This is a genomic window from Actinospineispora eucalypti (genome assembly GCF_039543365.1).
Classification (GTDB): Bacteria; Actinomycetota; Actinomycetes; order Mycobacteriales; family Pseudonocardiaceae; genus Pseudonocardia; species Pseudonocardia eucalypti.
The window spans coordinates 1-108,294 of record NZ_BAABJP010000030.1 but is presented as its reverse complement, the minus strand read 5'-3'; the positions used below and the strand labels follow the sequence as shown (position 1 = coordinate 108,294).

Annotated in this window: 115 protein-coding genes and 1 pseudogene (1 of these 116 only partly in view); 52 read left to right on the top strand and 64 right to left on the bottom strand. The window is 72.4% G+C overall.

The genetic code is table 11. From position 1 onward, the window contains the following. The 14 genes and pseudogenes from ABEB12_RS25510 to ABEB12_RS25450 form a co-directional block, all read right to left on the bottom strand. Positions 1 to 451: the 5' portion of a DUF5947 family protein gene (locus ABEB12_RS25510; RefSeq protein WP_185062305.1), read on the bottom strand. It extends 158 nt beyond the left edge of the window; 451 of the gene's 609 nt are visible here — the first part of the coding sequence; the start codon lies at positions 449 to 451; its stop codon lies off the left edge, out of view. Beyond that, positions 448 to 963: a NifU family protein gene (locus ABEB12_RS25505; RefSeq protein WP_185062304.1), complete on the bottom strand. Its 516-nt coding sequence runs from the start codon at positions 961 to 963 to the stop codon at positions 448 to 450. The genes ABEB12_RS25510 and ABEB12_RS25505 overlap by 4 nt, the downstream gene beginning before the upstream one ends. Further along, positions 963 to 2,747, bottom strand: a complete 1,785-nt coding sequence (locus tag ABEB12_RS25500; protein ID WP_185062303.1) for a nickel-dependent hydrogenase large subunit — start codon at positions 2,745 to 2,747, stop codon at positions 963 to 965. The genes ABEB12_RS25505 and ABEB12_RS25500 overlap by 1 nt, the downstream gene beginning before the upstream one ends. A 13-nt stretch (positions 2,748 to 2,760) precedes the next feature. Continuing rightward, positions 2,761 to 3,810 carry an NADH-quinone oxidoreductase subunit B family protein gene (locus ABEB12_RS25495; protein ID WP_185062302.1) on the bottom strand — a complete coding sequence of 350 codons (1,050 nt, stop codon included), beginning with the start codon at positions 3,808 to 3,810 and terminating at the stop codon, positions 2,761 to 2,763. A gap of 132 nt (positions 3,811 to 3,942) precedes the next feature. Next, positions 3,943 to 4,044 (bottom strand): annotated as a pseudogene (locus ABEB12_RS42240) (DUF3703 domain-containing protein); the annotation flags it as partial. 49 nt (positions 4,045 to 4,093) lie between these two features. Then, positions 4,094 to 4,723 carry a cation transporter gene (locus ABEB12_RS25490; protein ID WP_185062301.1) on the bottom strand — a complete coding sequence of 210 codons (630 nt, stop codon included), beginning with the start codon at positions 4,721 to 4,723 and terminating at the stop codon, positions 4,094 to 4,096. After that, the gene (locus ABEB12_RS25485; RefSeq protein ID WP_185062300.1) at positions 4,723 to 5,052 is read right to left on the bottom strand and encodes a metalloregulator ArsR/SmtB family transcription factor; all 330 of its coding nucleotides are present in this window, start codon (positions 5,050 to 5,052) and stop codon (positions 4,723 to 4,725) included. Before ABEB12_RS25485 ends, ABEB12_RS25490 begins: the two co-directional genes overlap by 1 nt. 59 nt (positions 5,053 to 5,111) lie before the next feature. Further along, positions 5,112 to 5,726, bottom strand: coding sequence for a hypothetical protein (locus tag ABEB12_RS25480; protein ID WP_185062299.1), 615 nt, complete (start codon positions 5,724 to 5,726; stop codon positions 5,112 to 5,114). A gap of 46 nt (positions 5,727 to 5,772) precedes the next feature. Further along, positions 5,773 to 8,046: a carbamoyltransferase HypF gene (gene hypF, locus ABEB12_RS25475; RefSeq protein WP_345703138.1), complete on the bottom strand. Its 2,274-nt coding sequence runs from the start codon at positions 8,044 to 8,046 to the stop codon at positions 5,773 to 5,775. Beyond that, a complete protein-coding gene (locus ABEB12_RS25470) occupies positions 8,043 to 8,690 on the bottom strand; it encodes an SIS domain-containing protein (RefSeq protein WP_185062298.1) in 648 nt (215 codons plus the stop codon). Before ABEB12_RS25470 ends, hypF begins: the two co-directional genes overlap by 4 nt. After that, positions 8,680 to 8,895: a HypC/HybG/HupF family hydrogenase formation chaperone gene (locus tag ABEB12_RS25465; protein ID WP_185062297.1), complete on the bottom strand. Its 216-nt coding sequence runs from the start codon at positions 8,893 to 8,895 to the stop codon at positions 8,680 to 8,682. Before ABEB12_RS25465 ends, ABEB12_RS25470 begins: the two co-directional genes overlap by 11 nt. Further along, positions 8,895 to 9,440, bottom strand: coding sequence for a phosphoheptose isomerase (locus ABEB12_RS25460; protein ID WP_185062296.1), 546 nt, complete (start codon positions 9,438 to 9,440; stop codon positions 8,895 to 8,897). Before ABEB12_RS25460 ends, ABEB12_RS25465 begins: the two co-directional genes overlap by 1 nt. Then, on the bottom strand, positions 9,352 to 9,795 hold the full coding sequence (locus ABEB12_RS25455; protein ID WP_185062295.1) for a helix-turn-helix transcriptional regulator: 444 nt from the start codon (positions 9,793 to 9,795) through the stop codon (positions 9,352 to 9,354). Before ABEB12_RS25455 ends, ABEB12_RS25460 begins: the two co-directional genes overlap by 89 nt. Before the next feature lie 123 nt (positions 9,796 to 9,918). Next, positions 9,919 to 10,386 carry a hypothetical protein gene (locus tag ABEB12_RS25450; protein ID WP_185062294.1) on the bottom strand — a complete coding sequence of 156 codons (468 nt, stop codon included), beginning with the start codon at positions 10,384 to 10,386 and terminating at the stop codon, positions 9,919 to 9,921. A 46-nt stretch (positions 10,387 to 10,432) separates the two neighbouring features. Here ABEB12_RS25450 and ABEB12_RS25445 point away from each other — a divergent pair, with 46 nt between their 5' ends. Beyond that, a complete protein-coding gene (locus ABEB12_RS25445; RefSeq protein WP_185062293.1) occupies positions 10,433 to 10,876 on the top strand; it encodes a MarR family transcriptional regulator in 444 nt (147 codons plus the stop codon). Positions 10,877 to 11,069: 193 nt separating this feature from the next. Beyond that, the gene (locus ABEB12_RS25440) at positions 11,070 to 11,732 is read left to right on the top strand and encodes a nitroreductase family protein (RefSeq protein ID WP_185062292.1); all 663 of its coding nucleotides are present in this window, start codon (positions 11,070 to 11,072) and stop codon (positions 11,730 to 11,732) included. Here the strand turns inward: ABEB12_RS25440 and ABEB12_RS25435 are convergent. Continuing rightward, positions 11,716 to 12,306 (bottom strand): LmrA/YxaF family transcription factor, encoded by a 591-nt coding sequence (locus ABEB12_RS25435; RefSeq protein ID WP_185062291.1) that lies wholly within the window; start codon positions 12,304 to 12,306, stop codon positions 11,716 to 11,718. The two genes, ABEB12_RS25440 and ABEB12_RS25435, sit on opposite strands and share 17 nt — an antisense overlap. 105 nt (positions 12,307 to 12,411) lie before the next feature. Here ABEB12_RS25435 and ABEB12_RS25430 point away from each other — a divergent pair, with 105 nt between their 5' ends. Continuing rightward, the gene (locus ABEB12_RS25430; protein ID WP_185062290.1) at positions 12,412 to 13,278 is read left to right on the top strand and encodes an alpha/beta fold hydrolase; all 867 of its coding nucleotides are present in this window, start codon (positions 12,412 to 12,414) and stop codon (positions 13,276 to 13,278) included. Here the strand turns inward: ABEB12_RS25430 and ABEB12_RS25425 are convergent. Further along, a complete protein-coding gene (locus ABEB12_RS25425; RefSeq protein WP_185062289.1) occupies positions 13,275 to 13,751 on the bottom strand; it encodes a MarR family transcriptional regulator in 477 nt (158 codons plus the stop codon). The genes ABEB12_RS25430 and ABEB12_RS25425 overlap by 4 nt on opposite strands. Positions 13,752 to 13,755: 4 nt before the next feature. After that, the gene (locus tag ABEB12_RS25420; protein WP_185062288.1) at positions 13,756 to 14,706 is read right to left on the bottom strand and encodes a VOC family protein; all 951 of its coding nucleotides are present in this window, start codon (positions 14,704 to 14,706) and stop codon (positions 13,756 to 13,758) included. 188 nt (positions 14,707 to 14,894) lie between these two features. On the opposite strand from ABEB12_RS25420, the gene ABEB12_RS25415 reads away from it, so the two are divergent. From ABEB12_RS25415 to ABEB12_RS25395, 5 genes are all read left to right on the top strand, one after another. Then, a complete protein-coding gene (locus ABEB12_RS25415) occupies positions 14,895 to 15,845 on the top strand; it encodes an AraC-like ligand-binding domain-containing protein (RefSeq protein WP_185062287.1) in 951 nt (316 codons plus the stop codon). A gap of 54 nt (positions 15,846 to 15,899) precedes the next feature. Continuing rightward, complete coding sequence (locus ABEB12_RS25410; RefSeq protein ID WP_185062286.1) at positions 15,900 to 17,498, top strand: flavodoxin domain-containing protein; 1,599 nt, start codon at positions 15,900 to 15,902, stop codon at positions 17,496 to 17,498. Between the two features lie 76 nt (positions 17,499 to 17,574). After that, positions 17,575 to 18,270: a CTP synthase C-terminal region-related (seleno)protein gene (locus ABEB12_RS25405; RefSeq protein WP_185062285.1), complete on the top strand. Its 696-nt coding sequence runs from the start codon at positions 17,575 to 17,577 to the stop codon at positions 18,268 to 18,270. 46 nt (positions 18,271 to 18,316) lie between these two features. Then, a complete protein-coding gene (locus ABEB12_RS25400; protein ID WP_185062284.1) occupies positions 18,317 to 19,159 on the top strand; it encodes a LysR substrate-binding domain-containing protein in 843 nt (280 codons plus the stop codon). A gap of 17 nt (positions 19,160 to 19,176) precedes the next feature. Continuing rightward, entirely contained in the window at positions 19,177 to 20,013 is an 837-nt protein-coding gene (locus tag ABEB12_RS25395) for an enoyl-CoA hydratase (RefSeq protein ID WP_185062283.1), read from the top strand. A gap of 4 nt (positions 20,014 to 20,017) precedes the next feature. Here ABEB12_RS25395 and ABEB12_RS25390 read toward each other — a convergent pair whose 3' ends face one another. After that, positions 20,018 to 20,284, bottom strand: coding sequence for a helix-turn-helix domain-containing protein (locus ABEB12_RS25390; RefSeq protein ID WP_185062282.1), 267 nt, complete (start codon positions 20,282 to 20,284; stop codon positions 20,018 to 20,020). An 82-nt stretch (positions 20,285 to 20,366) separates the two neighbouring features. On the opposite strand from ABEB12_RS25390, the gene map reads away from it, so the two are divergent. Then, positions 20,367 to 21,143 carry a type I methionyl aminopeptidase gene (gene map, locus ABEB12_RS25385; RefSeq protein WP_185062281.1) on the top strand — a complete coding sequence of 259 codons (777 nt, stop codon included), beginning with the start codon at positions 20,367 to 20,369 and terminating at the stop codon, positions 21,141 to 21,143. A 452-nt stretch (positions 21,144 to 21,595) separates the two neighbouring features. Beyond that, positions 21,596 to 21,817 carry a hypothetical protein gene (locus ABEB12_RS25380; RefSeq protein ID WP_185062280.1) on the top strand — a complete coding sequence of 74 codons (222 nt, stop codon included), beginning with the start codon at positions 21,596 to 21,598 and terminating at the stop codon, positions 21,815 to 21,817. Between the two features lie 214 nt (positions 21,818 to 22,031). Here ABEB12_RS25380 and ABEB12_RS25375 read toward each other — a convergent pair whose 3' ends face one another. The 7 genes from ABEB12_RS25375 to ABEB12_RS25345 all read right to left on the bottom strand — a co-directional run bounded on the left by ABEB12_RS25375 (position 22,032) and on the right by ABEB12_RS25345 (position 29,123). After that, positions 22,032 to 23,393 (bottom strand): 2-oxo acid dehydrogenase subunit E2, encoded by a 1,362-nt coding sequence (locus ABEB12_RS25375; RefSeq protein ID WP_185062279.1) that lies wholly within the window; start codon positions 23,391 to 23,393, stop codon positions 22,032 to 22,034. Positions 23,394 to 23,413: 20 nt separating this feature from the next. After that, the gene (locus ABEB12_RS25370; RefSeq protein WP_185062278.1) at positions 23,414 to 24,406 is read right to left on the bottom strand and encodes a pyruvate dehydrogenase complex E1 component subunit beta; all 993 of its coding nucleotides are present in this window, start codon (positions 24,404 to 24,406) and stop codon (positions 23,414 to 23,416) included. 8 nt (positions 24,407 to 24,414) lie between these two features. Next, positions 24,415 to 25,473 (bottom strand): pyruvate dehydrogenase (acetyl-transferring) E1 component subunit alpha, encoded by a 1,059-nt coding sequence (pdhA, locus tag ABEB12_RS25365; RefSeq protein WP_345703137.1) that lies wholly within the window; start codon positions 25,471 to 25,473, stop codon positions 24,415 to 24,417. A 64-nt stretch (positions 25,474 to 25,537) separates the two neighbouring features. Continuing rightward, positions 25,538 to 26,740 (bottom strand): helix-turn-helix domain-containing protein, encoded by a 1,203-nt coding sequence (locus ABEB12_RS25360; protein WP_185062277.1) that lies wholly within the window; start codon positions 26,738 to 26,740, stop codon positions 25,538 to 25,540. A 105-nt stretch (positions 26,741 to 26,845) separates the two neighbouring features. Continuing rightward, on the bottom strand, positions 26,846 to 27,403 hold the full coding sequence (locus tag ABEB12_RS25355) for a methyltransferase domain-containing protein (RefSeq protein WP_185062276.1): 558 nt from the start codon (positions 27,401 to 27,403) through the stop codon (positions 26,846 to 26,848). A gap of 167 nt (positions 27,404 to 27,570) precedes the next feature. Further along, complete coding sequence (locus ABEB12_RS25350; RefSeq protein WP_425572273.1) at positions 27,571 to 28,467, bottom strand: TIGR04282 family arsenosugar biosynthesis glycosyltransferase; 897 nt, start codon at positions 28,465 to 28,467, stop codon at positions 27,571 to 27,573. Beyond that, the gene (locus tag ABEB12_RS25345) at positions 28,464 to 29,123 is read right to left on the bottom strand and encodes a glycosyltransferase (protein ID WP_185062275.1); all 660 of its coding nucleotides are present in this window, start codon (positions 29,121 to 29,123) and stop codon (positions 28,464 to 28,466) included. The genes ABEB12_RS25350 and ABEB12_RS25345 overlap by 4 nt, the downstream gene beginning before the upstream one ends. 102 nt (positions 29,124 to 29,225) lie before the next feature. Between ABEB12_RS25345 and ABEB12_RS25340 the strand changes: the two genes are divergently transcribed. From ABEB12_RS25340 to ABEB12_RS25320, 5 genes are all read left to right on the top strand, one after another. After that, the gene (locus tag ABEB12_RS25340; RefSeq protein ID WP_185062274.1) at positions 29,226 to 29,954 is read left to right on the top strand and encodes a response regulator; all 729 of its coding nucleotides are present in this window, start codon (positions 29,226 to 29,228) and stop codon (positions 29,952 to 29,954) included. Beyond that, positions 29,951 to 30,982: an ATP-binding protein gene (locus ABEB12_RS25335; protein ID WP_185062273.1), complete on the top strand. Its 1,032-nt coding sequence runs from the start codon at positions 29,951 to 29,953 to the stop codon at positions 30,980 to 30,982. Before ABEB12_RS25340 ends, ABEB12_RS25335 begins: the two co-directional genes overlap by 4 nt. A 72-nt stretch (positions 30,983 to 31,054) precedes the next feature. Continuing rightward, positions 31,055 to 32,320 (top strand): molybdopterin-dependent oxidoreductase, encoded by a 1,266-nt coding sequence (locus ABEB12_RS25330; RefSeq protein ID WP_345703136.1) that lies wholly within the window; start codon positions 31,055 to 31,057, stop codon positions 32,318 to 32,320. After that, a complete protein-coding gene (locus ABEB12_RS25325; RefSeq protein ID WP_185062272.1) occupies positions 32,321 to 32,662 on the top strand; it encodes a hypothetical protein in 342 nt (113 codons plus the stop codon). A 554-nt stretch (positions 32,663 to 33,216) separates the two neighbouring features. Next, a complete protein-coding gene (locus ABEB12_RS25320) occupies positions 33,217 to 33,462 on the top strand; it encodes a hypothetical protein (protein WP_185062271.1) in 246 nt (81 codons plus the stop codon). On the opposite strand, the gene ABEB12_RS25315 is transcribed toward ABEB12_RS25320, so the two are convergent. Further along, entirely contained in the window at positions 33,463 to 34,539 is a 1,077-nt protein-coding gene (locus ABEB12_RS25315; protein WP_185062270.1) for an NAD-dependent epimerase/dehydratase family protein, read from the bottom strand. It lies immediately after the preceding gene. 8 nt (positions 34,540 to 34,547) lie between these two features. Further along, positions 34,548 to 35,897, bottom strand: coding sequence for a hypothetical protein (locus ABEB12_RS25310; protein ID WP_345703135.1), 1,350 nt, complete (start codon positions 35,895 to 35,897; stop codon positions 34,548 to 34,550). Positions 35,898 to 36,024: 127 nt separating this feature from the next. On the opposite strand from ABEB12_RS25310, the gene ABEB12_RS25305 reads away from it, so the two are divergent. Further along, entirely contained in the window at positions 36,025 to 36,714 is a 690-nt protein-coding gene (locus ABEB12_RS25305) for an SDR family NAD(P)-dependent oxidoreductase (protein WP_345703134.1), read from the top strand. Here the strand turns inward: ABEB12_RS25305 and ABEB12_RS25300 are convergent. The 3 genes from ABEB12_RS25300 to ABEB12_RS25290 all read right to left on the bottom strand — a co-directional run bounded on the left by ABEB12_RS25300 (position 36,684) and on the right by ABEB12_RS25290 (position 38,682). Then, positions 36,684 to 37,289, bottom strand: a complete 606-nt coding sequence (locus tag ABEB12_RS25300; RefSeq protein ID WP_185062269.1) for a carboxymuconolactone decarboxylase family protein — start codon at positions 37,287 to 37,289, stop codon at positions 36,684 to 36,686. The two genes, ABEB12_RS25305 and ABEB12_RS25300, sit on opposite strands and share 31 nt — an antisense overlap. Next, positions 37,286 to 37,822 (bottom strand): hypothetical protein, encoded by a 537-nt coding sequence (locus ABEB12_RS25295; protein ID WP_185062268.1) that lies wholly within the window; start codon positions 37,820 to 37,822, stop codon positions 37,286 to 37,288. Before ABEB12_RS25295 ends, ABEB12_RS25300 begins: the two co-directional genes overlap by 4 nt. Positions 37,823 to 38,028: 206 nt before the next feature. Next, complete coding sequence (locus tag ABEB12_RS25290; RefSeq protein ID WP_345703133.1) at positions 38,029 to 38,682, bottom strand: HD domain-containing protein; 654 nt, start codon at positions 38,680 to 38,682, stop codon at positions 38,029 to 38,031. A 73-nt stretch (positions 38,683 to 38,755) separates the two neighbouring features. On the opposite strand from ABEB12_RS25290, the gene ABEB12_RS25285 reads away from it, so the two are divergent. After that, positions 38,756 to 39,694: a DJ-1/PfpI family protein gene (locus ABEB12_RS25285; RefSeq protein WP_185062266.1), complete on the top strand. Its 939-nt coding sequence runs from the start codon at positions 38,756 to 38,758 to the stop codon at positions 39,692 to 39,694. 52 nt (positions 39,695 to 39,746) lie between these two features. Here the strand turns inward: ABEB12_RS25285 and ABEB12_RS25280 are convergent, their stop codons facing one another. Beyond that, the gene (locus ABEB12_RS25280; protein WP_185062265.1) at positions 39,747 to 41,390 is read right to left on the bottom strand and encodes an alkaline phosphatase D family protein; all 1,644 of its coding nucleotides are present in this window, start codon (positions 41,388 to 41,390) and stop codon (positions 39,747 to 39,749) included. 158 nt (positions 41,391 to 41,548) lie between these two features. Here ABEB12_RS25280 and ABEB12_RS25275 point away from each other — a divergent pair, with 158 nt between their 5' ends. Then, complete coding sequence (locus ABEB12_RS25275; RefSeq protein WP_185062264.1) at positions 41,549 to 42,454, top strand: sigma-70 family RNA polymerase sigma factor; 906 nt, start codon at positions 41,549 to 41,551, stop codon at positions 42,452 to 42,454. Here ABEB12_RS25275 and ABEB12_RS25270 read toward each other — a convergent pair. Then, positions 42,433 to 44,421 carry an ABC transporter ATP-binding protein gene (locus tag ABEB12_RS25270; protein ID WP_345703132.1) on the bottom strand — a complete coding sequence of 663 codons (1,989 nt, stop codon included), beginning with the start codon at positions 44,419 to 44,421 and terminating at the stop codon, positions 42,433 to 42,435. The genes ABEB12_RS25275 and ABEB12_RS25270 overlap by 22 nt on opposite strands. Positions 44,422 to 44,485: 64 nt before the next feature. Here ABEB12_RS25270 and ABEB12_RS25265 point away from each other — a divergent pair, with 64 nt between their 5' ends. Continuing rightward, on the top strand, positions 44,486 to 45,808 hold the full coding sequence (locus ABEB12_RS25265) for an MFS transporter (protein ID WP_221498188.1): 1,323 nt from the start codon (positions 44,486 to 44,488) through the stop codon (positions 45,806 to 45,808). Next, positions 45,798 to 46,178 carry a VOC family protein gene (locus ABEB12_RS25260; protein WP_185062262.1) on the top strand — a complete coding sequence of 127 codons (381 nt, stop codon included), beginning with the start codon at positions 45,798 to 45,800 and terminating at the stop codon, positions 46,176 to 46,178. The genes ABEB12_RS25265 and ABEB12_RS25260 overlap by 11 nt, the downstream gene beginning before the upstream one ends. On the opposite strand, the gene ABEB12_RS25255 is transcribed toward ABEB12_RS25260, so the two are convergent. After that, positions 46,154 to 46,585 (bottom strand): phosphatase domain-containing protein, encoded by a 432-nt coding sequence (locus tag ABEB12_RS25255; protein WP_185062261.1) that lies wholly within the window; start codon positions 46,583 to 46,585, stop codon positions 46,154 to 46,156. The two genes, ABEB12_RS25260 and ABEB12_RS25255, sit on opposite strands and share 25 nt — an antisense overlap. A gap of 177 nt (positions 46,586 to 46,762) precedes the next feature. On the opposite strand from ABEB12_RS25255, the gene idi reads away from it, so the two are divergent. Next, positions 46,763 to 47,296, top strand: a complete 534-nt coding sequence (idi, locus tag ABEB12_RS25250; protein ID WP_185062260.1) for an isopentenyl-diphosphate Delta-isomerase — start codon at positions 46,763 to 46,765, stop codon at positions 47,294 to 47,296. On the opposite strand, the gene ABEB12_RS25245 is transcribed toward idi, so the two are convergent. Together ABEB12_RS25245 and ABEB12_RS25240 are read right to left on the bottom strand one after the other, a co-directional pair. Further along, positions 47,289 to 47,480 carry a ferredoxin gene (locus ABEB12_RS25245; RefSeq protein WP_185062259.1) on the bottom strand — a complete coding sequence of 64 codons (192 nt, stop codon included), beginning with the start codon at positions 47,478 to 47,480 and terminating at the stop codon, positions 47,289 to 47,291. The genes idi and ABEB12_RS25245 overlap by 8 nt on opposite strands. 34 nt (positions 47,481 to 47,514) lie before the next feature. Then, positions 47,515 to 48,042 (bottom strand): DoxX family membrane protein, encoded by a 528-nt coding sequence (locus ABEB12_RS25240; protein ID WP_185062258.1) that lies wholly within the window; start codon positions 48,040 to 48,042, stop codon positions 47,515 to 47,517. A 203-nt stretch (positions 48,043 to 48,245) separates the two neighbouring features. Here ABEB12_RS25240 and ABEB12_RS25235 point away from each other — a divergent pair, with 203 nt between their 5' ends. The 8 genes from ABEB12_RS25235 to ABEB12_RS25200 all read left to right on the top strand — a co-directional run bounded on the left by ABEB12_RS25235 (position 48,246) and on the right by ABEB12_RS25200 (position 56,091). Continuing rightward, positions 48,246 to 48,644, top strand: coding sequence for a hypothetical protein (locus tag ABEB12_RS25235; protein WP_185062257.1), 399 nt, complete (start codon positions 48,246 to 48,248; stop codon positions 48,642 to 48,644). Between the two features lie 130 nt (positions 48,645 to 48,774). Further along, positions 48,775 to 49,371: a LuxR C-terminal-related transcriptional regulator gene (locus ABEB12_RS25230; protein ID WP_185062256.1), complete on the top strand. Its 597-nt coding sequence runs from the start codon at positions 48,775 to 48,777 to the stop codon at positions 49,369 to 49,371. Between the two features lie 35 nt (positions 49,372 to 49,406). Then, entirely contained in the window at positions 49,407 to 50,669 is a 1,263-nt protein-coding gene (locus tag ABEB12_RS25225; protein WP_185062255.1) for a helix-turn-helix domain-containing protein, read from the top strand. Between the two features lie 152 nt (positions 50,670 to 50,821). Beyond that, positions 50,822 to 51,004: a hypothetical protein gene (locus ABEB12_RS25220; protein WP_185062254.1), complete on the top strand. Its 183-nt coding sequence runs from the start codon at positions 50,822 to 50,824 to the stop codon at positions 51,002 to 51,004. 322 nt (positions 51,005 to 51,326) lie between these two features. Continuing rightward, a complete protein-coding gene (locus tag ABEB12_RS25215) occupies positions 51,327 to 52,652 on the top strand; it encodes an MFS transporter (RefSeq protein WP_185062253.1) in 1,326 nt (441 codons plus the stop codon). Next, positions 52,645 to 54,075 (top strand): NtaA/DmoA family FMN-dependent monooxygenase, encoded by a 1,431-nt coding sequence (locus ABEB12_RS25210; RefSeq protein ID WP_221498187.1) that lies wholly within the window; start codon positions 52,645 to 52,647, stop codon positions 54,073 to 54,075. Before ABEB12_RS25215 ends, ABEB12_RS25210 begins: the two co-directional genes overlap by 8 nt. 480 nt (positions 54,076 to 54,555) lie before the next feature. Next, positions 54,556 to 55,089, top strand: a complete 534-nt coding sequence (locus ABEB12_RS25205) for a DUF3558 family protein (protein WP_185062252.1) — start codon at positions 54,556 to 54,558, stop codon at positions 55,087 to 55,089. Positions 55,090 to 55,170: 81 nt separating this feature from the next. Further along, on the top strand, positions 55,171 to 56,091 hold the full coding sequence (locus ABEB12_RS25200; protein WP_185062251.1) for an SDR family NAD(P)-dependent oxidoreductase: 921 nt from the start codon (positions 55,171 to 55,173) through the stop codon (positions 56,089 to 56,091). Between the two features lie 283 nt (positions 56,092 to 56,374). On the opposite strand, the gene ABEB12_RS25195 is transcribed toward ABEB12_RS25200, so the two are convergent. Next, positions 56,375 to 57,352 (bottom strand): zinc-binding dehydrogenase, encoded by a 978-nt coding sequence (locus ABEB12_RS25195; protein WP_185062250.1) that lies wholly within the window; start codon positions 57,350 to 57,352, stop codon positions 56,375 to 56,377. A gap of 54 nt (positions 57,353 to 57,406) precedes the next feature. On the opposite strand from ABEB12_RS25195, the gene ABEB12_RS25190 reads away from it, so the two are divergent. After that, positions 57,407 to 58,162, top strand: coding sequence for a helix-turn-helix domain-containing protein (locus tag ABEB12_RS25190; RefSeq protein ID WP_185062249.1), 756 nt, complete (start codon positions 57,407 to 57,409; stop codon positions 58,160 to 58,162). Here the strand turns inward: ABEB12_RS25190 and secY are convergent. The 3 genes from secY to ABEB12_RS25175 all read right to left on the bottom strand — a co-directional run bounded on the left by secY (position 58,159) and on the right by ABEB12_RS25175 (position 60,490). Continuing rightward, positions 58,159 to 59,454, bottom strand: coding sequence for a preprotein translocase subunit SecY (gene secY / locus ABEB12_RS25185; RefSeq protein ID WP_185062248.1), 1,296 nt, complete (start codon positions 59,452 to 59,454; stop codon positions 58,159 to 58,161). The genes ABEB12_RS25190 and secY overlap by 4 nt on opposite strands. Before the next feature lie 61 nt (positions 59,455 to 59,515). Continuing rightward, positions 59,516 to 59,881: a hypothetical protein gene (locus tag ABEB12_RS25180; protein ID WP_185062247.1), complete on the bottom strand. Its 366-nt coding sequence runs from the start codon at positions 59,879 to 59,881 to the stop codon at positions 59,516 to 59,518. A gap of 12 nt (positions 59,882 to 59,893) precedes the next feature. Further along, positions 59,894 to 60,490: a TetR/AcrR family transcriptional regulator C-terminal ligand-binding domain-containing protein gene (locus tag ABEB12_RS25175; protein ID WP_185062246.1), complete on the bottom strand. Its 597-nt coding sequence runs from the start codon at positions 60,488 to 60,490 to the stop codon at positions 59,894 to 59,896. Positions 60,491 to 60,551: 61 nt separating this feature from the next. Between ABEB12_RS25175 and ABEB12_RS25170 the strand changes: the two genes are divergently transcribed. From ABEB12_RS25170 to ABEB12_RS25160, 3 genes are all read left to right on the top strand, one after another. Beyond that, the gene (locus ABEB12_RS25170) at positions 60,552 to 61,202 is read left to right on the top strand and encodes an isochorismatase family protein (RefSeq protein ID WP_185062245.1); all 651 of its coding nucleotides are present in this window, start codon (positions 60,552 to 60,554) and stop codon (positions 61,200 to 61,202) included. A 118-nt stretch (positions 61,203 to 61,320) separates the two neighbouring features. Continuing rightward, positions 61,321 to 61,476: a hypothetical protein gene (locus ABEB12_RS25165; protein WP_185062244.1), complete on the top strand. Its 156-nt coding sequence runs from the start codon at positions 61,321 to 61,323 to the stop codon at positions 61,474 to 61,476. 74 nt (positions 61,477 to 61,550) lie between these two features. Continuing rightward, positions 61,551 to 62,495 carry an ATP-grasp domain-containing protein gene (locus tag ABEB12_RS25160; protein ID WP_185062243.1) on the top strand — a complete coding sequence of 315 codons (945 nt, stop codon included), beginning with the start codon at positions 61,551 to 61,553 and terminating at the stop codon, positions 62,493 to 62,495. On the opposite strand, the gene ABEB12_RS25155 is transcribed toward ABEB12_RS25160, so the two are convergent. Genes ABEB12_RS25155 through ABEB12_RS25145 form a run of 3 tightly spaced genes read right to left on the bottom strand, consistent with a single transcriptional unit; the run spans position 62,485 to position 66,244 of the window. Further along, the gene (locus ABEB12_RS25155; RefSeq protein ID WP_185062242.1) at positions 62,485 to 63,720 is read right to left on the bottom strand and encodes a hydantoinase/carbamoylase family amidase; all 1,236 of its coding nucleotides are present in this window, start codon (positions 63,718 to 63,720) and stop codon (positions 62,485 to 62,487) included. The genes ABEB12_RS25160 and ABEB12_RS25155 overlap by 11 nt on opposite strands. Beyond that, on the bottom strand, positions 63,717 to 64,883 hold the full coding sequence (locus ABEB12_RS25150; protein ID WP_185062241.1) for a M24 family metallopeptidase: 1,167 nt from the start codon (positions 64,881 to 64,883) through the stop codon (positions 63,717 to 63,719). Before ABEB12_RS25150 ends, ABEB12_RS25155 begins: the two co-directional genes overlap by 4 nt. After that, the gene (locus ABEB12_RS25145; RefSeq protein WP_345703131.1) at positions 64,880 to 66,244 is read right to left on the bottom strand and encodes an MFS transporter; all 1,365 of its coding nucleotides are present in this window, start codon (positions 66,242 to 66,244) and stop codon (positions 64,880 to 64,882) included. Before ABEB12_RS25145 ends, ABEB12_RS25150 begins: the two co-directional genes overlap by 4 nt. Positions 66,245 to 66,384: 140 nt before the next feature. Between ABEB12_RS25145 and ABEB12_RS25140 the strand changes: the two genes are divergently transcribed. The 4 genes from ABEB12_RS25140 (at position 66,385) to ABEB12_RS25125 (ending at position 70,107) form a co-directional block, all read left to right on the top strand. After that, entirely contained in the window at positions 66,385 to 67,077 is a 693-nt protein-coding gene (locus ABEB12_RS25140) for a GntR family transcriptional regulator (protein WP_185062240.1), read from the top strand. Then, positions 67,077 to 67,943: a DUF1989 domain-containing protein gene (locus ABEB12_RS25135; RefSeq protein ID WP_185062239.1), complete on the top strand. Its 867-nt coding sequence runs from the start codon at positions 67,077 to 67,079 to the stop codon at positions 67,941 to 67,943. Before ABEB12_RS25140 ends, ABEB12_RS25135 begins: the two co-directional genes overlap by 1 nt. Positions 67,944 to 68,069: 126 nt before the next feature. Further along, positions 68,070 to 68,969, top strand: a complete 900-nt coding sequence (locus ABEB12_RS25130) for a polysaccharide deacetylase family protein (protein WP_185062238.1) — start codon at positions 68,070 to 68,072, stop codon at positions 68,967 to 68,969. Positions 68,970 to 68,985: 16 nt separating this feature from the next. Beyond that, the gene (locus ABEB12_RS25125) at positions 68,986 to 70,107 is read left to right on the top strand and encodes a VIT1/CCC1 transporter family protein (protein WP_185062237.1); all 1,122 of its coding nucleotides are present in this window, start codon (positions 68,986 to 68,988) and stop codon (positions 70,105 to 70,107) included. A gap of 47 nt (positions 70,108 to 70,154) precedes the next feature. Here ABEB12_RS25125 and ABEB12_RS25120 read toward each other — a convergent pair whose 3' ends face one another. Next, positions 70,155 to 71,552 (bottom strand): sigma factor-like helix-turn-helix DNA-binding protein, encoded by a 1,398-nt coding sequence (locus ABEB12_RS25120; protein WP_185062236.1) that lies wholly within the window; start codon positions 71,550 to 71,552, stop codon positions 70,155 to 70,157. 517 nt (positions 71,553 to 72,069) lie between these two features. Here ABEB12_RS25120 and ABEB12_RS25115 point away from each other — a divergent pair. The 3 genes from ABEB12_RS25115 (at position 72,070) to ABEB12_RS25105 (ending at position 74,718) form a co-directional block, all read left to right on the top strand. After that, positions 72,070 to 72,933: a hypothetical protein gene (locus ABEB12_RS25115; RefSeq protein WP_185062235.1), complete on the top strand. Its 864-nt coding sequence runs from the start codon at positions 72,070 to 72,072 to the stop codon at positions 72,931 to 72,933. A 12-nt stretch (positions 72,934 to 72,945) separates the two neighbouring features. Beyond that, complete coding sequence (locus ABEB12_RS25110; protein WP_185062234.1) at positions 72,946 to 73,914, top strand: right-handed parallel beta-helix repeat-containing protein; 969 nt, start codon at positions 72,946 to 72,948, stop codon at positions 73,912 to 73,914. Between the two features lie 63 nt (positions 73,915 to 73,977). Further along, positions 73,978 to 74,718, top strand: a complete 741-nt coding sequence (locus ABEB12_RS25105; RefSeq protein ID WP_345703130.1) for a class I SAM-dependent DNA methyltransferase — start codon at positions 73,978 to 73,980, stop codon at positions 74,716 to 74,718. 16 nt (positions 74,719 to 74,734) lie between these two features. Here ABEB12_RS25105 and ABEB12_RS25100 read toward each other — a convergent pair whose 3' ends face one another. Both ABEB12_RS25100 and ABEB12_RS25095 read right to left on the bottom strand, forming a co-directional pair. Further along, complete coding sequence (locus tag ABEB12_RS25100) at positions 74,735 to 75,946, bottom strand: MFS transporter (protein ID WP_185062232.1); 1,212 nt, start codon at positions 75,944 to 75,946, stop codon at positions 74,735 to 74,737. Between the two features lie 15 nt (positions 75,947 to 75,961). Then, complete coding sequence (locus ABEB12_RS25095; RefSeq protein ID WP_185062231.1) at positions 75,962 to 77,218, bottom strand: FAD-dependent oxidoreductase; 1,257 nt, start codon at positions 77,216 to 77,218, stop codon at positions 75,962 to 75,964. A 98-nt stretch (positions 77,219 to 77,316) separates the two neighbouring features. Between ABEB12_RS25095 and ABEB12_RS25090 the strand changes: the two genes are divergently transcribed. From ABEB12_RS25090 to ABEB12_RS25080, 3 genes are all read left to right on the top strand, one after another. Next, positions 77,317 to 78,201, top strand: a complete 885-nt coding sequence (locus ABEB12_RS25090) for a LysR family transcriptional regulator (RefSeq protein WP_185062230.1) — start codon at positions 77,317 to 77,319, stop codon at positions 78,199 to 78,201. Positions 78,202 to 78,297: 96 nt separating this feature from the next. Then, entirely contained in the window at positions 78,298 to 78,723 is a 426-nt protein-coding gene (locus ABEB12_RS25085) for a YciI family protein (protein ID WP_185062229.1), read from the top strand. Between the two features lie 52 nt (positions 78,724 to 78,775). Then, the gene (locus ABEB12_RS25080; protein ID WP_345703129.1) at positions 78,776 to 80,101 is read left to right on the top strand and encodes an RNA polymerase sigma factor; all 1,326 of its coding nucleotides are present in this window, start codon (positions 78,776 to 78,778) and stop codon (positions 80,099 to 80,101) included. A 278-nt stretch (positions 80,102 to 80,379) separates the two neighbouring features. On the opposite strand, the gene ABEB12_RS25075 is transcribed toward ABEB12_RS25080, so the two are convergent. Genes ABEB12_RS25075 through ABEB12_RS25060 form a run of 4 tightly spaced genes read right to left on the bottom strand, consistent with a single transcriptional unit; the run spans position 80,380 to position 85,446 of the window. Next, on the bottom strand, positions 80,380 to 82,677 hold the full coding sequence (locus tag ABEB12_RS25075) for a bifunctional salicylyl-CoA 5-hydroxylase/oxidoreductase (protein ID WP_185062228.1): 2,298 nt from the start codon (positions 82,675 to 82,677) through the stop codon (positions 80,380 to 80,382). Then, positions 82,674 to 84,302 carry an AMP-binding protein gene (locus ABEB12_RS25070; RefSeq protein ID WP_221498186.1) on the bottom strand — a complete coding sequence of 543 codons (1,629 nt, stop codon included), beginning with the start codon at positions 84,300 to 84,302 and terminating at the stop codon, positions 82,674 to 82,676. The genes ABEB12_RS25075 and ABEB12_RS25070 overlap by 4 nt, the downstream gene beginning before the upstream one ends. Continuing rightward, positions 84,299 to 84,703 (bottom strand): Rid family hydrolase, encoded by a 405-nt coding sequence (locus tag ABEB12_RS25065; protein ID WP_185062227.1) that lies wholly within the window; start codon positions 84,701 to 84,703, stop codon positions 84,299 to 84,301. The genes ABEB12_RS25070 and ABEB12_RS25065 overlap by 4 nt, the downstream gene beginning before the upstream one ends. After that, entirely contained in the window at positions 84,700 to 85,446 is a 747-nt protein-coding gene (locus ABEB12_RS25060) for an SDR family NAD(P)-dependent oxidoreductase (protein ID WP_345703128.1), read from the bottom strand. Before ABEB12_RS25060 ends, ABEB12_RS25065 begins: the two co-directional genes overlap by 4 nt. Before the next feature lie 59 nt (positions 85,447 to 85,505). Here ABEB12_RS25060 and ABEB12_RS25055 point away from each other — a divergent pair, with 59 nt between their 5' ends. Further along, positions 85,506 to 86,306 (top strand): enoyl-CoA hydratase-related protein, encoded by an 801-nt coding sequence (locus tag ABEB12_RS25055; protein WP_185062226.1) that lies wholly within the window; start codon positions 85,506 to 85,508, stop codon positions 86,304 to 86,306. Here ABEB12_RS25055 and ABEB12_RS25050 read toward each other — a convergent pair. The 4 genes from ABEB12_RS25050 to ABEB12_RS25035 are packed head-to-tail and all read right to left on the bottom strand — an operon-like array spanning position 86,297 to position 89,231. After that, on the bottom strand, positions 86,297 to 87,139 hold the full coding sequence (locus ABEB12_RS25050; RefSeq protein ID WP_185062225.1) for a PaaX family transcriptional regulator C-terminal domain-containing protein: 843 nt from the start codon (positions 87,137 to 87,139) through the stop codon (positions 86,297 to 86,299). The genes ABEB12_RS25055 and ABEB12_RS25050 overlap by 10 nt on opposite strands. Continuing rightward, on the bottom strand, positions 87,136 to 88,101 hold the full coding sequence (locus tag ABEB12_RS25045; RefSeq protein WP_185062224.1) for a pyridoxamine 5'-phosphate oxidase family protein: 966 nt from the start codon (positions 88,099 to 88,101) through the stop codon (positions 87,136 to 87,138). Before ABEB12_RS25045 ends, ABEB12_RS25050 begins: the two co-directional genes overlap by 4 nt. 60 nt (positions 88,102 to 88,161) lie before the next feature. Beyond that, positions 88,162 to 88,740 (bottom strand): helix-turn-helix domain-containing protein, encoded by a 579-nt coding sequence (locus tag ABEB12_RS25040; RefSeq protein WP_185063050.1) that lies wholly within the window; start codon positions 88,738 to 88,740, stop codon positions 88,162 to 88,164. Between the two features lie 11 nt (positions 88,741 to 88,751). Next, positions 88,752 to 89,231: a histidine phosphatase family protein gene (locus ABEB12_RS25035; RefSeq protein WP_185062223.1), complete on the bottom strand. Its 480-nt coding sequence runs from the start codon at positions 89,229 to 89,231 to the stop codon at positions 88,752 to 88,754. Positions 89,232 to 89,353: 122 nt separating this feature from the next. On the opposite strand from ABEB12_RS25035, the gene ABEB12_RS25030 reads away from it, so the two are divergent. Then, the gene (locus tag ABEB12_RS25030) at positions 89,354 to 90,034 is read left to right on the top strand and encodes a hypothetical protein (protein ID WP_185062222.1); all 681 of its coding nucleotides are present in this window, start codon (positions 89,354 to 89,356) and stop codon (positions 90,032 to 90,034) included. Here ABEB12_RS25030 and ABEB12_RS25025 read toward each other — a convergent pair. Beyond that, positions 90,031 to 90,531, bottom strand: a complete 501-nt coding sequence (locus tag ABEB12_RS25025) for an anthrone oxygenase family protein (RefSeq protein WP_185062221.1) — start codon at positions 90,529 to 90,531, stop codon at positions 90,031 to 90,033. The genes ABEB12_RS25030 and ABEB12_RS25025 overlap by 4 nt on opposite strands. A gap of 68 nt (positions 90,532 to 90,599) precedes the next feature. After that, the gene (locus tag ABEB12_RS25020) at positions 90,600 to 91,433 is read right to left on the bottom strand and encodes a Rossmann-fold NAD(P)-binding domain-containing protein (RefSeq protein WP_185062220.1); all 834 of its coding nucleotides are present in this window, start codon (positions 91,431 to 91,433) and stop codon (positions 90,600 to 90,602) included. 82 nt (positions 91,434 to 91,515) lie between these two features. Here ABEB12_RS25020 and ABEB12_RS25015 point away from each other — a divergent pair, with 82 nt between their 5' ends. Continuing rightward, positions 91,516 to 92,457 carry a cupin domain-containing protein gene (locus ABEB12_RS25015; protein WP_185062219.1) on the top strand — a complete coding sequence of 314 codons (942 nt, stop codon included), beginning with the start codon at positions 91,516 to 91,518 and terminating at the stop codon, positions 92,455 to 92,457. A 1-nt stretch (position 92,458) separates the two neighbouring features. On the opposite strand, the gene ABEB12_RS25010 is transcribed toward ABEB12_RS25015, so the two are convergent. Then, positions 92,459 to 93,106, bottom strand: a complete 648-nt coding sequence (locus ABEB12_RS25010) for an FCD domain-containing protein (RefSeq protein WP_185062218.1) — start codon at positions 93,104 to 93,106, stop codon at positions 92,459 to 92,461. A gap of 29 nt (positions 93,107 to 93,135) precedes the next feature. On the opposite strand from ABEB12_RS25010, the gene ABEB12_RS25005 reads away from it, so the two are divergent. Then, positions 93,136 to 94,023, top strand: a complete 888-nt coding sequence (locus tag ABEB12_RS25005; RefSeq protein ID WP_221498184.1) for a phytanoyl-CoA dioxygenase family protein — start codon at positions 93,136 to 93,138, stop codon at positions 94,021 to 94,023. A 212-nt stretch (positions 94,024 to 94,235) separates the two neighbouring features. On the opposite strand, the gene ABEB12_RS25000 is transcribed toward ABEB12_RS25005, so the two are convergent. After that, entirely contained in the window at positions 94,236 to 94,904 is a 669-nt protein-coding gene (locus tag ABEB12_RS25000) for a response regulator (protein WP_185063048.1), read from the bottom strand. Position 94,905: 1 nt separating this feature from the next. After that, the gene (locus tag ABEB12_RS24995; RefSeq protein ID WP_345703127.1) at positions 94,906 to 96,075 is read right to left on the bottom strand and encodes a sensor histidine kinase; all 1,170 of its coding nucleotides are present in this window, start codon (positions 96,073 to 96,075) and stop codon (positions 94,906 to 94,908) included. A gap of 139 nt (positions 96,076 to 96,214) precedes the next feature. Between ABEB12_RS24995 and ABEB12_RS24990 the strand changes: the two genes are divergently transcribed. After that, a complete protein-coding gene (locus tag ABEB12_RS24990) occupies positions 96,215 to 96,424 on the top strand; it encodes a hypothetical protein (RefSeq protein WP_185062217.1) in 210 nt (69 codons plus the stop codon). A 2-nt stretch (positions 96,425 to 96,426) separates the two neighbouring features. Here ABEB12_RS24990 and ABEB12_RS24985 read toward each other — a convergent pair whose 3' ends face one another. Further along, the gene (locus tag ABEB12_RS24985) at positions 96,427 to 97,866 is read right to left on the bottom strand and encodes an Nramp family divalent metal transporter (protein WP_185062216.1); all 1,440 of its coding nucleotides are present in this window, start codon (positions 97,864 to 97,866) and stop codon (positions 96,427 to 96,429) included. 123 nt (positions 97,867 to 97,989) lie between these two features. Between ABEB12_RS24985 and ABEB12_RS24980 the strand changes: the two genes are divergently transcribed. Together ABEB12_RS24980 and ABEB12_RS24975 are read left to right on the top strand one after the other, a co-directional pair. Then, positions 97,990 to 99,354 (top strand): amino acid permease, encoded by a 1,365-nt coding sequence (locus ABEB12_RS24980; protein ID WP_185062215.1) that lies wholly within the window; start codon positions 97,990 to 97,992, stop codon positions 99,352 to 99,354. A 56-nt stretch (positions 99,355 to 99,410) separates the two neighbouring features. After that, positions 99,411 to 100,109: a maleylpyruvate isomerase family mycothiol-dependent enzyme gene (locus ABEB12_RS24975; protein WP_345703126.1), complete on the top strand. Its 699-nt coding sequence runs from the start codon at positions 99,411 to 99,413 to the stop codon at positions 100,107 to 100,109. Positions 100,110 to 100,165: 56 nt separating this feature from the next. On the opposite strand, the gene ABEB12_RS24970 is transcribed toward ABEB12_RS24975, so the two are convergent. Then, positions 100,166 to 100,750, bottom strand: a complete 585-nt coding sequence (locus tag ABEB12_RS24970; protein WP_185062214.1) for a class I SAM-dependent methyltransferase — start codon at positions 100,748 to 100,750, stop codon at positions 100,166 to 100,168. An 83-nt stretch (positions 100,751 to 100,833) separates the two neighbouring features. On the opposite strand from ABEB12_RS24970, the gene ABEB12_RS24965 reads away from it, so the two are divergent. Continuing rightward, positions 100,834 to 102,624: a CocE/NonD family hydrolase gene (locus tag ABEB12_RS24965; protein ID WP_185062213.1), complete on the top strand. Its 1,791-nt coding sequence runs from the start codon at positions 100,834 to 100,836 to the stop codon at positions 102,622 to 102,624. 3 nt (positions 102,625 to 102,627) lie between these two features. Here the strand turns inward: ABEB12_RS24965 and ABEB12_RS24960 are convergent, their stop codons facing one another. The 3 genes from ABEB12_RS24960 to ABEB12_RS24950 form a co-directional block, all read right to left on the bottom strand. Beyond that, on the bottom strand, positions 102,628 to 103,842 hold the full coding sequence (locus tag ABEB12_RS24960; protein WP_185062212.1) for a DUF1501 domain-containing protein: 1,215 nt from the start codon (positions 103,840 to 103,842) through the stop codon (positions 102,628 to 102,630). A 21-nt stretch (positions 103,843 to 103,863) separates the two neighbouring features. Continuing rightward, positions 103,864 to 105,165 (bottom strand): DUF1800 domain-containing protein, encoded by a 1,302-nt coding sequence (locus ABEB12_RS24955; RefSeq protein WP_345703125.1) that lies wholly within the window; start codon positions 105,163 to 105,165, stop codon positions 103,864 to 103,866. Positions 105,166 to 105,229: 64 nt separating this feature from the next. Then, on the bottom strand, positions 105,230 to 106,600 hold the full coding sequence (locus ABEB12_RS24950) for an aminotransferase class I/II-fold pyridoxal phosphate-dependent enzyme (RefSeq protein WP_185062211.1): 1,371 nt from the start codon (positions 106,598 to 106,600) through the stop codon (positions 105,230 to 105,232). Between the two features lie 46 nt (positions 106,601 to 106,646). Between ABEB12_RS24950 and ABEB12_RS24945 the strand changes: the two genes are divergently transcribed. Beyond that, a complete protein-coding gene (locus ABEB12_RS24945) occupies positions 106,647 to 107,120 on the top strand; it encodes a carboxymuconolactone decarboxylase family protein (protein WP_185062210.1) in 474 nt (157 codons plus the stop codon). 769 nt (positions 107,121 to 107,889) lie between these two features. Here the strand turns inward: ABEB12_RS24945 and ABEB12_RS24940 are convergent. Then, a partial coding sequence (locus tag ABEB12_RS24940) for a hypothetical protein (RefSeq protein ID WP_345703124.1) occupies positions 107,890 to 108,294 on the bottom strand: 405 nt, incomplete at its 5' end.

Here is a 108,294-nt window from a genome sequence, read left to right as displayed (position 1 = left end):
CCCCGTCACCCCGGCGCACCAGCAGCGCCTCCACGTCCGGGGTGAGCTCGGCGGCCAGCGGGCCGGCGCCGACCCCGTCCGCCCAGGCCTCCAGCGGCAGCTCGCTCTCCGTGGCCCCGGCCGGGCTCGGGTAGCAGGCGATCAGGGCTTCCCGGGCGGAGTTGCGCAGGAAGAAGGCCATGCCCACCGGGATGCGCAGGGCGTCCCACTGCGCGTCGGACAGCTCGAACTCCGGGTCCACCAGGTACCGGTCCGGCACCCGTCGGTAGCGCAGCTTCGGCCCCGGCTCGCTGAACAGCAGCGCGCACGCCTGACACGCGCACAACAGCCGCCGCTCGTGGACCTCCACCAGGTGCGGGTGCTCGCCGCCCACCGGGGTGGCGCACAGCTCGCAGCGCTCCTGGGGCGCCACCCGAGGCTCCCGCAACAGCCTGCGCAGTGAGCGGGTCACGGCGGGGTCCCGACCGAGGGCCGCATGCCGATGGTGAGCAGGGCCGGCGCGGTGTCGAACACGACGCCCTCGGTGTCCGGGGCCAGTTCGGTGACCGCCGCCTCCACCACGTCCCGCACGGTGTCCGCGCCGCAGCCGGCCGGGATGCGCACCCGGACCATGCCGTCGCCGTCCACCCCGGTCAGCTCGATGCCGGTGCCGTGGTTGCCCAGCCGGCGGCGCGCGTTCTCCAGCGCGTGCCGCAGCCGGGTGGACAGCTCGACCGGGTGCAGGTCGTGCAGCGCCAGCAGCCCGCCGACCACCGGGTCGGCCGCGACCCGGTGCACCAGGTCGGGGCCGGCCCCGGCCTCCATGGTCTCCACCATCCGCGCCAGGCCGGACCCGTAGAACCGCATCAGGTCGCGGACCAGGTCCTCCACGGCGGCCCTCGCCGGTTCACCCGCGCGGGCCGCCACCTCCACCAGCACCGCGTCGATCCGGGCGGCCAGACCGGCGGGATCCGGTGCCGTCATCAGAACTGGTTGAGCATCGCGGGGGAGTGCATCACGTGCAGCGGTTTGCCGTCGCCCTTGTACATGTGCACGCCGCAGGGCAGGCACGGGTCGAAGCTGCGCACCGCGCGCATGATGTCGATCCCCTTGAAGTTCTCCTGGCTGTTCTCCTCGAAGATCGGCGTGTTCTGCACCGCGTCCTCATAGGGACCGGGTGTGCCGTACACGTCCCGCACGCTGCCGTTCCAGGGCGTCGGCGGGTACGGGTGGTAGTTGGCGATCTTGCCGCCCCGGATGACCATGTGGTGGGAAAGCACCCCGCGAACCGCCTCGGTGAAACCGCAGCTGATCGCCTCGTCGGGCACGGTGAACTTCTCCCAGGTCTTGCTGTGCCCGGCGCGCACCTCGGCCAGCGCCTGCTCCACGAAGTGCAGCGCCAACCCGGCCGAGTAGGCCTGGAAGTAGGTCCTGGCCCGGTTGCGCTCGATGGCGTTGGACCATTGCGGGATCTTCCACTCGAAGCTGACCTCGGGCTTGGTCGCGGTGCGCGGCAGGTCGATCCGCACGCTGTGCCCGGTGGCCCGCACGTACGGGGTGTTCACCAGCCCGGCCAGCGCGGTCGTCCACAACCGGGCCAGCGGGCCGCCGCCGGTGTCCAGCGGCAGGTAGTCGGTGCCGTCGAACCAGCGCGGCGACATCGTCCAGGAGTACTTGTCCTCGAAGTCCCGCTTCTGCGGCGCCGGGATGGTGTGCTGGTTCCACGGGTGCCGGCGGTCCACCTGGTTGCCCAGCGGGTCGCGGGTCACGAACATCTCCTGGTCTTCCCAGTCCCGGTAGTACGAGCTGCCGAGCAGGATCCGGATGCCCAGGTTGATGTCCACCAGGTCCGTGGTGACCAGCCGGCCGTCCACCACCACGCCGGGGGTGACGAACATCCGCCGGCCCCAGTCGGACATGTTCTGGTAGGTGAAGTCGCAGTGCTCGGGGTCGTTCAGCGAGCCCCAGCAGCCCAGCATGGTGCGCCGGTAGCCGACCCGCTCGTAGCCGGGCAGCGCGGTGTAGAAGAAGTCGAACAGGTCGTCGTGCAGCGGCACCACGCGCTTCATGAACTCCACGTAGCGCATCAGCCGGGTGTAGTAGTCGGTGAACAGCTGGTGCGTGGCCACCGTGCCGACCCCGCCCGGGTACAGCGTGGAGGGGTGCACGTGGCGCCCCTCCATCAGGCAGAACATCTCCCGGGTGTACCGGCTGACCTGCAGCGCCTCCCGGTAGAACTCGCCGGAGAACGGGTTCAGGGCGCGCATGATGTCGCCGATGTACTTGTAGCCATGGTCGGCCGCGTGCGGCGCCTCGGTGCGGTTGGCCTGCTCCAGCACGCCGGGGTTGGTCTCCGCGACCATCTTCTCGCAGTAGTCCACCCCGACCAGGTTCTCCTGGAAGATGTTGTGGTCGAACATGTACTCGGCGGCCTCGCCCAGGTTGATGATCCACTCACCCAGGTGCGGCGGGCGGACCCCGTAGGCCATGTTCTGGTTGTAGACCGAGCAGGTGGCGTGGTTGTCCCCGCAGATGCCGCAGATCCGGCTGGTGATGAAGTGCGCGTCGCGCGGGTCCTTGCCCTTCATGAAGATCGAGTAGCCGCGGAAGATGGACGACGTGGAGTGGCACTCCACGACCCGCTTGGCCGCCCAGTCGATCTTCGCGTAGATGCCCAGGCTGCCCACGATCCGGGTGATCGGGTCCCAGGCCATCTCCACCAGCTTGGACTGTTCGGTGGACGGGACGGAGGCTTCGGTGGCGGTCATGGCTGCGATCCCCCTACCAGGACTTCCGGTAACCGGTGGTCAGCTCGGCGCCCTTGGTGCGCCACTTGGGTTCGGAGTCGACGCTCTTCAAGGTGATGTTGCGCAGCCGGCGGATCACGGATCCGTAGGCCCCACTGGCCGCGCCGGAGACCTTGCTGCCCGGCGGCGCGTCCATGAACGGCATGAACTTGTCCGGGAAGCCCGGCATGGTGCAGCCGATGCAGATGCCGCCCACGTTCGGGCAGCCGCCGACGCCGTTGATCCAGCCCCGTTTCGGCACGTTGCACTTGACCACCGGACCCCAGCAGCCCAGCTTCACCAGGCAGGTGGGCTGCCCGTACTCGCTGGCGAACTCGCCCTGCTCGTAGTAACCGCCCCGGTCACAACCCTCGTGCACGGTGGAGCCGAACAGCCACTTGGGCCGCCCGGCTTCGTCCAGCGGGATCATCGGCGCGGCGCCGGTGGCCTGGTAGAGCAGGTAGAGGATGGTCTCGGACAGGTTGTCCGGGTGTACCGGGCAGCCCGGCACGTTCACGATCGGGATGCCGGCCTTGGACTTCCAGCTCCAGCCCAGGTAGTCGGCGACGCCCATGGCGCCGGTGGGGTTGCCCGACATGGCGTGGATGCCGCCGTAGGTGGCGCACGTGCCCACCGCGAGCACCACCAGCGCCTTGGGCGCCAGCCGGTCCAGCCACTCGCTGGTGGTCATCGGCTGGTTGGTGTCCGGGTTGTTCCCGAACCCGCACCAGTACCCCTCCTGCTTGATCTTCTCGTTCGGGATCGACCCCTCCACGACCAGCACGAACGGCTCCAGCTCGCCCCGGTCGGCCTTGAAGAACCACTCGATGAAGGTGTCCGCGCCGACATCCGGCCCGCACTCGAAGTCGATCAGCGGCCAGTGCACGGCGATCTTGGGCAGCCCGGGGAGCGCGCCGAGCGCGATCTCCTCGATGCTGGGTTGGGTGGCCGCCGTGAGGGCCACCGAGTCACCGTCGCAGCTGAGTCCGGCGTTGATCCAGAGGATATGGACGGTGGGCGCTTCCTGCTCGGTCGCGGAGGACATCGCGAGTCGCCTTCCTCGGCGTACACCGGGCTGGCGAGGGCACGCCGATATGCCTCGTGGTGGGAGATCTACCGTTGTAACCGGGTCCGGAGGCGCGGGTAAGTGACGCCGACCACTAGAGGTACGACGCACCTAGCTCTTGGCGAGGACGGCGGCGAGATCGTCGGGCACCGGCAGGGATTGGGTGAGCTCCACCCGGGCGCGTCCGGTGTTGCCCTCCGGGTAGCGGCCGAGTGCCGAGCCGGGACGGCCTCGCGGACCCGCACGGGCATGCGTTGGAAGATCATGAGCAGCCCTCCGATGCGCAGCAGGCCTCGCCTCGCCAGGCCTCGCGCCCCTCCTTGACCGCGACGGCCGCGATGACCAGCGCGGCGGCCGGGTCGGCCCACCACCAGCCGAACAGGCTGTTCAGGCCGAGCCCGACCAGCAACACCCCGGAGAGGTAGGTGCACAGCAGGGTCTGTTTGGAGTCGGCGACCGCGCTGGTCGAGCCCAGCTCCCGGCCGGCGCGGCGCTGCGCGGCCGACAGCACCGGCATGACCAGCAGCGACAGCGCGGCCAGCACCAGGCCGACGGTGGAGTGCTCGGCGCGTTCGGCGCCCAGCAGCGCACGCACCGACTCCACGGTGACGTAACCGGCGAGCGCGAAGAAGGACACCGCGATGACCCGGAGCGCCGTCCGCTCCCGCCGTTCCGGGTCGGCGCCGGCGAACTGCCAGGCCACGGCGGCCGCCGAGGACACCTCGATCACCGAGTCCAACCCGAACCCGATCAACGCGGTCGAGGAGGCGAGTGTGCCGGCGCTGATCGCCACGACCGCCTCGATCACGTTGTAGGTGATCGTGGCCGCGACCAGCCACCGGATACGAATCGCCAGCTGGGTCCGGCGGGCGGCCGAGACCGGGGCGGCCATCAGCAGTACCCGGCTTCGTCGGCGGACGGGCAACAGGCCGGGTCGACGGTCAGCACGACGCCGAGCAGGTCGCCGAGCGCGTGAGCCAGCCGGGCATCGGCCAGCTCGTACCGCAGCCGCCGACCCTCGGGCACCGCCACCACCAGCCCACACCCACGCAGGCACGACAGGTGGTTGGACAGGTTCTGCCGGGAGGTGCCCAGCAGCTCCGCCAACTCGGCCGGATAACCCGGGGCCTCGCGCAGCGCCAGCAGCAGCCGGGACCGGATCGGGTCGGAGAGTGCGTGCCCGAACCGAGCCAGCACCTCCCCGTGCGTCAATGTCTCCACAACGCCAAACAGTACAGCGACAGCTGAATAAAGCAACTACTGAACCGTCTGGGCTTCGGTCAGAGCAGGCTCCAGCCTTCGATGACGTACTTGTGCGCGAGGAACTCGCCGAACGCCACCATGATCGCCGGATGGGCGGCGCGCAGGGTCAGCGGCACGACGGCGGGCAGGCGGCGCGGCTCGATGCGCAGCCCGTTGATGAACACGGTGGACCGGTGGAAGTCGCCGATCAGCCCGCTCAGCGCGTCCAGGCCGTCCGAACCGCCGGAACCGTGGCCGTCGCCGGGGGGTTCGCGCAGGTAGATCCGGGTGGCGTCGATCAGCTCGCGCGGCGCGTGGAAGGGTGGCTCGCCGGGCAGGAGGGTCTCGATGCCCATCAGGTTCAGCGCCGCGATGGTGACGGCCAGCCGGGTGTTGGCGACCAGCCGGTAGAGGGCGGCCGGCGCTTCGGCGGCCGAGCCCTCGATCGCGTCGTGGATCACCGTGGACGCGGCGCGACGGGTCTCGGTGGCCACCCGCTCCAGCTCCACCGCGCGGAAGGCGCGATGGCAGCGCTCCTCCTCGGAGAGCCGGGCGGTGTAGATCTTCAGAACCGCCCGCTCGCGGGTGCACTCATCGACCTGACCGGTGTCGGGCCGTCCAGGTGTCCAGCTGGTCCAGTCTAGATACCGCATCTCCGTACACCCGGGCCGATGTTGACAAAAACTGCCCGACTTTACCTCAGGCTCGGTCCAGTGCGGCGGCCACTGTGACCTGTCCGAGGCTGATCCCGGCGTCGTTCGGCGGCACCCGGGAGTGCGTCAGGACCCTCAGCCCGTACCCGTCGAGCCGGTCCCGCAGGCCGTGCAGCAGGGTCACGTTCTGGAACACCCCGCCGGACAGCGCCACCGTGTCCAGTCCGGTCCGGGCGCAGGCGCCGGCCGCCGCCTCGGCCAGTCCGGCGGCGAGGCCGCGGTGGAAGCGGGCGGCGATGGTGCCGGCCGGCCGTCCGGCGCGCAGGTCGCGCACCGCGCCCCGGACCAGGTCGGCGCCGTACAGCACGGCGTCGGTCATCCGCATCGGGTAGCCGTCGCGTACCTCGGGGTCGACCGCCTGCTCCAGCTCCACCGCGGCCTGGCCCTCGTAGTTCACCTCGTCCCGCACCCCGGCCAGCGCGGCCACCGCGTCGAACAGCCGGCCGACGCTGGAGGTCAGCGGGACCGGTAGGTCCGACCCGAGCAGCCGTTCCACCTGCGTCCAACGGGCACCCTGGCGGCGCACCACGGCCAGGTCGGCCAGCTCGCCGTCCGGGTGGGCCGCGCGCAGCCAGGCCGCCGCCATCCGCCAGGGCTGACGGATCGCGGTCGCCCCGCCGGGCAGCGGCACCGTCTCCAGGTGGGCCAGCCGGCGGAAGCCGGTGATCGAGACCTCCATCAGCTCGCCGCCCCAGAGGGTGCCGTCGGTGCCGTAGCCGAGGCCGTCGCAGGCCAGCCCGATCACCGGCCCGGTGGCCCGGTTGTCCGCCAGGCAGGCGGCCAGGTGCGCGTGGTGGTGCTGCACGCCGACCAGCCGGACGCCGGGCAGCTCCAGGGCGTACTTGGTGGACAGGTACTCCGGGTGCAGGTCGTGCGCGACCACCTCGGGGGTGATGTCGAACAGCGTGCGGTAGTGCGCGATGCCCTCGGTGAACGAGCGCAGGGTCTCCGCGTTCTCCAGGTCGCCGATGTGGTGGGAGAGGAACGCCCGGCCGCCCTCGGCCAGGCAGAACGTGCTCTTCAGCTCGGCCCCGCAGCCCAGGACGGGCCGGCGCGCCGGGGTGGCCAGCGGCAGCGGTTCCGGGGCGTAACCCCGCGAGCGGCGGATCGGCAGCACCCGCCCGCCGGTGACCCGCAGCACCGAGTCGTCCGCGCGCGTGTGGATCGGCCGGTCATGGGTGAGCAGCCCGTCGGCGATGCCGCCCAGCCGTTCGGCGGCCTCGCCGTCCCGGTAGGCGATCGGCTCGTCGGAGACGTTGCCACTGGTCAGCACCAGCGGCTCGGCCAGGTCGGCGGCCAGCAGGTGATGCAGCGGGGTGTAGGGCAGCAGCACGCCGAGGTAGCGGTTGCCGGGGGCGACCGAGGGCGCCACCGGGGCGTCCGGGCGGCGGGGGAGCAGCACGATCGGCGCCCGCCGGGAGGTCAGCTCGGCGGCGGCCGTCCCGTCCACCTCGACCAGGCGCCGCGCCGCCGCGAGATCGGCGGCGAGCAGCGCGAACGGCTTGTCCTCCCGGTGCTTGCGGGCGCGCAGCGCGGCCACGGCTCGCTCGTCGCGGGCCAGCGCGGCGAGGTGGTAGCCGCCGATGCCCTTCACCGCCAGCACCGCGCCGGCCCGCAACGCGGCCACGGCGGCGGCCAGCGGGTCGCCGGCCGGCTCGAGGGATGTGCCGGCGGGGTCGGTACACCGAAGGGTCGGGCCGCACGCCGGGCAGCACACCGGTTGGGCGTGGAACCGCCGGTCGGCGGGGTCGTGGTACTCGGTGGCGCACTCCCGGCACATCGGGAAGCCGGCCATCGTGGTGTACCGCCGGTCGTAGGGCACCCCGGTCACGATGGTCAGCCGGGGGCCGCAGTTGGTGCAGTTGACGAACGGGTAGCGGTAGCGCCGGTCGGCCGGGTCGGCCAGCTCGGCGAGGCAATCCGCGCAGGTGGCGGTGTCCGGCGAGATGAGCGCGCCGCGCCGGCCGCCGGCGGCGCTGGCCAGGATGTGGAAACCCGGCTCGGCGGTGGGTGGCAGGTCGTCCACCCGCACCTCGGCGACCACGGCCAGCGCGGGCGCCCGGGTGGGCACCGAGGCGGTGAACCCGGAGAGCGCCGCCGGGTCGCCCTCCACCTCGATCAGCACGCCGGACTCGTCGTTGCGCACGAACCCGGCCAGGCCGAACTCGCGGGCCAGCGCGTACACGAACGGCCGGAAGCCGACGCCCTGCACGATCCCGCCCACCCGGATACGCCGGCGGGCCAGAACCGTGTGGGTCACCGGAGCGCTCGCTGCACGAGCTCCCACAGCACGTGGTACGTGGTGGTCTGGGCCTCCTGGATGCGGTGCACCGAGCTGGACGGCATGACGAACAGGTGGTCGATCTCCCCGCGCGCCGCCACCTCGGCCATCGGGCCGCCGGTGTAGCCGGCCAGCCCGACGGTGAGCATGCCGCGCCGGCGCGCCGCGTCGAACCCACGCAGCACGTTGGCCGACCCGCCGCTGGTGGACAGGCCGAGCGCGATGTCCACCGGGCGGCCGGCGGCGGCCAGTGGCCGGGCGAACACCACCTCGAAGCCCACGTCGTTGGCCAGCGCGGTCAGGGTGGCCACGTCCTCGGCCAGCGCGGTGGCCGGAAGCGGCCGCGCTCCCTCGCCCGGGTCGGTGAACAGGATGGCCAGCCCGGCGGCGTCGGTGCTGGACCCGCCGTTGCCGAAGGTGAACAGCCGCCCGCCCCGGCCGAACCGGTCGGCCATTGCCTCGGCGCACCGGGCCAGCTCGGCCGCCTCCGTCGCGGCGACCTCGGCCCGCAGCCGGCCGATCTCCTCGACCTTCTCCCGGGTGGAACGGGTCACGTCGGCGAGCAGCTCGTCCAGGTCGGCCCGGCCGGCGTGCAGGAACGGGTACAGCGACTCAAGACTCATCGGGTACCACCGCGATCGCCTCGCCCGCGTGGACCAGCACCACGTCCCCGACGCCCGCGTCGACCAGCGCGACCGAGACCTCCTCGGTCCGCCCGGGAGCCGCCTCCACCAGCGCCAACCCGTCCGGCAGCAGCCGGCTGACCCGGACCGGCACCGCCGCGTCCGAGCAGGTGACGCACTCCGGACCCGCACACTCCGGGGTCATCACAACACCCCCGGCTGGTCGAGGAACACATGCACGAGCTCCCACAGCACGTGGTAGGCCGTCACGTGGGCCTCGCGCACGATGCGCGGGTCCGCCGAAGGCACCACCAGCACGTGGTCCAGCCCGTCCAGCCGGGCGATCGCGCCGCCGTCGCCGCCGAGCAGGGCGATGGTGAGCAACCCGGCGTCCCGGCCGAGCGCCAGTCCCTCGGACACCCCGGGGTCCCGGCCGTCCGCGCACAGGCCCAGCGCGATGTCCTGGGGCTCGGCGAACAGCGGCAGCCAGCGGGGCTCGGCGAGCGCCAGCGCGGGCAGCGCGCGCTTGCCGACGATCACCGGATGCGCGAACTCCACCACCACGTGCGCGGCGTCCGCCCGGGCCGCGCCCGCGCCGAAGGCCAGCAGCCGGCCGCCCCGGTGGAACCGGCGCGCCATCGCGTGGCAGGCCAGGGCCAGGTCAGCCGCCGTCTCGGTCAACCCGGCCGTCGGTGCGTCCCGCCGAGCGAACGCCGCCGAGGCGTGCTCGGGTCCGAGTGCGACCGCCATGCCTGCCTCCTCCCTGCCCGTCGGAGGCCACCAGCCGGCCGTAGCGTTCCAGGAACACGTGCAGCGCGGCGTGGGTCTGGTTCAGCCCGTGCACCGAGGCGTCCAGCGCGTGCACGCCGGCGTCGGTGACCCGGTAGATGCGGCGGGCCGGTCCGGTCGAAGAGGTGTGCCACTCGGAGCGCACCAGCCCCTGGCGCTCCAGGGAACGCAGCGCCCGGTAGATCCCGCCGGCGTCACCGTCCACGTCGTGCATCGGGCGCAGCCGGGCCGCCAGCTCGTACCCGTGGTCCGGCGTCTCACACAGCAACAGCAGCAGACAGGGCTGCAGGAAGTTCCTCGGTTCCAGTTCGGCCATCGTGCCCGCGCTTCCTAGGCAGGGCCGTGGCCGTGCCGACCACGGTGGCCCGACCGGACTCGCCCCGGAACGGGCCGGTTTTCGATCGTGGCACGCGGTGACCTCCGTCACAAGGGTCAGCGGTCAGACCCCGGTGGTCGAGCCAGGACGGGCGATCATGAGCACCACGACCACCGCCCAGGTGAGCGCGAAGATACCGGCCATCATCCGCAGCTGGCCGAGCACCGGCGCGACGGCCGAGACGTCCACGGCCTGGCCGTCCAGTGCGCGCATGACGGCGTTCTGGCCGGGCAGCAGCACCAGGGCGAGCAGTCCGGCGGCGACGGCGGTGAGCGCCATCGAGACGACCAGCCAGGCCTGGGTGAGCACGCCCAGCGCGGCGCCGGTGGCGATGCCGAAGACCGGCACGGTGAGGCCGAGCACGGAGTATCCCCGGCTGATCCGGTGCAGCAGGTCCAGCACGCCGCGAGCCCGGTCGCCGCCGTCCAGGGCGGCCTTGGCGTAGCGGGGGAACAGGCTGGTGGCCACCGTGACCGGGCCGATGAAGATGATGGATGTGAGCACGTGCGCGGACAGCAGCAGGATCTTCACGGCGTTAGTCTAGCTATAAGTGAAGCTATAAGCTAGCTTCCGGCGGATGGGGGAGACGGAGGCTCGGCCGCCGACGCTGGTGTTCTCGACGGCGATGCAGATCATCCTGCTCGGTCGGGAGCTGCAGCGTCGGCTGGAGGCCGAGCTGGTCCAGTTCGGCCTGACCATGCGCCACCTGGGAGCGCTGGGGCACCTCTCCCACCGCCCGGACCTCTCGTACAGCGACCTGGCCCGCCGCGCCGGGGTGACCACGCCCAGCATGCTGGCCACGGTGCGCGCGCTGGAGGAGCTGGGCGCGGTCAGCCGGGGGCCGTCGGGCCAGGGTCTGCCGGCGCGGTTGGAGATCACCGAGTCCGGGCGAGAGCTGTTGGACAAGGTGCGCGGGCTGATCGCGGACCTGGACCGGGACCTGCTGGCCTCCTTGCCCGAGCCGGAGCGGGAGGCGCTGAACGCCGCGCTGCGCGCCCTGGTCCCGCCGCCGGGGCGATAGCCCGGACCGCCGAGCCCACCCACCGCGCACTCCCGGCACCGATGCGTTCCCCGGGCGTGATCGCCGATTCTGGCGCTCTGGGGTCGAAAAGCGACGCCAAACCGCCACGAACGACGATCACCCGTCTGGCGGTCACCTTTGGGCGTCCAGGGACGTCGGGCAAGGGAGTGCCCAGTAGGAGGTAGACGCGTTGATGGACGTGTACCAGGCGGTGGCCGGTCGGCGGGCGGTGCGCCGGTTCAGTGATCGGCCGGTGCCGAGGGATGTGTTGGCGCGCGTGCTCGGCGCCGCCGCCCGGTCGCCGTCCGGCGGCAACCTGCAGCCGTGGAACAGCTACCTGGTGACCGGCGCGACCCTGGCCGAGCTGAAGAAGCGGGCCGGTGAGCGGGTGGCCTCGGGCGACCGCGGCGACGAGCGGGAGTTCGAGATGTACCCGCCGGCGTTGAAGTCGCCCTACCGGGAGCGACGGGCGGGCGCGGCCGAGCGGCGCTACGCGGCGATGGGGGTCGCGCGCGGGGACGCCGAGGGCCGCGAGCGGGCCGTGGCGGCGAACTGGGACTGCTTCGGCGCGCCGGCCGCGCTGTTCTGCTACGTGGACCGCGACCTGGGGCGGGCGCAGTGGCTGGACCTCGGCATGTACCTGCAGACGGTGATGTTGTTGCTGCGCGGCGAGGGGCTGCACAGCTGCCCGCAGCTGGCCTGGTCGGTGTACCGGCGCACGGTCACCGAGGTGCTGTCGCCGCCGGCGGGGTTGATGCTGGTCTGCGGCATGTCGATCGGCTACGCGGACGACGCGGGTCCCGTCGTGCGGGTGGACCGCGCCCCGCTGGCGGAGACCGTCACGTTCCTCGACTGACCACCGGGCGGGCCAGCTCGACCATGGCTCGGCCCGCCGCGTGCAGCGGCTCGGGGGAGCGGGCGGCCCGGCTCAGCACGAAGGCGCCCTCCAGCAGCATGATCATCGATTGGCACAGCCAGCGCGCGGTGGCCCGGTCCGGGGCCCAGCGGGCGAACCACTCGGTGCCCTCGGTGACCCAGCCGTCGAACACCTGTGCGGTGGCCACCCGGAGGGTCTCGTTGCTGCTGGCCACCTCCAAGGCCAGGGTGGCGATCGGGCAGGCATCGGCGTAGTCGGCGGCCTCGAGGTTGGCCGCGGCCCGGTCGAACGCGTTGGCCAGCGACTCCAGCGGGTCGGCCACGCTGTTCAGCAGGGCGGCCACCATGTGCCCGTACGCCGCGCCGGCGGTGCGCACGACGTCCTCCGCCAGCTGCTCCTTGCCCCCGGGGAAGAAGTGGTAGATGGAGCCGAACGGGGCGGCGGACTCGCTGGCGATGCGTTTCAGCCCGGTGGCCGCGTAGCCCTCCCGACGGAACAGGGTGGCCGCCGCGTCGCGGATCCTGCTCCGGGTGTCCCGTGTCGGTGTTGCCATGGCTGTTAGCCTACATTAGAACGATCTATCTAGAGCGGAACGCGTTGGCCGAGCGCGCGCCCGGTTCGGCGCGTGCGGGACACGACAGCGGGAAAGGGGTCGCGCATGCCCAAGATCGAGCTGACCGCCGGGCCGGTGGAGTACCAGGACACCGGGGGCGACGGGCCGGTGCTGGTGTTCACCCACGGTGTGCCGATGAGCGCAACGACCCAGTGGCGGAAGGTGGTTCCGCTGCTGGCGGGTTACCGCTGCCTGCTGCCCACGCTGCCCCTCGGCGGCCACCGGGAGCCGATGAGGCCCGGCGCGGACCTGAGCCAGCGCGGCGTCGCCCGGCTGCTCGGCGAGTTCCTGAACCGGCTGGACCTGCGGGACGTCACCCTGGTGCTGAACGACTGGGGCGGTGGCCAGTTCCTGGTGTCCGAGGGACCCGGCAGCGGGGCCGACCGGGTGGCCCGCCTGGCGCTGGTGGCCTGCGAGGCGTTCGACAACTTCCCGCCCGGGCCGGCGAAGGCGCTGGCCGTGGTGGCCAAGGTGCCCGGCGGGGTGTGGCTGCTGATGCAGGCGATGCGGCTGGGTGCGGTGCGCCGGGCCAAGGGCGGCTACGGCGGCATGAGCCTGCGGGGGATCCCGGACGAGGTGCTGGACGACTGGTTCGCGCCCGCCACGGGCAGCCGGGCGATCCGGCGGGACTTCGCCAAGTTCGCCGGCTCCGCCCCGGACCGGGCCACGCTGCTCGCCTGGAGCGAGCGGCTGCGCGAGTTCGACCGCCCGGTGCTGGTGGTGTGGGCGACCGAGGACCGCCTGATGCCCCGCGAGCACGGGCCCCGGCTGGCCGAGCTGTACCCCGGCGGCCGGCTGGTGGAGATCGCCGACTCGGCCACGCTGGTGCCGGAGGACCAGCCGGAACGCCTGGCCGAGGTGCTCACCGGGTTCCTGGCCGAAACCGGCGCCGCTCCGGCCGGCCGGGCCTAGACCCCGGTGCGGGTGCGGCGTTTCTCCAGTGCCGGGCGGATCGCCTCGAAGATCGCGGCCAGCTGGTCGACCTGCTCCTCGGTGAGCCGGTCGAACAGGTGTGTGCGCACGGCCTCCACATGGCCCGGCACGGCGGCCTGGAGGGCGGTGAGGCCGGCGTCGGTGAGCTCGCACACCGCGCCCCGGCGGTCGGTCGGGCATTCCCGCCGCTGCACCCAGCCGGCCGCCTCCAGACGGGCGACCGCGTGGGAGAGCCGGCTGCGCGAGGATAGGCAGGACTCGGCCAGGTCGCACATGCGCCGCGCCCGGCCGGGGGCCTCGGACAGCCGGACCAGGATCTCGTAGTAGGCGTGCGGGATGCCGGCCTCGTTCTGCAACTGCCGGTCCAGCCGATCCATGAGCAGGCGGTTCGCCGCGAGGAGGGCGCGCCATGCGCGCTGCTCGTGCTCGCTCAGCCAACGGGTGGGTCTCATGGGCTCAGATTTCGAGGGGTTCCAGCCGGTCGAGCAGCTCCGCCCGCCGGTCCTCGAACTGGGCCGGCAGCTGGAACCGCCGACCGAGTTCCTGGGGTGACTCGTCGCAGGTCCAACCGCCGTCGGCGTGGGTGACGGCGAGCTCGAACAGCGCCCCGCCCGGGCTGCGCACGTAGACCGACTTGAAGTACTTGCGGTCCTTGAGCTCGGAGATGTCGGTGTAGCCGGCGCCCTCGATGGCGAACCTCAGCTCCTCCTGGTTGGCCAGCGTCTCGGCGTTCCAGGCGAAGTGGTGGATGGTGCCCTCGCCGTACCGCCAGGTCCCCGGCGGGTCGGCCCGGTTGACCACCAGCTCGAGCACGCCGCCCCGGTCGGCCTCGCCGACCCGCAGCGCCACCCGGTCGCCCTCCTCGTCCAGGTCCTTGCCGTACAGGGACTCGCTGGTGAACTCGACCATGTTGGCCGGGTCGGACACGTGCACCCCGACGCCGTAGATGCCGTGGATGGCGTGCTCGGCGGGCACGCCGCCGCCGGTCCAGCCCTGTCTGGGGTCGTCCAGCACCCCGACCAGCGCGTACTCGATGCCGCACGGGTGGCGGAAGCGCAGCCGCCGCTGGTCGGCCACCTCGTCCTCGGTGACCGCGATCCGCCGTTCGGTGAGCCGGGTGTGCCAGAAGTCCAGCGAACCGGCCGGCGCGGCGAGCAGCACCTCGCGGGCCTGGTTGGTGCCCCGCCGGCCCATCAGGCCGGCCTGGCGGAACGGGAACGTGGTCAGCACCGCGCTCGGATCACCGGCCGCGTTGCCGTAGTACAGGTGGTAGATCGGGATGGAGCCGTCGAAGAGCACGGTGCGCTTGATGAAACGCAGGCCCAGGGCGCCGACGTGGAAGTCCACGTCCTCGCGCGCCGGGCCGACCGACATGGTGATGTGGTGGCTGCCGCCAAGGTGCGCCATTCTCCGCCTCCCTCCCCGTTTGCCGTGTGACGGTAGGTGAGGAGCGGGCGCTCGGCGTGCCTCATGGGCCGGCTGTGCGCTGCCAAACAACCGATTGTCCGGGTCGTGCGCTCCCGGACAACTGCCCGCGTTTGGTGGATGATCGGGCAACCACCATGATGGGTGCGGAAACGGATCGGGAGCCGTTCATGTCTGTACTCGTGGACACCAGCACGGTGCCGGTAGCCGACAGGTTCGACTACTGGGCGCACGCGCATGGCCAGGTACTCCACCCGCTGCGGTTGCGCCGGCCCGGGAGCGGGCCGTTCGAGGGCCGGATCCGCGCCTACCAGTTCGGCCCGGTCACCCTGTTCCGCATCGAGGGGAACACCTCGGCGATCCGTCGCACCTCCGAGCTGATCGCCCGGCACGACCCGGAGGAGTTCCAGGTCACCCACCTGGTGCGCGGGCAGTTCCGGGTCGAGCAGGGCGACCGTACCGCGTTCATCGGCGCCGGTGATCTCTCCGCCTACGAGACCTCCCACCCGTACGACGTGCAGGCGCGCAGCGACTTCGAGCTGCTGCTCTACTCCATTCCGCGAGCGCTGTTCGGTGACCGGGCGGAGGCGTTGTGCGGGCGGACCGCGACGGCCGTCCCCCGCGTGGACGCGGCGGCGGCGCTGGCCGGCCCGTTCCTGCGCGGGCTCGCCGACCGGGTGGTGACCGGTGAGCTGGACCTGGGCTCGCCCGGCCTCTCGGACTGCGTGGTGGACATGGTCCGGCTGGTCTTCGACGGCAACCGCGCCGCCTCGGACGGTCCCGCCGAACCGTCCGGCGAAGCGCTGTTCCTGCGCGTGGTCGACTACATCGACGCGCATCTCGGCGAGCCGGACCTCGGCCCGAGGACCCTCGCGGCGGCGCACTTCGTCTCGCCCCGTCTGCTGCACAAGGTGTTCGAGGCGCGGGGGCACACGGTGGCCGGGTGGATCCGGTCCCGCCGGCTGGATGCGGTGAGCCGTGACCTGGTCGACCCGGCGTTGGCCGGGCAGCCGATCCGGCTGCTGGCGGCGGCCCGGGGTTTCCCGGACCCACCGCATTTCACCCGGTTGTTCCGGGCCAACTACGGCCTTACCCCGGGAGAGTACCGCCGGGATAGGTGACGACGGCCGCCTTCCATTGACCTTGGCGAATTACTTAGCTTAGCCTCACCTAACATGATCGAGCGGTCGGCCGAGGCGCCGAAGGTCCGGGTGTTGTACGGCAGCGAGACCGGCAACGCCGAAGGCGTGGCCAGGGACCTGGCGCAGGCGGCGCGGGCGCGCGGCATCGACGCCACGGTGGCCATGCTGGACGACGCCACCCCGGAGGAGCTGGCCAGGGCAGGCTGCCTGCTGGTCGTGGCGGCCACCACCGGCGAGGGCGACATGCCCTACAACGCCGACCGGTTCTGGTGCGCGCTCTCCGAGGAGACCGCCGCGCGGATGGACGGGGTGCCGTTCGCCGTGCTCGGCCTCGGCGACACCGGCTACTTCGACTTCTGCCAGGCGGCCATCGAGCTGGACATCCGGTTCGCCGAGCTGGGCGGGCGGCGGCTGCGGGAAGTGGTCAAGTGCGACGTGGACTTCGAGGACGAGGCCGCCGCGTGGGCCGGCGAGATGCTCGAGCTGCTCACGCCGGAACCGGAGCCGGTGGTGGTCGGCTCCGCCCCGCGCCGGCACGAGCCCAAGGCGGCCACGGTGCTGGCCAACCGGCCGCTCTCCGGCCCGGGGGCGCTGAAGGAGGTGCGCCACCTCAAGCTGTGCCTGGCCGACACCGGGCTGACCTACCGGCCGGGTGACTCGCTCGGAATCCTGCCGGGCAACGACCCGGTGTTGGTCGCCCGGCTGATCGCCCAGGTCGGCGGCGCGGCGGGGGAGGACGTCGACGGCCGGCCGCTGCACCAGGTGCTGACCACCGACTACGAGATCAGCCGGCCGTCCCGGGAGCTGGTGGAGGAGGTCGGCCGGCGCACCCAGGACCCCGAGCTGCGCGGCCTGCTCGCCGGCGGGGACCGCGCGGCGCTGCACGAGTTCCTCTGGGCGCGTGACGTGCTGGACCTGCTCAAGCTGGCCACCCGGCCCCCGTTGACCTCGGTCGAGTTGCTCGAGCTGCTGCGCCCGTTGGCTCGGCGGTCCTACTCCATCGCGTCCAGCCCGTTGGTCTCCCCGGAGCGCGTGGAGCTGGCGGTGGCCACCATCCGCTACCGGGCGCAGGGCCGGGACCGGGGCGGCGTGTGCTCCACCCACGTGGCCGACCGGATCAGCCGGGGTGACGTGGCCACCGTGGTGCTCGAGCCCAACGAGAACTTCCGCCCGCCGGCGGACGGCGACCGACCGATGATCATGGTCGGGCCGGGCACCGGGGTGGCCCCGTTCCGGGGCTTCCTGCACGAGCGGCGGGCCAGCGGCGCGCGCGGGGGCAACTGGCTGTTCTTCGGCGGCCGGCACCGCCGCTGTGACCTGCTGTACGGCGACGAACTGCTGGCCATGGCCGATGACGGCCACCTGAACCGGCTGGACCTGGCCTTCTCCCGGGACCAACCGGCCAAGGTCTACGTGCAGGACCGCATGCGGGAGCAGGGCCGGACGCTCTACCAGTGGTTGGCCGACGGCGCGCACTTCTACGTCTGCGGGGACGCCGAGCGGATGGCCGGCGACGTCGACGCGGCGCTGCACGGGATCGTCGCGGAGCACGGCGGCATGTCCGAGGACAAGGCGGTCGACTTCGTGAACGACCTCAAGCGGGAGCACCGGTACGTGCGGGACGTGTACTGACCGGGTATGAGCTTTCGCTCATGCCCCTCCCGAAAGCTCATTGGATCGGCCGGCCGGCCGCGCACAGAATGGCGGCATGAACAGCTCCCTGCGTATCGCGGTCATCGGGGATTTCGACCCTGGCTTCGCCCCGCACCGGGACACCGAGGCGGCCCTGCGGCACAGCGCCGCCTGGCTGGGTGTGGCGGTGGAGATCGGGTGGGTGGCCACCGGCGGGCTGGAGGAGGACCTCGGCCCGGTGCGCGCGGCGGACGCGCTGTGGTGTGCCCCCGGCAGCCCGTACCGCAGCCTGACCGGGGCGGTCGACGCCCTGCGTCACGGCCGGGAGCGGGGCATTCCGACGCTGGGCACCTGCGGTGGCTGCCAGCACATGATCATCGAGTACGCCCGGAACGTGATGGGTTTCGTGGATGCCCGGCACGCCGAGTACGACCCGTACGGATCGGAACTCTTCGTGTCGGAGCTGACCTGTTCGCTGGCCGGGAAGACGATGCCGGTGCGCTTCGCCGCCGACTCCCGGACGGCCGGCTGGTACGGCGCGGAACGGGCCACGGAACGGTACTACTGCAACTTCGGGCTCAACCCGGAGCACCGGAAGGCGGTGCACGAGGCCGGGCTGCGGGTGGTCGGTGAGGACGACGACGGCGAGGCCCGGGTGTTGGAGATCCCGGAGCACCCGTTCTACGTGGCGACCCTGTTCGTACCGCAGGCCCGGTCCACCCCCGAGCTGCCGCACCCGCTGGTCACCGCCCTGCTACGGGCCGCCGCGTGACGTTCACCCAGCTGCGGGTGCTGTTGGCGGTCGGCCGGCGGGGAGTGTGACCGGTGCGGCGGCGGAGCTGGGTATCACCCAGTCCGCGGTGAGCCACGCGCTGCGCGCGCTGGAGCGGGAGCTGGGGGTGGCGCTGCTGGTGCGGCACAGCGCGGGCGTGGAGCTGACCGACGCCGGCCGGGTCGCGGTGAGACGGGCCATTGTGATCATCGACCAGCTCGACGGGCTCACCGGCGACCTGGATGCCGCGCGCGCCGACCGGCTCGGTGGTGAGCTGCGCCTCGGTGTCGTGCCGAGTGTGAACGCGCGGGTGGTGCCGGCCGTGTTGCGCGAGTTCACCACCGAACAGCCGCAGGCCCGGCTGGCCGTGCTGGAGGGGTCGGACGGCGAGGTGCTGGAGTGGCTGCGCACCGGAGCGGTGGACGTCGCGACGGTCGCCGGCGATGCGCCCGACCTGGTGGGCACGCCGCTGACCAGTGACCGGGTGGTCGCCGTGGTGAGCTCCGCCCATCGGGTTGCCGGGCGCGAGTCGGTTGCGCTGGCCGAGCTGGCCGCCGACCCGTTCATCATGTCCACCGGTGGCTGCGAACCGCTGGTCGCCGGGGTGGCCCGGCGCGCCGGGGTCGCGCTGCGCTGCCACTACCGGGTGCGCGACATGAACAGCATCCTGGCCATGGTGGCGGCCGGGCTCGGCGCGACGATCGTGCCCGAGCTGGCCGTGCCGGCGGTCGCGGCCGGCGTGAGCCTGGTGCCGTTGGAGCCGGCGGAACGGCGCTCGGTGTCGCTGGCGAGCCTGGCCGACGTCGAGCCATCGGCATTGGTCACCGCGTTCCGCGCGGTCGTTCAGCGGGTGGTACGACCGGAGTCGGGCTTACCATCGGGGCGTTGATCACGAAGGGGTGAGGGATGTCCTATCAGTACGTGCGGGTGGAACGGCCGGCCGAGCTGGTCACCCGGATCCACCTGGCCCGCCCGGAGCAGCGCAACGCGCAGAACCCCGAGCTGCTGTACGAGCTGGACGCGGCGTTCGCGTCCGCGGCGGCGGACGACGACACCCGGGTCATCGTGCTGGCCGCCGACGGGCCGGACTTCTCCTCCGGGCACGACCTGCGCGGCGGGTTCCACATCCCGGGCGCACCGGTGGCCGGTATCCAGGGCGGCTTCGGCGCCGAGGGGGTGGAGGGTCACTTCGCCTTCGAGTGCGAGGCCTACCTGGGGCTCTGCCGGCGTTGGCGGGAGATCCCGAAGCCGACCATCGCGCAGGTGCAGGGCCGGGTGATCGCCGGAGGCCTGATGCTGGTCTGGCCGATGGACCTGGTGGTGGCGGCCGAGGACGCCAGCTTCTCCGACCCGGTGGTGGCCTTCGGGGTGAACGGCGTCGAATACTTCGCCCACGTGCACGAGGTCGGCGCGCGCAAGGCCAAGGAGATGCTGTTCACCGGCGCGGCGCTGAGCGCGGCCGAGGCCCGGTCGCTGGGCATGGTCAACCGGGTGGTGCCGGCCGACCGGCTGGAGGCGGAGACCCTGGAGCTGGCCGGCGCGATCGCCATGCGCCCGCCGTTCGGGCTGCGCATGGCCAAGGCCAGCGTGAACCGGGCGCAGGACGCGCAGGGCATGCAGCAGGGCATCGACGCCGCCTTCGCCATGCACAACCTGGGTCATGCGAACAACCTGGCGCGCTACGGCTCCCTGGTGGACGTCAGCGGCGCCGAGGTGATCCGGAACCTGAGCAAGCGTTCCTGAGGGGTTACGAGGCCGCCTCGAGTGGCGGGCCATTGCGCCACACGACGGCCAGGTCCTGAATCGGCAGGTCCAGTGCCTCGCTGAGGCAGACGATCGTGCCGAAGGCGGGGGTCGGGAGCCGACCGGTCTCGATCTTGCGCAACGTCTCCGGCGACATGCCGGCCGCCCGCGCCACGTCGCCGAGATCGCGGTCGGCCCGCGCTTCACGCAGCAGCCTCCCGAGACGCCGGCCGGCCTCGATCTGTTCGGGCGTGAGCGGATTGCGGACCACGGCACCAGGGTACGGGTGGTATTTTAATACCCGCAAGTGCTACGTTGGGTATAATTATACCAACGTACGGGTGAGGGTCTGCATGATCGAGTTGAAGTCGCCGGCGGAGATCGAGCGGATGCACACCACCGGGCGGTTCGTCGCCCAGATCCTGTCCGAGCTGAGCGAACTCGCCGACGTCGGCGTCAACCTCCTCGACCTGGAACACCACGTCCGCGGCCGGATCCGCCAACGCGGGGCGCGGTCCTGCTACTGGGACTACGCGCCGTCGTTCGGCAACGGCCCGTTCCGCAACGTCACCTGCCTGTCGGTCAACGACGCGGTGCTCCACGGACTGCCCCACGACTACGCGCTGCGCGATGGGGACATCCTCAGCATGGACCTCGCGGTCGGGATCGACGGCTGGGTGGCGGACGCCGCCCGCACCGTCATCGTGGGCACGCCGGCCGACGAGGACCGGCGACTGCTCCGGGCGACCGAGGAAGCGCTCGCCCTCGGTATTGAGGCCGCGCGCCCGGGCAACCGGCTGGGCGATGTCTCGGCGGCGATCGAGGCCGTCGCCACCGACTACGGCTACCCGATCAACACGGAGTTCGGCGGCCACGGTCTCGGGCGGACGATGCACGAGGACCCCCATATCCCCAACCGGGGCCGCGCCGGCCGGGGCCTCAAACTCCGGGCGGGCATGACCCTGGCGCTCGAGCCCTGGCTCGCCCGCACCACCGACCGGATCGTCTTCGACCCCGACGGCTGGACGATCCGCTCGGCCGACGGCTCCCGCACCGCCCACTCCGAGCACACGATCGCCATCACCGAAGACGGCCCCCTGGTGCTCACTCGATTTCCGGTCGAGCACTAGGTGTTTCGAAGTGTCGGCCTGCCGGATTGGGGCACCAAGGAGGCGTCGCCCCGTGCGTTCGGTTCGGCCGCCGGCGTCCCGGCCGCTGCCTGGTGATCATGAAATGCATGGTCAGCATGACACCAGGGCCGCTCTGGACGGGCCGACGCGACCACAATGTCATGCTGATCATGGACTGGCCGCCAAGGTCGACCCATCGGTCACCCTGGCTGCGCGAGGGGAACATCGTGGGGGTTCGATCTTGGTTTCACACCCCGTGGTGTTGCAGTCCTGAAACGTAGGTGACGACGGGAACGTGCCGGGCGGCACCCGAGCCGCAGCGTGGAACTTTGCCGCGGCCGCGGTGCTGCCCGGCGGGTTCTCGTTCGTTCCGCGACCAGGACCCACGGGCCCCTGGCGGCCCTGCGCTGTCTTTGACGCTGTGGGTGGTGGCTGGGCGGGGGTGGTGTGGGATGATCGTCGTCTCGGGCGGTGTGGCCGCGATTTTCGCGGTTGTACCGCCATGGGCAGTGATCAAGGTCGCCGGGCGCGGCTCTGCCGCCAGAAATGACGATCACTCATCGTCTGGCCCCGGTCCGCTGTTGCCAGTGGCGGATGAGGCGGGCACCGGCTGCCTGAGGATTGGGCAACGGCCTGCCGTGCGCGGCGGCCCGGATGTCGTGGTGACCAGGTGATCGGTGATCATCAGACAGTCAGCGTGATTGTGGTGGCCGACAACGACCCCGGCTGCCTGATGATCAAGAGATCTCCGGTTACCGGCGTCCGTGTGGGCACACACGAGGCGGCGCCGCTGCCGCGGTGGAACTGCCTGCCGTATCGTCCAGGCGACCTTCAACTCCGTTCAAACCCGGCGGGTCAGCATTTTGAAACACGCGCTAGTTCGAGCCTTTAGGCGAGCAGAAGCAGCGGGTGCTCCAGCAACCGGGTGAGGTGCTGCAGGAACGCGGCGCCGACGGCGCCGTCGATCGCCCGGTGGTCGCAGGACAGGGTGAGCCGGAGGATCGATCGGAGCACCGGCTGGCCGTCCACCGGGCGGAACTCCTCGGTCGCCGCGCCGACCGCGAGGATCGCCGCCTCCGGTGGGTTGATCACGGCGGTGAACTGTTCGAGGCCGAACATGCCCAGGTTGGACACGGTGAAGGTGCCGCCGGACACGTCCGGCAGGCGCAGCTTGCCGTCCCGCGCCTTCGCCGCCTTGGCCTGGCTCTCGGCCGCGATCTCGGAGATCGTCCGGCGATCCGCGTCGTGGATGACCGGCACCATCAGCCCGGCCGGGGTGGCCACCGCGATGCCGAGGTGCACGCCCCGGTGCCGGCGCAGCACGTCACCGGCGAACGAGACGTTCACCTCGGGCCGGGCGCGCAGCGCGTTCGCGGTGGCCTTCACCACCAGGTCGTTCACGCTGATCTTGGGGCCGCCCGTGGCGGCGACCGCCGCGTTCAGGTCCTTGCGCAGGGCGAGCAGCTCGGTGACGTCGACCGCACTGGTCAGGTAGATGTGGGGGGCGTCCTGCTTGGCCTTGGTCAGTCGGGCCGCGGCGATCCGCTGCACCCGGGTCAGCGGTATCTCGTCCACATCGGCAGTCGGTGCGGTGGGGAGGGTGGCCGAGTCGGCGACGGCGGTGGGTGCACCCGGGGTGGTAGCCGCGTTGGGCGCGCCGGCGCTGGCGGCCGGCGGTGCGGTGGTGGTCTGTGTGGTGGTGGTCGGTGTGGGGGTGGTCGGTGTGGGGGTGGCGGCGTCGATGTCGGTCCGGGTGATGCGTCCGCCCGGGCCGGTGCCCCGCACGGAGGCCAGGTCCACGCCGCGCTCCTTGGCCAGCCGGCGGGCCAGCGGGGAGGCCTTGAACCGCTGGTCACGCGGCGGACCCTCGTCCCGCGCCGCCGGCAGCGGGTCGGCCGGGGCGCCGGTGGCCGGCCCCACCGGCGCGGTCTCCGGCTCCGGGCGGGCCGAATCGGCTTGCCCGGCGGGTTCGTCGAGGATGGCCGGGGCGGGGGTTGGTTCGGGGGAGGTGCCGGTGCCGTCGCCGAGGATGCCGATCGCGGTGCCGATGGGGACCCGGTCGCCGGCCTGAACGAGAATGCGCTCGAGCACCCCGTCCTCGTAGGCCTCGAGCTCCATGATGGCCTTGTCGGTCTCGATCTCGGCCAGCGCGTCGCCGGTGGCCACCCGGTCGCCCGGCTGTTTGAGCCAGCCGGCGACCACTCCGTCCTCCATGGTGTCGGACAGCCGGGGCATGGTGATCTCGGACATCGGGGGCTTCCTCGCGGTGGTCAGCGGCGGCGGCCGACGGCGGCCAGGGTTTCCCGAGCCGCGGTGAGCAGGGACTCGGTGGACGGCAGGGCGGCCTGTTCCAGGGGCTTCGCGTAGGGCAGCGGCACCTCGGCGGCGGCCACCCGGCGCACCGGGGCGTCCAGGTAGTCGAACGCCCCGTCGGAGATGCTCGCGGCGATCTCGGCGCCGATGCCGTAGGTGAGCCAGTCGTCCTCGGCGACCACCGCGCACCCGGTTCGGCGCACGGAGTTCACCAGGGTGTCCCGGTCCAGCGGGCGCAGGCTGCGCAGGTCGATCACCTCGGCGGAAATGCCTTCCTCGGCCAGCCGCGCGGCGGCGTCGGCGGCCACCGCCGCCATGCGGGAGTAGCCGATCAGGGTGATGTCGGTGCCGGGGCGGGTTACCGCGGCCTTGCCGATCTCGGCGGGCGCCAGGTCGTCCGGGACCTCGCCCTTGGCGTTGTAGAGCGCCAGGTTCTCCAGGAACAGCACCGGGTCGTCGTCCCGGATGGCGGCCAGCAGCAACGCCCGGGCGTCGGCCGGGGTGCTCGGCGCGACCACCTTCAGCCCGGGCACGAAGGCGTAGTAGAGCTCGATGTTCTGCGAGTGGGTGGCCCCCAGCTGCTGGCCCCCGCCGCCCGGGGTGCGGATGACCATCGGCACGCTGGTCTGCCCGCCGAACATCCCGTAGATCTTCGCCGCGTGGTTGACGATCTGGTCCAGCGCGATCAGCGAGAAGTTGATCGTCATGATCTCCACCACCGGGCGGAGGCCGAGCATCGCGGCACCGATCGCCGCGCCCACGAAGCCCTCCTCGGAGATGGGGGTGTCCCGGACCCGTTTCGGGCCGAACTCGTCGAGCAGGCCGGCGGTGATCTTGTAGGAGCCTTCGAACGTGCCGATCTCCTCGCCGATCAGGAACACGCTCTCGTCGCGGTGCAGCTCCTCGCGCAGGGTGCCGCGCAGCGCCTCGCGGTAAGTCATGAGGGGCATCTGCGCTCCTAGCTGTGAACGGGTTCGGCGTAGAGGGCTTCGGCGGGCAGCCGGCGGGTCTCGCCGGCGACCGGGGTGGCGTAGGTGTAGTCGAACAACGTCTTGGCGTCCGGGTGCGGGCTGTCGTCGGCGTAGGCCACCGCGGCGTCGGCCTCGGTATGCGCCTCGGCGACCAGGGCGTCCAGGCCGGCCTCGTCCGCGGCCTTGGCGGCCAGCAGCTCTGCCCGCATCCGGGGCAGCGGGTCGGCGTCCTTGGCCTTCTGCGCGTCCTCGGAGGCCCGGTACCGGGCGGGGTCCACCACGGAGTGCCCGCGCAGCCGGCTGCTCACCGTCTCCAGCAGCGCCGGCTCCCGCTCGGTCCGGGCCCGCTCGACCAGCCGGCGGGCGGCGTCCCGCACGGCCAGCACGTCGTTCCCGTCCACCCGCTCGCCGTGCATCCGGTAAGCCGCCGCGCGCCGGAACAGCTCGGGCTCGGCGGCCGCCTGCTCCACCGTGGTGCCCATGCCCAGGTGGTTGTTCACCACCACGTACACGATGGGCAGGCGCCACAGCGCGGCCAGGTTGAGCGACTCGTGGAAGGCGCCGATGTTGGTGGTCCCGTCGCCCATCTGGCACATCACCACGTCGTCCCCGTCGCGGTACTCGATGGCCAGCGCGGCGCCGGTGGCCACCGGTACCTGCCCGCCGACGATGCCGTACCCGCCGAGCAGCCGGGCCTCGGTGTCGAACATGTGCATGGACCCGCCCCAGCCCTTGGAGGTGCCGGTGGTGCGGCCGTAGAGCTCGGCCATCACCCGGCCGGGGGCGATGCCCTTGGCTATCGCGTAGCCGTGCTCCCGGTAGTTGGTGAACAGGTAGTCGGTGGGCCGCAGCGCGGCCATCAGGCCGACCACGGTGGCCTCCTCACCCAGGTTCAGGTGGCAGTAGCCACCGATCTTGGCCTGGGTGTAGCCCTGCGCGGCGCGTTCCTCGAACCGCCGGATCAGCGCCATCTGCCGGTAGTAGCCGCGCAGCGTCGCCGGGTCCTCGGTCGCGTACGGGCTCTTCTTCGTGCCGCTCTTCGCCACGCGCTCAGTCTGCGTCCGGCCCGGGGATCACCGGCATGCGCGAGTGCACATGACTGCGGTCACATCATTGGGCAGATTGCCCAATTTCGCCCGGCAGGTCGATCGCGTCCAGGGCCAGCGAGAGCTCCACGAACGCCTGCCGCCCCTCCAGGTCGCGGCCGAGCAGGGACTGCACCCGGTGCAGACGGTTGAGGACCGTGTTGCGGTGGCAGTACAGTCGTTCGGCCGCCAACCCGGCCGACCGTCCGGCGTCCAGCCAGGCGGTCAGGGTGTGCAGCAGCATCTCCCGCTCCCTGGCCGGCAGCTCGAGCAGCGGGTCGAGCCAGGAGGCGACCAGCCGCCGGCGCAGCTCGGGGGAGCCGACGAGCAGGCACTGCGGGAAGCGGTCCTCCACCGGGACCAGGGCGACCGTCCCGCTGGGCAGAGTGCCCAATGTCGTCAGCGCGAGCCGGTGCGCCAGCCCGACCTCGGCCAGCCCGTGCGCGGTGCTGGCGGCAGCCGCCCGGCCGCGGGCGAGCGGACGCAACCGGTCCAGTACGAAACCCGGCCGGTGGCTGTCCAGCGGGATCAGGCCGATCAGGGTGTCCGCCCGCAGGTGCCACACCGAGCCGACCCGCACGGAGGCCAGCGCGGTGCGCGGCCCGCGCAGCGTCGGCTCGCCGTCCGCGCCGACGTCCGCGACCACCACCAGGTAGGCGCCTCCGCGCGGCAGGTCCAGCTGTTCGGCCACCCGCTGGGCGAACGCGTCGTCCCTGGCCCGGTCGGCGAGTACCCCTTCGATCAGCGCGTGGCGGTGCTGCTCGTCCCGGCGCAGTTGCTCCAGCTGGGCGCTCCGGTAGGCGGCGGCCAGCGCGGAGGACAACCCGTCCACCACCGCCCAGATCGCCGTGGCGGCGGGGCCGATGGCCTCCGGCGGAGTGCGGACCGCCCGCTCCAGCATCGCCTCCCAGACCACTCGGCCGCCCAGCCGGAAGGTGCGCAGCATGGCCTCCAGCGGAACGCCCTGCGCCGCGCGGTGCCGGCCGATCTCGGCGGCCACGTCGTCGGTGTCCGACCCGGGTTGGTCGCCGGTGAGCAGGTGGAGCACCCTGGTCAGGTATCGGTGGCAGCCGTCCCGCAGCTCGCCCGGTGGCACCGGGCGGTAGTCGGCCGACTCCGGCCCGCCCCGGAAGATGGCCGCGAGCAGCCGGTCGGTCAGCTCCGGCACGTCGTCCAGCCAGGCGGCGGCGAGCGCCCGCGTGGGGTCGGCGGTAGCCGTGTCCTCCATGCCGATGCAGGTTAGTCGCCCGGCGTTGTGAGAAAGCCTCTCGTTCACCGCACGGTCCGTGGGCACTCGGCACCGCGACCAGGCGGCGGGCGGTGCGCATCACGCCTAACCGACCACCCGCAGCTCGGCCACGGTCCGCCGGCCGGGACGGGCGCGCCGTACCTCGGCGAGGCGCAGGCCGGCCGCCGAGGCGACCCCGGCGACGGCGTCCGGGCCGACCGATGCCCAGGGGAACCATCCGCCGACCGGGCCGTGCCGGCCGACCAGGCGGGCCGGCCCCCGCCACAGCCCGGGCTCGGCGCCCAGTTCCACCAGCACCGACCCGCGCGGGTGCAGCAGCCGCCGTACCCGGTGGAGCAGCCCGACCGGGTCACCGCCGATGCCGATGTTGCCGTCGGCCAGCAGGGCGTGGTGCCAGCGGCCCTCCCCGGGGATGCGCGAGAAGAGGTCCCGCCGGAGCGCCACCGCCCCGCGCGCCGCGCACAACCGGACCGCGACCGGAGAACTGTCCACCCCCAGCGCCGGCACTCCCCGTTCGATCAGCGCGGCCACCAGGCGTCCCGGCCCGCACCCCAGATCAACGGTCGGCCCCAGGCACCCGTCCAACAGCCACCGGTCCGACCGCCCCGCCCGTTTCCGCCACCGCCGGCTGTCCAGCCGCACCACCCCAACCCCCCTCCGCTCCAACCACCACCAGCCGCCGCCGAGCGCACACCCAAAGGCGTCACCTCCGCCGGGCGGCTCACCTCCCGGCGGCTCGCACACACCGACCGGCGCCGGCACACGGACCGCCGCTGGTGTGTGGGCGCCAAACCGTGTGTGTGAGCGGGTCACCGGCCCGCCCGGACGGGGCGGCGGGTGAGGAGTTCGGCTACCGCGGGGGCGAAGCGGCCGGGGGTGTTGGCGTTGGTGATCGCCGATGCGACGGCGAGGGCGTCGTCGGCGGTGTCGACGTCGCGGTGTTCGGGCAGCAGCCACGTGCGGAGGCCGGCGGCGCGCAGCACGTGAAGGGTGCGCTCGCCGGTGTCCGCCCGGGATGTCGGTACATCCGCGATCAGCACGGCCGCCCGGGGATCGCGCAGGCCCAGCGCCCACCAGCCGCCGTCGCTGGCCGGGCCGAGTACCGCGTCCGGTCCGTCCGGGGCGCGTAGCGGGGCCAGTGCCTCGGTCAGGTCTCCGGGGCGCAGCTGCGGGGTGTCCATACCGATCTGCAGCACCGGCCGGCCGGGCAGGCGGTCGGCGGCGTCGGCGTGCGCGGCAGCGATCCGGTCGCCGAGCCGGTCACCGCGCTGGGCGAACCACCTCGGGCGGGCAAGCGCATCGCGGGCCAGTGCGTCGCGGACAGGTGCGTCGCGGGCCAATGCGTCGGGAACAGGTGCGTCGCGGGCCAGCGGGTCGTCCGCCGGGTCGTTTGTCGGGTCGCTCGTCGGGCGGGCCAGCCGATCGCGCATCGGAGAACCCGCCGGTTCGGGCGGCCGGCCGGCCAGTGCGATGCGCAGCTCGGTGCGTCGTTCGGCTTGGGCCAGCCGGCCGGTCCAGGCGACCAGGTCGACCGCGCCCGGTACGGCGCGCACCGCGTCCAGCGTGTCCAGCAGCGCGGCCGCCGCGATCCGGGCCGCCTCGACCGGCGTCGCCGGAGGGCACAGCCGGGTCTTGGCCAGCCCGGCCACCGGCGCCTTGGCCAGCACCAGCAGCCCGGCGTCCGGGCCGATCGTCGGAAACCTCACCGCGCACCGGCCAGCACCGAGCTCATCGCCCAGGCCGCCCGCACGGTGCCGCGCACCGATCCGGACACCTTCGAGCGGCCGCCGGTCCTCGGCGAGTACGCCACGTCCGTCTCGTGGATCCGCCAACCGGCCGCCCCGGCGCGCAGCAACAGCTCCAGCGGGTAGCCGTAGGTCCGGTCCCGCACACCGAGGGCGAGCAGGGAGTCACGGCGGGCCGCGCGCACCGGGCCGATGTCGCGCACCGGGATGCCGCGACGGCGCAGCAGCGCGGCGATCAGCAGGTTGCCCCCGCGGGCGTGCCACGGCCAGGCCCCCCGGCCGGCCGGGACCCGCCGGCCCACGGCCAGATCCGCCCCGCCGGCGACGGAGGCGACCAGCCCGGGCAGTGCCTCGGGGGCGAGCGAGCCGTCCGCGTCCAGCACGCAGACCACATCGGCGGTGGCCGCGAGCAGACCGGCGTGCACGGCGGCGCCATAGCCACGCTTCGGTTCGGCAACCACACGGGCGCCCGCGGCGGCCGCGACCGAGGCGGTGTCGTCGGTGCTGCCGTTGTCCACCACGATCGCCCGGTAGCCGGCCGGCAGCCGGCCCAGCACCCCGGGCAGTGCCTCGGCCTCGTCCAGGCAGGGCAGCACCACATCCACGCTGGTGATCATGTTTCGCAGCGTAGGGAGGTGAGGGCGCCGGGAGGCCGGTTCGCCTGCTTACGGATTCGTGACGTCCGCGCCGCGCGGCCTCGGGTCGTCGTACCGTGCAGCATGGTCAACGGCTCCACGAGCAGCGCCGCCGCCGGGCACATCCTGGTGATCGACGACGACCCGACCGTGCGGGACGTGGTCGGCCGCTACCTCAGCCGCGCGGGTTACCAGGTCTCGGCCAGCCCGGACGGGGAACACGGGCTGCGGGCCGCGGCGGCGCGCCCACCGGACCTGGTGGTGCTGGACCTGATGCTGCCGGGTCGTTCCGGCCTGGAGGTGTGCACCGAGCTGCGGGCGGCCAACGCGGACACCCCGGTGATCATGCTGACCGCGCTCGGTGAGGAGGAGGACCGGGTGACCGGCCTGGAACTGGGAGCGGACGACTACGTGACCAAGCCGTTCAGCCCGCGTGAGCTGGTGCTGCGGGTGGGTTCGGTGTTGCGCCGCTCGCGGGACGCGGCCCGCCCACCGGTCGGTGCGCCCGCCCTCACCGACGGCGACCTGGCCGTGGACGAGTCGGCCCGGCGGGCCACGCTGGCCGGCCGGGAGCTGGCGTTGACCACCCGCGAGTTCGATCTGCTGGCCTTCCTGATGCACAACCCGGGCCGGGCCTTCGGCCGCCCGGAGCTGCTGGAACGGGTGTGGGGCTGGAGCTTCGGGGACCAGTCCACGGTCACCGTGCACGTGCGGCGGCTGCGGGAGAAGGTGGAGCCGGACCCGACCGCGCCGCGCCGGATCAGTACCGTCTGGGGCGTCGGCTACCGCTACGACCTCGGTGGAACGGGATGATCGGGGTTCTCACCGAGCTGGCCCACGTGGGCTGGCTGGCGTTGGCGTTCACCCTGCCGGTGGCGCTGGGCGGCGCGGTGCTGCTGCACCTCATGCGCCGCCGTTCGATCACCGCCGCGGTCACCGTGCTGGTGCTCATCCCGGTGCTGGCCGCGCTGGTCGGTGTGCTGGCGGTGAGCGGCTTCATGCTCAACCCGATGCTGAACGAGATCATCGCGGTGTGCCTGGTGGTGGCGGCCGTGTCGGTGCCGGCCGGGCTGCTGCTGGGCCGGGGCCTGGCCCGCGACAGCGTGTGGGAACGGGAGGCCAGGGCGCGGGAGCGGGCGGCCGAGCTGGCCCGCCGCGAGCTGGTCACCTGGATCAGCCACGACCTGCGTACCCCGCTGGCCGGCATCCGCGCGATGTCCGAGGCGCTGGCCGACGGGGTGGTACACGAGCCGGCCGAGACCGCCGAGTACGCCCAGCGGATCGGCAAGGAGACCGAGCGGCTGGCCGGCATGGTGGACGACCTGTTCCAGCTGTCCCGCATCACCTCCGGCGCGCTGCGGCTGACCCTGGACGCGGTGCCGCTGGGCGAGGTGGTCTCCGAGGCGGTGGCCGGCGAGCTGGCGCACGCGTCGCGCAAGGGCGTGCGGTTGGTGGCCGACCCGGACACCAGCTGGCCGGTGGTCCGGGGCAGCGACCCCGAGCTGGCCCGGGTGGTGCGCAACCTGTTGTCCAACGCGGTCCGGCACACCCCGCCGGACGGTTCGGTGGTGCTCGCCGCCGGGGTGGCGGACGGCCAGGCCTGGCTGCACGTGCAGGACGGCTGTGGCGGCATCCCGCCCGCTGATCTGTCCCGGGTGTTCGACGTGGCGTTCCGGGGGAACGTGGCGCGCAGCCCGGCCGACGAGGCGGACACCGGTGCCGGGCTGGGCCTGGCCATCGCCCGTGGCCTGGTCGAGGCGCACGACGGCCGGATCGAGGCGGCGAACCACGGCCCCGGCTGCCGGTTCGAGGTACGGCTGCCGTTGGCCGTCCGGGACTGAGGCTCTTACCGGAGGCTTACGGAACCGCCGGAACGACGCCCGAGAGCTGATCAACGCTCTAGCTTCGGCTGCGTGAAACTCGACGAGCTGAACCGGCTCGCGGCGGAGCGCACCCGGAGCATGTGGCGCAGCCCGTTGCGCGGCCCGTGGCTGACCTCGGTGCTCGGCGCGGTGCTGCTGGCCGGCCTGCCGCTGGTGGCGATCACCGGGCTGTTGGACTACGTCGCCTACGGGCCGGCGTTCGGCCAGGCGTTCCCGTTGGCGGTCGGGCCGTTCCACCTGCCGCTGTTCGACTGGCCGACCCGGCCGTCCTGGTTGTTCCGGCTCCCCCAGGGGCTGCACGTCGGCCTCGGGCTGGTACTCATCCCGGTGGTCCTGGCCAAGCTGTGGTCGGTGGTGCCTCGGCTGTTCGCCTGGCCGCCGGTGCGCTCGGTGGGGCACGCGGTGGAGCGGCTGACGCTGGTCCCGCTGGTCGGCGGCGCGCTGTTCGAGATCGTCACCGGGGTGCTGAACATCCAGTACGACTACGTGTTCGGTTTCGACTTCTACACCGCGCACTACTGGGGTGCCTGGGTGTTCATCTTCGGCCTGCTGGCTCACCTGGCGGTGAAGCTGCCGGCGATGGTGCGCGGGCTCCGGTCCCGTTCGCTGCGTGCGGAACTGCGCACGCCGTTGGCCCGGACGCGGCCCGAGACGCCCGACTCGCCGGACGGCCTGGTGGCCGCCGCGCCCACGCCGCCCACGATGTCCCGGCGTGGGCTGCTGGCGTTGATCGGCGGGGGATCGCTGCTGGTCGCCGGCCTGACCGTGGGCCAGACCGTGGACGCGTTGCGCCCGCTGGCGGTGCTGTTGCCCCGGGGCCGGGTACCCGCGCCGGGGGACTTCCCGGTCAACCGGACCGCCGTCGCCGCCGGGATCATCCGGGCCGACCTGGGCAACTGGCGGCTCACACTGACCGGCGGGCCGTCCCCGGTCACGCTGGACGCGGCGCTGGCCGGGCTTCCCCGCCACACCGCCGAGCTGCCCATCGCCTGCGTGGAAGGCTGGTCCAGCACCCAGACCTGGACCGGGGTCCGGCTGGCCGACCTCGCCGCCCGAGCCGGAGTGGCCGCACCGGTCGCCGCGCTGGTGCGCTCGATGGAACGCGGCGGGCCGTTCTCCTCGGCCTGGCTGACCGCCGACCAGGTGCTGGACCCCGACGCGCTGCTGGCTACCGAGGTGAACGGTGCGCCACTGACCCTGGATCACGGGTTCCCGGCGCGGGTGATCGTGCCCGCGCTACCCGGCGTGCACTGCACCAAGTGGGTCGGTTCGATCGAGTTCAGGGCGGTGGCTTAGGTGATCACGCTCGGCATGCTGATCTGGTTCGCCGCCGCGATCGTGGCGCACGACCTGATGCTGTTCCCGCTGTACGCCGGGGCGGACCGGTTGCTCGCGCGATCGCCGGTGGTCAACTACCTGCGGGTGCCGCTGCTGGCGTCCGGGCTGACGCTGCTGCTGTTCCTACCCGGCATCATTCGCCAGGGCGGCCCGAGCCACCTGGCCGCCACCGGGCTGGACCAGCAGCCCTACCTCGCGCGCTGGCTGTTGCTGTGCGCGGCGTTCTTCGCGCTGTCCGGCCTGGTCTACCTGGTACGCCGAGTCCGGACAAAACCGTCACCTCCGCCACGGGACCCATGACGCCCCGGCAGTCACTAGCGACAACTGGGTGATCGGTTCCTTGACTGTCGTGGCGCGGAGAGCCGCGGGTGTGCTGTCCCTAGCTCTGCGTGGAGATACGCAACGGCGGCTAATCGGGACTCACTTGTCGTGACTGTTGGGGTGAATGTGATGCGTGGGATGTGTGCGGAGGCTGTCGAGGCGTCCGGGGCTGTTCCGTGGCTTGCGCCGGGAGTGAGGACCGCGCCGAGTTCTACCTGAGAGACGTTCGATCTTGGGAAAAGGTCTCTGGCGATGAACTCGGCGTGCGGCCGGCCGGTGAACGCGGATTACCTGGGTGACCAGGTGTCCGGGTCGTGGAATCGGTCAACTAGTCCCGCCATTTGGCAATAGTCTCAAAATCGACGCTGAACCGCCGCAGGCGGCGATCAAGCCCCAGACTAACCGGACCGAGTGATCTCACTTTCTCATTTGTTACGATCTTCGCATCTGTAACGAAATTAACACTTCGAATTTGGAAATTCGCTAATGTCCGCCTCCCGTTGAGAAGTCTCAAGTCTTATACGGAAGCGTGGATGCCGATGGTATCGATGTCGTTTGCGCTGGTCCTTGCCGCCGGCGACCAGCGCGATGGCGCGGGCGGGTTCCTGGCTCTGGCCTTTCTGCTCGGCGCCGGATATGTGCTGCTGTCCTTCTTCTTCCGCCGGGTTGGCGGGAAAAACCCGAAGACGGGCAAGCCCGGTGGTGCCGAGAAAGCAAGCGTTGGCGCCTGGGTGTTGTTCGCGGCAATTGTTGTCGGAATCTTGGTCGCCAGTCGCTGATCAGAGTCTCGGCGCCGCGCCTGCGGCCGGCTCGCGGAGTTCGTCGGTGGCGAAGGCGGTGACCCCGTCGCGGAACGAGGTGCTGGCGTGGAAGCCGAGCACCGCGCGCGCCTTCGCCGGGGAGGCCACCACGTGCCGGACGTCGCCGGGACGGGCGCCGCCGACCACCACCGGCTCCGGGCCACCCATCGCCTCGGCCAGCGTCGTCGCCAGCTCGCCCACCGTGTGCGGCTCGCCCGAGCAGACGTTCAGCGCCACCAGCCGCCCGGCGCCCGGGTCGGCGCGCAGGGCCAGCGCGTTGGCCTCGGCGACGTCGGTGACGTGCACGAAGTCCCGCCGCTGGGCGCCGTCCTCCAGCACGGTAGGCGCCTCCCCGCGGGCCAGCGCGGAGCGGAACAGGGAAGCCACGCCGGCGTACGGGGTGTCCCGGGGCATCCGGGGGCCGTACACGTTGTGGTAGCGCAACGACCACACCGAGCCGCCGGTCTGCCGCGCCCACGCCGCCGCCAGGTGCTCCTGGGCCAGCTTGCTGGCGGCGTAGCTGCTGCGCGGGTCGGTGGGGGCGTCCTCGGTGACCAGGCCGGGCCGCAGCGGTCTTCCGCAGGACGGGCACGGTGGCTCGAACCGGCCCGCCGCCAGGTCTTCCGCCCGGCGGGCCCCGGCCCGGACCACACCGTGCGACGGGCACTCGTACCGGCCCTCGCCGTAGACCACCATCGAACCGGCGAGCACCAGCCGTCGCACCCCGGCCGCGTGCATCGCGGCGAGCAGTACCGCGGTGCCGTAGTCGTTGTGGCTGGCGTAGTCCGGGGCGTCCGAGGGGTCCACCCCGTGCCCGACCATCGCCGCCTGGTGACACACCGCGTCCACGCCGGTCAACAGCTGGCGCAGCAGGCCGGCGTCCCGGACGTCGCCGACCACCACCCGGTGGTCCCGCGTCCAGGCCGGCGCGCCGGCGTGACCGTGGGCCTGGGGGAGCAGGGCGTCCAGCAGGACCAGCTCGTCGCCCCGCCCGGCCAGCCGGTCCGCGATGTGCGAGCCGATGAAGCCCGCGCCGCCCGTGATCAGAACTCGCATCTCGTCCCTCACCAAACCGTCAACAGGAGGTGGTTGACGCAGAGCGCCAACCCGGCTTGCGCGGCCAGCCACCGGGCGCGCCGGCCGAGCAGCGCGCAGGGCACTACCAGCCACACCGCGAACGGCAGCCAGATCCGCTCCACCTCGGCCTTGCTCAACCCCGAGAGGTCGGCCAGCAGCACCGCCGCCAGGGCGGCCCCGGCCAGCGCGAGCGCCGCCGGCGGCAGCGCGCGGGGCGCGGCGATCGCCCGCCGGACGCCCACCGCCACCGCCGGGCCGACGGCGAACAGCAGCGCGGCCAGGTTGGCCCACACGAAGTAGGCGTACGGCCGGGTGGCGGCGGCGCTGGCCTCATAGATGACCCGGACCCGCTCGAAACCGGTGAACCACCAGAAGCCGCCGGCGGTGAACGCCACCACCACCAGCAGCAACCCCGCGCCGGCCAGCGCGGCGGCCCGGAGCCGCCGGGTCAGCACCAGCACCGCCAGCGGCAGCGGCAACCCGAGCACCAGGCCGTAGGACAGGTACAGGCAGGCGCCGCACAAGACCCCGCCGGCCAGTGCGGCCAGGTCACCGCCCGGCCCCGGCCGGGTGGCGCCGACCGCGAACAGGGCCACCCCCCAGGCCAGGACGGCGGCGAACAACCCGTCGGCGGACACGCCGACCCACACCGCGCCCGGCAGGAGAACCGCGAACGGCAGCACCCGCCGGGCCAGCGCCTCGCCGCACAGCGCCCGCACCGCCACGGCCACCGCCACGGCCGCCGAGGCACCCACCACGATCACCAGCACCCCGGCCGCCGGCCCGCCACCCAGGCCGGCGCGGTCCAGCAGCACGAACAGCCCGAAGGCGCCCGGCGGGTGTGCGCCGACGTGGGTGGTCCAGAACTCGGTCTGCCGGGGGTCGACCTGGCTGGTCAGGATGTGGTCGGCGAAGGTGCGCAAGAAGGTGTCCAGCGGGCCGGCCCTCGGCACGTCGTGCAGGTACTCGTCCCTGCTGGTCAGCCGGTCCGCGATGCCCCGCCGCCAGCCGTCGACCAAGGCCAGCGAGGCGGTCCAGGCCAAGGACGCGGCGTACCCGGCGGCCAGCAGCCGGCGCCAGGCCAGCCGGTCGGCCAGCGCGGGCCCGTATGCGGCCACGGTTGCCGCTACCACCAGCGCCATCGGGGTGCCCACGCCGACGTGCGGCAGCCACTCCGCGTTCAGCGGCGGGAAGCCCAGCAGGATGTTCACCCCGCCGGCCAGCAGCGCCCGCCCCACCACGGCGGCCGCCACGACCAGCGCGACGCAGCCGGCAATCACCGCCGCGTCCGGGCGGGGCACCCGCCGGCCCGCCCGGGTCCGCGTCGAGATCAACACCCTGGACACGCTAGGCCCGGACCCCCCGCGGCGACCCTTACCGATCTGTGACGGCCGGGCGCCCGGGACTTTTCCGGGCCGGGCCGGGGTTGTCGCTCCAGGGGTTCCGCGCCGGGCGGGGCCACGGATGGCGGAGGTACCTGGCGGGATGGCGACGGCGTTGGTGGTGGGGGTCGGTCCGGGGCTGGGGCGCGCGGTGGCGCGCCGGTTCGCCCGGGAGGGCTACGCGGTGGGCCTGATCGCCCGCCGGCCGGAGGCGGTGGACGAGCTGGCCGCCGAGCTGGGTGAGCTCGGTGTGCGGACCCTCGCGCTGACCGCGGACGTGACCGACGAGCCGGCGTTGCGCAACACCCTGGACCGGGCGGTGGCCGAGCTGGGCCCGCCGGACGTGGTGGTCTACAACGCCGCGTTGATCCGCCCGGACGTCCCCGGCGAGATGACCGCGGGCGAGCACCTGGACGCCTGGGCGGTGAACGTGGTCGGCGCGCACACCACGGCCTCGGCGGTGCTGCCCCGGCTGGTCGAGCGGGGCCGGGGGACGCTGCTGCTCACCGGCGGCATGCCGGAGCCGAAGGCGGAGTACGTGAGCCTTTCGCTGGGCAAGGCGGGGTTGCGCGCGTTGGCCCGGATGCTGGACCAGCGGTACCGCGATGCCGGGGTGCACGTCGGCATGGTCACGGTGGACGGGCCGATCGCGCCGGGCACCGCGTTCGACCCCGAGGACATCGCGGAGCACTACTGGCGGTTGCACGGGCAGCGCCCGGACGGCTGGCAGGTGGAGTACGTCTACACCGGCTCGGCGCGCAGCCTGGCGTAGCGCCGCTTCGCCGCCCGGTCCCGGTTGACCTGGTCGTGTACCTGGTCGGGCGGCACCTGGCCGGCGATGCCGCACGCGTTCAGCACGGCGAACAGCTCGATCAGCTGCGCGATCCGTTCGTCGTCCGGGTCGGCCGGCTGCCGGGTGCCGTCGAGCAGCGCGAACGCGCGGTCCAGGTAGGGCAGCTCGGCGGCGAGGCCGGCCTCGGTGAGCGCCCCGGCCAGCGTGGCGCGAAGCCGGTCGGGCGCTGTGCCGGCGAGGTCGGCGATGGCCCGCTCGTCCAGCGGAAACAGCTCGTCGCGGTCCCGCAGGAAGATCAGCTCGATCGCCCCGGCGTGGCCGGACGCGCAGTAGTGGCAGCCGTTGCGCAGCGAGATCGCGGTGGCCAGCAGGTGGGTGCGGAGCGGGCCGAAGGCGCGCCGCGTCCGTTCGTACCGCCGCATGTTCGGCAGGAACCAGGCGACCGCGCCGACCGGCCCGAACCGCCGCACGATTTCCGGCATCAGCGCCGGGGTGAAGCCCCACAGCAGGCGGGGAATCGTGGCGAGCACGGCGGAGGCCAGCCGGTCGATCATCCGGAGACACCCCGCAGCGCGTCGTAGCGGCGCTTGAGGGCGTAGTCCTTGTTCAGCGCGGAGTGGGCCTGGTCCGGCGGGATTTTATGCCGGATACCCACCGAATTCAGTGTATCGAACATGCGTACCAGATGAATGAGTCGCAAGTCGTCCTCGTCGGTCGCCCGTGGGTCCTCGGCCAGGGTCAGGGTGAGCACTCGCTCCAAATGGCGGGTGTCGCCGTGCAGCGCGGCGCGTTGGGTGGCACCGACCAGGTCGTACCGGATGGCCGCCGGGGGAAGCCCGCACAGCCGTTGCAGCTCCAGCTCGCCGAGCGGAAACAGCCGGCCGTGCTCGCGCAGGTAGGCCAGCTGGAGCGCGTAACCGTGCCCGTAGGTGCAGTAATGGCACCCGTTGACCAACGAGATGGCCAGGCACAGGAGGTGGGTGCGGGTCTCCCCGTAGGCGGCCAGCGTTCGCTCGTACCGGGGCATGTTGCCGACGAACCAGCGCAGCGCCGAACTCGCGCCGAGCTGGGCGACCGTTGGTTTCATCAGCCTCGGCGGAAATCCCCAGAGCAGTTTGCAGGTGCCCTCAAGCAGAAGCGTGACAGTACGCTCCAGCACTTGGGCTGGCATGCAATTCTCCCGCAGAGTAGCCGAACGCTCACCGTGAGCAAACGTCAACTATAGCGCAATTCCGCGCGATCTCCCAACTCGGTCGGAATCTGAAGGAGATTTAGAATAGTGAGCTAATGAAACTAATTTCCCCACCGGGAGCCGCCGGCGACCTGCTCCATGAGCGTCGGCCCGCCCTCGCCGCGTTCCCGCAGGAGGTTCGCGGTGAGCGAGTACAGCGGGGCCTTCTCCGGCCGGTCCTGGGCCTGGGCGGTGATCGCGTCGGCGAGCGAGCTGGCCATGGACAGCCGGGGGTGCGCCGCGTGGATCGCCTCGGCGTCCTCGGCGGAGAGGATCTCCGCGCCCAGGCCGAAGTCCATCCCGATGCCGGCGCTGGTCAGCTGGCAGATCACCCCGCGCCGCTCCACGATGCCGAAGCTGGTGTGCAGCGCGATCGCCTCCCACACCACGTCGACCTCGGCGGCCGGCATGCCGTGCTCGGTGAGGAACTCGGCGGCGGTGTCCGCGCCGTCCACCTCGAAACGCTGGTCGCGGTTGCCGCGCTCGGTCAGGCCCATGTCGTGCAGCACGCAGGCGAGCAGCAGCAGCTGGTCGTCGTAGTCCACGCCGGCGGTCGCGCCGCGGTGCGCGGCGACGAGCCGGGCGAACAGGTAGGAGCGGATGCTGTGGTTGGCGACCGGGGCGGACTCGTGCGCGTGCACCAGCGCGATGGCCTCGGCGGCCAACGGGGATTCGGGCAGGGCGAGTACCGGAGCGGCGGGAGCGTTGCTGGTCATACGGATCATCCTGGGCCGGCCGGGCTCGGCGCACGAGTGGCAGAAATGCCGTAATCCAGTAGATTTCCGCCATATGGACGCCCACCGGGTGGCGGTGCTCGCGCTGGACGGGGTGCTGCCGCTGGACCTCGGCATACCGGTGCAGATATTCGGCGAGCGATCGCTGCCCTACCGGCTCACCGTGTGCGGCCCGACCGAGGCGGTCCGCACCGACTCGGGTTTCGCCATCGCACCGTGCGCGGACCTGGCCGCTGTGGCCGATGCCGACACGGTGGTGGTGCCGGGTTACGAACCGGCCGGTCACCGTCCGCCCGAACCGGTGCTCGACGCACTCCGCGCGGCGCACCGGAACGGTCGGCGGCTGGTTTCCATCTGCACCGGTGCGTTCGCCCTCGCGGCGGCGGGCGTGTTGGACGGGCGGAAGGCCACGACGCACTGGTGGTACACCGCCGCGCTGGCCGCCGACTACCCGGCCGTGCGGGTGGACCCCGGCGTGCTCTACGTCGAGGACGGCCCGGTGCTGACCTCGGCCGGCGTGTCGGCCGGCGTCGACCTGTGCCTGCACATCCTGCGCCGCGACCTGGGTGCCCGGACGGCGAACGAGGTCGCCAGGGCGCTGGTCGCCGCGCCCCACCGGGAAGGCGGCCAGGCGCAGTACATCCAAGCGCCGCTGGCCGCGCCGGACGGCGGCTCGCTGGCCGCCACCCGGGCCTGGGCGATGGGCCGGCTGGCCGAGCCGCTCACCGTGCCGGACCTGGCCGCGCGCGCCGGCATGTCGGAGCGCACCTTCGCCCGCCGGTTCGTCGCGGAGACCGGCCTGACCCCGCTGCAGTGGCTGCTGCGTGCCCGGGTGGAGCTGGCCAAGGAACTGGTGGAGGAGGACGCGCACGGGCTGGACCGCATTGCCGAGCGCTGCGGCCTCGGCACCGCCGCCAACCTGCGGCTGCACTTCCGCCGGCTGGTCGGCACCACCCCGACCGCCTACCGCCGAACCTTCGCGGCACGGAGCTAGCGCCGAAGGCGCTCGCCGAGCGTGCGCCCAGTTCGGCGCGCGCGGGGAGACACTAGGGGAGCGACACCGGCAGCGGTGGCCCGACGATTCGCGGGGTGCCGGAGCTGACCCGGTGCGAGTGGGCCAGCCGGCTGGGGCTGTCCCGGCGGGCGCGGTTGTCCAGGTAGTACCAGTCCATCCGGACCTCGCCGGGCGTGACGGTGAGGACCGTCGAGCCGTGCGAGTCCAGCTCGACGAACCGGACGTGCCGGTTCAGCGTCTTGATCGCGGTCTCCACTCCGAGCGAGGTGGTGCGCGGCGGCGCGTGCAGGAGGTCACCCACGCTGTCCGAGGTGATCGAGCAGCAGATGAACTCGGTGGCCACCGAGGGACTCAGCGGGTAGCTGCCGGCGTCCACCGGCACGTCGTTGGCCCACGAGGTGTGGATGTCCCCGGTCAGGAACACCACGTCGGACACCCGCCGCCGGGAGATGGTGGACAGCAGCCGGCGCCGGTCGGCCGCGTAACCGTCCCACTGGTCGGTGGCCAGCACGCCGCCCTCGGCGGGCAGCCCGAGCACGTTCAGCAGCGCGCCGAGCTGCTCCCGGGGCAGCGGCGGTATCAGCAGGGGAGCGATCATCACCGGGTTGCCGACCAGCTTCCACCGGGCACTGGAGTCGGCCAGGCCGTCGGCCAGCCAGTCGAACTGCGCCCGGCCGGTGAGGGTGCGCCCCGGGTCGTCCGCCTCGGCGGAGAACGGCCGGACCTGCTTGGATCGGTAGCTGCGCAGGTCCAGCATGGACAGGTCGGCCAGCGTGCCGAAGCGGAGCCGGCGGTACAGCGGGATGTCGTCCGGGCGCACCGGCATCCACTCGAAGTAGGCCCGGTAGGCGGCGGCCCGCCGCGCGCCGTAGCTGCCCTCGGACTCCGGGTCGTGGTTCTCCGCGCCGCCCGACCACCGGTCGTTGGCCACCTCGTGGTCGTCCCACATGCAGATCCACGGGGTCTTGGCGTGCAGCGCCCGCAGGTCCGGGTCGGTCTTGTACTGGCCGTGCCGGCGGCGGTAGTCGCTGAGCGTGATCGTCTCGGTGGCCGGTTCGTGGGTGCGGATGTCGTAGCCCATCGGGTACTGCCGGCTGCCGTACTCGTAGAAGTAGTCGCCGAGGTGCACCACGGCGTGCAGGTCGTCCCGCTCGGCCAGGTAGCGGTAGGCGGCGAAGAAACCCGCCTGCCAGTTGGCGCAGGAGACCACGCCCAGCCGCAGCCGGTTCACCGCCGCGCCGTGTGCGGGCGCGGTGCGGGTCCGGCCGACCGGCGAGGTCGCCCCGCCCAGCCGGAACCGGTAGGCGTAGCGGGTGGCCGGGTCCAGCCCGGACACGTCCACCTTGACGGTGTGGTCACGGCCCGGGCCGGTCTCCACCTCGCCGGACCGGACCACCTCGCGGAAGTCGTCCTCGGTGGCCACCTCCCAGCGCACCGTGCTGCTCGGTCCCCGGCCGGAACCCGGGTGGGCGTCGTCGGTGGGCGTCACCCGGGTCCACAGCACCACCCGGTCCGGCAGCGGATCACCGGAGGCCACGCCGTGCCGGAATACATGCTGCTCGTCGCCGTCCGGGTCGGCGGTCGCCAACCTGGGGAGGGTGGTGAACACCGCGCCGCTGGCGGCGGCAACCCCGGCGGCGCGAAGGATCGCCCGCCGGTTCAGCTGGGGAGCCACCTGACGGAGCGTGCCAGGTCGCGCACGCACAGCGAACACCGGCCCCTACCGCTCCTACAGGGACATCCGGACCCCGAATACACTCACCGTGAACCTCCCGTTGATCGTCGACTCGGCTGTCCACCTGGCTGACGAAGCGCGTGGAGGAAAGGTGACCGATGAGCGAGGATGACCCGCTGACCGGGCGGTTCGAGGCGCACCGGGGCGAGCTGCGCGCGGTGGCCTACCGGATGCTGGGCTCACCCGGTGAGGCGGAGGACGCCGTCCAGGAGACCTGGCTGCGGCTGCACCGGGCCGACACCGGCGACGTGGTGAACCTGGCCGGTTGGTTGCGCACCGTGCTGTCCCGGGTCTGCCTGGACATGTTGCGGGCCCGCGCGGCGCGGCGGGAGCAGGTGGTCGACCAGCTCCCCGACCGGGCGCGGGACGACGGGGACGGCCCGGAGGGCGAGGCGGTGCTGGTCGACTCGGTCGGCCGGGCGCTGCTGGTGGTGCTGGACCGGCTGGAGCCCGCCGAGCGGGTGGCGTTCGTGCTGCACGACATGTTCGCCGTGCCGTTCGCCCAGATCGCGCCCATCGTCGGGCGCACCCCGGTGACCACCAAGAAGCTGGCCAGCCGGGCCCGGCACCGGGTGCGCGGCGGCCCGGCCGGCCCCGGCGCCGACCTGGCCCGGCACCGCTCTGTGGTGGAGGCGTTCCTCACCGCCGCCCGGGGCGGCGACCTCGAGGCGCTGCTCGGCCTGCTCGCCCCGGACGTGGTCCGCCGGGCCGACCCGCTCGCCCTGCCACCCGGGGTGGCGACGGAGAGCCGCGGCGCCCGGGTGGTCGCGGAGGAGGTCACGGTGCTCGGCCGCCGGTCCCGGTTCGCCGAGCCGGCACTGGTGGACGGCGCGCTCGGGGTGTTGGTGGCGCCGCGCGGGCGGCTGTTGCTGGCGCTCACCTTCGAGGTGGTGGACGACCGGATCACCCGCTACGAGGTGATCGCCGATCCGGACCGGCTGCGTCGGCTGGACCTGTCGGTGCTGGACGATCCGGTGGTCGGTCATTCGGTGGCCTCCCGGTAGGCGCTGGACTGCAGCGTGTAGAGCTCCCGGTACGGGCCGGGCCGCCCGAGCAGTTCGTCGTGCGAGCCGGTGGCGACCACCCGCCCGTGGTCCAGCACGACGATCTGGTCCGCGTGTCGCACGTTGGCCAGCCGGTGGGTGATCAGCACGGTGATCCGGTGCCGGTCGATCGGCGAGTCGCCCACCGCGCCGGTCGGTTCGCGCAGCTGGTGCAGCGCGGCGAACACCGCGTGCTCGGCGCGCGCGTCCAACGCGGCCGTGGGTTCGTCGGCCACGACCAGCGGGGCGTCCCGGTACAGCGCACGGGCCACGGCGATGCGCTGCCACTGCCCGCCGGACAGGTCCTGGCCGGACCGGAAGCGCCGGGACAGCATGGTGTCCGGGCCTTCCGGAAGGTCCCGCAGCACGCTGTCCGCGCCGGACCGGCCGGCGGCGTCCGCCAGCCGCCGGTCGCCGTCGTCGGGCGTCTCGATGCGGCCGACGCGGATGTTGTTGCTGGCCGTCATCGGCCAGCGCGTGGGGTCCTGCATGACCACGGCGACCCTGGCGTGCCGCTGCGCGTCGGCCAAGGTGCGCACGTCCACGCCGTCCCAGGTGATTGTGCCGGAGTCGGGCAGGTAGAGCCCGGTGAGCAGTTTGGCCAGCGTGGACTTGCCGGAGCCGTTCTCGCCGACCAGCGCGATGACCTGCCCGGCGCGCAGGGTGAGCGTCACGTCGTCGACGGCCGGGCCGGGCTTGTCCGGATAGCGGAAGCTGACTCCGGCCAGCTGGACCACGGACGGCCCCCACGCGGGCAGCTCGGCGGCCCCGGCCCGGGGTGCCGGGACATGGGTGTGCCGCCGCGCCTCGGCCAGGCAGGCCTGGAAGATGTCGTGGTAGAGGCTGGCTTCGTACAGCCGGTTGCTGGCGTACACCGTGGTTGCCACGGCGGTGTTGGCGGTGCGCAGGGCGAGCGCGGCCGCACCGGCCAGGGCCAGAGGGAGCGCGCCGAGGTAGATCAACGCCCCGAGGGAGAGGTAGGCGATCCCGGTGCCGACCCCGGACAGCGTTCGCCCGGCCAGTTGGATCCGCGCGTAGCGGTGCTCCATCGCCACCGCCTCCTCGGCCAGCGAGTCGGCGATCCGCCGGTGCTCGGCCAGCAGCATGGGCTGGGCGGTGCAGGCGCGCACCTCGCTGGCGTCGTCCCGGTCGGTGACCAGCCGGCCGGTGACCGCCAACCGACGGCTGCGCGAGATCATCCGCACGAACCACTCGTAGTTCAGCTGGGCCACTCGCAGGTTGGCCCAGCCCCGGGGCAGCGCGGTGAGCAGCAACAGCGGCCCCAGCACCGGGTGCAGCAGGGTCGCGGTGATCAGTGCGGCGGCCATGGAAACCAGCGCGGCGATCAGGTCGCCGGCGGTGTTGGTGGCCATGCGCAGCCGTTGCACCCCCTGGTTGGTGGCATTGTTGACCAGCTCGACGAAGTCCGGGTCGTCGAAGGCCACCAGCTCGACGCCCAACACGGTGGAGTAGATCTCGTCGGCGGCCGCCCGCTCGACCAGCGGCGCCAACGAGGACTGCAGGGCGCCGACGGCGGCGGTCAGCAACCCGCCGGCGGCATAGGCGCCGACCACCCAGGCCAGCGCGGGCAGCGCCGCGACCAGGCGCTCCGGCGTCGGACCCTGCTCCAGGAGCCGGGTGAAAACGCTCGCCGTGGCGAACAGCCCGAAGGCGGTGGCCGCGCCGGAGCCGAGTTGGGCCAGCGCCGCGAGAAGGGTGAGCCGTGGCGCGGTGCGCCAGGCCCAGCGGGCCATCACGGCGAGCATCCGGGGCACCGCGCCGGCGACGTGCCTGAACCGGGCGCCGGCCACCGTGGCGTTGATCTTGGCCCAGGGTGGCGGCTCGGTGTCCTCCGAGCCGATCAGGCCGGTGGTGTCGACGGGTGGCTTGGCGGTGGTGGGAGCGGCGGGCCCGGCGGACGTTATCACGGTGGGGATTCTGCCCGCGGGCACCGACAAAAGAACCTGGCTTCGCTGAGGGAAGATGGCATCGATGACGGGGGACACAACACCGACACGACGGCGGGTCGCGGCCGCCTCGTTCGTCGGCACGATGATCGAGTTCTACGACTTCTTCTGCTACGGCACGGCCGCGGCGCTGGTGTTCCCGTCGGTGTTCTTCCCGGCGCTGGGCTCGGCGGCGGGCACGGTCGCGGCGATGGCCACGTTCGCGGTGGCGTTCGTGGCCCGGCCGCTGGGCTCGGCGCTGTTCGGGCATCTCGGCGACCGGCTGGGCCGCAAGCGGACGTTGATCTACACGCTGACCCTGATGGGGCTGGCCACGTTCGGCGTCGGGCTGCTGCCCGGCGCGGCGACCATCGGCGTGGCGGCGCCGGTGATCCTGGTCGGGCTGCGCCTGCTGCAGGGGCTCGCGGTGGGTGGCGAGTGGGGCGGCGCGGCGTTGCTGGCCGTGGAGTACGCGCCGGAGGGGCGCCGGGGCCGCCAGGGTATGTACCCGCAGCTCGGGCCGGGCGTGGCGGTGGCGTTGAGCAGCGCGACGTTCCTGGCCAGCGGCCTGCTGATGAGCCGGGAGGCGTTCCTGGAGTGGGGCTGGCGGGTGCCGTTCCTGGTCAGCGTGGTGCTACTCGGCGTCGGCCTGTTCGTCCGGCTGCGGATCGCCGAGACGCCGGTCTTCCACGAGCTGCTCGCGCGCGGTGGCCGGCCCGCCGCGCCGGTGCGCACGGCGCTGGCCGGGCACTCCCGGTCGATTCTGCTGGCCGGTGGCGCGTTGAGCGCGGCGTTCGGGCTGAACTACCTGGGTACGGTCTACCTCACCAACTACGCCACCGGCGTGCTGCGCGTGCCCATGCCGACCATGCTCGGGCTGGGCGTGCTCGGCGGGGTGCTGTTGGCCCTGGCGACCGGGTTCGGGGCGTGGGTGTCGGACCGGGCCGGGCGGCGGCGGGTGGTGCTGCTGGGCAACGCGGCGGCGGTGGTGGTGAGCCTGGCGCTGTTCCCGGTCATCGACGCGGGCGGGGTGCCCCGGGTCGGCCTGATGCTGGGCCTGTCGCTGATCGCCGGCGGGCTGACCCTGGGGCCGGCGGCCGCCTACGTCGCGGAGCTGTTCCCCACCGAGTGCCGGTACACGGCCAGCGGCATCTGCTACAACCTGGCCACCATCGTGGGCGGCGCGGTTCCTCCGGTGCTGGCCGGTGCGCTGCTGGCCAGCTACGGCAGCTGGGCGATCGGGGTGATGATGGCCGCGCTGGGCGTGCTCGGGCTGGCCTGCGCCTACGTCCTCCCGGACACCCGCGACCGTTCGTTGCTGGGCCCGCTCGAATCGGGCCGCCCGGTAGCCTCGGCGGATGATCGATGAGGCCTTCCCGATCCTGTCCACCCCGGATCTGGTCCGGGCGCTCGGCTTCTACGAGCTGCTCGGCGCGGAGGTGGCCTACCGGTTCCCCGAGGACGGAGCGCTCGAGTTCGTGAACCTGCGGCTGGGCGGCGGGTCGATCGGGCTGGCCCGGAGCCCGGAGGCGTCCGCGGCGAGCGACCGGTTCGCCCTCTGGTGCTACACCGACTCGTGTGACGAGACCGTCGCGCGGCTGCGGGCCGAGGGGGTCACCGTGGTCGAGGAAGCGGCCGATCAGCCGTGGGGCGAGCGGGTGGCGCAGGTGCGCGACCACGACGGGAACACCGTGTACCTGGGCGAGCGGGCCGATCAGCCGGCGAAACCCCGCACGTAGCGCTTCTGCCAGGGGGTCTCCACGGCGTGCCGGTCGTAGTGCCGGCGCACGAAGCCGACCGCCTCGGCGGGCGGCACCCCGTCCAGCACGGCCAGGCAGGCCAGCGCGGTGCCGGTGCGGCCCCGGCCGCCGCCGCAGGCCAGCTCCACCCGCTCCGACTCCGCCCGCCGCCAGGCCTCGCGGAACAGCTCGCCGGCCAGCGCGCGGTCGGCGGGCAGCCGGAAGTCCGGCCAGCGCAGCCAGCGGCTCTCCCAGTCCACCGGCGCGGGCGGTCGGCCGATCAGGTAGACGGCGAAGGTCGGCTCCGGCCCGGCCGGTGGCGGCCGGCGCAGGCCACGGCCTCGAACGCGGCGCCCGGACGGCAGCTCGAGTACGCCGGGCGCGTCCGGAGCCCAAGAGTGGATCACTCGCACACCTTAGAGGGTGGGTTGGCGAGAATACGACGCCATACGCCGGAGTTGAGTGTCCGAATTCTCTCGAGATGTCTATTTGTTGCATTCTTTTTGGTGCGGGTTGTGCTGGGGATAGCGCCCGGGGGATAATTCCCTATGTCCGGTGAACCCATTCTTTCGGTTTAGGGAAACATGACTGATCGCGAACAGCTGCTGGTCGAGTTGGTGGACGAACGGGGCGCGGCCGTGGGCGCCTGCTCGGTTGCCGAGGCCCACACCGAGCCGGGCCGGCTGCACCGGGCCTTCTCGGTGCTGCTGCGGGACGACTCCGGCCGGGTGCTGCTGCAGCGCCGCGCGGCCACCAAGACCCGGTTCGCCTCCCGCTGGTCGAACACCTGCTGCGGTCACCCGGCGCCGGGCGCCGATGTGGCGGCCGAGGCGGTGGCGAGGCTGTCGGCCGAGCTCGGGGTGGCGCCCGAGGGGGCGCTCACCGAGGCCGGATCGTTCAGCTACCGGTCCGGTGACCAGGCCAGCGGCCGCGTGGAGTTCGAATGGGACCACGTGCTGATCGGGCGGTACAACGGCGACGTGAGCGCGGCCGACCCGGACGAGGTGTCCGAGTGTCGCTGGGTCTCCGTGGCCGACCTGCGCACCGCGATGGCGGCCAACCCGTACGCCTACAGCCCCTGGCTGGCCGACGTGCTGCGCCTGGCCGTGGTCAACTGAGCGTGATGGCCCGCTCGGGGCAGCTGGCCGCCCCGGTCTCCGCCTCCGACTCGTGCCCGGGGGCGACCAGGCCGTCACCGAGGACCTGGCCGTAGCCCTCGTCGTCGTCGACGAAGACGTCCGGCGCGGTCAGGTAACACATGCCGTGCCCGGTGCAAACCTTGCTGTCGATGTGTGCCCGCATAGACGCCCTTATTCCGTCAAATGGTCGATTCGGGTCAGCCGTCGGCGGGAATGGTGGCCGGCGGCCGGTAAAAGAGCGCAAGCTGGCCGATACCGGCGAGCAGGCCGGCGCCGACCGAGATGAGGCCGCCGGTGAGCCCGGCGAGCATGGGGGTCAGGCCGAGCGCATGGTCCAGGGAGTACGCACCGGGGCCGGTGATGCCCAGCGCGGCCCCGATCAGCGCCAGGATCAGGTTGTACTCCCAGCCGGACCGCACGATGAAGAACCCGTTCCCCCGGTGCACGGTGTACCCGGCCACCAGCATGACCGCGACGAAGGCCGCACCGGCCAGCGCGGTCAGCAGGCCGAGGGTGAGCAGCACGCCGGCCGCCAGCTCGGTGGTGCCGGCGGCCAGGGCGTGCAGCCGGCCCGGTTTCATCCCGATGCTGTCGAACCAGCCCGCGGTGCCGCTGAGCCGGCCACCGGCGAAGAACTTCTGGTAGCCGTGCGCCGCGAGGGTGAGCCCGGCCACCACGCGGAGCAACAACAGGCCGGCGTCGACGCCGGCATGGCCGCTGTTCATGGGCTCAGGCTAGAGCGTGTGGCAACCCGAAGCCCGTTTCACCGGGCAAACGGCCGGTTCTGAGAAGTTATAAATAACGTTAACAGATATTGAGCGTTGAACCCGTCGTAACGGGGGAGGCGTTCGCGCTTCACTTTGGATCACATGAGCTTTCGGGGGAGAGCGTGGATCTGAGATCAGATATTGTTGCTGCCAGGGACAGAATGACGTTGCGGCTCTGTGTGGAGCCTGAGCTGCGTTATCTCGGCGCGTACCTGCGTGAGGACGAGCTCGTCGAATGCCTGGCCGGCGGGGTTTTCCGGTCGGGCATGGGACTGCTCGCGGTCACCTCGCAACGGGTGCTGCTGCTGCGCGAGGGCGAGGACGGCCAGGCCAGCGTCGGCATTCCGCTGGAACGCCTGTGCCGGGCCGACTGGCTGGCCGGTGAGGCGCGAGGCTCGGTTGTGGTGGCGGACATCGACACCACGGCGGTCATCGGGGACGTGCCGACGGCGGACGGCGAGCGGGCGGTCCTGCACCTGCGCCGCCGCATGCACGAACGCGCCCAGACCGCCGGGCGGCCGGGGTTCGACCCGTTGGCCGTTCGCGCGCTCGCGGGCTGACGCGGCGCCGGAGCGCCCAGGTTACCGGCCAGGCCGGTAAGGAAAGACCTCATTTGATCGCCCGTGGGGACGGGCGTGGGTGCGGTGTCGCCGATCGCGGGGACAACGGGGACAAGGGGGAAGGTTTGCCATGACAGCGGTATTGATCTGCGACGACCGGCGCGGGGTCTGCGAGGGACTGGCGCGGGCCATGTCGGCGGTGCCCGGGGTCCGGCGCATCGACTGCGTCGCGTACGACGACGAGTTGCTGGCCACGTACTTCCGGCAGCCCGCCGACCTGGTGCTGGTGGGCACCCAGCAGGGCACGGGGATCGGCACGGAGGTGACCCGCCGGCTCAGCGCGGCGCACCCGCGCGCGGACATCATCGTGTTCGGGCCGGCCGAGGACGTCACCGGCATCGCGGCGGCGATCGCCGGCGGCGCCCGTGGCTACCTGCGCTGGGAGTCCTCCGGCGCGGAGGTGACCAACGTGCTCGCCGACCGGCTCACCGGGGAGGCCGCCATCCCTCGGCCCAGCGACGCCGGGCTGAAGGTGCAGCTCACCGAGCGCGAGCTGCAGGTGCTCGCGTGCATGAGCCAGGGCAAGAGCAACGGCCGCATCGGGCACGAGCTGTTCCTCTCCGAGGACACGGTGAAGACCCACGCGCGCCGGCTGTTCCGCAAACTGGGCGCGAAGGACCGGGCCCAGGCGGTCGCCCACGGCTTCCGCTACGGATTGGTCACCTGATCGCGTCCACGATCGGTGGGCGTATGGTCCGCGCGGTGTTGACATCGGGGGATGGCACGACGGTGGCCCATGCCGGCGTATCGGCGCAGGACCGGGCCATCGGCGAGCGGGTGCGACGGATCCGGAACCGACGGGGCATGTCGGTGGAGGCGGCGGCCGGCCTCGCCGGCATCCACAAGTCCTTCCTGTCCCGGTTGGAGAACGGCAAACGGGCCTTCACCAGGGTGGGCCTGCTCGAGGACCTGGCGTCCGCGCTGTCCTGCTCGGTCGCCGACCTGACCGGCCAGCTGTACCCGCTGCGCGAGTACCGGCACGCCGAGCTGGAAGCCGTGGTCGCGGAGGTCTGCCGGGCGCTGCACGACGCCACGCTGGACGACGTGCCCGATCTCCCGCCGGCGCCGCTGGCCGACCTGGTGGCCGGGGCCGCCCGGGCGCACTACTGCGCCGACGAGGCCCGCTACGGCACCGCCGGCCGGGACCTGGCGGACCTGCTGGTCGACCTGCACGTGCACGCGGCTACCGGGACCGGGGCGGACCGGGAACGGGCACTGGTGGCGCTGGTCGAGGTGTGCAAGGTCGCGTACATCCTGGCCAAGCGGACCGGGCGGACCGAGCTGGCCGCTGCCGCCGCCCAGCGCGGGGTGGATGCGGCCCGGCTGGCCGACCGGCCGGACCTGGCGGCGTTCATGGAGATGAGCCTGAGCAGCGCGCTGCTCGGGGTGCGGGCGCGGCGGCGCAGCGGCCTGGTCTGCGCCCGCGCGCTGGACCGGCTGGCCGCGCTGCCCGGCCCCACCGAGCGGGAGACCGGCGCCGCCGAGGCCCGGGGAATGTTGCACCTGACCACCGCGTTGCTCGCGGCCAAGGACGGCGACGGCGCCGAGGTGCGCTCGCACCTGGAAGAGGCCCGGTCGTTGGCCGCGCACACCGGGGAACGGAACACCCTGCGCTACCACTTCGGCCCGACCAACGTGGCCGCCTGGGAACTGGGGCTGGCGGTGGAGGCGGGCGACGGCCCGGCGGTGGCCCGGCGGCTGGCCAGGAGCCCCCTCGACCTCTCCGTGTTCGGCAGCAACGGCCGGGCCGCCTACGTGCACTTCGACCTGGCCAGGGCGTGGGCCCAGGCCGGCGGCGCGCACGACCAGCAGGCGCTGCACGCGCTGGACACCGCCGACCGGCTGGCCCCGATCCGGGTGCGCAACGACCCCCTGGCCCGGGATGTGGTGCAGACGGTCGACCGGAGGGCGAAGCGGCCGGCCTGGGTGCTCACGTCGCTGAAGAACCGGCTCGGAGTTTCATAGGTGTGATTCTCGGTTGCCACTTGGCAACAAGCTGGTCACGCCACGGGCATACGGTCCCGCGAATGATCGACTGTCCCTGTGGGCTGCCCACCCGGCCTCGGCGTCGGGGTGGGCAATGGCAACCGAGTGTCGACGCGGATCCGGGACCGCCGGTGTTAGCCGTGGTCTGCCTCGGTGAGCTGCCCCGGAGGCGGAAGCTGGTGCGCACCGCCACCGGCAGCGGCTGGGTGGAGATCGGTTCGTTCGCCAGCGCACAGACCCCGCCGATGCCCTGGGCGCGCGTCGGCCTCTGCCAGTTCGGCCGGTCCCACCCGGTGGTGCCGGCCAATCTCTAGCGCGGAACGCGCTCGCCGGCCGAGTCGGGAAGCCCGGGTGCGGGGCTCCGTCTCGAAGGCGGCGGTTTGAAAGATGGGCCTGGACGGGCCGCCTTGGGGGGTCTGAGACTTGGGGCGGGCCGTTGCGTTCCTCGATTCCCCCACGCAACCAGATTGACGGATGGTGCGGTGCCGGCGCCTGGTTCATGGTCACCATGCCCTGAATGTCGGAGCGTCGAACTGCGTGATGACGGTCTCATCCATACAGGTCTGAGGCGTCAAAATAAACATAATCGCCAAGGTTAGTTTTATTTGACGCGCAGTCCTAGGCCCGAGGGGGACCATGACCACGACGGCGACAACGTCGGCCCGGCCGGCCAGGGCGGCCATCGCCAGCCTGGTCGGCACCACCATCGAGTGGTACGACTTCTACCTCTACGCGACCGCGTCGGCGCTGGTCTTCGGGCCGCTGTTCTTCTCCAACGTGGACCCGACGGCCGGCGTGCTCGCCTCGTTCGCCACCTATGCGGCCGGTTTCGGCGCCCGGCCGGTCGGTGCGCTGCTGGCCGGACACCTGGGGGACCGGGTCGGCCGGCGCACCATGCTGGTCGGGTCGCTGCTGCTCATGGGGGTGGCCACGGCGGCGATCGGCGTGCTGCCCACCTACGCCTCGGTCGGTCTGCTCGCGCCCACGTTGTTGCTGGTGATGCGGCTGGCCCAGGGGCTGGCGGTCGGCGCCGAGTGGGGCGGCGCGGTGCTGATGTCGGTGGAGCACGCGGCCGGCGGGGACACGGACCAGCACCGGCGGCGCGGGCTGTTCGGCAGCTTCCCCCAGATCGGCTCGCCGGCCGGGATGCTGCTGGCCACCGGCGCGTTCGCGCTGGCCAACGGCTCACTGCCCAAGCAGGCCTTCCTGGACTGGGGTTGGCGGGTGCCGTTCCTGCTCAGCCTGGTGCTGGTGGTGGTCGGGCTGGCGATCCGGCTCAGCCTGGAGGACCCGCCGCTGTACCGGCAGGCCCGCGAGCGGGCGGAGATCGCCCGGCAGCCGCTGCTGGAGGTGGTCCGCACGCAGCGCCGCAACCTCTGGCTGACCGCCGGCATGCGTATGTCGCAGAACGCGCTGTACGTGCTGTGCACTACCTTCGCGCTGACCTATCTGACCCAGGGCAAGGTCGCCGAGCCCGGCGCCGGGCTCACCGCGGTGATCGTCGCCTCGGCGATCGGGCTGGTCAGCACGCCCGCTTGGGCGATCCTGTCCGACCGGGTGGGCCGGCGGCCGGTATACCTCGGCGGCGCGATCGGTGCGGCGGTCTTCCTCGGCGTGTTCTTCCTGGTGTTGGACACCGGCTCGACAGCGCTGATCGTGATCGCGATGGTGGTCGTCGTGAATGTCTTCCACGACGCCATGTACGGCCCCCAGGCGGCCTGGTTCGCCGAGCTGTTCCCGACCGGTGTGCGGTACAGCGGCTCGTCCATCGGGTACCAGTTCGGTTCCGTCCTCGCCGGTGGTACCGCGCCCCTGGTCGCCGCCGCGCTGCTGCTCGCCGGAGGCGGGCGGCCGTGGTTGATCTGGGGGTACTTCCTGGTGCTCTCCGCGCTGACCATCGCCTCGGCCTGGCTGGCCCCGGAGACGCACCGGGCCGGGTTGGGGGAGCGCCCGCATGACTAGCGCGGAACGCGCTGGCCGAGCGGGCGCCCAGTTCGGCGCACGCGGGAGCCATGGCCCGATCCTGCTGAACGCGTTCGACATGGCCTGCGTCGGCCATCAGTCGGCCGGGCTGTGGACCCACCCGGACGACCAGGGCCACCGGTACAAGGACCTGGAGTACTGGACCGACCTGGCCCGGCTGCTGGAGCGAGGCGGGTTCGACGCCCTGTTCCTGGCCGACGTGCTCGGGGTGTACGACGTATACGGCGGTTCGCGGGACGCGGCGGTCCGCGCGGCCACCCAGGTGCCGGTGAACGACCCGATCCTGGCGGTGCCGGCGATGGCGGCGGTGACCTCTCGGCTGGGCTTCGGCGTGACCGTCTCGCTGGCCTACGAGCAGCCCTACGCGCTGGCCCGCCGGATGTCCACGCTGGACCACCTGACCAAGGGCCGGGTGGCGTGGAACATCGTGACCGGCTACCTGGACAGCGCGGCCCGCAACCTGGGCCGCGCCGCGCAGATGCCGCACGACCAGCGGTACGAGATGGCCGAGGAGTACCTGGAGGTCTGCTACAAGCTCTGGGAAGGCTCCTGGGAGCCGGGCGCGGTGCGCCGGGACGCGGCCGGCCGGGTGTTCACCGACCCGTCCAAGGTGCACGACATCGAGCACAAGGGCCGCTACTTCGACGTCCCCGGCGCCTTCCTGTGCGAGCCCTCGCCGCAGCGCACCCCGGTGCTGTTCCAGGCCGGCGCGTCGCCGAGGGGCACCCGGTTCGCCGGCACGCACGCCGAGGCGGTGTTCGTGAACGGGCCGAACCCGGCCGTGGTCCGCCGCGCGGTGGACGCGGTCCGGGCGGCGGCGACGGCGGCCGGGAGGGACGCCCGGTCGATCAAGGTGTTCGCCATGCTCACCCCGATCACCGCCGACACCGGGGCGCGGGCGCGGGCCAAGCACGAGGACTACCTGCGGCACGTGGACACCGAGGGCGCGATGGCGCTGTTCGGCGGCTGGACCGGGGTGGACCTGGCCGGCGCCGAGCCGTCCGACCGGCTGGAGTACGTGCGGACCGATGCCAACCGCTCGGCGCTCGCCTCGTTCACCACCGCCGACCCGGATCGGGAGTGGACCATCGGTGAGCTGGCCGAGTTCATCGGCATCGGCGGCCGGGGGCCGGTGGTGACCGGTTCCGGGGCGGCGGTCGCCGACGAGCTGGAGCGCTGGGTAGCCGAGGCCGACGTGGACGGGTTCAACCTGGCCTACGCGGTCACCCCGGGCACCTTCGTGGACTTCGTCGAACACGTGGTGCCGGAGCTGCGGGCGCGGGGCCGGCTGCGCGAGCCCCGGGCCGCGACGCTGCGGGAGAACCTGGGCACCGCACCCGGGCCGCTGCTGGCCGAGGACCACCCCGGGGCCCGCCACCGGTTCGGCCCGGCCGGGGGGTAGCCGGACCTACTGGCGGGTTCGTGCTGCCGGCACAAACCGGCATGCCGATTTCGTGTGTCCGCACCAGGCTGGCGCGGGAGCGTCCCTCTACTGTAATTGGTGGCCAGGCTGTCTCGGCCGGAACCGTTCTTGCGTGCCAAAGATGTTCACGGGAGAGGTGTGCCGCAATGGCGAAGGTGCTCGGAATGATCGTGATCGGCGTGACCATTATCTGGAGCATGCTGAGCCTCCTTACCTGAGGTCCGCTCTGGGCTCGTACATGCAGGTCACAGCCATATTCAGACATTTGTTCCCGCATTTCCCGCGGTCGTGATTCTCGATTGACGGTGAAACCGGTCGCTATTCCGGAATACCGTTGATGGGTGGTTCTTGGGCGAGGAGTTCCCGCCGACCGCGTGTCAAGATCCGCTCGGTGGGCCGAGTAGGGGTTTACTTACCGGTATGTGGTCGTCTCGGGTACGGCACGGTTCCGCTCGATGGTTGCTGGTTGTCCTGGGCCTGGCGCTCGCCGCCGGGGTGGGCGCGTTGTCCGCGCGACTGGCGGCCCCCTCGGCCTCGGCCACCGACACCACCGCCGCCGGCGCATCGGTGCCGGCGGTGCCGGCCGTGAGCCAGGCCGATGCACCCTGCGCGTTGCTCACCAGTGCGCAGCGCCGGCAGCTGGGGGTCAACCCCGGGACGCAGAACTCCTCCGGTGGCGAGGTGACTTGCCTGTGGCGCAGCATCGCGCGACAACCGTGGGGCGGTGAGTACCTGGCGAAGGTGCTGCACGGCGCCACGCCGGCGGGCAGCCCCGCCCCGGCCATCAACAACCGGCCGACCGTCGAGTACCAGCCGGCCGGCCTCGACCAGAACGCGTACTGCGTGTACCTGGTGACGGTCGCGCCCGACCGGACACTGTGGGTGCAGTACGGCGGACCGGGCCAGGAGGGCATCAACCACGTGGTCGCCTGCCGCCGCGCACAGGCCGCCGCATCGTCGATGAGCAGCACATTCGGCACACTGCCCAAGTGAGCTCGGGCATGCGGTCGACGCATGCCCGGTGTGCGGTTCTTTCGTTGGTCGCATGGCTTTCGCGCGCCTAGCGTCGGTGCCATGACCGATCAACGCATCGCGCTGGTAACCGGCGCCAACCAGGGCATCGGCTACGCGCTTGCCACCGGTCTGGCCGCGCGGCTGGGGCCGGACGACCTGGTGTTGCTCACCGGCCGCAACCCTCGGCGGGTCGCGGAGGCGGCCGCGCGCGCGTCGGGCGCGCCGGGGCGGGCGGCCGGGGTGACCGGCCGGGTGCTGGACGTGACGGACGCGGCGGCGGTCGCCGCGCTGGCCGAGGAGCTGCGCCGGAGGCACGGCGCCGTGGACATCGTGCTGTCCAACGCGGGCGCCCGGATCACCCCGGACCGGCCGCAGGAAGAGCAGGCCGACGAGTTCATCGCGGTGGCCAACGGTGGCACGCACGCCGTCCTTCGCTCGTTCGGGCCGGTACTGCGCCCCGGCGGGCGGTTGCTGGTGGTGGCCAGTCGGTTCGGCATGCTCGGGCACCTGGATCCCCGGCTGCGCCCGCTGTTCGAGCACGCCACGCTGGACGAGGTGGAAGCGGCCGTGCGGGCCTGGCGGGCGGCGATCCACGCCGGTGACGCCCGGGAACGGGGCTGGCCGCGCTGGCTGAACGTGCCGTCCAAGGTCGCCCAGGTCGCCGCCGTGCGCGCGGTGGCCCGGGAGCGCCGGGACGTCGACCTCCGGGAGAACACGCTGGTGGCGGCGGTGTGCCCCGGCCTGGTGGACACCGAGGCCTCGCGGCCGTGGTTCGACGACTTCAGCCAGGTGCAGACGCCGGACGAGGCGGCCGCGAAGGTGCTCGACGTGGTGTTCCGGGACGACGTGGACCCGGAGCTCTACGGCGAGCTGATCCGGTTCGGCCAGGCGCTGCCGTGGCTGGGCGGCACGCCGCCGGAAGGCCAAGACCGGCTCATCGCGGACCGCACCAATCTCCCGAGCCGGAGATTCGTGTCGTAGCTCCCGTCGCGTTGGTAACGGAGCGTAGTCAGCAGGCGGCGGTTCCCCAAGGTCCGCCTCGCCGAGTGGCAGCACAGTCGCTCAAATTCATGATCAAAAAGCGACTGGGCTGACACTCGGCGGAAACCCGTCCCTGGACCACCGGCGCGCACTGTCTAGTTGCATACCCTGAGTGACCATTTGCGACGATCAGGCTCGGTGAGGGATCGAAAGAGCGGAACGGGCGGCACCCGAGCCAGCAGACCGCCCGATCGCGCAAGTCTCAGCAGAGGGGAGGACCGCGTCAGGGGATGACGACAACCTTGCCGGTGGCCTCGTTGTTCTCCATGTACCGGTGGGCCGCGACGACTTCGTCGAGGCCGAAGACCCGGTCCACGTTGGGCCGGTAGATACCGGCCTCGACCTCGCGGACGACCCGCTCCAACACCGCCGTGCCTCCCTTCATGTCGTCACTGTGGAAAGCCGTGAGCCGGGTTCCGGACGGGATCATCGCCACCGGTTCGAAGTCCGGGATCAGCCAGCCACTGAGCGTTCCCGCCATGCACACCGTGCCGCCCCGGCGGACCAGGCGCAGCGAGTCCCGGGCCGTGCTGGTTCCGACCAGGTCCAGCACCCGGTCCGGTCCCTCGGGCCACACCTCGTGCACCTTCGCCGCCAGGGACCCGCCCTCGTCGAGGATTACGTGATCGACCCCGGCCGCTTTCAATGCGTCGATCTTGGCCGGCCGGCGGGTCGTGGCCGCGGTCTCGATTCCCTGGCCGCGCGCGATCGACGCGGCGGCCATGCCCACCGACGAGGTCCCGCCACGGATCAGCAACCGGTTTTCGCGTCCCACCCCCAACGCGTCCAGCGCCCCGCGCGCGGTCAGGTACGTCTCGGGCAGCGCGGCCAGGATGGGCCAGGGCAAGGTGGTGGCGACCGGCATGAGCAGCGAGTTCGGCAGCAGCGCGTACTCCGCGTAACCGCCGTCGAACTCCCGCCCCATCTCACCCATCACCGTCGCGACGGTGGTCCCGTCCGGCAAGGCCGGATCGGTGGAGGCCACGACAACCCCCACGCACTCGATACCGAGCACCCGGGGGAACCGGACGTTGGGGGAATGCCCCTGGCGGGTCCGCAGCTCCGACCGGTTCAGGCCCGCCCCCTTCACCTGGACCAGGCTCCAGCCCGGCCGAACCGCCGGCACCGGCAGCTCGCGGATCTCCAGCACGTCCGGGCCGCCCGCCCTGACACATACCGCCGCTCGCATCGTCGTCGTCATGCCTGCACTGTCGTCGGAACGCCGTGTGGCTGGCTACCGATAGAATGCCAAGCTATGCCTGTTGGCCGCCAAGTTCTCCGGTCGCGCCTGTGGCCATCCGGGGGAGTACATCTGTGGCCGTCGGGGGGAACCAGCTCGCCGCACTCGCACGAACGCGGCCACCTGGTGTACGCGGCCCGAGGGGTCCTTTCGGTGCACACCGAACGCGGCACGTCGATCGTGCCGGCCAACCGGGTCGCCTGGACGCCCGCCGGGTTCGCGCACTCCCACCGCGCCCACGGCGACACCGACATGCGGATCGTCTTCCTGCCGGACTCCCTGGCGCCGCTGGTGCCCGGCCGTCCCGCGGTTTTCGTCGCGTCCGACCTGGCCCGCGAGGTCCTGCTCGCGCTCACCGGCAGCCGCGACTACGACCGCGCCGCGAGTGCCCGCCTCCGTCGGGTGCTGCTCGACGAGCTCGACGAAGCCCACGAGCAGCCCCTGCAACTGCCGGAGCCCCGCGATGACCGGCTGCGGGCCGTGGCGCGGATGCTGTACGAGAACCCGGCCGACAACACCCCGCTGGCCGCGCTCGGCCAGGCGACCGGCGCCAGCGCCCGCACACTCAGCCGCCTGTTCCGCAACGAGCTCGGCATGACCTTCTACGAGTGGCGCACCCAGCTGCGCATTTGCCACGCACTGGTCCTGCTCGCCGACGGGCACGACACCACCCACGTGGCCCACGCGTGCGGGTGGGCAAACCCCAGCGGCTTCATCGCGGCGTTCACCGGCCTGGTCGGCACCACTCCCGGCCGCCACCGAAACCGCTAGCGGAGAAATCCCTGGTAGCGGTCCTGTACCAGGTGCGTCTCGACCTGCTTGGCGGTGTCCAGCGCGACGCCGACCATGATCAGTGCGGAGGTGCCGCCCAGGGGCAGGTTCTGGTTCTGGGCGGAGCCGGCGGCGCCCAGCACGATGCTGGGCAGCACCGCCAGCGCGGCGAGGTACACGGCGCCCGCCGCGGTGAGCCGGCCCAGCACGAAGCGCAGGTACCCGGCGGTGGCCGGCCCGGGCCGGACCCCGGGCACGAAACCCCCGCGCCGGCCGATCTCCCGGGCCCGGGCCGCGGGGTTGAAGCCGGTGCGCGCGTGGAAGTAGCAGAAGAACACGACCAGCGCGGCGTAGGCCGCGATGTGTATCGCGCTGGACGGGTTGGCCAACGGGCCCTGGAGGAACGATCCGCCGGCGTTGCCCAGCGCCCGGGAGGCCAGGTCCGGAAGGAACAGCACCGAGCTGGCGAAGATCACCGGCAGCACGCCGGCCTGGTTGACCTTGAGCGGCAGGTAGCTGGACGCCAGCCGGTAGACCCGGGGGTCGATCACCGCCTTGGCGTACCGGACCGGGATCCGCCGTTGCGCCTGCTCGATGAACACCACGCCGACGACCACCAGCAGCCCGAACACACACAGGTTCACGAAGGTCACCACGCCGGAGGTGTCCAGGAGCGCCTTCGCCTCGACCGGGATGCGGTGCGCGATCGAGGTGAACAGCAGCACCGACATGCCCCGGCCGATGCCCCGCTCGGTGATCAGCTCGCCCAGCCACATGAGCAACGCGCCCCCGGTGACCATGACCAGCACCATGATGGCCACGGTCAGCGTCGAAGGAGCCGGGATCACCGGCAGCCGGCAGCCGCCGAACAGCCGGCCGCTGGCGGCCAGCGCGACCACCGCCGTCGCCTGGGGTACGGCGATCGCCACGGTCAGGTAGCGCGAGTACTGGTTGAGCTTCGCCTGCCCGTTGGGTCCCTCCTGGCGCAGCTGCTCGAAGCGCGGCACGGCCGTGCCCAGGGTGTGCACGACGATGCTCGCGGTGATGTACGGCGTCACCCCGAGGGCAAACACCGACAGCTGCAGCAGGGCGCCCCCGCTGAACAGGTTGAACATCGCGTAAGCGCCGCCGCCGTTCGCGGTTTCGAGCAGGCATTGCTGGACGTTCGGGAATGACACACCGGGCAGCGGAATGGCCGAACCGAGTCGCGCGGCGGCCACCAGGGCGAGCGTGAAGAGAATGCGTTTGCGCAGTTCGGGCTGGGTGAAAATGGTACGGAGAACTCGAAGCATGGGTATTGTCCCGTCGGCTCGAAAGGAGATGGCGGCCGGCCGTGGCCGGTCACCGGGTGAGTCAGGAGCGACGGAACTCGGGGGGCGCGCGTCCGAGGCGGGGCGACCACGGGTCGGTTCGCTCGGCCTCGGCGGCCGTCGAGGCGAACCGGGCGAGCCGGGCGGCCGGGACCGGAACCGGGGGTTCTGCCGGCGACGCGAAGAGGGCGGGGGCGCGGAAGTCGGCCGGTGTTTCGGCGCCGGCGCCGGCGGCCCCGGCGGTCGCGCTGGCCGGGACGACGCCGGGTGAGTGGGCGCCGAACGACGGTGGCGCGAGGAAGGCGGTGAGCGCGGCCAACGTGGCGAGCAACGCGCTGAGCGTCCGACGGCCCGGGAGGCCCCGGAACGCGGCGGTGGCGCCGGCCCGGCCTCCCTCGCATCGGCTCACCGGATCTTTCTATCAGGAGGCGTCGGGCTCCCGGCGGATTGCCGGCCAGAGTGCGCCGACCGTGCGCTCCGGCCAGTCCGGCGGCACGTCCCCGGTGGCGAGGTACCGCGCGTAGATGCTGCCGGTCAACAGGGTGGTGATCACGTCCACGTCCAGCCCCTCGCGCAGCGCCCCGATGGCGGCTCCCCGGCGCAGGGCCGAGGCGATCCGCCGGCGGCGGGGGAGCACCAGCCGTTCCCGGAAGCGCGCGATGAGGCTGGGGGTCTGGTGCTCCTCGCCGAGCACGGTGCCCACGAAGGCCATGCCGTTGGGCCTGGTGACCGCCGTGCGGAAATGGCGGAGCTCGGCGACCAGGTCGGCATGCAGGTCATCGGAGGAGCGCAGCGGATCGGCCACGGTCATGCCCGCGATGGCCCGGGTGGCCAGGTCCTCCTTGCCGGCGTACCGGAGGTAGACCGACGGCCGGGTGGTACCGGCGGCGCGGGCCACGGCGCCGATGGAAAGTCCCCGGTAGCCGTGCGCGGCGAGCAGATCCCGCGCGGCGGCGAGGATGCGCTGGTCCAGGTCGGTGTCCCGGGGACGGCCGCTGGGCGGGGTGTTGGTCGCCATCGGATTACTTTACATTGGTGTATAGATAAGTTCCGACCTCGACGAACGGAGCCGGGAGACCATGGAGCACGCGTACGGGCTGAGCATTCCGCGCACGGTCGAGGAGGCCTGCGACCCGCGCCGGATGGCGCTGATCGTCTATGACATGCAGGTCGGCGTGATCGGCCAGATCGCCGACGGTGAGCGGATCGTGTCCCGGGTGCGCGGCCTGGTGGACGCGGCCCGCCTCGGTGGCTACCGGGTGTTCTACTTGCGGCACATGGGCGTGCCCAAGGCGGTGGCCGGCGTGGCCGCGCTGCGCATGGCGATGGCCTGGCAGCGGGTGGACACGGTGGACCAGGTGCGGACCGCGTTCCTGCGCGACTCCCCGGAGTTCGCGCTGGTGCCGGAGCTGGAACCGTCGCCCGACGAGATGGTCTTCGACAAGATCAGCATGTCCGCGTTCGTGGGCACCCCGCTGGACATCGTGCTGCGCGACTGCGGGCTGGACACGATCGCCATCGCGGGCGTGGCCACCGAGGTGGGCATCGACCCGACCGCCCGGCACGCGTCCGACCTCGGCTACCTGCCCATCCTGGTCACGGATGCCTGCGGCGCCGGGCACGCCGAGGCGGCGGACCGGGCGCTGGATGCGCTGAGGTTCGCCGGGGACAGCCTGTTCACCGACACCGACACGCTCACCGGGTTGCTGGCCAAGGGCGGGAAAAAATAGCGAACTCTTAAACTTGTCTTTGTGTTATTCAGGTTGACCTGACCTGGAGATGCCGGCAGGCTTGAGGTCGCTGATCCGCGATAAAGCGAACCGGCTTTTCGAGGGGTGAAACACGGTTATGCGCAAGGACAATTCGCTTTTCATTCACGACCTGCCGAACACGGTGACCAACGCGGCCGCTTTCTTCGGCCCGGTCACCACAATGATGGTTGGCGAAGAGGGTGACGAGTACACCACCCTGACGCTCGGCGAAGAGGGCGACGGCCTGAGCTGAGCGATGGCGGAATGCCCGGGCTGTCTCCCGTGCCACCCGGGCATTCCGCCCCATCGGCCATCATGACGACAACCATGGAACGAGTAGGGATCATCGGCCCGGCCGACGACCCGCAGGTAATCGCCGTGCGGCGGAGCCTGCGGGACCGCGGGGTAACCCCGGAGCTGCTGGACCTTTCCTCCTTCCCCGGGCGGCTGAAGCTCAGCCTGCGCGCCGGGCAGCCATTCGCGGAGAATGTGGCGCTGGATTCGGTAGGCACCTGGTACGTCCGCTCCCTGCCCTTGCCTCTGCCATTCTTTCCGCCGGCTGAAGGTGCCGACGAGTTTCACCTGGACGACCTTCGCCGGAGCTATGCCGCCGGCCGTGAGCGCCGGTCATTCCTGTCCGGTTTCGTTGCGGCGATGGAAAGACAGGGCGCCCGCCTGGTCAATCCGCCGTCGGCAATGGCGCAGCATTTCCGCAAACCGGAGCAGCTCACCGCGATGGCCGACGCGGGTGTGCCGGTGCCCCGGACGCTGATCACCAACGACCCGGATGCCGTGCTGGCCTTCGCCGGGGACATCGGCGGCCCGGTGGTGTACAAGCCGGTGGCCGGCGGCGGGATGTGCCGGCGGATGACCGAGGCGCACTACGCGCCCGAGCGGCTGGCCCGGCTGGCCGGTGCGCCGGTGATCTTCCAGGCCGAGGTGCCGGGGCGGAACATCCGGGTGTACCTGGTCAATGGCCGGGTGGTGGCCGGTTACGAGATCGTCGCCGACCGGCTGGACTACCGGGGCGCGGAGACCGACGTCCGGCCGACCGCGCTCACCGCCGACGAGGAGATGGCCTGCGTGCGGGCCGCCGAGGCCTGCGCGATGAGCTTCACCGGCATCGACCTGCGCCGGCCCGATGACGGCGAGTTCGCGGTGCTGGAGTGCAACCCGTCGCCGATGTTCGCCACCGTCGAGCGGCGCACCGGAGCCAGCCGGGTCTCCGAGGCCCTGGCCGAGGCGCTGGTGACGGTCCCGGTCACTGCGTGACCAGTTCGGCGGCCACCTCGGCCATGAGCTGCACGCCCAGCGCGCAGTCCTCGGGCAGCGACCACTCGCGGGGCGAGTGAGACACCCCGTCCCGCTGCCCGCGCACGAACACCATCGCGGTCGGGCAGATCCCGGCCAGCAGCTGCGCGTCGTGCCCGGCGCCCGACCAGAGCCTCCGGACCGGGATGCCGCGCGCGCCGATCCGGTCGGCGACCCGCTCCACCGTCGCCGGGTGGAAGGCCACCGGTGCGGTCCGGGAAGTGCGCTCGCACCCGGTCACCGCGCAGCCGTAGGTGGCGGCCGCCTCCTCGGCCAGCGGCCGCACCGCCTCCTCCGCCTCGGCCAGCACCGCCTCCTCGGCGGCGCGCAGGTCCACGCTCAGGCCGGCCGTCCCGGGCACCACGTTGACCAGGCCCGGATGCGTGCGCATCTCGCCGACCGCGCAGGTGAGCCCGGGACGCTCCCCGGCCAGCTCGTGCAGCCGCAGGCGCAGCGCGGCCATCGCCAGGCCGGGGTCCCGGCGCAGCTCCATCGGGGTGGCGCCGGCATGCGCGGCGGCGCCGGCCAGGGCGATCCGGGTCCACGAGGTGCCGACCACCCCGGCCACCGCCGCCACCGGCAGGCCGGCCCGCAGCAACACCGGCCCCTGCTCGATGTGCGTCTCCAGGTAGGCGTGCGGCGGCCGGTCGGCCAGCACCGGCGCGGTACCCGGCAGGCCGTGCGTGCGCAGCTCGGTGCCGACCGTGCTGCCGTCCGCGTCGGCCAGCCCGTATGCCTGAGCCGGGTCCAGCAATCCGCAGGCCACCGATGAGCCGAGCAGATCGCGCCCGAACCGCGCGCCCTCCTCGTCGGTGAACACGGCTGCGGCCAGGGTCCGGGGTGGCCGAGGTCCGGCGGCGACCGCGCGCAGCACCTCCACCGCGCCGAGCACCCCCAGGCAGCCGTCGAACCGGCCCGCCTCGGCCACCGTGTCCAGGTGCGAGCCCAGCAGCACCGGGGCCAACCGGGGCTCGGTGCCGGGCAGCTCGGCGAAGGTGTTGCCGATGGCGTCGTGGGTGATCTCGCAGCCGATCTCCGCCAGCCAGGACTCCACCAGCCGCCGGCCCCGGACGTCCGCCTCGGTCAGCGCCAGCCGGGTAACCCCGCCACCCGGCGACCCGCCGACCTCGGCCAACGCGGCCAGCCGGCGCCACAGCCCGTCCCCGTCGATCTCCGGCCGGGTCACGCCACCACCGGCAGGTGCGGGGCCGCCCGGGTGGTGAGCAGTTCCGCGCCGCCGTCCCGGATCACGATGTCCTCCTCGTGCACCATCATCCGGCCGGGGGCGAACTCCATGCCCGGCTCGATGGTCAGCACCGTGCCCTCGGCCAGCACCGTCCGGTCCTCCGGGTGGTTGCTCGGCGGCTCGGTGAGCTGCAGGCCGAGGCCGTGCCCCAGCCGGCCGACGTTGTTGCCCCCGGAGCCGGCGCCGGCCAGCACGTCGGCCATCGCCCGCCACACGTCGCACACCCGGGCGCCCGGCCGGGCGGCCTCGATGCCCACCTCGGTGGCGCGCCACACCGCGTCGTAGGCCCGGCGCACCGCGTCGTCCGCCGTGCCGATGGCCCAGTTCCGGTTGAAGTCGCAGAAGTAGCCGTCGAAGACCGTTCCGGTGTCGATGATCAGCACGTCACCGGGGCCCAGCGGGCGGTCCGTGGGTCCCATGATGATGTTGTCGTAGCCGCCCTGGCCGGCCACCCCGATCAGGTAGGGACTGGTGTCGGCGCCCCGGTTGACGAGGTCGGCGCGCAGCCGCTGCACCACGGTCCGCTCGGTGTCACCGGCCCGGATCAGCTCCGGCACGCCCGCGTAGGCGTCCGAGGCGACCCGGCAGGCGAACCGGATCTTGTCGATCTCCAGCTCGGACTTCACGTGCCGGCACCGCCGGATCACCGGGGTGCCGTCGGCGATGGTCACCGCGGCCCGCTCGGCGATCTCCGGGAGCTGTCCGGCCGGCATGCGCAACTGCAGCTCGCGGCCCAGCTCGGCGCCCACCGTGCCGCCCGCCCCGGCCAGCTCGCGCAGCGTGCCGGCGAGCAGGCTGACCCCGTCGTCGGCGGGGTTGGGCGCCGGCCAGGTACGCACGTCGGTGACCCAGGTGGCGCGCATGCCCGGCGCACCGATCTCCGGGATCACCGCCACCGGCTCGCCGCTTGCGGGCAGCACCACGTACCAGGGCCGGGTCGGGCTCTCCCAGAACTGGGTGTCGAACCCGGTGAAGTAGCGCACCTGCTGCGGCGCGGTGACCAGCAGCGCGTCCAGCCCGGCCCGGCGCATGGCCCGCTGCGCCCGGTCGGTGCGCCGCTCGAACTCGGCCCGGGGAAAGCCGCGGGGCGGAACCGGGGTCACCGGGCCCCGCCCTCGGGCTCGACGGAACTGGCCCGGTGCAGGTCGTGCCCCCGGGTCTCCGGCGCCATGACCACCGACACGGCCAGCCCGAGCGCGCAGACCAGGCCGGACAGCAGCATCGTCGGGCCGACGCCGGCGCGGTCGAGCAGGATCGGGGTGACGAACGTGCCCATGCCGGCGCCGATCCGGCTGACCGTGGTGCCCAGGCCGACGGCGGTGGCCCGGATCGCGGTGGGGAACAGTTCGTTGGGATAGATCCACTGCATGATCGTCGGGCCGCCGATGGCCACCGCGTAGACCACGAACAGCGCGGAGATCACCGGGACCGGTGCGGTGGGCACCAGGCCGAGCACGACCAGCGCGGCGGTGGCCACCGCGAACGGCCAGATCAACAGGGTCCGCCGGTTCACCCGGTTGGCCACCAGGGTGGCGATCACGCAGCCGGCCAGGAAGAACAACCCGATGGCCGCCGAGCCCAGGTTGGCCTGGCCGGGGTCCTCCAGGCTGAGCGCGGTGAGCAGCGCCGGCCCGAAGGCGTAGATGGCGTACACCGGCCACAGCGAGCAGGCCCAGAACACCGCGATGAACACGGTCCGGCGCAGGTAGCCCTTGGCGACCAGGCCGCGCAGGCTGGTCTGCCCCGGCTCGGCGGGCAGCTCGGTCAGCTCCGCGTCCGGCCCGAGGGCCTTGCGCAGCGCGGCGCGGGCGTCCTCCACGCGGCCCTTGGACAGCAGCCAGCGGGGCGACTCCGGGGTGCCGACGCGGGCCAGCATCAGCACGATCGCCGGGACCGCCGGGGACAGCAGCATCCACCGCCAGGCGTCCGGGCCGAGCGCGGTGAGCGCCTCGCCGACCAGGTAGGCCAGGGTGTTGCCGGCCGCCCACATGGTGGTCAGCCAGCCCAGCATGCTGCCCCGGTGCCGGCGGGGGGTGAACTCGGCCAGCAGTGAGGTGGCGATCGGGTAGTCGGCGCCGATGGCCAGCCCGACGATGAACCGCAGCACCAGCAGCCAGACCGGCCCGTCCACGAAGAACTGGGCCACCGATCCGGCGGCGATCACCGCCAGGTCGATGGTGTACATGGCCTGCCGGCCGACCAGGTCGGTCACGTAGCCGAAGACCAGGCCGCCCAGGAACATGCCGAGCAGCGCGGACGCGGCCAGCATCCCCTGCCAGACCGCGTCCAGCCCCCACAGCGGCACCACCTGGGTCAGCGCCAGGCCGATGATGCCCAGCACGTAGCCGTCCAGCAGCGGGCCGCCGGCGGAGTAGAGGGTCAGCCGGCGGTGGAACCAGGTCAGTGGGGCCTCGTCCATGCCGGTCGGCCCGGTTCGCGCGGTGTGGTCCTCGTCCTGGCGCATGTCTGGCATGTCCCTGCCCCCATCCGTGTCCGGGTCCGGCGGTGGGGCGAGAGTAAGTTTGTTCAACAACTTGTGTCAACACTGGAGTTGAGTTCGGTTGAGCTTGAAAGTTGTTGAACAAGATGGCTACAATGCTGGACATGTCAGGCTGCATCGACATGGCGGTCGCCACCGCCGAGCGCGCGGCGGAGGAGCTGCGCGAGGGCATCGTCACCGGGTCGCTGGCCCCCGGCACGCCGCTGCGCGAGGTGACCCTGGCCGCCGAGCTGGGCGTCTCCCGCAACACCCTGCGCGAGGCGCTGCGGCTGCTGGCCACGGAGGGCCTGGTCAGCCAGCGGCTGCACAAGGGCGCCGTGGTGAACACCATGTCCACCGACCGCATTCGGGACATCTACCTGGTAAGACGGACCATCGAGCTGCGCGCGGTGGAGGAGTGCGGGTCGGCGACGCCGGCCGCGCTGGCCGCGATCGAGGGCGCCGTGCGGGCCACCGAGCGGGCCGAGCGCGCCGGCGACTGGCGCGAGGTCGGCACGTCCAGCCTGCGTTTCCACTGCGCGATCGTGGCCACCCTGGGCAGCCCGATGCTGGACCAGATGTTCCGGGGCGTCACCGCCCAGCAGCGCCTGGCGTTCGCGGTGGTCGCCGACGAACGGCGCATCCAGCAGCCGTGGGTGTCGCTGGACCGGGAGATCTGCGACCTGATCCACGCCGGCTACCGGGCGGCCGCCGGCCGGGCGCTGCGGGACTACCTGGAGGCCTCCGAGCGCATGGTGCTCGGCCTGGTCGGCGAGGCGGCGACCGGAGTGGCAACCGACCTGGCGAAGGAGGCGTGATGGGGTCCTACCCGGCCGCGTACCAGCCCGGCGCGAACGGCGCGCTGAGCGTGGACCGGAACCTCTACCGGCGCATCGCGGAAGGCGGCCGGACCCGGACGGAGTCGTTCGTCATCCCACCCCGCGCCGGTAGGGCCTGGGAGGTGCCGGCCGGCTCGGTCTGCCGCATCGTCACGGTGGACGGCCCGCAGGTCGGCGACCTCAACGTGTGGCACCGGCACAACCCGCGGGAGCGGATGTGGGCGTCCCGCACCCGCCAGTTGCAGCGCGCGCACGTGTCCACCTACGACCGCGTCTGGTCCACCCTGCCCTACCTGCGGCCGCTGTTCACCATCACCGGGGACACCCTGGCCGGCTACGGCCCGGACGAGCACGGCGGCCGGGTGCACGACCTGCTCGGCACCCGGTGCGACCCGTACGTGAACCGGATGCTGACCGGGGAGGACTTCGACTTCCACTGCCATTCCAACCTGACCAGGGCGGTGCTGCCCTACGGGCTCACCGAGTTCGACGTGCACGACGTGCTGAACGTCTTCCAGTGCACCGGCCTGAACGACGAGGACCGCTACTTCATGAAGGCCTGCCCGGCCCGGCGCGGCGACTTCCTCGAGTTCTTCGCCGAGGTGGATCTGCTGTGCGCGCTGTCCACCTGTCCGGGCGGGGACCTCAGCGTGCCGCTGTGGGGGCCGGACGCGCGGGACCCGAGCGACGTCTGCCGCCCGCTCGGGGTGGAGGTGCACCGGGTGGACCCGGACCGGCTGGAGGGGTGGGTGCCGCCCCGCCCCGCCGAGTACCGGAACCTGCACGGCATGGCCCTTCCGGCTGCCGGGCCACTGACCGGTCCGGCGTCGGCAAAGATCGATTGAGTAGATCAATTATGGGGTTGAAGACGTAATTGTGACAAATGAGGCGCTATAATAGAAAGCTGAGAGTAATTGTTGCGCCGAATTTATTGACCCTCACATTAATGTCAGCGTTTGACCATTGTGGTCATGGAGAACGAGCTCTACGACTACAGCGCCATCGTGGACCGGGTGCCGATCCGCTGGCCGGGGGACGCCAGGGTGGCCTTCTACGTGGGCCTGAACGTCGAGCACTACCAGGTGGACCGGCCGGCCACCAGCATCTTCGCCGGCACCAGCCAGCTGGTTCCGGACCCGCTCAACTACGGCTGGCGGGACTACGGCCCCCGGGTGGGTTTCTGGCGCACGATGCGAACCCTGGACCGGTACGGGCTGCGGGCCAGCGTGCTGCTCAACTCGGCGGTCTGCCAGCACTATCCCCGGATCATCGAGGCCGGCCGGGCGCGGGACTGGGCGTGGCTGGCCCACGGCCGGGACAACACCACCTTCCAGGCCGACATGTCCCTGGACGAGGAGCGCGCCTACCTGGCCGACGTGGTCGGCACGATCGAGCGGGCCACCGGGCGGCGGCCGAGGGGCTGGATGGGCCCCGCGCTCACCGAGACCTTCAACACCCCGGAGCTGCTCGCCGAGCTCGGCCTGAGCTACGTGCTGGACTGGACCAACGACGACCAGCCGTTCCCGCTGAACGTGCCGGGCATGTACAGCGTGCCGTACTCGGTGGAGCTCAACGACATCGCGCTGTTCGTCGGGCAGACCCTCAGCGGCCCGGATTTCGTGCGCATCGTGCGCGACCAGCTGGACCAGCTCTACGCCGACTCGGCGGACGGCGGCCGGGTGATGGCGCTGGCCCTACACCCGTTCGTGATCGGCCAGGCGTTCCGGGCCAGGTACCTGGACGAGGCGCTGGACTACGTGGTCAACCACCCGGGGGTGTGGCTGACGACCAGCGACGAGATCGCCGAGCACTACGCGGCCAACCAGCCGGGTGAGACGGAGAGCGAACCGGCGGTGCGTGCGGCAGGCTGATCCCCGGGGTGAGCGCATGGGGAGCAACCGGGCGGATGTGCGCCGGTACCGCCGGAACCACCGGGCGGAGGTGGACGGAGCCGCGCTGTACCGGGCGATGGCGGACGCCGAGGAGAACGCCGAGCTGGCCAAGGTCTACCGGGACCTGGCCGCCGTGGAGGAGCGGCACGCGGGTTTCTGGGCGCGCCGGCTGACCGCCGCCGGCCAGCCAGAGCCCGCCGCCCGGCCGTCGGCCCGGGTGCGGGTCCTGCGGGTGCTGGCCCGCCGGTTCGGGGCGGAGGTACTGGTGCCGCTGGTGGCCAGCGAGGAGGCGCGCGGCCGGCGAATGTACGACGACCAGCCGGAGACCAGCGAGACCTCGATGCGTTCGGACGAGCGCTCGCACGCCTTCCTGCTCGGCGAGATCCGGAACGGCGCCTCGGGCGGCGCGCTGGCCCGGCTGGAGGGCCGGCACCGCACGCCCGGCGGGAACGCGCTGCGCGCGGCGGTGCTCGGCGCGAACGACGGCCTGCTGTCCAACCTCAGCCTGGTGCTGGGCGTGGCCGGCAGCGGGGTGGCCTCGGGGACCGTGCTGCTGGCCGGCCTGGCCGGGCTGCTCGCCGGCGCCTTCTCCATGGCGCTGGGGGAGTGGGTGTCGGTGCAGAGCTCGCGCGAGCTGGCGCAGCGGCAGCTGGACATCGAGGCGGACGAGATCGCCGCGCTGCCCGACGAGGAGGTCGAGGAGCTGCGGTTGATCTACCAGGCCAAGGGCGTTCCCGAGGAGGAGGCGACCGCGCTGGCCAAGCGATTGATGGAGGACCCGGACAACGCGCTGGACGTGATGGCCCGCGAGGAGCTCGGCATCGACCCGGACGAGCGGGGCGGCAACCCGTGGACCGCCGCGCTCGCCTCGTTCCTGCTGTTCTCCGTCGGCGCGGTGATACCGGTGCTGCCGTTCTTCTGGCTGCCCACCCTGGCCGCCGTCCTGGTCAGCGGCCTGGCCGGGGCGGCCGGCCTGTTCGCCCTCGGCGCCGCGACCACCCTGTTCACCGGCCGTGGCGTGCTGTTGGCCGGGCTCCGGCAGATGGTGCTCGGCCTGCTCGCGGCGGGCGTGACGTACGGGCTCGGCGCGCTGCTCGGGGTATCGCTAGGGCTGTAGCCGTTCCCACGGCGGGGCGAGGGGGTGGGCGTCCCCGGGCGGTACGGCTAGCGGCCGGAGCCGTGATCTCCGGAGTCGGAGCCGCGGTCGGAACCGCCGCCGCGAGGGCGGCCGCCGGAGTTGCCCCGGTCGCCGCCGTCGGAGCTGCCCCTGGAAGTTCCTTCGCGGCCGCCGCGCCCGTTGTCGTCGCGGCGGCCGTCGGATCCCCGGCCGCCGCGGTCGCCCTGGTCGCCGTCGTTGTCCGACCCGCCCTGCTCGGTTCTCGGGCCACGTGGGTTGTTGCCGCTCCCGTTGCCGCCGTTGTTCCCGTTCCCGGGGTTGGCGGTGCCGCCGTTCGGGGCCTGTGGTTGGCCGGTCGATCCGCCCGGCGTCTGGCCCGGGTTCCCGGCGCCGCCCTGCCCCGGGTTCGAGCGGGGCGTGGTGTTGACCACCGGCTTGGGTCGGAGCGGGTCCCTGGCACCGTCGGGTCCGGGGTTCGGGACGCGGTGGTCGCGGTCCGAGTCGTGGTCGCCCTGGTCGCCGTCGTGGTCGGCGTCGGTGGACCGTTCGCCGGTGCCCGGCCCGCCGGGCGCGAGGACGCCGGGTGTCACGACGCCGGCCGGCGCGGGACGCGGGGCTTCCGGCTGGCCGGGGGCGGCGGAGGGCCCTCCCGGTGGAGCGATGGCGGGCGGGCCCGAGGGCAGTGAGGCGAGCGGCTCGCCGGACACCGGGGGCGGAGCGGCCGCGTTCCGCGATCCGCCGGTCAGGGCGAGCACGCCGATCGCACCGACCAGCGTCAACAGCACGACGGCCGCGACGAGCACGGCCAGCCGGCGCCGGATGGCCAGCCGGAACACCTGCTCGCCGGCGCGGCGGTCGGTGCGGTAGGAGAGCGCGTGGGTCAGGTCGGCGAGTCCGCGGCTGGCCCAGGCGTCGACGGACTGGTGCTCGGCCTCGCCGTTGCCCGGTTCGGCCGGCGCCTGGCCCGTCTGCTGCGCGAGGGCCTGGCGGGCGTGCGCGAGCCGGGCGGAGACCGCGTCGAGCGGGATCTGTTCCTCGGCCGCGATCTGCTCCGGGGTGAGCCCGCCGATGTGATGCAGGGCCAGCACCACGCGCTGCTTCTCCGGCAGCTCGCCGAGGGCGTCGAAGACCGGCCGGGCCAACGGGGCCACCCACTCGCCGGACCCACTGGCCCGACTCGCCGGCCGGCGCCTCGGCGGTGCGGCGTGGCGGGCCCGGCGGCGAACCCAGGCCGCCGGGTCGGGCAGGGTCCGCACGGCCCGCCAGCGCAGCCAGGCGTCGGTGAACGCCCGCTGGGTGACCCGGTGGGCATGGGTCCGGTCCCCGGTCAGCGCGTGCAGCAGCCCGACCAGGGTGGCGTAGTGCTCATCGTGGAAGCGGGCGAACTCGGCCCTCCGTGCCGCCCTCGGTCGCGACTCGTCCGGGGCGCTGAACGGGTCGGTCATCCGCGTCCCTTCGGTTACCTCGCGTGCCAGGGCTGGTCAGACCCACGGTCTTGAGACCACCTAGAGATATCGAGTGACCCCCGGCCATCATCACGTATCTGCAACCAAACCATCACATCGGGTGACGATCGGACGTGCCGGTGGTTCGCCGGCGGGTGGCGCGGGTACGCCCGGTCACGCGTGCGACCCGGACACGCCCGGCTCGGGTGGCGAGGGAGGGGCGAGGCAATCCCGCGAATTTGATTGAGCGTTGGACAGTATTCGAAAATCTTTCTACAGATGTAGAGATCTGTCCCGGGTTCTCCCTACGATGCGTGGGGTCGATAGCTTACGCATCGGTAGCTTCCAATTGTTAGGGATTTGTTTAGATTGACGGGCGACCCCGCTCGGGCCGGCCATACAAGGGTGCGTACGATCTCGACCGGATAACGGATCCGATCCGGGTCGGCTAATATATAACAAGCGTATGCTGCGCGATTTCCTGAGATCGAGGATCGTGCGGAGAGGACGAGGGGCAATGCCGGACCAGGTAGTGCTGACGCTGTCGTTCGTGGCCGCTCTGGCGATACTGCCCGGATTACTGCGAAGGCACGCCGGATTCCCGGGGGGCCCGAGCGGCGGGTTTCTTCTTTCCGGTCTCGCCGGCCTGCTGGGCTATGTGGTGTGGGACCTGTTCGCGCACGGGTTCCTGCCGGTCACCAGCGCCATCGAGCAGCTGAGGGACCGGCTGGACGACGCGACCACGATGCTCACGCTCGGCGCGCTGTTCCTGGCCGGCATCGCGCTGGCCTTCGGGCTGCTGATGTGGCGGGACGCGGAGCTGGACCGGGCCGAGGGGGCACCGGCCGAGGGCGGGCGGCACTCCGTGGGGCCGGGCACCGTTGCCGCGGCGGAGCTGACCGGCGTCGCCACGGCGGCCGGCGCGCGTCGCCGGGCGATGGTGCTGGCCGCGGGACTGGGCCTGCACGGCGTTCTGGTCGGCCTGGCGATCGGCAGCAACGGTAAACGGGACGAGATCGCGTTCACCTGCATGCTGGCCATCGCGGCGGGGCTGTACGCGCTCGCCCAGGGCTACCTGTTGGCCGGGATCTTCCGCGAAGGCGCCCGGCTGAGCCTCGGCACGCGGCTGCTGATGGCGTTGACCGTGGGCGCCCCGCTGTTCCTGGCCACGCTCGGCGGCATGTACCTGAGCGAGGACGAGGCAACGGTCGGGCTGTGTGGCCTGGCCGGCGGCGCGCTGGCCTACGCCGCGCTCCGGCTGGTGCTCGGTGCGGCCGAGCGGCACGGGAAGCGCCTGGCGGTGTGGGGTGTGCTCACCGGTCTGCTGGTCGGGTTCGTGGGCGACATCCTGCTCATCACCTTCGCCGGCAGCGTGGACTGAGGGGCTCGGCAAATGTTGTCCAGGTTCTCGAACTCGAAGGCCTTCGGCCGGCTGCTGTGCGCGGTGGCCTGTCTGGCCGTTCTCGGTGGCTGCGGGATCGACCCCGATCCCGGGCTGGTCGCGGCCACCTCGCCGGACGGGCGTGGGGCGATCCGGCCGCTGCCGGCGCCGACCGGCTGCACCCGCACGGTGACCGACAACGACGCGCTGGACGAGGCGATGGCGGCGGCGCAGCCGGGAGACCGGGTGTGCCTGCTCGGCAAGCTGCGGTCCACGCGGCTGGTGCTCAAGCGGTCCGGCACGGCGCAGAAGCCGATCGAGCTGGTCGGCGACGGGAACACGATCCTGCGCGGGATCAACGTCGAGGCCAACTTCGTCCGGATCTCCGGGGTGAACGTGCTGCGCCCCACCGGCCCGGGCATTTCCCTGCAGGGCAACAGCCTGATCCTGGAGAACAGCACCGTGCTCAGCCCGAGGGGCGGGGACGGCGACGGGCTGCGGTTCTTCGGCGAGAACATCACCATCCGGCACAACACCATCCGCGACACCCGGCACCTGGACGGCGCGCACGCCGACTGCATGCAGACCTTCGCCACCGATGACGAGCACGTGGCCAGCCGGAACGTGCGGGTCACGGACAACCGCTGCGAGAAGATCAGCAACATCTGCCTGATCGCCGAGGGGCCGCACAGCTCGGCCGGTGACGGCTCAGGTGTCGGTGAATCCGCCGATTTCCTGTTCAGTAACAATTACTGCCAGTACTCGGCGTACCAGGCGGTAATGCTCGATGACATCAAGCGAATGACGATCACGCGCAACGAGGTCTACACCAAGGGGCCGAAAGCGTGGGCCTTCCAGAACAACTCGACGTTCGGCCTGATCAAGGACAATGTAATCGGCCCGGACGTCGAGTACGAGGTCGGCATGGATGACTCTTCGAAGCTTGGCTACCGGGGCCCCGAGGTTGGTGGGATTCCGTAGAGAACGAATATCTGATAACGTTGTCAATTCCTAATGTTCGGTTAGGAGTGTTCCCCTCCCGGCGTGATCGAGCCTACACTCAGGGCGGCCCGAGGCGGAGGGGGCGCTGAGGTGGCACAGCGGATTATTCCGCGAGTCTATCGCGGGTATTTCGAGTATCTATACGCCCGGAAGCAAGACCCTTGGAACTACGAAACCAGAAGTTACGAAATAGCTAAATACGAACGGACGCTGGAAGCCCTGGAGGGCCGACGGTTCGCTCGAGCACTCGAGGTGGGGTGCTCGATCGGAGTGTTCACCGAACTCCTCGCCACGCGATGCGAGGAACTGGTCGCGGTGGACACATCGGCCCTTGCGGTGCGCCGTGCCCGCCGGCGGCTTGCCGGCCACCCGCACGTGCGGGTACGGCGCAGTACTTTGCCCGAGGAGATGCCCGGCGGCCGGTTCGACCTGGTCGTCTGTTCCGAGGTGCTCTACTACTGGAACCGGGAGCTCCTGCAGGAAGCGCTGGGCGCCCTGGAGGAGGTGCTCACCCCGGGCGGGGTGTTGCTGGCCGTGCACGGCCGGTTCGACAGCCATACCTGCCCGCTCACCGGGGACGAGGTGCACGACCTGCTGCACGGCCGCGACACCTTGCGGAGCGCGTTCTCGGTGCGCGAGCACAAATACCGACTGGACCGGTTCGAACGGCCATTGCGCCCGCCCGGGCACACCGCGCGCCCGGCGGTGCCGCGCCAACGCACCGGCCGGGAATCTACCCATCCGGACGCCGGAAGCCGGACCCGGGGGAATTCGCCGGCTTGACCTCGGCTTGAGCTTCCTAGGCCGGGGCGGGGGTGCGTGTCTCGGCGGCGGGGCGCGGCTCGTGGACGAACAGGCCGACCAGCGCGCCGAGCAGCGGCCCGGCCGCCAGCGTGGCGAAGGCCAGGGAGAACGAGCCGGTACTGGCGAACACCGGCCCGATCACCGACGGCACCAGCACGCTGCCCAACTGCCAGAAGGCGTTCACCGCGCCGGCGGCCGAGCCGGCCGAGCGGCGGCCGGACAGCAGCGGGGTGAGCGCGGCGGTCAGCGGGCTGTACGCGTACGCGCCGATGCCCAGGAACGGGGCGACCCAGAGGAACTGCGTGTAGCTGTGCAGCCGGCCGAACACGACCAGGACCACGGCGAAGTACACCAGCACCACCACGATCGGCATCCGCAGCCCGAGGCCGAGCCGGTCGCACACCCAGCCGATCAGCGGTTTCACCCCGATCGCCACTCCGGCGAAGATCACCAGTACCACTCCGGCGGAGACCGGGTCGATCCCGCTGCCCTTGGTCATCAGGGTGTTCGACCAGGTGACGAAGCCGTAGGTGCCCCAGAGGCCGCCGAAGCCGGCGAGGCCGAGCAGCAGCAGGTCCCGGTTGGCCAGCACCGCGCGCGGGTCCGGCAGCTCCCGTGGCCGGGGCGCCGCGTCCGTGCCCGAGGTGGCCGGCTCGCGCACCAGGACGCCGCAGAGCAGCCCGATCACCACGGTGACCGCGCCGAAGAGGTGGTAGGAGGCGTGCCAGTCGGCGGCCAGGATGAGCGAGGGCACCACCGCGTTGGCGATCACGGTGCCCAGCGAGGTGGCGGTGAGGAACACCCCGGAGGCCAGCCCGAGCTGCTCGGCCGGGAACCACACGGAGATCATCTTGACACCGGCGGCGAAGTCCACCCCGGCCAGCAGGCCGACCGCCCCCTGCAGCGCCAACCCGGTGGCCACCGAGGTGGCCGAACCGAACAGCACCATGGCCAGCCCGGCGCCCACCCCGCTCGCGGTGAGCAGGGCCCGGGCGCCCAACCAGTCCACCAGCACCCCGCCGCCGGCGTTGGACACCAGGTAGCCGAGGTAGTAGCCGGTGGCGAACACGCCCAGCGCGGCCAGCGGCACGTGCAGCGAGTCGCTCACCGAGGCGGCGGCCGGCCCCCAGGTGGACCGGTCCACCGAGGTCATGGTGAACGCCGCCCAGCACATCAGCAGCACCACCCAGCGGTATCCGGATGTCATGTGGGCTCCTGTGTCTCAGACCAGCGCGCCCTGGCGGCGCAGCTCGGCGCGGATGGCGGGCAGGTCGTGCCGGTGGCCCCGGGCGAACTGGGCGGCGGCCACGCCGGCGGCGTGCCCGGTGGCGAAGGCCGCACCCATCACCCGCACCGAGGCGAAGGCTTCACGGTCGGCGCAGGTGAGCCGGCCGGCGGCCCACAGGTTGGCGGTGTCCGAAGAGGTGATCGCCCCGTACGGGATGTGGTACCAGCCCTTGTCCTCGATCGGCCGGTACCGGGTGACCCCGGGTGAGGCGTGGTCCTCGATCGGCCAGCCGCACCGGGCTACACCGTCCTCGGGGCGCTTGCGCGCACCCAGCACATCGGAGGCGGTGAGCTCCGCGCGGCCGTGCAGCCGGCGGCTCTCCCGGATGCCGATCTGGGGGCCGGTCTCCACCAGGTGGGCCTGTGACCAGCCGGCGAGGTGCTTGCGGAACGCGTCCAGGTAGCGCCAGGCCTGGCGCCGCGCACTCATCTCGTCCCGGGTGAACGCGGCCGGGTCAAGCGCGTCCAGCTGTTCGTCCACCACCAGGGAGAGAACCTGCCCGGTGATCGGCAGGCGCACCGTGATGCCCTGGTCCCGGGCCAGTGCGGGGCCGTCGCCACCGGCGTTGTGGGCGGCGACGGCGGCGCGCATGCCCTCGCGGGAGAGGTCGGCGTCCGGGTCGACCCCGCCGAACCGGCAGACCAGGCTGCTGGTCTGCCGCTCCGCCACCGGTGCCACCTGGGCGGCCGCGCCGGAAGCGCCGAGCAGCGCGCCGTCGCCACTGGCGTCCACGAAGGCGGCCGCCGCCACCCGGCGGCCGCCGCCCCGGTCGTGCACGGTGACGCCGGTGATCTCCCCGGCCCCGTTCCGGGTGGCGTCGGTCAGTGTGCTGTGCAGCCGCACATCCACGCCGGCGTCGGTGACCAGCTCGTCGTAGACCAGCTTGGTGGTCTCCAGGTCGAGCAGCACGAAGTGGTTGCCGGTCCAGGCGAAGCTCATCTCCCGGTACACGTCCCGGCGGCGCAGCCGCTCCAGCATCTCCGCCCCCACCCCGGCGACCACCGGGTTGCGCCGCTGGTCGAAGAACCCGCAGAAGGTGAGCACCGAGCTGTTCGTCGCCGCGCCGCCCAGGAAGCCGTACCGCTCGACCAGGCGGACCGTCGCGCCGGCCCGCCGGGCGCCGACCGCGGCCGCCACCCCGGCCGCGCCTCCGCCGGCCACCAGCACGTCGAAATGTTCCGCCTCGGGCATTTCCGCTCCCCGTCGAGTGGTGCTTGTGGCGATCATTCGAGCACGTACGACCGGAAGGGGCCAATGCCGGCGGGATGGCCCGGGTATACCTTCAGGTTATGGAGCTGCGTCAGCTGCGCTACTTCGCCGCGGTCTTCGAGGAACGCTCCATCAGCCGGGCGGCCGAGCGACTTCTCATCTCTCAACCGGCCCTGACCAGGCAGATTCGCCTGCTCGAGCGGCAGATCGGAACCTCGCTGTTCGACCGGGTACCCACCGGGGTGCGGCCGACGGCGTCCGGGGCCGCCCTGCACACCCATGCCTTGGCGGTGCTCCGGATGGCCGACGCGAGCGGCGACGTGGCCCGTACGGCGGGGCCGGTGGGGGAGCAGGTGGAGCTCGGCCTGCCGCCGGGCGTGCCGGTGACCTGGCTGCGCGGCGCGCTGGACCGCGTGCGCACCCGAGTGCCGGAGGCGTTGCTCGGCCTGGCCGACGTGGGCAGCGCGGAGCAGCTGCGGCTGGTCCGCGCCGGTCGGCTGGACATCGTGCTGGTGCACCTGGTGCCGCCGGACACGTTGACCAACCACCTGTTGTTCGAGCAGCCGTTCGGGGTGGCGGTGCGGCCGGACCACCCACTGGCCGCCCGGTCCAGCTGTCCGGTCCGCGCATTGCACGGGGTGGCGGTGCTGGCGCACGCCAGGGAGCAGGTGCCCACCGAGCACGACCGGCTGATCGCGGCCACCCACCAGGTGGGCAGCATGCCGCGCTGGCGGTTCGCCCGGTTCACCGAGAACGCGCTGGTCTGCGCGGAGATCGCCGGAGCGGACGCGGTGCTGCTCACCGAGCCCACCGCGCTGCGACTGCTGCCGGACTGGCCGTGGCGGCGGCTGGTGGACCCGGAGGTCAGCCTGCCCACCTGGGTGGCCCGGCAGCCACTGACCAGAGGAGTGGTGGCCGCGGTGCACGACGCGTTGGTCGAGGCGCCGGTTGCTCCGATCGGGTGAATGCGAGCCCGATTGTCGCGGTGGTGTCGAATTCGTCCCGGCGTCCGCGACGCGTCAACGGAAACAGGCTCAACCCCCGAACAGAAGGAGACGACGATGCGGTTCATGGCGATCGTGAAGGCGGACGAGCGGTCCGAGGCCGGCGAGATGCCGACCGAGCAGGAGCTGGGCGCGATGGGCGCGTACAACGAGGAACTGGTCAAGGCCGGCGTGATGCTGGCCGGCGAGGGGCTGCACCCCAGCTCGCGGGGCTGCCGGCTGGTGCACACCGCCGAGGGCACGAGCGTGCTGGACGGTCCGTTCGCGGAGACCAAGGAGCTGATCGCCGGCTTCTGGCTGCTGCAGGCCAAGTCGTTCGAGGAAGCCGTGGAGTGGCTGAAGCGGGCGCCCCGGCCGGAGAGCGGCGAGTTCGTCATCGAGCTGCGCCAGGTGTTCGAGGCGGAGGACTTCGGCGAGGAGTTCACCCCGGAGCTGCGGGCGCAGGAGGACCGGCTGCGCGCGCAGCTGGAGAACAACTCCTGAGCTGACCCGGGCGGCTTGCGGGCGCGGGCCATGACCTGGTCTGATCCAGGGCGTGGCCCCGCCCGCCAGCGCGACGAGCAAGACCGAGTCCACCACGCACCGCGCGATCGAGGCGGTGTGGCGGATCGAGGCGGCGCGGCTGATCGCCGGCCTGGCCCGGATGATGCGCGACGTCGGCGCGGCCGAGGAGCTGGCGCAGGAGGCGCTGGTCGCCGCGCTGGAGCAGTGGCCGGCCTCGGGCGTGCCGGAGAACCCGGGCGCCTGGCTGATGACCGTGGCCAAGCGGCGGGCGGTGGACCAGATCCGCCGGGGCGAGCGGTTCACCCGCAAACGCGACGAGATGGGCCGGGACCTACTGACCCGCCGGGACACCAGCCAGGACGAGTTCGACGCGGTGGACGAGGCGGCCGACGGCAACATCGCCGACGACCTGCTCCGGCTGGTGTTCACCGCGTGCCACCCGGTGCTGTCCGCCGAGGCGCGGGTGGCACTCACCCTGCGCGTGCTCGGCGGGCTGACCACGGCGGAGATCGCCCGGGCGTTCCTGGTGCCCGAGCCGACCGTGGCCCAGCGGATCGTGCGGGCCAAGCGGGCCCTCACCAAGGCCGGCGTGGCCTTCGAGGCGCCCACCGGAGAGGAGCTGAACTCCCGGCTGCCCACGGTGCTCGAGGTGATCTACCTGATCTTCAACGAGGGCTACTCGGCCACCGCCGGTGACGACTGGATGCGCCCGGGCCTGTGCGAGGACGCGCTGCGGCTGGGCCGGATCCTGGCCGGGCTCATGCCGGCCGAACCCGAGGTGCACGGCCTGGTGGCGCTGATGGAGATCCAGGCGTCCCGGATGCGGGCGCGCACCGACGCGCGCGGCCAGCCGATCCTCCTGCTGGACCAGGACCGCTCCCGCTGGGACCACCTGCTGATCAACCGTGGCCTGGCGGCGCTGGACAAGGCGGTGCGGCTGGCCTCCGAGCAGGACCGCAAGCGCTGCCCGTACACGCTGCAGGCGGCCATCGCGGCCTGCCACGCGCGGGCGCGCACGGCGGAACAGACCGACTGGGCCGGCATGGCCGCGCTGTACGGGGAGCTGGCCCGGATCACCTCGTCGCCGGTGGTGGAGCTGAACCGGGCGGTCGCGGTATCCATGGCCCACGGCCCGGAGGCCGGCCTACGGCTGGTCGACCAGCTCACCGATGCCCCCACGCTGCGCAACTACCACCTGCTCCCCGCCACCCGCGGCGACCTGTTGGCCAAGCTCGGCCGGCACGCCGAGGCCCGCGCCGAGTTCGAGCGCGCCGCCACGCTCACCGCCAACGAACGCGAGCGCGCCCTGCTCACCGCCCGAGCCGCCGACTCGGCGGCAGCCGCCGGATCCACGTAGCCGCTCACCGCCCGCACCTGAGAGTCCGTCCCGAGCCCCTTTCGCTCGCTATGGCTCTGCGTGGAAATACGCGGCATCGGACTCCAACGGGGCGGTCGGCTTAACCGGCCGGTGCCCGACCCGGGTGCCGGACCGCCGCCCAGGCGAGGGCGGTTGCCGTCGAGCAGCCGCGGCGTCCCGTGGGATGTCGCGAATTTCCACGCAGAGCCATAGCGTGCTCGGCGGCACTCGGGTTGGAGAGGCGACTCCCCCGGAGGGTGATGGTGAGGTGATGCCGGTCAGGGGCGGCGGATCAGGTCGAGGCGGGGTTTGGGGCCGTCCACGCGGCCGGTGTTGGGGCGGCGGCTGCCGGCCCGCCAGGGGGCCGGCCAGGCCGCGCCCGGGCCTTGGTAGTCCTGCTCGGCGGCCGCGTGCAGCGTCCAGCTCGGGTCGTACAGGTGCACCCGGCCCAGAGCGCACAGGTCGGCGCGGCCGGCGAGGATGATCGAGTTTACGTCGTCGTAGGAGGAGATCGCGCCGACCGCGATGGTGGCGATGCCGACCCGGTTGCGGATCGCGTCGGCGTACGGGGTCTGGTACGAGCGGCCGTAGGCCGGCTGCTCGTCCGGGGTGACCTGGCCGGTGGACACGTCGATCGCGTCGGCGCCCGCGTCGGCGAAGGCACGCGCGATCTCCACGGAATCGGAGCCGGTCAGTCCGCCGGGCACCCAGTCGGTGGCGGACACCCGCACGGTCATCGGCTTGTCGGCCGGCCACACCTCACGCATCGCCCGGAACACCTCGAGCGGGAAGCGCAGCCGGTTGGCCGGCGAGCCGCCGTAGCGGTCGGTGCGCCGGTTGGTCACCGGGGACAGGAACGAGGACAGCAGGTAGCCGTGCGCGCAGTGCAGCTCGATCAGGTCGAAGCCGGCGCGCAGCGCGGACTCGGTGGCGGCCACGAACTCGGCCCGGATCGACGCCAGGTCGGCCTCGGTGAGCTCGCGCGGGACCTGGTTGACCCCGGCCCGGTAGGGGATCGGGGACGGCGCGCAGACCTCCCAGTTGCCCTCCGGCAGCGGCTGGTCGATGCCCTCCCACATCAGCCGGGTGGACCCCTTGCGCCCCGAGTGGCCCAGCTGCACGCCGATCTTGGCCTGGCTGTGCCTGTGCACGAAGTCCACGATCCGCCGCCAGGCCGTCTCGTGCTCCGGGGCGTACAGGCCGGCGCAGCCGGGGGTGATCCGGCCGGCCGCCGAGACGCACACCATCTCGGTCATCACCAGCCCGGCGCCGCCCAGCGCCTTCCCGCCCAGGTGTACCAGGTGGAACTCCGAGGGCACCCCGTCGCGCGAGGTGTACATGTCCATCGGGGACACCACGACCCGGTTGGGCAGCTCCAGCTCGCGCAGCCGGAACGGCTGGAACATCGGCGGCGCCTCGGTCGCGGAGAACCACCGCTCGGTGCGTTCGACGAAACCGGGGTCGCGCAGCTGGAGGTTGTCGTGGGTGACCCGGCGGGACCGGGTGAGCAGGTTGAACGCGAACTGCTCCGGGTCCTGGTGCATGTACTGCGGCAGCCGCTCGAACCACTCCAGGCTGGCCTGGGCGGCCCGCTGGGTGGAGGCCACCACGGGCTGACGTTCCTCCTGGTAGGCGGCCAGCGCGCTGTCCAGGTCGGGCTGCTCGTGCAGGCAGGCGGCCAGCGCCAGGGCGTCCTCCATGGCCAGCTTGGTGCCGGAGCCGATGGAGAAGTGCGCGGTGTGCGCCGCGTCGCCCAGCAGCACCACGTTGCCGTGGCGCCACACCTCGTTGCGCACCGTGGTGAAGCTGGTCCACCGGGAGTTGTTGGCCATCACCGCGTGCCCGTCCAGCACATCCCCGAACAGCTCGCGCACCCGCGCGATGGAGGCGTCGTCGGATTCGCCGGGCCGCCAGTCGCCCCGGTCCAGCTCGGCGAACCCGGCACGCCGCCACACCGCCTCGGTCATCTCCACGATGAAGGTGCTGCCGGCGGCGCCGAACGGGTAGCCGTGGATCTGCATGACCCCATGCGGGGTGTCCCGGATGTAGAACTTGAACGCGTCGAAGACCAGGTCGGTGCCCAGCCACATGTACTTGCAGTCGCGCACGTCCAGGTCCGGCCGGAACACGTCGGCGTGCTTGGCCCGGGTGGCGCTGTTCACTCCGTCGGCCGCGACCACCAGGTCGTGGCGCTCGGCCAGCTCTTCCGCGTCCGGCGCCGAGGCACGGAAGTGCATGGTCACGCCCAGCTCGGCGCACCGCCGCCGCAGGATGCCGAGCAGCCGCTGCCGGCTCAGCGCGGCGAACCCGTGCCCGCCGCTGGTGTGCCGCTGGCCCCGGTAGTGCACGTCGATGTCGTCCCAGCGGACGAACTCGCGCTGCATGGCCCGGTGGACAGCCGGGTCGGCGTGCTCGATGCCGCCGAGCGTCTCGTCGGAGAACACCACGCCGAAGCCGAACGTGTCGTCCGGGGCGTTGCGCTCCCAGACGGTGATCTCGTGGCTCGGGTCCAGCTGTTTGACCAGGGCAGCGAGGTAGAGCCCGCCCGGCCCGCCGCCGATCACCGCGATCCTCACGGCGCCACCCCCTCGCGCAGCCGGAACCGCTGCAGCTTGCCGGACGGTGTGCGGGGCAACCGGTCGGTGAACCGGACCGCGCGCGGGTACTTGTACGGCGCGATCCGCTGCTTCACGAAGTCCTGCAGTGCGCGCGTGGTCGCCGCGTCCGGCGCGACGCCGGCGCGCAGCACCACGTAGGCGGTCACCAGCTGGCCGCGCCGCTCGTCCGGCAGGCCGACCACGCCACAGTCCACCACGTCCGGGTGGGCCAGGAGTGCCTCCTCCACCTCGGGCCCGGCGATGTTGTAGCCGGCGGAGATGATCATGTCGTCGGTGCGCGCCCGGTACCAGAAGTACCCGTCGGCGTCCCGCACGTAGGTGTCCCCGGTGATGTTCCAGCCGTCCCGCACGTAGTTCCGCTGCCGGTCGTCGGAGAGGTAGCGGCAGCCGGTCGGGCCGCGCACGGCCAGCCGGCCCGGGGTCCCGTCGGGCACCGGTTCGCCCCGTTCGTCCACCACCCGGGCCTGGTAGCCGGGCACCGCGCGGCCGGTGGCGCCGGGCCGGATGTCCTGGTCGGCGGCGGAGATGAAGATGTGCAGCATCTCGGTGGCGCCGATCCCGTCGATGATGCGCAGGCCGGTGGCCTCGTGGAAGGCCTGCCACGTCGCGGCCGGCAGGTGTTCACCGGCCGACACGCAGCGGCGCAGCGAGCCCAGCCGCTCGGCCGCGCCGGGCGCCTCCAGCATGGCGCGGTAACCGGTGGGCGCGGTGAAACAGACCGTCACCCGGTGCGCGGCGATGTGGCCGGCCAACTGGTCGGGCGTGGCCCGCTCGAGCAGCAGGGTCGCCGCGCCGGCCCGCAACGGGAAGATCACCAGGCCGCCGAGGCCGAAGGTGAAGGCGATCGGCGGGGTGCCGACGAACAGGTCGTCCGCGCGGGGTTTCAGCACGTGTCGGGAGAAGGTGTCGGCGATGGCCAGCAGGTCGCGGTGGAAGTGCATGGTGGCCTTGGGCCGCCCGGTGGTGCCCGAGGTGAAGCCGAGCAGGGCGACGTCGTCGGCCGAGGTTTCCACGGTGGCGAAGTCGGCGGGCCGGGCGGCGGCCAGCGCGGTGAGGTCGGCCGGCGAGTCGGAGCCGTAGGGCACCACGGTCAGGCCGTCGATGCCCGCTCCGATCAGGTCGTCCAGCGAGCGGTGGTCGCACAGGGCCAGCCATACCCGGGCCAGCTCGCACACCGTGCGCAGCTCGCCGGCGCGCAGCAGCGGCATGGTGGGCACCGCGACCGCGCCGGCCTTCAGCACGGCGAACCAGCAGGCGACCAGCCACGGCGTGTTCGGCCCGCGCAGCAGCACCCGGTTGCCCGGCACGATCCGGTACCGCTCGGTGAGCACCCTGGCCACCCGGTTCGCGGTGGCCAGCAGCTCGGCGTAGGTCCAGGTCCCGGTCGGCGACAACAGGCAGCGGCGTGCACCGTGACCGGCCGCGACGGCGGCGTCGAGCAGCTCGGCTGCGCAGTTGAGCCGGTCCGGGTAGTCCAGCGCGAGGTCGTGCGGGTCCAGGTCCGGCCACGTCTCGACCGGCGGCAGGTTGTCCCGGCAGAAACCGTCCAGGTGGGCGGAGGGGGAAAGGGCGATCGTCTTCATGGCAGCACCGCGAATCCTTGGATCTCAACCAGCGCCTCGGCGTCCCACAGCCGGCTCACGCCGATCGCGGCCATCGCCGGGTAGTGCCGACCGAGCAGCTCCCGCCATACCCCGCCCAGCTGGGCGGCGTGTACACGGTAATCAGCCAGGTCTACGGCGTATACGGTCAGCGAGGTGAGGTGCTCCGGCCGGCCGCCGGCCTCCGCCAGCGCCCGCAGCAGGTTGCGCAGCGCCCGGTCGAACTGGGCCACCACGCCGTCGCCGACGATCCGGCCGTCCGCGTCCAGCGCGGTCTGCCCGGCCAGGAACACCGTCGTGCCCGACGCGACCACCGCGTGCGAGAAGCCGACCGGTTTGGCCAGGTCGGGCGGGTTCACCGGGCGGTTCGCCTGGTTGTTCACGACTGCACCGCCCCGCCGGAGACGTCCACACCCTGGCCGGTGACCGCCCCGTTGCCCACGCAGAACCACACCGCGTCGGCCACCTCGGCCGGGCTGACCAACCGGCCGACCGGCTGCTTGGCGGCCAGTGTGGCGCGCACCCGGGCCGGGTCCCGGCCGGTCTTGGCGGCCACCTCGGCGACCGTGGTGTCGGTCATCGGGGTGTCCACGTAGCCGGGGCAGACCGCGTTCACCGTGACCCCGGCGCCGGCCAGCTCGGCGGCCGCCGACCGGACCAGTCCGAGCACGCCGTGCTTGCTCGCGGTGTAGGCGGCGACGTAGGGGTCACCGCGCTTGGCGGCGACCGAGGCGATCACCACGATCCGCCCGTGGCCGGCGGCGACCATGCCCGGCACGGCCCGGCGGACGCAGCGGAACGGGGCGGTCAGGTTCAGCTCGAGCATGCGTGACCAGTCCTCGTCGGTGATCCGGTGCACCGGAGCCGAGCTGCCCGCGCCCGCGTTGGCGACCAGCACGTCCACCCCGCCCCAGGCGGCTTCCACCCGGTCGAAGACCTGGTCGACGGCCGAGGTTATGTCGGCCGGCACCACCAGGGTCTCGCCGGCGCACGCGGCGGCGGCCTTGTGCAGCTCGTCCTCGTTGCGCGCGGTGAGCGCCACGCGGTAGCCGCGGCCGGACAGGTGCTCCGCCACCGCGCGGCCGATTCCCCGGCCGGCGCCGGTGACCAACGCTCGCATTGGCATGCTTCTACGGTGGCACGTAATCTTGACGAACGTCAAGAGATCGACATGAAGGGTAGGCAATGATCAAGCCCGGCGAGTTCACCGATGTGACCTATGAGGTGTCCGATGACGCCTGTGCCACCATCACCATCAACCGGCCGGACCGGATGAACTCGTTCCGGGGGCGCACGGTCGACGAGCTGCTGTCCGCGTTCAAGCACGCCTGGGTGGACCGGCGGGTGGCCGCCGTGATCCTCACCGGCGCGGGAAACCGGGCGTTCTGCGCCGGCGGGGACGTGAAGGAGCGGGCGGAGACCGGCTCCTACGGCGAGACCGAGTGGGGCCTGTTCGAGATCGAGCGGCTGCACCAGATGATCAGGGACATCCCCAAGCCGGTGATCGCGGCGGTGAACGGCGTCGCCATCGGCGGCGGGCACGTGCTGCACGTGCTGTGCGACCTGACGGTGGCCGCCGAGCACGCCCGGTTCGGCCAGTCCGGGCCCCGGGTCGGCTCGTTCGACGCCGGCTTCGGCGCCGCCTACCTGGCCCGGGTGGTGGGGGAGAAGCGGGCCCGGCAGATCTGGTTCCTGCTGGAGCAGTACGACGCGGCGACCGCCGAGCGCTGGGGCCTGGTGAACGAGGTCGTCCCGGCCGAGCGGCTGCTGGACAAGGCCCGGGAGTGGGCGCGCACCATGTCCGCCTACCCGCCGACCGCGCTCAAGTTCCTCAAGCACGCCTTCAACGCGGACAGCGAGCAGATCGCCGGGCTGTCCCGGGTGGCGTTCGACGGGCTCGACCTGTTCGTGCACACCGAGGAGGCCGCCGAGGGTGCCAACGCGTTCGCGCAGAAGCGCTCGCCGGACTTCGCGCCCTACCGCTGAGGGGCGATCACCGCGCTGGCATAGCGGTGCGCCGGCTCGGCCAGCCGCTCCCGGAGCTCCTCGAACAGCTCGGCCGCGCGTACCCCGGGCCAGTCGCGCGGGAGCAGCTCCGGGGGTAGCCCGGGGTCCAGGAAGGGCAGCCGGCGCCACGCGGTGAGGCCCCGCGCGTAGTCGGCGAACGCCGCCGCGTCATCCGGGGTCCGGCGCCGCCGCCAGCGGGTCAGTACCGGGCCGAAGGTGTCCAGGAACTCGCCGTACAGCGCGCGCAGGCCGTCCAGGTCCCACCACTTCGGCACGTGTTCGGCCACGTCGCCGAAGGCCAGGTAGTCGGCGTGGAAGACGTGCACGTAGTCGGCGAGCTGGGAGCGCCGCAGCACGTCCTCGGTCTCGTCGAAGAGGTTGCGCGGCGCGATCCACACCCCGGGGGTCGCGGTGCCGAAGCCCAGCCAGCTCAGCCGGGAACGCAGCACGTGCCGCTTCTGCCGCTCGGCCTCCGGAATGGTGAACACCGCCAGCAGCCAGCCGTCGGAGAGGCTGGCCCGCTGCCGGCCGAAGATCCGCCGGTCACCCTCGTCCAGGATCTCCCTGGCCTGGTCGGACAGCTCGTAGCCGGCGGCGCCGCCCACCCGGCGCGGCGCCAGCAGCTCCCGGCGCTTGAGCCGGGAGATGGCCGAGCGCACCGAGGACTCGTCCACGTCCAGCGCGGCCATCATCCTGATCAGCGCGGCCACGCCGATCCACCCGCCCACCTCGCGCGCGTAGAGCCCGTAGATGGTGACGATGAGCGCACGGGGCTTCGCGCCTGCTCGGGTCGTTTCGGTGAGCGTCGTCACCGGCGCATGATATCGCCCTGGTCAGGCGAAACCCGCGCGGCGGGCGCGCGCAGGCCGCGGCGGGTCATCCCGCCGACCACCAGCCGGTAGAGCGTGCGCGACGGCGGCAGCCGGTAACCCGTCGCGGTGTGCGGCGCGTACCGCACGTCCTGGGTGTTCGCGGTCAGCCACCCGGTGTGTCCGCGCTGCTCCTGGCCGAGTACCCGCTCGCTGAACCAGTGCGCGGTGAGCCCGGCCCGACGGGCACCGGGCGGCACCAGGCCGGGTGGCACGGTCAGCCCGACCTCGCCCCCGTCCGGTTGAGCGCCGGAGACCGGTACCACGAAAGGGAAGCCGTCCGTGTCCGCCCAGCCGAGCAAGGTGTCGGGCAGCCGGTTCACCCGCTCGGCGACTCGCGCCGGGTCCACCCGCGAGGAGGTGCCCTTCGCCGGGGCCGGCTGGCCGTCCGGGGGCACCTCCGGCAGTGGGGCGCCGTGCACCCGCGGCGTGCCCCGGCACTCCAGGTCCGGCCAGCTCACCACCCGGTGCACCGCGATGTGCACGCCGATGCGCTGCCACTGGTACGCGTCCAGCCACCAGCCCCAGGGCAGGCCGGTGTCCCGGGGTCCCATGAAGCGCGTCCAGTTGGGCTCGATGGCTTCCAGCCAGGCCCGGTCCGGGGTGGCCCGGAACGACGCGCGCCCCTGGACCAGCACGTACTCCGAGCCGGTCGCGTAGCCGTGCCGGCGGGTGTGGAAGACCAGCGCCACCCGGGGCTCGCGGCGCAGCCGGCGCAGCTTGCGCCAGGCGCCGAGGGAGCTGAGCACGGTCACCGTGCCGGCCGCCCGGTCGCGCAGCGCGAAGTTGGTCAGCGGGGTGAGGACCACGCCGTTCGCCGGCGTGACGTCGGCCAACATGACCGCGAGGTCACCGTCCAGCACCCGATCGACCTCGTCCGGCCAGTCCCCGTGTCCTTCGCCCATGTCGAGACGCTAAGTCTCGGTAGGAAGTCATGTCAAGACGAATGGTCTCGACAAATTCGCTCAGCGGCGTGGTTTGGCGCGTACGTGCATGCGCTGGCCTTCCGGGCTGAACAGGCTCAGCAGCTCGACCGGGCCCTGGCCCGTGCTGCCGAACCAGTGCGGCAGGCGGGTGTCGAACTCGGCCACCTCGCCCGGACCCATGGTCAGGTCGTGGTCGGCCAGCACCAGGCGGACCCGGCCGGACAGCACGTAGAACCACTCGTAGCCGCCGTGCGTGCGCGGCTCCGGGTGACACTGGCTGGCCGGGATGACCATCTTGTAGGCCTGCAGCGGCCCGGGCTGGCGGGTCAGCGGCAGCACCGTCCGGCCGTCCACGTCGCGCACGTTGGTGTGCACCCGGGGGTCGCTCACTCGCAGCGTGCCGATCAGGTCGTCCAGTGGTACCTGGTGGGCCAGCGCGATCGGCAGCAACAGTTCCAGGCTGGGCTTGCGGCCGCCGGACTCGAGGCGGGACAGCGTGCTCTTGGAGATGCCGGTGGCGTCGGCGAGCTCGGCGAGCGTCATGTTGCGCTGGGTGCGCAGGCGCTTGAGCCTCGGCCCGACCCGTTCCAGGGCGCCGGCGACGGCGGGGTCGTACATGTTGCGCGGGCTCACGGCCGGGGCGTCTCCACCGCGTCGAGCAGGGCCTCGCCGGGTGCGGCGTCGGTCCAGCCACCGGCCCAGGAGATCACCGCGATGGAGGAGGTCTTCATCGGGTAGTAGATGCGGGTCAACTCGACCACGAACTCCTCCAGGCCGGGGTTGTGCCCCACGAACAGCGCCGTGCCCGCCTCGTCCGGGAGCGCTCGCGCCACCTTCAGCAGGTCGGCGACCGAGGCGCCGTACAGGTGCTCCTCCAGCCGCACCTCGGGCGGCGCGGCCAGCTCCTTGGCGACCAGCCGCCAGGTGCGCTGGGCGCGCTCGGCGGTGGAGCAGACCACCAGGTCGATGTCCGGCGTGTGGGTGCTCAGCCACCGGCCGGCCAGGGGCGCCTCCCGCCGGCCGCGCCCGGCCAGCGGGCGGTCGTGGTCGGGGAGCTGGTGCGTCCAGTCCGACTTGGCGTGACGCAGAAGGATCAACCGGCGGCGCATGCGCCCATTCTGCGCCCCCGGCGACAAACTGTGCGTTTGCTGTGAACCTCGACCGAGTGGAAACAGTTGGGTAGGCGCTCGCGTATTGCTATACGGGAGCGGGGGCAGAGGTGGGAGTTGACATGCCGGAGACGTCGGTGGCGCTGCGCGCGGTGCGGCGGCTGTTGGCCGAGTTGGCGGCCGAGGAGGCCGAGCTGGGCCGCGACGGTGAGAAGCTTCCTCTGCCGCCGCCGTTGGCCGACGGGCGGGCGCTGGCCTCGGTGGGCCGGATCGCCGACGCGCTGGGCCGGCCCGAGGGCGAGCTGGACCCGGCGGACATCGCCGTGGCCCGCTGGACCATCGAGGTGGTCAACGAACTGATGAGGGTGCGCCGGGGCGACCCGGGCCGGGTCGAGCTGGCCACCCTGGTGGAGGACCTGGCCCGCGAGGCGGTGGCCGAGCTGCGCCCGGCCGACACCCCCGAGGTGGCCGTGGCCCGGACGATCTTCGCTTGGTTCGGGGAAGAGCTGGACGCGGCGGTCACGGGCGGAACCGTGCCGGCGGGCGGTGTGCGCCTCGGCGCCTCGGCGGGCGGCTGGTCGCCCCGGGTGGGTTCCCTGGTCGGCGGCGCGGTGCGGGTGCTCGGCCAGCGGCCGGTGGTGGCGGCGTCGATGGTGGGGGCGGCGGTGCTGTACGCCGCCTCGCCCGCCGCGGACGTCCCGCAGGTGCGGAACGTGGCGTGCGACCGGTCGCACGCCACGCACCACTCGGAGCCGGAGTCCACCTCGGGCCGGTTGATCCACATGATCAAGCACGCCCTTTAGAGCTGGCCGTACTCCACCAGCGCCCAGGCCATGAAGGCGAGGGCGGCGGTGGAGGTGACCGTGCGGATGTGGTTCCAGCGCACCCACGGGCCCTCGAACCGCTTGCGCACACCGGCCAGGTCGGAGATCCGGTCCAGATCGTGGCCGGCGCGGTCCAGGGCGTTGTTGAGCGGAACGTTCAGCGCCATGGTGATGATCAGCGTGCCCAGCGCGGCGACGAAGGCGAGCAGGAGCGGGACCAGGACCGGCCGGCGGTCCGACCCGAGGTGCAGCACGGCGGCCAGGCCCACCAGCACCGGTGTGCCCATGAAGCTGAAGAAGAACAGCGGGTTGATGATCGCGATGTTGATCTGCTGCATGGTCTGTACGAACGTGCGGTCCTCCGACCTGGCCAGGCCGGGCATCACGGAGACGGAGAACGAGTAGAACAGGCCCGCCAGCAGCCCGGCGGCCAGCGTGGCGAGTACCAGCGCGATACAGCTCAGTACGTTGATCATTGATCCGTTCCCCTCTTTTGTCCCGCACGCGCCTAACTGGGCGCGTGCTCGGTTCGGCGCCTTCGGCGCTACGCGTGCCACACGCCGGTGGCGGCGGCGTCTCGGGCGTACTCGGTGAAGTCGCGCGGGGGGCGGCCGAGGGCGCGCTCCACGCCGTTGGTGAGGTAGGCGTTGCGGCCGTCCAACACCGTGCCGAAGATCTCCGCGAACACCGTGGCGGTCTCCTCCGGGATGCCCTGGGCGACCAGGCCGGCGATGAACTCGGCCTCGGTGATCCGGTGGTACTCCAGGTCCCGGCCCGTGGCCGCGCCGATCTCGGCGGTGGCCTCCGCGAAGGTCATCAGGCGTGGCCCGGTGACCTCGTAGAGCTGGCCGGTGTGGCCGTCCTCGGTGAGCGCGGCGGTGACCACGTCGGCGATATCGTCGGCGTCCACGAACGGCTCTCCCACCTCGGGGGCCGGCAATGCGACCACTCCGGCCCGAATGAAGTCTTCGAAGCCCTTCTCGCTGAAATTCTGCGCGAAGAACGCGGAACGCACGATGGTCCATTCGGCCCCGGAGTCCATCACCACCTGTTCGGCGCGCTGCGCGGCCTCCTCGCCCCGGCCGGAGAGCAGCACCAGCCGGCGGCAGCCGCTCCGCACGGCCAGCCGGGCGAACCGCTCGACCGTCTCCACCGCGCCCGGCGCGACGATGTCGGGGTAGTAGACCAGGTAGGCGGCCGTGACCCCGTCCAGCACGGCGGGCCAGGTGCTTTCGTCGGCCCAGTCGAACGGCGGCCGGCCGTTGCGCGAGCCGCTCCGGGTGGGCACGCCGCGCGCGGCCAGGCGCTCGGCCACCCGGCGGCCGGTGGTGCCGGTGGCGCCGGTTACGAGGATGAGGTTTTGCGGGTTCGTCGTCATGTGCACTAGTGAACCGGCCGGAGGCGAGACGGAACATGGTTGAGCTACCCAGATACATGTTTCTGCGTCTACCCTGCGAGGTATGGACGCCTTGGCCGGCCTGCTCGACGGACCCCGCGCGAAGGGCGCCTTCCTGATGCGCTGCGTGCTCGACCCGCCGTGGTCGCTGCGCATCGAGGACCGCGCGCCGCTGTGCCTGACCGCGCTCGTGCGCGGGCATGCCTGGGTGGTGCCGGACGATGGTGACGCGGTCCGGTTGGGGCCGGGGGACATCGTGATCAACCGGGGGCCGGACCCCTACACGGTGACCGACCGGCCCGGCACGCCGCCCCAGGCGGTGATCCATCCGGGCGGACACTGCACCACCCTGAGCGGGGTGTCCCTGGCCGAGGCGATGCACCTGGGCATCCGCGGCTGGGGCAACAACCCGAACGGCGAGTCGATGATGCTGGTCGGCACTTACCAGCTGGACGGAGAGGTGAGCCAGCGCCTGCTGCGGGCACTGCCGGCGGTGCTGGTGCTGCCGGCCGATGCCTGGGAGAGCCCGCTGGTCGGGATGCTGGCCGACGAGATCGGCAAGGCGGAACCCGGCCAGGAGGTGGTGCTGGACCGGCTGCTGGACCTGTTGGTGATCTCCGCGCTGCGGACCTGGTTCGCCCGGCACGGCTCGGCGGCGCCGGCCTGGTACCGGGCCTACGACGATCCGGTGGTCGGCCCGGCGCTGCACCTGCTGCACCACAACCCGGCGCACCCGTGGACCGTGGCCGAGCTGGCCACGGCGACCGGGGTGTCCCGGGCCGCGCTGGCCCGGCGGTTCGCCGAGCAGGTCGGCGAACCGCCGATGGCCTTCCTCACCGGCTGGCGGCTGGCACTGGCCGCCGACCTGCTGGCCGAACCGGAGGCCACCCTGGAGGCGGTGGCCCGGCGGGTGGGCTACGGCAGCGCGTTCGCGCTGAGCGCCGCGTTCAAGCGGGTGCGCGGGATCAGCCCGAAGGAACACCGCGCGCGGCTGGTGGCCAGCTGACTCACAGGGCGGCGGAGACCTCCCGCTGGAAGCTGACGACGTGCTCGACGGCCAGCGCGCGAGCCTGGTCGGCCGCGCCGGCGAGCACGGCGTCCAGCAGCGGCACCAGTTCGGCGATGTGGCTGGTCACCTCGGGCAGCCGGTCCAGGCCGAAGTGCCAGATGCGCAGGATCAGGTTGTAGTACTGCTCAAGGGTGGCCGCCAGGTACGGGTTGTGCGCCGCGTCGTAGATCGCCCGGTGCACCCGGCTGTCCAGGTCGATCTCCGCCGCCGCGCCGGCGGCGCAGTGCCCGGCCTCGTCGCGCAGCGCCCGCAGCCGCTCCCGGTCGGCGCGGAACAGCCGGCGGGCGGCGTGGAACGCGGCCTCGCCCTCGAGCGGGGCGCGAACGGCGGTGAGCAGCTCCAGGTCGGACAGGTGGATCTCGGTGGCGAACATGCCCCGGCGCGGATAGACGACCACCAGGCGCTCCGCCTCCAGCCGCTTGATGGCCTCGCGCACGGGGGTGCGCCCCATACCCAACTGCCGGGTGAGCTGCTCCTCGGAGAGCGGTGCCCCGGGCCGGATCCGCACGGTGACCAGCAGGTCCCGGATCTCCCGGTACGCCGTCTCCGCCAGGGAGCGGGTCGGTGGGTTGTCATGAACTAACACGTGACCTAGCTTACAAAGAGATATATGAGTTGTCGGCAAGGGGAGGCGACGACGCAATGCTCACCGAGGAGCAGCGGGAGTTCTACTTTGCCAACGGCTACCTGCTGCTGGAAGAGATCATCCCGCTGGACTGGCTGACCCGGCTGCGCGAGGCCACCGACCGGATGATCGAGCGCAGCCGGTCGCTGACCGCGTCCGACGCGGTGTTCGACCTGGAACCGAACCACACCGAGGGGGAGCCCAGGCTGCGCCGGGTGACCAGCCCGGTGGACCAGCACCCCGACTACTGGGCGTACGCCCGGGACTCGTTGCTGGCGGACATCGCGGCCGACCTGGTCGGGCCGGACGTGAAGTTCCACCACTCGAAGCTGAACTTCAAGTGGGCGCGCGGGGGCGCCGAGGTCAAGTGGCACCAGGACATCCAGTACTGGCCGCACACCAACTACACGCCGCTCACCTTCGGCACCTATCTCTACGACTGCTCCATGGCGCAGGCCCCGCTGGGCGTGCTCCCGGGCAGCCACCAAGGGCCGCTGTACGACCTGTACGACGCGGACGGCACCTGGACCGGCTCACTGTCCGAGCCCGACGCGGCCACCGTGCCGGCCGAGCGGGCGGTCTACCTGCCGGGGCCGGCCGGCTCGGTGACCGTGCACAACTGCCGCACCCTGCACTGCTCGGCCCGCAACGAGTCCGATCTCGGCCGGCCCCTGCTGCTCAACATCTACAGCGCGGCCAACGCCATGACCTACACGGCCAACCCGCTGAACAGCAGCCACGCCGGCGAGATCGTGCGGGGTGAGCCGGCCCGCTGGGCGGTGCACGACCCCCGGCCCTGCCTGGTCCCGCCGGACTGGTCGGGCGGCTACACCAGCCTGTTCGCCCTCCAACAGCGCGAAACGCCGCCCGGCGGCTGAGGTGTAACGCGATGAGGAGATCGTGGAACGATCGCTAATTTTGGCGGTCTAGCCTCGATATTCGACGCTGAACCGCCACTAACGGCGATCACCCCCTTCCGAGCAGGTGTCACCGTGCGTCACGGACAGAGCGAACGGAACGGGCCGCACCCAAGCCACGGCAGACCACCCAGCGATGCCGTCCAAGCCGATTCTTGGGCTGGTGCGTGGTTTCAGGAGTCGTAGGCGTCGTGCACGAGTAGGGCGATCTGCACCCGGTTGTTGAGGTCCAGCTTGGTGAGGATGCGGGAGATGTGGGTCTTCACGGTGGGCACACTGAGGTAGACCGCACGGCCGATCTCGGCGTTGGACATGCCCTCGCCGACCCTGATCGCGATGTCCCGTTCCCGCTCGGTGAGCAGGGCCAGCCGCCCCTCGGCGACGCCGCGGCGGTCGTCGCGGTCCGACTCGGCGACCCGGGCCATCAGCCGGCGGGTGACCGAAGGAGAGAGCACCGGCTGCCCGCGCGCGACCCGGCTGACCGCCGTGACGATCTCCTCCGGCGGGGTGTCCTTGAGCAGGAAGCCGGCCGCGCCGGCGCGCAGCGCGCGCAGCACGTGCTGGTCGGCGTCGAAGGTGGTCAGAATGATCACCTCGGGCGGGTCCGGCGTGGCCCGCAGCCGCTCGGTGGCGGCCAGCCCGTCCATCCGGGGCATCCGGATGTCCATCAGCACCACGTCCGGCCGGTGGCGGTTGACCAGGTCGGGCACCTCGGCGCCGTCGCCGGCCTGGGCGACCACGACCAGTTGGTCGGTGCCGGACAGCATCATGGTCAACCCGGCCCGCACCATCGGGTCGTCGTCCACCAGCAGCACCCGCACCGGCCCGCTCGGATCTTGCACGTCATTCACCGGGCCACGGTAACCAGGCCCACAACCGCCAGCGGACCGGCCCGTGCAGCCACATGCCGGTACCCGCCTGCTGGTACGCCAGGTAGCCGCCGGCCAGCGCGGCCCGCTCGGTCAGGCCGATCAACCCCTGGCCGGTGGTGGCCGGCGGCATCTCCTCCCGCATGAGCGGCGGGACCGCGTTGGCCACCTCGATGTGCATTCCGTGCCTCGGGCAGCCGGAGAGCTCGACGGTGACGTCGGCCCCGGGAGCGTGCTTGCGGGCGTTGGTCAGCGCCTCCTGCACGATCCGGTACGCGGTGCGGCCGAGGCTGTCCGGGACCGGGTGGACGGCGGTGTCCAGCCGCTCGTGCACGGTGACCCGCATGCCGGCCCGGCGTGACTCGGCGACCAGCTCGTCCAGGTCGGCGAAGGTGGGCTGGGGCAGCTCGCCGACCGGGGCGCGCAGCACGCCGATCACCTCGCGCAGGTCCTGCAGGGCCTGGTGGGCGCTGGCCCGGATCACCGAAGCCGCCTGGGCAACCTCCCCGGGCGCGGCGTTCTTGCGGTACTCCAGCGCCCCGGCCTGCACGCTGAGCAGCGACAGCCGGTGGCCCAGCACATCGTGCATCTCGCGGGCGATCTGCTCGCGGGCCAGCGCCTGGGCGGCCTCGGCGTGCAGCGCCGCCTCCGACTCGGCGCGCGCCGCCCGGTCCCGCAGCGACTGGATCAGCTCCAGGCGTTGCCGCACCGCGATGCCCCAGCCGAATACCGCCAGGGTGACCGCGGTGCCGAAGACCATCAGGTACCACCACGGTGCGTCCGGGTCCGGGCGCAGGACCAGGAACACCGGGATGGTGAGCACACCGAGCGCGGCGACGATCGCGCCCTCGCGGACCGGCCGGCGCACGGTGACCGTGAACAGCGCGACCGCCGAGGCGGCGCCGGCCGTCTCGGAGTAGGTGGTCAGGAGCATCAGCAGGATGCCGAGGGCGAACGGGTAGCGGCGGCGCAACCACAGCGCGGCGCAGGCCACCGCGCCGGTGATCTGGTCGGCGATGAACATCCAGTGCGGCAGCGTCGGGTCGTCCACCCGGCCGATGGACATGAGCGCACCGGCCCCGGCGGCGAGCAGGAACGCCCCGAGGTCCAGCAGCCAGTCCCGCCTGGTGCGCCGCACGGTCACGCCTGGAGAACCTACCTCCCGCCGGCGGGCACCCCGTGCACCGCGCGACCGAAGTTGCCGGGCGGAATACCTTGGTCTCGCCCGGCGCCATCCGCGGACCGACGCGGAGTACCGGCGTCGCGACTTACCGTTGCCGTTCGTGCGGATGTTGCTGCGGGTGCTCGGCGCGGTGATCGCGCTGCAGGGCGCCTGCGGCGTGGTGGACCGGTTCGTCACCCTGCCGTGGCTGGGCGCCCTGCTGCTCACCCGCACCGGGGTGTTCGGCGGTTACCAGCTGTACGGCTGCCTGTTGATGGTCACGCTCGGCGTCGCGCTGGTCCTCGCGGCGAACGCCTCGGCCGCCGGCTGAGCTCACCCCAGCAGGTTGCCGATCTGCTGCCACAGCGTGAGCACCGCGAGCACGCCGAACAGCAGGATGGACCAGACCAGCGCGGCCAGCCGGAAACCTCCGATGCGGATCGGCTTGGGCAGCATCTTCCGGTTGATGGCGATCAGCAGCCCGGAGTAGATGAACATCATCGTGCCGCCGGTGCACGCGGCGATCACGGCCAGCACGATCGGCTGGGAGAAACCGGCCGCGATGACGGCGATGCCGATCACCACCAGGCCCCAGACCAGCCCCGCGTACATCTTGCTCTCCGAGGCCTCCGGGAAGTACATCGTCTTCAGCACGTCGGCGGCCAGCCGGCTGGTGTAGTCCACGATGCCCAGCGCGGCCGAGAACAGGGCCACCGCGCCGACCAGCCAGAAGAAGTAGCCGAACCAGGTGCCCACGCTGCCCATCAGCACCTCGCCCTCGATCTTCAGGAACGAGATGTTGTTGCGCACCCCCGCGTTGCCGAACACCGTGGCGTAGGCCAGCAGCGAGGTGAACAGGATGGACAGGAATGAGATCAGCACGAAGGTGAGCAGCTGTTCGCGGCTGGCGAAGCGCCACCAGCCCCGCCAGTGCTCCAGGTTCCGCTCGGTGGGCGGGAACACGTAGCCCACCCGGCCCCTGGCCTCGGGTTCCCTGGTCAGCGGGGAGACAATCTTGGGCACGTAGTGGCCCATGCCGAAGCCCTTGTCCCGGATCCAGTTGCTCTGCACCAGGTTCTGCCCGCCGCCGGCCCCGGCGAACGCCAGCGCGCCCATGAGCACCGCGAAGCCCAGCTCGGCGGCGGGGAACCGGGGCTGCGTGATGATCTGGGGACTGTCAGCCCAGGCCGGCCCGATGGCCAGGAACGCCCCGACCACGATGAGCAGCAGCACTGCCGCCACCTTGACCATCTGCGCCCGCTCCAGGGCGGTGTACACCACCGGGGCCAGGGTGAGGATCAACCCGACCAGCACCAGGATGACCATCGCCACGGTCGGCGCGTCGCCGCCGAAGGCGTAGGTGAACAGCGTGGCCGAGCTGGTTGCCCAGGCCGGCCAGATGTTGGCGAAGTAGGCCAGCAGGGCGAACACCAGGCCCCAGTGCTTCCACAGCCGGTTGAACCCGGTGATCGCGGTTTCCCCGGTGGCCAGGGTGTACCGCTCGATCTCCATGTTCAGGAAGTACTGGGTGATCAGCCCGACGAACGCCGCCCAGACGAAGGTCAGCCCGACCTGGGTGGCGATGTAGGGAAAGAGGATGAACTCGCCGCTGGCCAGCCCGACTCCGGCGGCGACGATGCCCGGGCCGACGTAGCGCCACTGCCGGTCCGGCGGCGCCGGCAGGTCACGCACCTCGGGGCGGGGCAGGTACTTGGTCGGGAACTGTTCGGCTGGATCGGTGGAGACCGCCTCGTTGCGGTCGGGTTCGGCCATCGATTTCCCCCTCGTCATCTGGGGTGTGTCTAGCCTCATACCAGCTCGAGGTCAAGGGGCGAAATGTGCCGGTCGCGGGGCTAGAGTGCCCTGATTGGCATCGGGTAGCGAGGGGGTGCCGACATGGCCGTCGGCGACGAGCGAACCACTGAGGCCGCCGCCACCGAGCCGAAGCTGCGCCGGGTGCTCGGTCTGCCCGCGCTGCTGTTCTTCGGGCTCGCCTACATGGTGCCGCTCACCGTGTGGACCACCTACGGCGTGGTGACCACGTCCACCCAGGGCCACCTGCCCGCCGCCTACATCGTGACCACGGTGGCCATGCTGTTCACCGCGCACAGCTACGGACGGATGGTGGTGGCCCAGCCGATCGCCGGCTCGGCCTACTCGTACGCCTCGGCCTCGTTCGGCCGGCCGGTGGGCTTCATGGTCGGTTGGGCGATGATGCTGGACTACATCCTGCTGCCGATGATCAACTATCTGGTCATCGGGCTCTACCTGGCGCCACAGTTCCCCGCCGTGCCGCAAGCGGCGTGGATCGTGCTGGCGGTGCTGCTGGTCACCGGGCTGAACATTCTCGGGGTGCGCCTGCTGGCCGGGATGAACGCGGTACTGGTGGCAGTCCAGTTCGTGTTCATCGGGGTGTTCGCCGCGCTGGTGGTCGCGCACCTGGCCGGTGGTGCCCGGCCGGCTTCCTACAGCGCGCCGTTCCTCGGCCCGGGCGCGGACGCGGGGCTGATCACGGCCGGCGCGGCGATCCTGGCGCTGTCCTTCCTGGGCTTCGACGCGGTGTCCACGCTGTCCGAGGAGACCCGGGACCCCCGGGCCCGCATCCCCAAGGCGATCCTGCTGTGTGCGCTGGTCGGCGGGGTGGTCTACGTCTTCCAGTCCTACCTGGGCCACCTGGCGTTCCCGGACTTCGCCCGGTTCGCCGACCACCAGGACGTGGCCAGCTCGGACGTGATGATCGCGGTCGGCGGCGACCTGCTGAACGCGTTCTTCACCGCCTGCTTCGTGGCCGCCGCGTTCGCCTGCGCGATGGCCAGCCAGGCCAGCGTGTCCCGGGTGCTGTTCGCCATGGGGCGGGACGGCAGCCTGCCGCGCGGCGCGTTCGCCCGGCTGCACCCGAGGTTCCGCACGCCGGTCGTGGCCAACCTGGTCGCCGGCCTGTTCGGGCTCTCCGCGCTGTTCGTGGACCTGGCCACCGCGTCCTCGATCATCTCGTTCGGCGCGCTGGTCGCCTTCCTGGCGGTGAACCTGACGGTGATCAAGCACTACGTGGTCGACGGCGGCCGCCGGTCCGGGCCGGACCTGGTCAACTACGGGCTGCTGCCGCTGCTCGGGGTGCTGGTGACCTTCTGGCTGTGGACCCAGCTGTCCGGGTTGACCTGGGAGATCGGGCTGGTGTGGCTGGTGCTGGGCTTCGCCTACCTGCTCTGGCTCACCCGGCTGTTCCGCCGGGAGCCGCCGCCGATGTACACCGGTGACTGAGTTCCGCGCTCCAGAACTGTCCGGCCGCCGGCGCCGCGCGGCTTTAGGTTGTGTGCGTGACGATCCCCGCGAAGGAGCAGACGATCGACTGGGCGCGCCAGGGCACCGCGCTGGTGCTGGACGCGCTGGACGGCCTGGACGACGCCGACCTGAAGGCCCCGTGCGCCCTGCCCGGCTGGACCAGGGGCCACCTGCTGGCGCACCTGGCCGGGAACGCCGAGGCGCTGGGCCGGCTGGTGTCCTGGGCCCGCACCGGGGTGGAGTCGCGGATGTACGCCTCCGCCGGCCAGCGGGACGCGGACATCGAGTCCGGCGCCGCGATGGCCGGCCCGGAACTGCGCGCCTGGGTTCGCCGTTCGGCCGCCGAGCTGGCCGCCGGCCTGGACGGTCTCGGCGGCGCCGCGTGGGACGCCGAGGTGATCACCGCCCAGGGCCGGACCGTCCCGGCCACGACGATTCCGTGGCTGCGAGCCAGGGAGACCTGCGTGCACTTGGTGGACCTCGCCGCCGGTTACGACTTCTCCCACCTGCCCACGGAGTTCTGCGTTGCCCTGGTGGGTGACCTGGCGACGTGGCGGGGTGCGAAGGGGAACGGCCCGGCTTTGGAGCTGGCGGCTCGCGACGCCCCGGACCGCTGGCGGGTGGACGGCGCCGGACCGGCCCACCACGTGGAGCTGCCGGTGGCCGACCTGGCTGCCTGGCTCACCGGCCGGACCGAGCGGCCCGGGCTCCCGGAGCTGCCCCGCTGGTTGTGAGCGGTGCGGGTTAAAGACCAGCTAGGACGGGGCCGCTGGGTGGCAGTTTTGGCGGGCTAGGCGCGGACGGCGATGAGTTCGCCCTTGCCGATGTTCAGCGTGGTCGCGGTGAGCCGGGGCTCGGCCTCCACCAGCTTGCCCAGCGGGGCCATCTCGGTCGGGTGGGACAGCGCGTTGTCGGCGATCAACAGGCCACCCGGGCGCAGCACGCGCACCGGGTGCGGCCACCAGCCGGCGTACTCGGTCCGCTCGGAGTCCAGGAAGAGCAGGTCGACCGATTCGTCGGGCAGGCCGGCCAGCAGCGCGCCGCCGTCGCCGACCCTGAAGTCGACCAGGTCGGCCACGCCCGCCTGGGTGAGGTGGCGCAGCGCCAGCGCCTGGCTGTCCGGGTCCAGGTCCACGCTCTGCACCCGGCCGCCGGTGGTCCGGGCCGCCTCGGCCAGCCAGAGCGTGGAGACGCCCCGCGAGGTGCCGATCTCCACGATGTTCCGGGCCTTGGTCAGGTGCACCAGGAACCAGACCAGCTCGCCGGCGTCGGTCTCCAGGACCCGCCAGCGCTTCAACCGGTCCGGCTCGCTGGCGTCGTGCCGCTCGCCCTCGCCCGTGACGGTGTCGATCACGCCGCGCACCCGTTCGTCCATCAGTTCATCCTAGGGATCAGGGTGAACGCTCGGTGGAGTGGATCGTCGTATCCGAGTCGTTATCGGCCTCGTTGGGTCGCGCGATGGACCCGCGATCTTGGGCGCCGAGCTGGGCGCGTCGACTCCTCGTCCTTGTTGTCGCCGTCGCCCTGCTGACCGGGGTCGGCACCCTGGTGGCGAAGGTGAACGCCGACCCCGTGCCGGTGATCCCGCAAGCGGCCCCGGTCCCGCCCGGCGCCACCTGGACCGAGCACTACCTGCGCACCCCGGACGGCCCGCGGCTGCACGCCGACGTGCTGCGCCCGTCCCGGCTGCCGGCCGACGCGAAGACTCCGGTGATCGTCTCCATCGGCCCGTACTTCAACCACTCCGGCCAGACCGGCCCGATCGGGCCGCTGCAGGGCGTCGGGTACCAGCCGGTGGGCCTGGGCAAGGCGCGGCCGTCCGACCGGTTCTACGACCTGGTCGTGAACGGCAAGCTGATGGAGCGCGGCTACACCTTCGTGATGGTGGACCTGCGCGGGTTCGGCGGCAGCCAGGGCTGCCTGGACTGGGTCGGCCCCGGCGAGCAGTCGGACGTGAAGACCGCCGTGGAATGGGCGGCCCGCCAGCCGTGGTCCACCGGCAAGGTCGGGCTGTACGGCAAGTCCTACGACGGGGTCACCGGGCTGGTCGGCGCCGCGCTCGCGCCGCGCGGGCTGGAGGCGGTGGTCTCCCAGGAGCCGGTGTACGACATGTACCGGTACTTGTACTCGAACCGGGTCCGCTACAACAACTCACTGGCCACGCCCGCGCTCTACGACGGCATCGCCGGCTCACCCGGCATGCTGCTCGGCGACCGGCCGAGCTACCTGATGAACTCGGTGAACGACCTGCAGCGGCCCGGCTGCCCGGCCCTGAACTGGCTGGACCAGCAGGACAGCGACCACGGCGCCAAGTACTGGCGGGACCGGGACCTGATCGCCAAGGCGCGCGGCTCCAAGGTCCCGGTGCTGCTCACCCAGGGCTTCCTGGAGCCGAACACCAAGCCGGACGGCGCGTTCGACTTCTACCGCGAGCTGGCCGGCCCGAAGCGCGCCTGGTTCGGCATGTGGGACCACGTGCGCGGCGGCGAGAAGACCCGTGAGGGCCGGTTGAAGATCGGCCGTGACGGCTGGTTCGACGAGGTGATGCGCTGGTACGACCGCTACCTCAAGGACGAGTCGCCGGACCAGCGGGACCCGTCGGTGGTGGTGCAGACCTCGGACGGCTCGTGGCGGGCGGAGAAGACCTGGCCGCCGGCCGACGCCAGGGACGTCACCGTGCCGCTGCGTCCGGGCAGCTACCTGGACACCGCCCTGAACAACGGCACCAACGGCGGCGGCAGCGGCCTGGTCACCGGCGACGGCGTCTGGACCATCTCGCCGCCGCTGGAGCACGACGCGCATCTCGCCGGGGTGCCCAAGGCCCGCCTGAGGACCGAGGGGCTGGCCGCCGCCAACGTGGTGGTCAACGTGTACGACATCGCGCCGGACAACCGGGCCACCCTGGTCAGCCGGGGCACGTCGCTGCGCACCGCGACCCCCGGGCCGTCCTTCCCGTTGCTTGGCAACGACTGGCTGCTGCCCGCCGGCCACCGCATCGGCGTGCTGGTGACCTCGTCGAACAAGGAGTGGTGGAGGCCGGTGCCGACCGCGCTGCCGGTGCGGGTGCTGGACGGCAGCTCGGTGGAGCTGCCCTTCCTGGCCTGCCGGCGGTCCGACGAGCTGCCCGGCAGGTCCTCGGTGTTCCTGGACGACTACCGGAAGCAGGCGCCGTTCGACGCGGGCGGCCATCTGGCCACCGGCACCCGGGCCGACTTCCCGCTCCCCGGCGCCCTCCGCGACTGCCGCTGAGCATCAGCTGTTGAGCAGGGGCAGTGTGGTGCGGCCCGGTCCGAGCACCGGCTCCGGGTCGGCGCCGAGGACACCGGCCAACAGGGTGGCGTAGACGTCGCGGAAGTCGGTGGTCGGCTTGAGGTCGCCGTTGGTCAGGTCGGTGAGGCTGGGCTGCGCGCCCTGGAACCCACCGCGCACCGAAGGGCCGGCCACGAAGACCGGGCCGGCGGTGCCGTGGTCGGTGCCCTGGTTGGCGTTGGCGGCCACCCGGCGGCCGAACTCGGAGTAGGCCACCAGCACCACGTTCCGGCCCCGGTCGGAGTCGGCCATCCGGCCGAGGAAGCCGGACACCGCGCCGTCCACCTCGGCGAGCAGCCGCTGCTGGGTGGCGCGCTCCGCGGTGTGCGTGTCGAACCCGCCGATGCTCACCGAGTAGACCCTGCTCGGTGCGCCGAGATCGATGCAGGCGGCGACCAGGTCCAGCTCCTCGGCCAGCTGGCCGGCGGCCCGCTTGCCCTTCCCCTTGGCCGGTGGGGCGTCCCCGAGGGCCGGTCCCAGCGTGGTTGCGGCGCGATGCAGGTCGGCGATGGCGCGGGCGGCGGTGGACTGGTGGACCGGTTCACCCGGCGCCGGGTGGCCCATGGCGCGAAACGCCGTGCCGAGGGCCCCGGACGGCAGCGCGACGCCGGCGGCGGGCAGTGCGGCGCCGGCGGTGGTCGCCCCGGCCAGCATCGGCGGCAGCACGGGGTCCAGGGAGACCGCGTGCAGCGGGTCTCCGCCGTTGTGGTCCAGCCAGCGGCCCAGCCAACCGGTGGAGTCGGGCTGGTCCGGCGACGCGGACTGCCAGATGTCCATCGAACGGAAGTGGCTGCGGTCCGGTTTCGGGTAGGAGACGCCCCGCACGATCGCCAGCCGGTGGTCGTCCCACAGCGCTTTCATCCCGGGCATGCCGGGGTTGAGACCTAGCCCCTCGGCCAGCGGCAGCACCTCGTCCTCGGCATAGGCCAGGTCGGGCCGGGCGCTCTGGTACGCGCCGTCGCCGGCCGGGATCACGGTGTTCAGCCCGTCGTTGCCGCCGTACATGGTGAGCACCACCAGCACCCCGGCACCGGGGGGCAGCGGATCGGTGCCGGCCCGGCGCAGCAGCGCGTCCAGCCCGTAACCCGCGCCGGCGGCGGCGACCGCGGCGGCCCCGGACCAGGCGAGGAACTTTCGGCGGTTGAGCGCTGGAGGCATGGTCGGTGGGTTCCCTTCGGGTCAGCCGCTGACGGCGTACTCGGGGCTGGCCATGGCCAGCGTGACCAGTTGCTCCGGATCTTCGGCCAGTGGCCGCAGGGCGGTGGCCGTGCGCTCGGTGAAGGCGGCCAGCCCGAGCAGCTCGGCGGTGGCGGCAATCCGGTCGGCCGGCGCGGCCGTGCGCACCGGCGAGATGTCGCCCCGGCCGGCCAGCTGCCGCGCCAGCCGGAGGCGGGCCAGCGCGGAGGCGGTGGTCAGCCAGCGGGCGCCGGCCGGCCAGCCACCCACGTCCGGGGGCGCGAACGGAACCTGGCCGAGGCCGACCAGGCCCGCGCGCAGGGCCTGCTCCGGCACCGAGGACGCGGTCAGCCGCAGCGCCCGCAGCGCGCCGACCAGCCACAGGACCGGTTCCTTGACCAGTACCGAGGCGGGGTCCCGGAACGCCGGGTCGAGCACCGCCGCGCGGACCATGGCGGTGATGTCGCGGCCCGGGCCGTAGGCGCGCACCAGGCGGTCGGTGGTGGCCGGGTCCGGTGGGGTGTCCGAGACGAACCGGGTCCACACCCGGCCGGCCAGGAACCGGGGCGAGTCGGGTTGGGCCACCAGGTGATCCACCAGGGTGGCGGCGTCGTAACCGGCGGGGCGGCCGAGCACGGTCTCCGGGCCGGGGTCGTGGGCCCGTGGCACCAGCCGCGACCCGCCGTCGGTGTAGTCGACCCGCCAGCCGGTGAGGGCGCGCGCCGCCTCCCGGACGTCGGTCTCGGTGTAGTGGCCGACGCCCAGGGTGAACAGTTCCATGAACTCCCGCGCCAGGTTCTCGTTCGGCCGGCCCACCCGGTTGCCCTGGCCGTCCAGCCAGATCAGCATCGCCGGGTCGGTCACCAGCGCCCGGGCCAGCTCGCCGAAGTCACCCCGGCCGAGCCGGCGGAAGGTGTCGTTCTGCTGGTACATGAACGCGGCGTCGCGGACCTTCTTCACGCTGGTGGCGAAGTGGGTGTGCCAGAACCAGGCCATCCGCTCCGGGAACGGCGCCGTCGTGCCGGCCATCCGGTCCAGCCACCACACGCCCAGCTCGCGGCCGTCCGCGGCGGACTCCCGGTTCCGGGCCTTGCGGGCCTCCGGGCTGGCCCCCTTGCCGGGCCGGGGCGTCGGGGTGAACGCCGGGGCGGGCGGGCCGGTCTCCGCGGCCGGGGGCGCGAGCAGCGCGCCGAGGGTGGCCTCGAAACCGGGCGAGGTTGCCGGCTGGCCCGGGCCGGTGCCCAGCCCCAGCCGGTTCAGCAACCTCCGGATCGCGTCACGGTCGCTCAGCGGGTTGGCGCTCACCCGAGCGACCGTAGGTACCGCGCGCGGCCGGGGACACCGCGTCCGGGCAATCTTCAGTGACTCTTCAGCGGTCCCACGGCAGATCGTCGAGCACCGCCAGCAGGGCGTCCAGAGCGCCGCCGAACGCGGGTCGGGTGCTGGCCGCGTAGCCGATGACGATGCCGCTCGGGCCGTCCGGGTCGAACCGGTGCGGCGACACGGTGGCCAGCTCCAGGGAGTGCCGGCGGGCGATGGCCGGCACCATCGCCTCGGTGGCCGGGGACAAGGACAGCAGCAGGTGCAGGCCGGCGGGGATGCCGGGCGGAGGCAGGCCCGGGGGCAGCGCGGCGACCAGCCGGTCCCGCCGGGACCGGTACTCGGTGCGGCAGCGGCGCACGTGCCGGTCGTAGCCGCCCGAGCTGATCAGGTCGGCCAGCGCCAGCTGGTTGATCGTCGGTGGCGGGCCGCCGGTGTGGGTGAGGGCGGCCACCACCGGGTCGACCAGCGAGCGGGGGAGCACCAGCCAACCCAGGCGCAGCGACGGCGACAGCGTCTTGCTGGCCGAGCCGCCGTACACCACCCGCTCCGGGGCCAGCGCCTGCAGCGCGCCGACCTGGTGGCGGTCGTAGCGGAACTCGCCGTCGTAGTCGTCCTCGACGATCACCGCACCGGTGCGCACCAGCGCGGTGCGCCGGCGCGGGGCCAGGGTCACGCCGGTGGGGGACTGGTGGGCCGCCGTGACCACCACCGACGGGCTGGCCAGCCGCTCGACCACCAGGCCGTCCCCGTCCACCGGGACACCGACCACCCGTTGCCCGGCCGATTCGGCGAGCTCGTGGAAGCGGTTGACCGACGGGTCCTCGAAGGCCGTCTCGGCGATGCCCAGTTGCCGCAGGGCCGCGCACACCGCGACCAGGCCCTGGCCGTAGCCGGAACTGATCACCACCCGCGCCGGGTCCACCCGGACCCCTCGGCTGCGCGCCAGGTAGGCGGCCAGCGTGTTGCGCAGCACCACCGAGCCCCGGGGGTCGCCGTAGTCGAAGCTGGAGTTCGCGGTGTGCTGCAGCACCCGGCGGGTGGCGGCCAGCCAGGCGGTGCGCGGGAACAGCCCGGGGTCGGGCCGCCCGGGCATCATGGTCCACCGCCAACGGCGTTCGCCCCGGCCGGCGGGGCCGGGCGCGGCCAGCGGCTCCGTGCCGGCCGTGGCCACCCGGGTGGGCGCGCCCTGGCTGGTGTGCAGGTAGCCCTCGGCGGCCAGGTCGGCGTAGACCCGGGTGACCGTGCCCCGGGCGACTCCGAGGTCGTGCGCCAGTGCCCGGGTGGACGGCACCACCGCGCCCGGCCGCCAACGGCCCTCCCGGATCGCCGCGCGCACCGCTTTGGCCAGCTCACGCCGCCCGCCTCCGGGCGTCCACGCGAGGTGCGCATCCACCGAACTGGACCACGTTTCCTCCATGGAACTGGACTCTATCCGTGGTCAAGTCGGGATTAGCGTTGCCGGCATGACCACATCGAACGGAACGCGAATCCAACTCAACAACGGCATCCCGAAGGCCTTCCAGGCCCTGCTCAAGATGTCCGAGGAGGTGGCCGGGGCGGGCGACCGGTCCGGCGTCGACCCGGTGCTCATGGAGCTGGTGAAGATCCGCGCGTCCCAGCTGAACGGGTGCGCCTTCTGTCTCGACATGCACACCGCCGACGCGGTGAAGCTGGGCGTCGACCCGCGCCGGCTGTTCCTGCTGGACGCCTGGCGGGAAACCGCGCTCTACACCGAGCAGGAGCGCTCGGCGCTGGAGCTGACCGAGGCGATCACCCAGCTGCCGCGGACCCAGGACGTGCCGGACGACGTCTACGAGCGGGCGATGAAGGTGTTCACCGAAGACCAGTACCAGGCGGTCGGTTGGATGATTATGGTGATCAACAGCTTCAACCGGCTGGCGGTGCCCGGGCGCCCGCCGCTGCCACAATCGTCGTAGCGGACCGCCGCCGGCTCCCACAAACGTCGGAGTCGGCGGCGGTCACGCTTATAACGGGGTGGAAACGGCCCTCTCGGTCGGGTATACCCCCTTTCCCCGCTGGTAGCGCATCGCCTACCGTTATTGTTGTACTAATTTCCGGTCCCGAGTTTGGAGGTGGACCACTGAAGCGGCGCACCCGGAAACGGGTACTGAGGTGGGGCGTTATAGCGATCAGCGCCGTGGTGGCCCTGGCCATGATGGTGAGTGTGCTACCCGGGATTCAGGGACCGTAGGGCGGCGAGCCAGCAGGTGCGGAAACGCGGTGCGCACGGCACCCTGGGGAGAGCTGTCATCCGGGTAAAGCTTGAGGGGGCTCCGTGAGTGGCTCCAGGCAGGTATGTGAGCTACCTGGCTGCAACAACGTGACGGAGAAGCGGCCCGGCCGCCCGGCACGGAAGTTCTGCTGCGCCGCGCACCGCAAGGCCGCGAACCAGGCCGCCCAGGCCGAGCGTCGTCGCGCCGAGGCGGGGGCCGCGGCCAGTACCCAGGTCGAGGGCGCGGATTCCCAGGTCAGCGCCCGTGAGCCGTTCGCGGTGCCGGCCGGAAGGCCGTTGTCCGGCACGCCCGCCAACGGGACGAACGGTGCGAGCACCGCCGGACTTCCGGCCAACGAGAGCCCGACCGTGCCCGGCCGGCGGCCCGTGGCCATGCCGCCCCCGCCACCCCCGCCGCCCGTCGTGCCGCCGGCAGTTCCGCCGGCCGCGGTGGAGCCCAAGCGGAACTCCGCCTACCGCAGGTTGGTGCCGGAGCCGAAGCGTGGCATCCTGGCCCGCAAGAAGCATTTGCGCAGGTTGCTGGCCACCCCGTCGGTGGTGCAGACGAACAACGGGGCCACCGCGTCGGCCGCGCCGCCGATGGCGCCGCCCCCCGTGGCCCCTCCGGCCCCGGCTCGGTCCATGCCACAGGCCCCCGCGCCGGCCAAGGCCCCGAAGCCGCCCAAGCCGGCGAAGCAGGCGCCCCCACCGCCGCCGCCCAAGCCGGCGAAGCAAGCGCCTCCACCGCCGCCGGTCAAGCCGGTCCGCGCGGCCAGCGCCCCGGCGCCGGCCAGGCCCGCGCCCACCCGGTCCGGGCCCAGCGCCCCGGCCCCGAGCCGGTCCGTGCCCAGCGCCCCGGCCCCGAGCCGGTCCGTGCC

What these genes read in the sequence shown, in the direction of transcription:
- ABEB12_RS25380 (WP_185062280.1), top strand. Translation starts at nt 21,596, where the DNA reads ATGATCGTCGTCTCGGGCGGTGTGGCCGCGATTTTCGCGGTTGTACCG.
- ABEB12_RS25215 (WP_185062253.1), top strand. Translation starts at nt 51,327, where the DNA reads ATGACCACGACGGCGACAACGTCGGCCCGGCCGGCCAGGGCGGCCATC.
- ABEB12_RS25375 (WP_185062279.1), bottom strand. Translation starts at nt 23,393, where the DNA reads ATGTCCGAGATCACCATGCCCCGGCTGTCCGACACCATGGAGGACGGA.
- ABEB12_RS25500 (WP_185062303.1), bottom strand. Translation starts at nt 2,747, where the DNA reads ATGACCGCCACCGAAGCCTCCGTCCCGTCCACCGAACAGTCCAAGCTG.
- ABEB12_RS25175 (WP_185062246.1), bottom strand. Translation starts at nt 60,490, where the DNA reads ATGGCGACCAACACCCCGCCCAGCGGCCGTCCCCGGGACACCGACCTG.
- ABEB12_RS25165 (WP_185062244.1), top strand. Translation starts at nt 61,321, where the DNA reads ATGCGCAAGGACAATTCGCTTTTCATTCACGACCTGCCGAACACGGTG.
- ABEB12_RS25295 (WP_185062268.1), bottom strand. Translation starts at nt 37,822, where the DNA reads ATGAAACCAACGGTCGCCCAGCTCGGCGCGAGTTCGGCGCTGCGCTGG.
- ABEB12_RS25335 (WP_185062273.1), top strand. Translation starts at nt 29,951, where the DNA reads ATGATCGGGGTTCTCACCGAGCTGGCCCACGTGGGCTGGCTGGCGTTG.
- ABEB12_RS25035 (WP_185062223.1), bottom strand. Translation starts at nt 89,231, where the DNA reads ATGCGCCGCCGGTTGATCCTTCTGCGTCACGCCAAGTCGGACTGGACG.
- ABEB12_RS25095 (WP_185062231.1), bottom strand. Translation starts at nt 77,218, where the DNA reads ATGCCCGAGGCGGAACATTTCGACGTGCTGGTGGCCGGCGGAGGCGCG.
- ABEB12_RS25420 (WP_185062288.1), bottom strand. Translation starts at nt 14,706, where the DNA reads ATGGCGCACCTTGGCGGCAGCCACCACATCACCATGTCGGTCGGCCCG.
- ABEB12_RS25345 (WP_185062275.1), bottom strand. Translation starts at nt 29,123, where the DNA reads ATGATCACCAGCGTGGATGTGGTGCTGCCCTGCCTGGACGAGGCCGAG.
- ABEB12_RS25245 (WP_185062259.1), bottom strand. Translation starts at nt 47,480, where the DNA reads ATGCGGGCACACATCGACAGCAAGGTTTGCACCGGGCACGGCATGTGT.
- ABEB12_RS25415 (WP_185062287.1), top strand. Translation starts at nt 14,895, where the DNA reads ATGTCTGTACTCGTGGACACCAGCACGGTGCCGGTAGCCGACAGGTTC.
- ABEB12_RS24960 (WP_185062212.1), bottom strand. Translation starts at nt 103,842, where the DNA reads ATGCCTCCAGCGCTCAACCGCCGAAAGTTCCTCGCCTGGTCCGGGGCC.
- ABEB12_RS25505 (WP_185062304.1), bottom strand. Translation starts at nt 963, where the DNA reads ATGACGGCACCGGATCCCGCCGGTCTGGCCGCCCGGATCGACGCGGTG.
- idi (WP_185062260.1), top strand. Translation starts at nt 46,763, where the DNA reads ATGACTGATCGCGAACAGCTGCTGGTCGAGTTGGTGGACGAACGGGGC.
- ABEB12_RS24980 (WP_185062215.1), top strand. Translation starts at nt 97,990, where the DNA reads ATGGCCGTCGGCGACGAGCGAACCACTGAGGCCGCCGCCACCGAGCCG.
- ABEB12_RS25445 (WP_185062293.1), top strand. Translation starts at nt 10,433, where the DNA reads ATGGGGGAGACGGAGGCTCGGCCGCCGACGCTGGTGTTCTCGACGGCG.
- ABEB12_RS25425 (WP_185062289.1), bottom strand. Translation starts at nt 13,751, where the DNA reads ATGAGACCCACCCGTTGGCTGAGCGAGCACGAGCAGCGCGCATGGCGC.
- ABEB12_RS25135 (WP_185062239.1), top strand. Translation starts at nt 67,077, where the DNA reads ATGGGGTCCTACCCGGCCGCGTACCAGCCCGGCGCGAACGGCGCGCTG.
- ABEB12_RS25465 (WP_185062297.1), bottom strand. Translation starts at nt 8,895, where the DNA reads ATGACCCCGGAGTGTGCGGGTCCGGAGTGCGTCACCTGCTCGGACGCG.
- ABEB12_RS24945 (WP_185062210.1), top strand. Translation starts at nt 106,647, where the DNA reads ATGACCACATCGAACGGAACGCGAATCCAACTCAACAACGGCATCCCG.
- ABEB12_RS25480 (WP_185062299.1), bottom strand. Translation starts at nt 5,726, where the DNA reads ATGCGGTATCTAGACTGGACCAGCTGGACACCTGGACGGCCCGACACC.
- ABEB12_RS25320 (WP_185062271.1), top strand. Translation starts at nt 33,217, where the DNA reads ATGCCGATGGTATCGATGTCGTTTGCGCTGGTCCTTGCCGCCGGCGAC.
- ABEB12_RS25315 (WP_185062270.1), bottom strand. Translation starts at nt 34,539, where the DNA reads ATGCGAGTTCTGATCACGGGCGGCGCGGGCTTCATCGGCTCGCACATC.
- map (WP_185062281.1), top strand. Translation starts at nt 20,367, where the DNA reads ATGATCGAGTTGAAGTCGCCGGCGGAGATCGAGCGGATGCACACCACC.
- ABEB12_RS25395 (WP_185062283.1), top strand. Translation starts at nt 19,177, where the DNA reads ATGTCCTATCAGTACGTGCGGGTGGAACGGCCGGCCGAGCTGGTCACC.
- ABEB12_RS25435 (WP_185062291.1), bottom strand. Translation starts at nt 12,306, where the DNA reads ATGGCAACACCGACACGGGACACCCGGAGCAGGATCCGCGACGCGGCG.
- ABEB12_RS25070 (WP_221498186.1), bottom strand. Translation starts at nt 84,302, where the DNA reads ATGAAGACGATCGCCCTTTCCCCCTCCGCCCACCTGGACGGTTTCTGC.
- ABEB12_RS25210 (WP_221498187.1), top strand. Translation starts at nt 52,645, where the DNA reads ATGACTAGCGCGGAACGCGCTGGCCGAGCGGGCGCCCAGTTCGGCGCA.
- ABEB12_RS24965 (WP_185062213.1), top strand. Translation starts at nt 100,834, where the DNA reads ATGGACCCGCGATCTTGGGCGCCGAGCTGGGCGCGTCGACTCCTCGTC.
- ABEB12_RS25060 (WP_345703128.1), bottom strand. Translation starts at nt 85,446, where the DNA reads ATGCCAATGCGAGCGTTGGTCACCGGCGCCGGCCGGGGAATCGGCCGC.
- ABEB12_RS25455 (WP_185062295.1), bottom strand. Translation starts at nt 9,795, where the DNA reads ATGGCCGAACTGGAACCGAGGAACTTCCTGCAGCCCTGTCTGCTGCTG.
- ABEB12_RS25430 (WP_185062290.1), top strand. Translation starts at nt 12,412, where the DNA reads ATGCCCAAGATCGAGCTGACCGCCGGGCCGGTGGAGTACCAGGACACC.
- ABEB12_RS25300 (WP_185062269.1), bottom strand. Translation starts at nt 37,289, where the DNA reads ATGATCGACCGGCTGGCCTCCGCCGTGCTCGCCACGATTCCCCGCCTG.
- ABEB12_RS25120 (WP_185062236.1), bottom strand. Translation starts at nt 71,552, where the DNA reads ATGACCGACCCGTTCAGCGCCCCGGACGAGTCGCGACCGAGGGCGGCA.
- ABEB12_RS25130 (WP_185062238.1), top strand. Translation starts at nt 68,070, where the DNA reads ATGGAGAACGAGCTCTACGACTACAGCGCCATCGTGGACCGGGTGCCG.
- ABEB12_RS25370 (WP_185062278.1), bottom strand. Translation starts at nt 24,406, where the DNA reads ATGCCCCTCATGACTTACCGCGAGGCGCTGCGCGGCACCCTGCGCGAG.
- ABEB12_RS25470 (WP_185062298.1), bottom strand. Translation starts at nt 8,690, where the DNA reads ATGAGTCTTGAGTCGCTGTACCCGTTCCTGCACGCCGGCCGGGCCGAC.
- ABEB12_RS25490 (WP_185062301.1), bottom strand. Translation starts at nt 4,723, where the DNA reads ATGGCCGCCCCGGTCTCGGCCGCCCGCCGGACCCAGCTGGCGATTCGT.
- ABEB12_RS25290 (WP_345703133.1), bottom strand. Translation starts at nt 38,682, where the DNA reads ATGACCAGCAACGCTCCCGCCGCTCCGGTACTCGCCCTGCCCGAATCC.
- ABEB12_RS25160 (WP_185062243.1), top strand. Translation starts at nt 61,551, where the DNA reads ATGGAACGAGTAGGGATCATCGGCCCGGCCGACGACCCGCAGGTAATC.
- ABEB12_RS24950 (WP_185062211.1), bottom strand. Translation starts at nt 106,600, where the DNA reads ATGGAGGAAACGTGGTCCAGTTCGGTGGATGCGCACCTCGCGTGGACG.
- ABEB12_RS25305 (WP_345703134.1), top strand. Translation starts at nt 36,025, where the DNA reads ATGGCGGAGGTACCTGGCGGGATGGCGACGGCGTTGGTGGTGGGGGTC.
- ABEB12_RS25190 (WP_185062249.1), top strand. Translation starts at nt 57,407, where the DNA reads ATGCCTGTTGGCCGCCAAGTTCTCCGGTCGCGCCTGTGGCCATCCGGG.
- ABEB12_RS24985 (WP_185062216.1), bottom strand. Translation starts at nt 97,866, where the DNA reads ATGGCCGAACCCGACCGCAACGAGGCGGTCTCCACCGATCCAGCCGAA.
- ABEB12_RS25265 (WP_221498188.1), top strand. Translation starts at nt 44,486, where the DNA reads ATGACGGGGGACACAACACCGACACGACGGCGGGTCGCGGCCGCCTCG.
- ABEB12_RS25235 (WP_185062257.1), top strand. Translation starts at nt 48,246, where the DNA reads ATGACGTTGCGGCTCTGTGTGGAGCCTGAGCTGCGTTATCTCGGCGCG.
- ABEB12_RS25260 (WP_185062262.1), top strand. Translation starts at nt 45,798, where the DNA reads ATGATCGATGAGGCCTTCCCGATCCTGTCCACCCCGGATCTGGTCCGG.
- ABEB12_RS25110 (WP_185062234.1), top strand. Translation starts at nt 72,946, where the DNA reads ATGTTGTCCAGGTTCTCGAACTCGAAGGCCTTCGGCCGGCTGCTGTGC.
- ABEB12_RS25040 (WP_185063050.1), bottom strand. Translation starts at nt 88,740, where the DNA reads ATGTACGACCCCGCCGTCGCCGGCGCCCTGGAACGGGTCGGGCCGAGG.
- ABEB12_RS25285 (WP_185062266.1), top strand. Translation starts at nt 38,756, where the DNA reads ATGGACGCCCACCGGGTGGCGGTGCTCGCGCTGGACGGGGTGCTGCCG.
- ABEB12_RS25100 (WP_185062232.1), bottom strand. Translation starts at nt 75,946, where the DNA reads ATGACATCCGGATACCGCTGGGTGGTGCTGCTGATGTGCTGGGCGGCG.
- ABEB12_RS25045 (WP_185062224.1), bottom strand. Translation starts at nt 88,101, where the DNA reads ATGGGCGAAGGACACGGGGACTGGCCGGACGAGGTCGATCGGGTGCTG.
- ABEB12_RS25115 (WP_185062235.1), top strand. Translation starts at nt 72,070, where the DNA reads ATGCCGGACCAGGTAGTGCTGACGCTGTCGTTCGTGGCCGCTCTGGCG.
- ABEB12_RS25410 (WP_185062286.1), top strand. Translation starts at nt 15,900, where the DNA reads ATGATCGAGCGGTCGGCCGAGGCGCCGAAGGTCCGGGTGTTGTACGGC.
- ABEB12_RS25025 (WP_185062221.1), bottom strand. Translation starts at nt 90,531, where the DNA reads ATGATCAACGTACTGAGCTGTATCGCGCTGGTACTCGCCACGCTGGCC.
- ABEB12_RS25340 (WP_185062274.1), top strand. Translation starts at nt 29,226, where the DNA reads ATGGTCAACGGCTCCACGAGCAGCGCCGCCGCCGGGCACATCCTGGTG.
- ABEB12_RS25275 (WP_185062264.1), top strand. Translation starts at nt 41,549, where the DNA reads ATGAGCGAGGATGACCCGCTGACCGGGCGGTTCGAGGCGCACCGGGGC.
- ABEB12_RS25145 (WP_345703131.1), bottom strand. Translation starts at nt 66,244, where the DNA reads ATGCGCCAGGACGAGGACCACACCGCGCGAACCGGGCCGACCGGCATG.
- ABEB12_RS25200 (WP_185062251.1), top strand. Translation starts at nt 55,171, where the DNA reads ATGACCGATCAACGCATCGCGCTGGTAACCGGCGCCAACCAGGGCATC.
- ABEB12_RS25055 (WP_185062226.1), top strand. Translation starts at nt 85,506, where the DNA reads ATGATCAAGCCCGGCGAGTTCACCGATGTGACCTATGAGGTGTCCGAT.
- ABEB12_RS25170 (WP_185062245.1), top strand. Translation starts at nt 60,552, where the DNA reads ATGGAGCACGCGTACGGGCTGAGCATTCCGCGCACGGTCGAGGAGGCC.
- ABEB12_RS25015 (WP_185062219.1), top strand. Translation starts at nt 91,516, where the DNA reads ATGGACGCCTTGGCCGGCCTGCTCGACGGACCCCGCGCGAAGGGCGCC.
- ABEB12_RS25030 (WP_185062222.1), top strand. Translation starts at nt 89,354, where the DNA reads ATGCCGGAGACGTCGGTGGCGCTGCGCGCGGTGCGGCGGCTGTTGGCC.
- ABEB12_RS25360 (WP_185062277.1), bottom strand. Translation starts at nt 26,740, where the DNA reads ATGGAGGACACGGCTACCGCCGACCCCACGCGGGCGCTCGCCGCCGCC.
- ABEB12_RS25020 (WP_185062220.1), bottom strand. Translation starts at nt 91,433, where the DNA reads ATGACGACGAACCCGCAAAACCTCATCCTCGTAACCGGCGCCACCGGC.
- ABEB12_RS25405 (WP_185062285.1), top strand. Translation starts at nt 17,575, where the DNA reads ATGAACAGCTCCCTGCGTATCGCGGTCATCGGGGATTTCGACCCTGGC.
- ABEB12_RS25125 (WP_185062237.1), top strand. Translation starts at nt 68,986, where the DNA reads ATGGGGAGCAACCGGGCGGATGTGCGCCGGTACCGCCGGAACCACCGG.
- secY (WP_185062248.1), bottom strand. Translation starts at nt 59,454, where the DNA reads ATGCTTCGAGTTCTCCGTACCATTTTCACCCAGCCCGAACTGCGCAAA.
- ABEB12_RS25195 (WP_185062250.1), bottom strand. Translation starts at nt 57,352, where the DNA reads ATGACGACGACGATGCGAGCGGCGGTATGTGTCAGGGCGGGCGGCCCG.
- ABEB12_RS25085 (WP_185062229.1), top strand. Translation starts at nt 78,298, where the DNA reads ATGCGGTTCATGGCGATCGTGAAGGCGGACGAGCGGTCCGAGGCCGGC.
- ABEB12_RS25495 (WP_185062302.1), bottom strand. Translation starts at nt 3,810, where the DNA reads ATGTCCTCCGCGACCGAGCAGGAAGCGCCCACCGTCCATATCCTCTGG.
- ABEB12_RS25240 (WP_185062258.1), bottom strand. Translation starts at nt 48,042, where the DNA reads ATGAACAGCGGCCATGCCGGCGTCGACGCCGGCCTGTTGTTGCTCCGC.
- ABEB12_RS24970 (WP_185062214.1), bottom strand. Translation starts at nt 100,750, where the DNA reads ATGGACGAACGGGTGCGCGGCGTGATCGACACCGTCACGGGCGAGGGC.
- ABEB12_RS25140 (WP_185062240.1), top strand. Translation starts at nt 66,385, where the DNA reads ATGTCAGGCTGCATCGACATGGCGGTCGCCACCGCCGAGCGCGCGGCG.
- ABEB12_RS25090 (WP_185062230.1), top strand. Translation starts at nt 77,317, where the DNA reads ATGGAGCTGCGTCAGCTGCGCTACTTCGCCGCGGTCTTCGAGGAACGC.
- ABEB12_RS25440 (WP_185062292.1), top strand. Translation starts at nt 11,070, where the DNA reads ATGGACGTGTACCAGGCGGTGGCCGGTCGGCGGGCGGTGCGCCGGTTC.
- ABEB12_RS25460 (WP_185062296.1), bottom strand. Translation starts at nt 9,440, where the DNA reads ATGGCGGTCGCACTCGGACCCGAGCACGCCTCGGCGGCGTTCGCTCGG.
- ABEB12_RS25230 (WP_185062256.1), top strand. Translation starts at nt 48,775, where the DNA reads ATGACAGCGGTATTGATCTGCGACGACCGGCGCGGGGTCTGCGAGGGA.